Annotated in this window: 112 protein-coding genes and 4 tRNA genes (2 of these 116 only partly in view); 61 read left to right on the top strand and 55 right to left on the bottom strand. The window is 61.6% G+C overall.

The window, feature by feature from the left end; all coding sequences use genetic code 11:
* The 4 genes in view from msbA to SPISAL_RS04220 are tightly spaced (at most 2 nt apart) and all read left to right on the top strand, a layout consistent with a single transcriptional unit that may run on beyond the window.
* Positions 1-863, top strand: the 3' portion of a protein-coding gene (msbA, locus tag SPISAL_RS04235) for a lipid A export permease/ATP-binding protein MsbA (protein ID WP_016353231.1). Its footprint begins 922 nt before the window's first position; the window shows 863 of its 1,785 coding nt (coding positions 923-1,785); its start codon lies off the left edge, out of view; the stop codon is at positions 861-863.
* Positions 853-1,863, top strand: a complete 1,011-nt coding sequence (gene lpxK / locus SPISAL_RS04230; protein WP_016353230.1) for a tetraacyldisaccharide 4'-kinase — start codon at positions 853-855, stop codon at positions 1,861-1,863. Before msbA ends, lpxK begins: the two co-directional genes overlap by 11 nt.
* Positions 1,860-2,621 (top strand): 3-deoxy-manno-octulosonate cytidylyltransferase, encoded by a 762-nt coding sequence (kdsB, locus tag SPISAL_RS04225; RefSeq protein ID WP_016353229.1) that lies wholly within the window; start codon positions 1,860-1,862, stop codon positions 2,619-2,621. Before lpxK ends, kdsB begins: the two co-directional genes overlap by 4 nt.
* Positions 2,622-2,623: 2 nt before the next feature.
* Positions 2,624-3,103 carry a low molecular weight protein-tyrosine-phosphatase gene (locus SPISAL_RS04220; RefSeq protein WP_016353228.1) on the top strand — a complete coding sequence of 160 codons (480 nt, stop codon included), beginning with the start codon at positions 2,624-2,626 and terminating at the stop codon, positions 3,101-3,103.
* Here the strand turns inward: SPISAL_RS04220 and rne are convergent.
* Entirely contained in the window at positions 3,100-5,664 is a 2,565-nt protein-coding gene (rne, locus tag SPISAL_RS04215) for a ribonuclease E (RefSeq protein ID WP_016353227.1), read from the bottom strand. The genes SPISAL_RS04220 and rne overlap by 4 nt on opposite strands.
* Before the next feature lie 479 nt (positions 5,665-6,143).
* Between rne and SPISAL_RS04210 the strand changes: the two genes are divergently transcribed.
* The 3 genes from SPISAL_RS04210 to SPISAL_RS04200 are packed head-to-tail and all read left to right on the top strand — an operon-like array spanning position 6,144 to position 10,438.
* Positions 6,144-6,896, top strand: coding sequence for an electron transfer flavoprotein subunit beta/FixA family protein (locus SPISAL_RS04210; RefSeq protein WP_016353226.1), 753 nt, complete (start codon positions 6,144-6,146; stop codon positions 6,894-6,896).
* On the top strand, positions 6,893-7,855 hold the full coding sequence (locus SPISAL_RS04205) for an electron transfer flavoprotein subunit alpha/FixB family protein (RefSeq protein WP_016353225.1): 963 nt from the start codon (positions 6,893-6,895) through the stop codon (positions 7,853-7,855). The genes SPISAL_RS04210 and SPISAL_RS04205 overlap by 4 nt, the downstream gene beginning before the upstream one ends.
* Before the next feature lie 18 nt (positions 7,856-7,873).
* Positions 7,874-10,438 carry a GcvT family protein gene (locus SPISAL_RS04200; RefSeq protein WP_016353224.1) on the top strand — a complete coding sequence of 855 codons (2,565 nt, stop codon included), beginning with the start codon at positions 7,874-7,876 and terminating at the stop codon, positions 10,436-10,438.
* 3 nt (positions 10,439-10,441) lie between these two features.
* On the opposite strand, the gene SPISAL_RS04195 is transcribed toward SPISAL_RS04200, so the two are convergent.
* Positions 10,442-12,094 carry an electron transfer flavoprotein-ubiquinone oxidoreductase gene (locus tag SPISAL_RS04195; protein ID WP_016353223.1) on the bottom strand — a complete coding sequence of 551 codons (1,653 nt, stop codon included), beginning with the start codon at positions 12,092-12,094 and terminating at the stop codon, positions 10,442-10,444.
* Between the two features lie 178 nt (positions 12,095-12,272).
* On the opposite strand from SPISAL_RS04195, the gene SPISAL_RS04190 reads away from it, so the two are divergent.
* Together SPISAL_RS04190 and SPISAL_RS04185 are read left to right on the top strand one after the other, a co-directional pair.
* Positions 12,273-13,205 (top strand): RluA family pseudouridine synthase, encoded by a 933-nt coding sequence (locus SPISAL_RS04190; protein ID WP_016353222.1) that lies wholly within the window; start codon positions 12,273-12,275, stop codon positions 13,203-13,205.
* Entirely contained in the window at positions 13,195-14,139 is a 945-nt protein-coding gene (locus SPISAL_RS04185; protein ID WP_016353221.1) for a S49 family peptidase, read from the top strand. The genes SPISAL_RS04190 and SPISAL_RS04185 overlap by 11 nt, the downstream gene beginning before the upstream one ends.
* A 25-nt stretch (positions 14,140-14,164) precedes the next feature.
* On the opposite strand, the gene SPISAL_RS04180 is transcribed toward SPISAL_RS04185, so the two are convergent.
* Entirely contained in the window at positions 14,165-14,743 is a 579-nt protein-coding gene (locus SPISAL_RS04180; protein ID WP_016353220.1) for a Maf family protein, read from the bottom strand.
* Between the two features lie 103 nt (positions 14,744-14,846).
* Here SPISAL_RS04180 and SPISAL_RS08665 point away from each other — a divergent pair, with 103 nt between their 5' ends.
* The 13 genes from SPISAL_RS08665 (at position 14,847) to SPISAL_RS04120 (ending at position 25,286) form a co-directional block, all read left to right on the top strand.
* Positions 14,847-15,374, top strand: a complete 528-nt coding sequence (locus SPISAL_RS08665; protein WP_051111888.1) for a YceD family protein — start codon at positions 14,847-14,849, stop codon at positions 15,372-15,374.
* 33 nt (positions 15,375-15,407) lie between these two features.
* On the top strand, positions 15,408-15,587 hold the full coding sequence (gene rpmF, locus SPISAL_RS08815; protein ID WP_016353218.1) for a 50S ribosomal protein L32: 180 nt from the start codon (positions 15,408-15,410) through the stop codon (positions 15,585-15,587).
* A gap of 81 nt (positions 15,588-15,668) precedes the next feature.
* Positions 15,669-16,697: a phosphate acyltransferase PlsX gene (gene plsX / locus SPISAL_RS04170; RefSeq protein ID WP_041389204.1), complete on the top strand. Its 1,029-nt coding sequence runs from the start codon at positions 15,669-15,671 to the stop codon at positions 16,695-16,697.
* Positions 16,694-17,665, top strand: coding sequence for a beta-ketoacyl-ACP synthase III (locus tag SPISAL_RS04165; protein ID WP_016353216.1), 972 nt, complete (start codon positions 16,694-16,696; stop codon positions 17,663-17,665). The genes plsX and SPISAL_RS04165 overlap by 4 nt, the downstream gene beginning before the upstream one ends.
* 12 nt (positions 17,666-17,677) lie before the next feature.
* A complete protein-coding gene (gene fabD, locus SPISAL_RS04160) occupies positions 17,678-18,625 on the top strand; it encodes an ACP S-malonyltransferase (RefSeq protein ID WP_016353215.1) in 948 nt (315 codons plus the stop codon).
* Positions 18,626-18,627: 2 nt separating this feature from the next.
* Positions 18,628-19,371: a 3-oxoacyl-ACP reductase FabG gene (fabG, locus tag SPISAL_RS04155; RefSeq protein WP_016353214.1), complete on the top strand. Its 744-nt coding sequence runs from the start codon at positions 18,628-18,630 to the stop codon at positions 19,369-19,371.
* 88 nt (positions 19,372-19,459) lie between these two features.
* A complete protein-coding gene (acpP, locus tag SPISAL_RS04150) occupies positions 19,460-19,699 on the top strand; it encodes an acyl carrier protein (RefSeq protein ID WP_016353213.1) in 240 nt (79 codons plus the stop codon).
* A gap of 112 nt (positions 19,700-19,811) precedes the next feature.
* Positions 19,812-21,056 carry a beta-ketoacyl-ACP synthase II gene (fabF, locus tag SPISAL_RS04145; RefSeq protein WP_016353212.1) on the top strand — a complete coding sequence of 415 codons (1,245 nt, stop codon included), beginning with the start codon at positions 19,812-19,814 and terminating at the stop codon, positions 21,054-21,056.
* On the top strand, positions 21,053-21,907 hold the full coding sequence (gene pabC / locus SPISAL_RS04140) for an aminodeoxychorismate lyase (protein WP_016353211.1): 855 nt from the start codon (positions 21,053-21,055) through the stop codon (positions 21,905-21,907). The genes fabF and pabC overlap by 4 nt, the downstream gene beginning before the upstream one ends.
* On the top strand, positions 21,907-22,944 hold the full coding sequence (mltG, locus tag SPISAL_RS04135) for an endolytic transglycosylase MltG (protein WP_016353210.1): 1,038 nt from the start codon (positions 21,907-21,909) through the stop codon (positions 22,942-22,944). The genes pabC and mltG overlap by 1 nt, the downstream gene beginning before the upstream one ends.
* Positions 22,941-23,573, top strand: a complete 633-nt coding sequence (tmk, locus tag SPISAL_RS04130) for a dTMP kinase (RefSeq protein WP_016353209.1) — start codon at positions 22,941-22,943, stop codon at positions 23,571-23,573. Before mltG ends, tmk begins: the two co-directional genes overlap by 4 nt.
* Positions 23,560-24,513 (top strand): DNA polymerase III subunit delta', encoded by a 954-nt coding sequence (gene holB, locus SPISAL_RS04125; protein WP_016353208.1) that lies wholly within the window; start codon positions 23,560-23,562, stop codon positions 24,511-24,513. The genes tmk and holB overlap by 14 nt, the downstream gene beginning before the upstream one ends.
* The gene (locus tag SPISAL_RS04120) at positions 24,510-25,286 is read left to right on the top strand and encodes a TatD family hydrolase (protein ID WP_041389585.1); all 777 of its coding nucleotides are present in this window, start codon (positions 24,510-24,512) and stop codon (positions 25,284-25,286) included. The genes holB and SPISAL_RS04120 overlap by 4 nt, the downstream gene beginning before the upstream one ends.
* Here SPISAL_RS04120 and SPISAL_RS04115 read toward each other — a convergent pair.
* From SPISAL_RS04115 to SPISAL_RS04100, 4 genes are all read right to left on the bottom strand, one after another.
* Entirely contained in the window at positions 25,274-26,479 is a 1,206-nt protein-coding gene (locus SPISAL_RS04115; RefSeq protein WP_016353206.1) for a TraB/GumN family protein, read from the bottom strand. The genes SPISAL_RS04120 and SPISAL_RS04115 overlap by 13 nt on opposite strands.
* 107 nt (positions 26,480-26,586) lie before the next feature.
* Positions 26,587-27,327, bottom strand: a complete 741-nt coding sequence (locus tag SPISAL_RS04110) for an SDR family NAD(P)-dependent oxidoreductase (protein WP_016353205.1) — start codon at positions 27,325-27,327, stop codon at positions 26,587-26,589.
* Between the two features lie 14 nt (positions 27,328-27,341).
* Positions 27,342-28,304: a 2-hydroxyacid dehydrogenase gene (locus tag SPISAL_RS04105; protein ID WP_016353204.1), complete on the bottom strand. Its 963-nt coding sequence runs from the start codon at positions 28,302-28,304 to the stop codon at positions 27,342-27,344.
* A 253-nt stretch (positions 28,305-28,557) separates the two neighbouring features.
* On the bottom strand, positions 28,558-29,220 hold the full coding sequence (locus SPISAL_RS04100; protein WP_016353203.1) for a rhomboid family intramembrane serine protease: 663 nt from the start codon (positions 29,218-29,220) through the stop codon (positions 28,558-28,560).
* Between the two features lie 98 nt (positions 29,221-29,318).
* On the opposite strand from SPISAL_RS04100, the gene SPISAL_RS04095 reads away from it, so the two are divergent.
* The 3 genes from SPISAL_RS04095 (at position 29,319) to SPISAL_RS04085 (ending at position 32,421) form a co-directional block, all read left to right on the top strand.
* Entirely contained in the window at positions 29,319-30,623 is a 1,305-nt protein-coding gene (locus SPISAL_RS04095) for a DUF3422 family protein (RefSeq protein WP_016353202.1), read from the top strand.
* Positions 30,607-31,332 (top strand): TVP38/TMEM64 family protein, encoded by a 726-nt coding sequence (locus tag SPISAL_RS04090; protein ID WP_016353201.1) that lies wholly within the window; start codon positions 30,607-30,609, stop codon positions 31,330-31,332. The genes SPISAL_RS04095 and SPISAL_RS04090 overlap by 17 nt, the downstream gene beginning before the upstream one ends.
* 75 nt (positions 31,333-31,407) lie before the next feature.
* Positions 31,408-32,421, top strand: a complete 1,014-nt coding sequence (locus tag SPISAL_RS04085) for a class I fructose-bisphosphate aldolase (protein WP_016353200.1) — start codon at positions 31,408-31,410, stop codon at positions 32,419-32,421.
* Between the two features lie 26 nt (positions 32,422-32,447).
* On the opposite strand, the gene SPISAL_RS04080 is transcribed toward SPISAL_RS04085, so the two are convergent.
* Both SPISAL_RS04080 and SPISAL_RS04075 read right to left on the bottom strand, forming a co-directional pair.
* A complete protein-coding gene (locus SPISAL_RS04080) occupies positions 32,448-34,034 on the bottom strand; it encodes a peptide chain release factor 3 (RefSeq protein WP_016353199.1) in 1,587 nt (528 codons plus the stop codon).
* 76 nt (positions 34,035-34,110) lie between these two features.
* Positions 34,111-35,286, bottom strand: coding sequence for a hypothetical protein (locus tag SPISAL_RS04075; protein WP_016353198.1), 1,176 nt, complete (start codon positions 35,284-35,286; stop codon positions 34,111-34,113).
* Between the two features lie 252 nt (positions 35,287-35,538).
* Here SPISAL_RS04075 and SPISAL_RS04070 point away from each other — a divergent pair, with 252 nt between their 5' ends.
* The 4 genes from SPISAL_RS04070 (at position 35,539) to fabB (ending at position 39,720) form a co-directional block, all read left to right on the top strand.
* Positions 35,539-35,994 (top strand): YcgN family cysteine cluster protein, encoded by a 456-nt coding sequence (locus tag SPISAL_RS04070; protein WP_016353197.1) that lies wholly within the window; start codon positions 35,539-35,541, stop codon positions 35,992-35,994.
* Complete coding sequence (gene dxs, locus SPISAL_RS04065; protein ID WP_016353196.1) at positions 35,985-37,874, top strand: 1-deoxy-D-xylulose-5-phosphate synthase; 1,890 nt, start codon at positions 35,985-35,987, stop codon at positions 37,872-37,874. Before SPISAL_RS04070 ends, dxs begins: the two co-directional genes overlap by 10 nt.
* Before the next feature lie 91 nt (positions 37,875-37,965).
* Positions 37,966-38,484 (top strand): bifunctional 3-hydroxydecanoyl-ACP dehydratase/trans-2-decenoyl-ACP isomerase, encoded by a 519-nt coding sequence (gene fabA / locus SPISAL_RS04060; protein ID WP_016353195.1) that lies wholly within the window; start codon positions 37,966-37,968, stop codon positions 38,482-38,484.
* 12 nt (positions 38,485-38,496) lie between these two features.
* Positions 38,497-39,720 (top strand): beta-ketoacyl-ACP synthase I, encoded by a 1,224-nt coding sequence (gene fabB / locus SPISAL_RS04055; protein WP_016353194.1) that lies wholly within the window; start codon positions 38,497-38,499, stop codon positions 39,718-39,720.
* 15 nt (positions 39,721-39,735) lie between these two features.
* On the opposite strand, the gene folM is transcribed toward fabB, so the two are convergent.
* The 7 genes from folM to SPISAL_RS04020 all read right to left on the bottom strand — a co-directional run bounded on the left by folM (position 39,736) and on the right by SPISAL_RS04020 (position 44,650).
* Positions 39,736-40,443 (bottom strand): dihydromonapterin reductase, encoded by a 708-nt coding sequence (gene folM / locus SPISAL_RS04050; protein ID WP_016353193.1) that lies wholly within the window; start codon positions 40,441-40,443, stop codon positions 39,736-39,738.
* Between the two features lie 35 nt (positions 40,444-40,478).
* Positions 40,479-40,563, bottom strand: a tRNA-Leu gene (locus tag SPISAL_RS04045).
* A gap of 7 nt (positions 40,564-40,570) precedes the next feature.
* Positions 40,571-40,644 (bottom strand) — tRNA-Cys (locus SPISAL_RS04040).
* Positions 40,645-40,747: 103 nt separating this feature from the next.
* Positions 40,748-40,823: transfer RNA gene (locus SPISAL_RS04035), tRNA-Gly, on the bottom strand.
* 36 nt (positions 40,824-40,859) lie between these two features.
* A complete protein-coding gene (gene pgsA, locus SPISAL_RS04030; RefSeq protein ID WP_016353192.1) occupies positions 40,860-41,423 on the bottom strand; it encodes a CDP-diacylglycerol--glycerol-3-phosphate 3-phosphatidyltransferase in 564 nt (187 codons plus the stop codon).
* A 13-nt stretch (positions 41,424-41,436) separates the two neighbouring features.
* On the bottom strand, positions 41,437-43,251 hold the full coding sequence (gene uvrC, locus SPISAL_RS04025) for an excinuclease ABC subunit UvrC (RefSeq protein ID WP_016353191.1): 1,815 nt from the start codon (positions 43,249-43,251) through the stop codon (positions 41,437-41,439).
* A gap of 4 nt (positions 43,252-43,255) precedes the next feature.
* Positions 43,256-44,650, bottom strand: coding sequence for a class II fumarate hydratase (locus SPISAL_RS04020; RefSeq protein ID WP_041389579.1), 1,395 nt, complete (start codon positions 44,648-44,650; stop codon positions 43,256-43,258).
* Positions 44,651-44,707: 57 nt separating this feature from the next.
* Between SPISAL_RS04020 and purB the strand changes: the two genes are divergently transcribed.
* On the top strand, positions 44,708-46,090 hold the full coding sequence (gene purB, locus SPISAL_RS04015; protein ID WP_016353189.1) for an adenylosuccinate lyase: 1,383 nt from the start codon (positions 44,708-44,710) through the stop codon (positions 46,088-46,090).
* On the opposite strand, the gene SPISAL_RS04010 is transcribed toward purB, so the two are convergent.
* The 4 genes from SPISAL_RS04010 to cysM are packed head-to-tail and all read right to left on the bottom strand — an operon-like array spanning position 46,023 to position 49,661.
* Positions 46,023-46,649, bottom strand: coding sequence for an NUDIX domain-containing protein (locus tag SPISAL_RS04010; protein WP_016353188.1), 627 nt, complete (start codon positions 46,647-46,649; stop codon positions 46,023-46,025). The genes purB and SPISAL_RS04010 overlap by 68 nt on opposite strands.
* Positions 46,650-46,661: 12 nt before the next feature.
* On the bottom strand, positions 46,662-47,996 hold the full coding sequence (rlmD, locus tag SPISAL_RS04005) for a 23S rRNA (uracil(1939)-C(5))-methyltransferase RlmD (RefSeq protein ID WP_041389201.1): 1,335 nt from the start codon (positions 47,994-47,996) through the stop codon (positions 46,662-46,664).
* A 4-nt stretch (positions 47,997-48,000) separates the two neighbouring features.
* Positions 48,001-48,771, bottom strand: a complete 771-nt coding sequence (locus SPISAL_RS04000) for a 3'-5' exonuclease (RefSeq protein ID WP_016353186.1) — start codon at positions 48,769-48,771, stop codon at positions 48,001-48,003.
* Positions 48,768-49,661 carry a cysteine synthase CysM gene (gene cysM / locus SPISAL_RS03995; RefSeq protein ID WP_016353185.1) on the bottom strand — a complete coding sequence of 298 codons (894 nt, stop codon included), beginning with the start codon at positions 49,659-49,661 and terminating at the stop codon, positions 48,768-48,770. The genes SPISAL_RS04000 and cysM overlap by 4 nt, the downstream gene beginning before the upstream one ends.
* Before the next feature lie 30 nt (positions 49,662-49,691).
* Between cysM and tsaA the strand changes: the two genes are divergently transcribed.
* Positions 49,692-50,399 (top strand): tRNA (N6-threonylcarbamoyladenosine(37)-N6)-methyltransferase TrmO, encoded by a 708-nt coding sequence (gene tsaA / locus SPISAL_RS08810; protein WP_016353184.1) that lies wholly within the window; start codon positions 49,692-49,694, stop codon positions 50,397-50,399.
* Here the strand turns inward: tsaA and SPISAL_RS03990 are convergent.
* The 6 genes from SPISAL_RS03990 to SPISAL_RS03965 are packed head-to-tail and all read right to left on the bottom strand — an operon-like array spanning position 50,312 to position 59,641.
* Positions 50,312-52,336, bottom strand: a complete 2,025-nt coding sequence (locus tag SPISAL_RS03990) for a dipeptide ABC transporter ATP-binding protein (protein WP_016353183.1) — start codon at positions 52,334-52,336, stop codon at positions 50,312-50,314. The genes tsaA and SPISAL_RS03990 overlap by 88 nt on opposite strands.
* Positions 52,333-53,151, bottom strand: a complete 819-nt coding sequence (locus tag SPISAL_RS03985) for an ABC transporter permease (RefSeq protein ID WP_016353182.1) — start codon at positions 53,149-53,151, stop codon at positions 52,333-52,335. The genes SPISAL_RS03990 and SPISAL_RS03985 overlap by 4 nt, the downstream gene beginning before the upstream one ends.
* Entirely contained in the window at positions 53,135-54,088 is a 954-nt protein-coding gene (locus SPISAL_RS03980; RefSeq protein ID WP_016353181.1) for an ABC transporter permease, read from the bottom strand. The genes SPISAL_RS03985 and SPISAL_RS03980 overlap by 17 nt, the downstream gene beginning before the upstream one ends.
* Before the next feature lie 8 nt (positions 54,089-54,096).
* Positions 54,097-55,626 (bottom strand): ABC transporter substrate-binding protein, encoded by a 1,530-nt coding sequence (locus tag SPISAL_RS03975; protein ID WP_016353180.1) that lies wholly within the window; start codon positions 55,624-55,626, stop codon positions 54,097-54,099.
* A gap of 59 nt (positions 55,627-55,685) precedes the next feature.
* Positions 55,686-57,683 (bottom strand): CocE/NonD family hydrolase, encoded by a 1,998-nt coding sequence (locus SPISAL_RS03970; RefSeq protein ID WP_016353179.1) that lies wholly within the window; start codon positions 57,681-57,683, stop codon positions 55,686-55,688.
* Positions 57,683-59,641: a mechanosensitive ion channel domain-containing protein gene (locus tag SPISAL_RS03965; RefSeq protein WP_016353178.1), complete on the bottom strand. Its 1,959-nt coding sequence runs from the start codon at positions 59,639-59,641 to the stop codon at positions 57,683-57,685. The genes SPISAL_RS03970 and SPISAL_RS03965 overlap by 1 nt, the downstream gene beginning before the upstream one ends.
* A gap of 177 nt (positions 59,642-59,818) precedes the next feature.
* On the opposite strand from SPISAL_RS03965, the gene SPISAL_RS03960 reads away from it, so the two are divergent.
* The 3 genes from SPISAL_RS03960 (at position 59,819) to SPISAL_RS03950 (ending at position 64,489) form a co-directional block, all read left to right on the top strand.
* A complete protein-coding gene (locus SPISAL_RS03960; protein WP_016353177.1) occupies positions 59,819-60,193 on the top strand; it encodes a phasin family protein in 375 nt (124 codons plus the stop codon).
* Positions 60,194-60,299: 106 nt separating this feature from the next.
* A complete protein-coding gene (locus tag SPISAL_RS03955; protein ID WP_016353176.1) occupies positions 60,300-61,367 on the top strand; it encodes an efflux RND transporter periplasmic adaptor subunit in 1,068 nt (355 codons plus the stop codon).
* The gene (locus SPISAL_RS03950; protein ID WP_016353175.1) at positions 61,364-64,489 is read left to right on the top strand and encodes an efflux RND transporter permease subunit; all 3,126 of its coding nucleotides are present in this window, start codon (positions 61,364-61,366) and stop codon (positions 64,487-64,489) included. The genes SPISAL_RS03955 and SPISAL_RS03950 overlap by 4 nt, the downstream gene beginning before the upstream one ends.
* Here the strand turns inward: SPISAL_RS03950 and SPISAL_RS03945 are convergent.
* Both SPISAL_RS03945 and SPISAL_RS03940 read right to left on the bottom strand, forming a co-directional pair.
* Positions 64,438-65,361: an AEC family transporter gene (locus tag SPISAL_RS03945; RefSeq protein WP_016353174.1), complete on the bottom strand. Its 924-nt coding sequence runs from the start codon at positions 65,359-65,361 to the stop codon at positions 64,438-64,440. The two genes, SPISAL_RS03950 and SPISAL_RS03945, sit on opposite strands and share 52 nt — an antisense overlap.
* 27 nt (positions 65,362-65,388) lie before the next feature.
* Positions 65,389-65,856: an FxsA family protein gene (locus tag SPISAL_RS03940; protein WP_016353173.1), complete on the bottom strand. Its 468-nt coding sequence runs from the start codon at positions 65,854-65,856 to the stop codon at positions 65,389-65,391.
* 79 nt (positions 65,857-65,935) lie between these two features.
* Between SPISAL_RS03940 and SPISAL_RS03935 the strand changes: the two genes are divergently transcribed.
* From SPISAL_RS03935 to SPISAL_RS03925, 3 genes are read left to right on the top strand one after another with little or no spacing between them, the layout of a single operon-like run.
* Positions 65,936-67,132: a lytic murein transglycosylase gene (locus tag SPISAL_RS03935; protein WP_016353172.1), complete on the top strand. Its 1,197-nt coding sequence runs from the start codon at positions 65,936-65,938 to the stop codon at positions 67,130-67,132.
* 31 nt (positions 67,133-67,163) lie between these two features.
* Positions 67,164-67,514 (top strand): helix-hairpin-helix domain-containing protein, encoded by a 351-nt coding sequence (locus tag SPISAL_RS08660; RefSeq protein ID WP_016353171.1) that lies wholly within the window; start codon positions 67,164-67,166, stop codon positions 67,512-67,514.
* 20 nt (positions 67,515-67,534) lie between these two features.
* Positions 67,535-68,269 carry a DUF3581 family protein gene (locus SPISAL_RS03925; RefSeq protein WP_016353170.1) on the top strand — a complete coding sequence of 245 codons (735 nt, stop codon included), beginning with the start codon at positions 67,535-67,537 and terminating at the stop codon, positions 68,267-68,269.
* Here the strand turns inward: SPISAL_RS03925 and SPISAL_RS03920 are convergent.
* The 3 genes from SPISAL_RS03920 to SPISAL_RS03910 are packed head-to-tail and all read right to left on the bottom strand — an operon-like array spanning position 68,266 to position 70,496.
* Positions 68,266-68,472, bottom strand: a complete 207-nt coding sequence (locus tag SPISAL_RS03920; protein WP_016353169.1) for a hypothetical protein — start codon at positions 68,470-68,472, stop codon at positions 68,266-68,268. The genes SPISAL_RS03925 and SPISAL_RS03920 overlap by 4 nt on opposite strands.
* Positions 68,469-69,233, bottom strand: a complete 765-nt coding sequence (locus SPISAL_RS03915) for an FkbM family methyltransferase (protein WP_041389198.1) — start codon at positions 69,231-69,233, stop codon at positions 68,469-68,471. The genes SPISAL_RS03920 and SPISAL_RS03915 overlap by 4 nt, the downstream gene beginning before the upstream one ends.
* Positions 69,234-69,239: 6 nt before the next feature.
* Positions 69,240-70,496, bottom strand: a complete 1,257-nt coding sequence (locus tag SPISAL_RS03910) for an MgtC/SapB family protein (protein ID WP_016353167.1) — start codon at positions 70,494-70,496, stop codon at positions 69,240-69,242.
* Between the two features lie 41 nt (positions 70,497-70,537).
* On the opposite strand from SPISAL_RS03910, the gene SPISAL_RS03905 reads away from it, so the two are divergent.
* The gene (locus SPISAL_RS03905; RefSeq protein ID WP_016353166.1) at positions 70,538-71,140 is read left to right on the top strand and encodes an NYN domain-containing protein; all 603 of its coding nucleotides are present in this window, start codon (positions 70,538-70,540) and stop codon (positions 71,138-71,140) included.
* On the opposite strand, the gene SPISAL_RS03900 is transcribed toward SPISAL_RS03905, so the two are convergent.
* Positions 71,137-72,390, bottom strand: a complete 1,254-nt coding sequence (locus tag SPISAL_RS03900) for a M28 family peptidase (RefSeq protein ID WP_016353165.1) — start codon at positions 72,388-72,390, stop codon at positions 71,137-71,139. The genes SPISAL_RS03905 and SPISAL_RS03900 overlap by 4 nt on opposite strands.
* A 76-nt stretch (positions 72,391-72,466) precedes the next feature.
* Here SPISAL_RS03900 and SPISAL_RS08655 point away from each other — a divergent pair, with 76 nt between their 5' ends.
* Together SPISAL_RS08655 and SPISAL_RS03890 are read left to right on the top strand one after the other, a co-directional pair.
* Complete coding sequence (locus SPISAL_RS08655) at positions 72,467-72,967, top strand: methylated-DNA--[protein]-cysteine S-methyltransferase (protein ID WP_222821394.1); 501 nt, start codon at positions 72,467-72,469, stop codon at positions 72,965-72,967.
* On the top strand, positions 72,964-74,190 hold the full coding sequence (locus tag SPISAL_RS03890) for an FAD-binding domain-containing protein (RefSeq protein ID WP_016353163.1): 1,227 nt from the start codon (positions 72,964-72,966) through the stop codon (positions 74,188-74,190). The genes SPISAL_RS08655 and SPISAL_RS03890 overlap by 4 nt, the downstream gene beginning before the upstream one ends.
* Here SPISAL_RS03890 and SPISAL_RS03885 read toward each other — a convergent pair.
* Positions 74,169-75,464 (bottom strand): ATP-grasp domain-containing protein, encoded by a 1,296-nt coding sequence (locus SPISAL_RS03885; protein ID WP_016353162.1) that lies wholly within the window; start codon positions 75,462-75,464, stop codon positions 74,169-74,171. The genes SPISAL_RS03890 and SPISAL_RS03885 overlap by 22 nt on opposite strands.
* Before the next feature lie 178 nt (positions 75,465-75,642).
* Here SPISAL_RS03885 and icd point away from each other — a divergent pair, with 178 nt between their 5' ends.
* From icd to fsa, 3 genes are read left to right on the top strand one after another with little or no spacing between them, the layout of a single operon-like run.
* On the top strand, positions 75,643-76,947 hold the full coding sequence (icd, locus tag SPISAL_RS03880; protein ID WP_222821402.1) for an NADP-dependent isocitrate dehydrogenase: 1,305 nt from the start codon (positions 75,643-75,645) through the stop codon (positions 76,945-76,947).
* Between the two features lie 15 nt (positions 76,948-76,962).
* Positions 76,963-78,705 (top strand): bifunctional isocitrate dehydrogenase kinase/phosphatase, encoded by a 1,743-nt coding sequence (gene aceK, locus SPISAL_RS03875; protein WP_016353160.1) that lies wholly within the window; start codon positions 76,963-76,965, stop codon positions 78,703-78,705.
* Positions 78,706-78,739: 34 nt separating this feature from the next.
* Entirely contained in the window at positions 78,740-79,396 is a 657-nt protein-coding gene (fsa, locus tag SPISAL_RS03870) for a fructose-6-phosphate aldolase (protein ID WP_016353159.1), read from the top strand.
* A 78-nt stretch (positions 79,397-79,474) separates the two neighbouring features.
* Here the strand turns inward: fsa and SPISAL_RS03865 are convergent.
* From SPISAL_RS03865 to SPISAL_RS03825, 9 genes are all read right to left on the bottom strand, one after another.
* Positions 79,475-79,566, bottom strand: a tRNA-Ser gene (locus SPISAL_RS03865).
* 53 nt (positions 79,567-79,619) lie between these two features.
* Positions 79,620-79,823, bottom strand: coding sequence for a carbon storage regulator CsrA (csrA, locus tag SPISAL_RS03860; protein ID WP_016353158.1), 204 nt, complete (start codon positions 79,821-79,823; stop codon positions 79,620-79,622).
* 170 nt (positions 79,824-79,993) lie between these two features.
* A complete protein-coding gene (locus tag SPISAL_RS03855) occupies positions 79,994-81,271 on the bottom strand; it encodes an aspartate kinase (RefSeq protein WP_016353157.1) in 1,278 nt (425 codons plus the stop codon).
* A 21-nt stretch (positions 81,272-81,292) separates the two neighbouring features.
* Positions 81,293-83,896: an alanine--tRNA ligase gene (gene alaS, locus SPISAL_RS03850; protein ID WP_016353156.1), complete on the bottom strand. Its 2,604-nt coding sequence runs from the start codon at positions 83,894-83,896 to the stop codon at positions 81,293-81,295.
* Positions 83,897-83,908: 12 nt separating this feature from the next.
* Complete coding sequence (locus SPISAL_RS03845; RefSeq protein ID WP_016353155.1) at positions 83,909-84,382, bottom strand: regulatory protein RecX; 474 nt, start codon at positions 84,380-84,382, stop codon at positions 83,909-83,911.
* 5 nt (positions 84,383-84,387) lie between these two features.
* The gene (gene recA / locus SPISAL_RS03840; protein ID WP_016353154.1) at positions 84,388-85,440 is read right to left on the bottom strand and encodes a recombinase RecA; all 1,053 of its coding nucleotides are present in this window, start codon (positions 85,438-85,440) and stop codon (positions 84,388-84,390) included.
* 96 nt (positions 85,441-85,536) lie between these two features.
* Positions 85,537-86,052 carry a CinA family protein gene (locus tag SPISAL_RS03835; protein WP_016353153.1) on the bottom strand — a complete coding sequence of 172 codons (516 nt, stop codon included), beginning with the start codon at positions 86,050-86,052 and terminating at the stop codon, positions 85,537-85,539.
* Between the two features lie 8 nt (positions 86,053-86,060).
* Positions 86,061-86,528 (bottom strand): universal stress protein, encoded by a 468-nt coding sequence (locus tag SPISAL_RS03830; protein ID WP_016353152.1) that lies wholly within the window; start codon positions 86,526-86,528, stop codon positions 86,061-86,063.
* 31 nt (positions 86,529-86,559) lie between these two features.
* A complete protein-coding gene (locus tag SPISAL_RS03825) occupies positions 86,560-87,318 on the bottom strand; it encodes a VIT1/CCC1 transporter family protein (protein ID WP_016353151.1) in 759 nt (252 codons plus the stop codon).
* An 80-nt stretch (positions 87,319-87,398) separates the two neighbouring features.
* Here SPISAL_RS03825 and SPISAL_RS03820 point away from each other — a divergent pair, with 80 nt between their 5' ends.
* Positions 87,399-88,430: a type I glyceraldehyde-3-phosphate dehydrogenase gene (locus SPISAL_RS03820; protein WP_016353150.1), complete on the top strand. Its 1,032-nt coding sequence runs from the start codon at positions 87,399-87,401 to the stop codon at positions 88,428-88,430.
* On the opposite strand, the gene SPISAL_RS03815 is transcribed toward SPISAL_RS03820, so the two are convergent.
* Both SPISAL_RS03815 and SPISAL_RS08930 read right to left on the bottom strand, forming a co-directional pair.
* Positions 88,412-88,675: a DUF2249 domain-containing protein gene (locus SPISAL_RS03815; RefSeq protein WP_016353149.1), complete on the bottom strand. Its 264-nt coding sequence runs from the start codon at positions 88,673-88,675 to the stop codon at positions 88,412-88,414. The two genes, SPISAL_RS03820 and SPISAL_RS03815, sit on opposite strands and share 19 nt — an antisense overlap.
* Positions 88,665-88,904 (bottom strand): hypothetical protein, encoded by a 240-nt coding sequence (locus tag SPISAL_RS08930; protein ID WP_016353148.1) that lies wholly within the window; start codon positions 88,902-88,904, stop codon positions 88,665-88,667. The genes SPISAL_RS03815 and SPISAL_RS08930 overlap by 11 nt, the downstream gene beginning before the upstream one ends.
* Positions 88,905-88,967: 63 nt before the next feature.
* Here SPISAL_RS08930 and SPISAL_RS03805 point away from each other — a divergent pair, with 63 nt between their 5' ends.
* Positions 88,968-90,134 (top strand): MFS transporter, encoded by a 1,167-nt coding sequence (locus SPISAL_RS03805; protein WP_016353147.1) that lies wholly within the window; start codon positions 88,968-88,970, stop codon positions 90,132-90,134.
* 6 nt (positions 90,135-90,140) lie between these two features.
* Here SPISAL_RS03805 and SPISAL_RS03800 read toward each other — a convergent pair whose 3' ends face one another.
* The gene (locus SPISAL_RS03800) at positions 90,141-90,710 is read right to left on the bottom strand and encodes a class I SAM-dependent methyltransferase (protein WP_245539908.1); all 570 of its coding nucleotides are present in this window, start codon (positions 90,708-90,710) and stop codon (positions 90,141-90,143) included.
* A 51-nt stretch (positions 90,711-90,761) separates the two neighbouring features.
* On the opposite strand from SPISAL_RS03800, the gene SPISAL_RS03795 reads away from it, so the two are divergent.
* A complete protein-coding gene (locus tag SPISAL_RS03795; RefSeq protein ID WP_016353145.1) occupies positions 90,762-91,058 on the top strand; it encodes an HlyU family transcriptional regulator in 297 nt (98 codons plus the stop codon).
* Positions 91,059-91,081: 23 nt separating this feature from the next.
* On the opposite strand, the gene phbB is transcribed toward SPISAL_RS03795, so the two are convergent.
* Positions 91,082-91,804: an acetoacetyl-CoA reductase gene (gene phbB, locus SPISAL_RS03790; RefSeq protein WP_016353144.1), complete on the bottom strand. Its 723-nt coding sequence runs from the start codon at positions 91,802-91,804 to the stop codon at positions 91,082-91,084.
* A gap of 147 nt (positions 91,805-91,951) precedes the next feature.
* On the opposite strand from phbB, the gene gshA reads away from it, so the two are divergent.
* The 14 genes from gshA (at position 91,952) to SPISAL_RS03720 (ending at position 104,751) form a co-directional block, all read left to right on the top strand.
* The gene (gene gshA, locus SPISAL_RS03785) at positions 91,952-93,538 is read left to right on the top strand and encodes a glutamate--cysteine ligase (protein ID WP_016353143.1); all 1,587 of its coding nucleotides are present in this window, start codon (positions 91,952-91,954) and stop codon (positions 93,536-93,538) included.
* Positions 93,539-93,591: 53 nt separating this feature from the next.
* Complete coding sequence (locus tag SPISAL_RS03780; protein WP_016353142.1) at positions 93,592-94,293, top strand: type II secretion system F family protein; 702 nt, start codon at positions 93,592-93,594, stop codon at positions 94,291-94,293.
* Positions 94,283-95,170, top strand: a complete 888-nt coding sequence (locus SPISAL_RS03775; protein WP_016353141.1) for a type II secretion system F family protein — start codon at positions 94,283-94,285, stop codon at positions 95,168-95,170. Before SPISAL_RS03780 ends, SPISAL_RS03775 begins: the two co-directional genes overlap by 11 nt.
* Positions 95,170-95,529 (top strand): DUF192 domain-containing protein, encoded by a 360-nt coding sequence (locus SPISAL_RS03770; RefSeq protein WP_016353140.1) that lies wholly within the window; start codon positions 95,170-95,172, stop codon positions 95,527-95,529. The genes SPISAL_RS03775 and SPISAL_RS03770 overlap by 1 nt, the downstream gene beginning before the upstream one ends.
* The gene (locus SPISAL_RS03765) at positions 95,526-95,996 is read left to right on the top strand and encodes a hypothetical protein (protein WP_144060378.1); all 471 of its coding nucleotides are present in this window, start codon (positions 95,526-95,528) and stop codon (positions 95,994-95,996) included. Before SPISAL_RS03770 ends, SPISAL_RS03765 begins: the two co-directional genes overlap by 4 nt.
* Before the next feature lie 14 nt (positions 95,997-96,010).
* Positions 96,011-97,831 (top strand): hypothetical protein, encoded by a 1,821-nt coding sequence (locus SPISAL_RS03760; RefSeq protein ID WP_144060377.1) that lies wholly within the window; start codon positions 96,011-96,013, stop codon positions 97,829-97,831.
* 91 nt (positions 97,832-97,922) lie between these two features.
* A complete protein-coding gene (locus tag SPISAL_RS03755) occupies positions 97,923-98,189 on the top strand; it encodes a Flp family type IVb pilin (RefSeq protein ID WP_016353137.1) in 267 nt (88 codons plus the stop codon).
* A 16-nt stretch (positions 98,190-98,205) separates the two neighbouring features.
* Complete coding sequence (locus tag SPISAL_RS03750) at positions 98,206-99,405, top strand: hypothetical protein (protein ID WP_187287977.1); 1,200 nt, start codon at positions 98,206-98,208, stop codon at positions 99,403-99,405.
* Positions 99,402-100,139: a hypothetical protein gene (locus SPISAL_RS03745; protein WP_016353135.1), complete on the top strand. Its 738-nt coding sequence runs from the start codon at positions 99,402-99,404 to the stop codon at positions 100,137-100,139. Before SPISAL_RS03750 ends, SPISAL_RS03745 begins: the two co-directional genes overlap by 4 nt.
* Before the next feature lie 16 nt (positions 100,140-100,155).
* Complete coding sequence (locus SPISAL_RS03740) at positions 100,156-100,830, top strand: hypothetical protein (protein WP_016353134.1); 675 nt, start codon at positions 100,156-100,158, stop codon at positions 100,828-100,830.
* The gene (locus tag SPISAL_RS09020) at positions 100,827-100,955 is read left to right on the top strand and encodes a hypothetical protein (RefSeq protein WP_261318328.1); all 129 of its coding nucleotides are present in this window, start codon (positions 100,827-100,829) and stop codon (positions 100,953-100,955) included. The genes SPISAL_RS03740 and SPISAL_RS09020 overlap by 4 nt, the downstream gene beginning before the upstream one ends.
* A gap of 12 nt (positions 100,956-100,967) precedes the next feature.
* A complete protein-coding gene (gene cpaB, locus SPISAL_RS03730) occupies positions 100,968-101,747 on the top strand; it encodes a Flp pilus assembly protein CpaB (RefSeq protein WP_016353133.1) in 780 nt (259 codons plus the stop codon).
* Positions 101,744-103,063 (top strand): type II and III secretion system protein family protein, encoded by a 1,320-nt coding sequence (locus SPISAL_RS03725; RefSeq protein WP_016353132.1) that lies wholly within the window; start codon positions 101,744-101,746, stop codon positions 103,061-103,063. The genes cpaB and SPISAL_RS03725 overlap by 4 nt, the downstream gene beginning before the upstream one ends.
* Positions 103,060-104,751, top strand: coding sequence for a TadA family conjugal transfer-associated ATPase (locus SPISAL_RS03720; protein ID WP_016353131.1), 1,692 nt, complete (start codon positions 103,060-103,062; stop codon positions 104,749-104,751). The genes SPISAL_RS03725 and SPISAL_RS03720 overlap by 4 nt, the downstream gene beginning before the upstream one ends.
* Here the strand turns inward: SPISAL_RS03720 and SPISAL_RS03715 are convergent.
* The 9 genes from SPISAL_RS03715 to edd are packed head-to-tail and all read right to left on the bottom strand — an operon-like array spanning position 104,716 to position 113,372.
* Complete coding sequence (locus SPISAL_RS03715) at positions 104,716-105,039, bottom strand: SUF system Fe-S cluster assembly protein (protein ID WP_016353130.1); 324 nt, start codon at positions 105,037-105,039, stop codon at positions 104,716-104,718. The two genes, SPISAL_RS03720 and SPISAL_RS03715, sit on opposite strands and share 36 nt — an antisense overlap.
* Positions 105,032-105,460 (bottom strand): Fe-S cluster assembly sulfur transfer protein SufU, encoded by a 429-nt coding sequence (sufU, locus tag SPISAL_RS03710; RefSeq protein WP_016353129.1) that lies wholly within the window; start codon positions 105,458-105,460, stop codon positions 105,032-105,034. The genes SPISAL_RS03715 and sufU overlap by 8 nt, the downstream gene beginning before the upstream one ends.
* 2 nt (positions 105,461-105,462) lie before the next feature.
* Entirely contained in the window at positions 105,463-106,719 is a 1,257-nt protein-coding gene (locus tag SPISAL_RS03705) for a cysteine desulfurase (RefSeq protein ID WP_016353128.1), read from the bottom strand.
* The gene (gene sufD / locus SPISAL_RS03700; protein ID WP_016353127.1) at positions 106,716-108,044 is read right to left on the bottom strand and encodes a Fe-S cluster assembly protein SufD; all 1,329 of its coding nucleotides are present in this window, start codon (positions 108,042-108,044) and stop codon (positions 106,716-106,718) included. The genes SPISAL_RS03705 and sufD overlap by 4 nt, the downstream gene beginning before the upstream one ends.
* Positions 108,045-108,062: 18 nt before the next feature.
* Positions 108,063-108,818: a Fe-S cluster assembly ATPase SufC gene (gene sufC, locus SPISAL_RS03695; RefSeq protein ID WP_016353126.1), complete on the bottom strand. Its 756-nt coding sequence runs from the start codon at positions 108,816-108,818 to the stop codon at positions 108,063-108,065.
* 59 nt (positions 108,819-108,877) lie between these two features.
* Positions 108,878-110,326 (bottom strand): Fe-S cluster assembly protein SufB, encoded by a 1,449-nt coding sequence (gene sufB, locus SPISAL_RS03690; protein WP_016353125.1) that lies wholly within the window; start codon positions 110,324-110,326, stop codon positions 108,878-108,880.
* Complete coding sequence (locus SPISAL_RS03685; protein ID WP_016353124.1) at positions 110,310-110,783, bottom strand: SUF system Fe-S cluster assembly regulator; 474 nt, start codon at positions 110,781-110,783, stop codon at positions 110,310-110,312. The genes sufB and SPISAL_RS03685 overlap by 17 nt, the downstream gene beginning before the upstream one ends.
* Positions 110,784-110,838: 55 nt before the next feature.
* Positions 110,839-111,543 carry a bifunctional 4-hydroxy-2-oxoglutarate aldolase/2-dehydro-3-deoxy-phosphogluconate aldolase gene (locus SPISAL_RS03680; RefSeq protein WP_016353123.1) on the bottom strand — a complete coding sequence of 235 codons (705 nt, stop codon included), beginning with the start codon at positions 111,541-111,543 and terminating at the stop codon, positions 110,839-110,841.
* The gene (gene edd, locus SPISAL_RS03675) at positions 111,540-113,372 is read right to left on the bottom strand and encodes a phosphogluconate dehydratase (RefSeq protein WP_016353122.1); all 1,833 of its coding nucleotides are present in this window, start codon (positions 113,370-113,372) and stop codon (positions 111,540-111,542) included. The genes SPISAL_RS03680 and edd overlap by 4 nt, the downstream gene beginning before the upstream one ends.
* A 128-nt stretch (positions 113,373-113,500) precedes the next feature.
* Here edd and zwf point away from each other — a divergent pair, with 128 nt between their 5' ends.
* On the top strand, positions 113,501-114,014 hold the beginning of the coding sequence (gene zwf / locus SPISAL_RS03670; protein WP_016353121.1) for a glucose-6-phosphate dehydrogenase. 950 nt of this gene lie beyond the right edge of the window; 514 of the gene's 1,464 nt are visible here — the first part of the coding sequence; the start codon lies at positions 113,501-113,503; its stop codon lies beyond the right edge, outside the window.

The raw sequence follows: 114,014 nt of genomic DNA, 5'->3' as shown, positions 1-114,014 counted from the left end.
TTCACGCGGAAATTCAACGAGGTATAGCAGCCGGAGAAAGTATTTTCGAGATCATCGATGAGCCGCCGGAGCGAGACCTTGGACGGTATGACCCGGGACGTGTCGACGGGCGCCTCGAACTAGACGCAGTAGGCTTTCATTATGGCGATCGCTCCCAGCCTGTCCTGCAGGGGATCAATCAGACCATTGAGGCCGGTGAGACGGTCGCTATCGTCGGGCGATCCGGGAGTGGTAAGAGCACGCTGGTGAGTCTATTGCCGCGATTTTACGAGCTAACAGAAGGGGAAATTCGCCTGGATGGCGTGTCCCTCTCTGATTATCGGCTGTCTGCACTGCGCCGTCAGATTTCGCTGGTCGGCCAGCAGGTGGTTTTGTTTAACGCCAGCGTTGCCGAAAATATTGCTTACGGCCAAGACCCAATCCCTGATCGACCGGAAATTATTGCAGCGGCCGAGGCAGCCAATGCCCGCGGTTTTATCGAAGCGCTACCGGATGGGTTCGACACCCAGATCGGGGAGAATGGCGTGCTGCTCTCAGGCGGGCAGCGTCAGCGGCTTGCGATTGCCCGCGCGCTCCTGAAGGACGCTCCCTTGCTGATTCTCGACGAGGCGACCTCAGCGCTTGACTCCGAATCCGAGCGGCACATTCAAGGGGCACTCGAGCGCCTCATGCAGGGGCGCACCACGCTGGTTATCGCTCACCGGCTCTCAACCATTGAGCGCGCTGATCGTATTTTGGTTCTTGACGGAGGGCGCGTGGTCGAAAGTGGGCACCACACCGGGCTGATCCAGCATGGTGGTGCCTACGCCGCTCTCCATCAGCTGCAGTTTGGACTGGGCGACGGCGCAGCCCATGATCGGTAAACGAACGCCGGCCTTCTGGGAAGCGGGCGGGCTCATCAGCACGGCGCTTCAACCGCTTGCCTACGGATTTCGCGGCCTCGCTGCTTTACGTCGACTCGGCTATGGCTATGGCTTGTTGCCGGTGCGATGGCTCTCGGTGCCCGTTGTGGTGGTGGGTAATGTAACCGTGGGTGGCGCAGGCAAGACCCCACTGGTGATCTGGCTCGTCGAGCGGGCCCGGGCCCTGGGTTATCAACCAGGCGTTATTTTACGCGGCTATGGTGGACAACTCGCGGGGCCGATGGCGGTCTCGGGAACAACTCACCCCGCAGCGGTTGGCGATGAGGCGGTGCTCATCGCGCAACGCACCGGCGCGCCAGTGACGATCGCCCGGGATCGTCCAGCTGCTGGCCAGGCCCTGCTCGAACGCGAAGCGGTGGATCTGATCATTAGTGATGATGGACTGCAGCACTACGCGCTGGGTCGGCATGCTGAGGTTCTGGTGATTGATGCTGCGCGCGGGTTGGGCAATCGTCGGTGTTTGCCGGCCGGGCCGCTCAGGGAGCCGCCAATGCGTTTGATGCGTGTGGACGCGGTAATTGGCAACGGGGGAGAGGTTGATCATGGCGAGGGACATTTCGTGCTGACTCCCCTCGCGTTGGCGCCGGTCGGTATCGCAAAACCGCAGAGGTCGCCGCCAGGGGCAGGCGCGCAGGTGCACGGTATCGCCGGTATTGGTGACCCTGTGCGGTTTTTCGCCAGTCTGGAAGCGCTGGGCTACGAGGTTGAGCAACACGCGTTTGGCGATCATCACCGCTACCGTTCTTCTGACATCACGTTTGATGACGAGAAACCGGTTATCATGACGGAAAAGGATGCGGTGAAATGCCGTGAACTCGCGTCGGAGGATGTCTGGTATCTCCCCGTGCAGGCTGCCCTCAGCCCTGATGGTGTTCGTGCGCTTGACCGGGTGATTGAGCAGGCCGCAGCGCGCCATGCGCATGGGAAGAAGAGTCAATGACTTCATTCACCGTCATTATTCCCGCGCGCTACGGCGCAACACGGCTACCGGGCAAACCGCTGCTGCCGCTGGCCGGCCGGCCGGTTATCGCGCACGTCTGGCAGCGGGCGATCGACAGCGGGGCAGACCGGGTAATTGTGGCAACGGATGACTCGCGGATTGCCGATGCGGTGAAGCCGCTTGGGGGGGAAGTCTGTTTGACCCGGAGTGATCACCCGAGCGGGACCGATCGCCTGGCGGAAGTGGTTGCGCGTGAGGGCATGGATGCGGACACGATCGTCGTCAATCTCCAGGGGGACGAGCCGCTGATGCCCTCTGCGCTGCTCGCTCAAGTGGCTAACGCTCTCGCAACGGAGCCACGCGCCGCGATGGCAACGCTCTGTGCGCCGATCACCGATACGGATGATTTGCATGACCCGCACACTGTCAAGGTCTTGAGTGATCACCTGGGCCGGGCCCTGTATTTCAGCCGGGCGCCGATTCCCTGGGATCGTGAAGGTAATACCGGCTTGCAGTTAGCAGCGGCGCGTCGGCACCTCGGCATTTACGCCTATCGCAGCGGGTTTTTGGCACGCCATGCCGGTATACCCGCAAGTCCGCTGGAGCAACTTGAACAACTGGAACAACTGCGCGCCCTCGAGGCAGGGGAGTGGATCCAGGTGGTGGATGCCATCACCACGCCAGGTCCAGGTATTGATACGGCCGCCGACCTCCTGGCCGCGGAAAGACAACTCAACCATTCGTCGTCAGAAGGTTAGTCATGCCAGCCGTCTTGTTTGTCTGTATGGGCAATATTTGTCGCTCGCCGACCGCAGAGGGCGTCTTTCGTGAGCGGGTTAGAGCATCAGGGCTTGGTGAAGCGATTCATACCGATTCTGCGGGCACCCACGATTACCATATCGGCAAGCGCCCAGATCCGCGTTCGCACACCGAAGCCCAAACGCGTGGCGTTGATATCAGTGATCTGCGCGCCAGGCAGGTGGACAGCCACGACTTTGAATTCTTCGACTATCTGCTTGCGATGGATGAGGCGAATTACGATTGGCTGATCGCAGAGGCACCCTCGGCGCTGCGTGCGCGAATCCATCCGTTCCTGCGCTTCGCCCCGGATGTACCCGAGCGCTGGGTTCCAGACCCGTACTTTGGCGGAGACGCCGGATTCCGCCACGTCTTTGACTTGGTCGAGGCGGCATCCGATGGTCTCCTGGCTGAACTCTGCCAGCGCTATTCGCTCGTTTAGCTATCCTCAGAGGGGATACGGGGCCGACCCGACCAACGCCGGGGGTCATCCGCCGATGCCTCTTTCGGTTTCGGTTTCGCCTTCGGCTTCGGCTTAGGCTTTGCTCTTGCTTTTGGCGCGGCCTTTGCTTTTGACGCATCCGCCTCTGGCGCATCGGCCTCCGGCTCGGTGCTTTTGGCCTCGTTAGTTGACGGCGCTGCCTCTGGTGTGGCGGGTTGATCAGCCGCTTCGCTCTTCTTGCGCGTCGTGCTCGAACGACTGCGACGGCGCGGTTTCGGTTTATCCTCGCTGCTGACCGGTGTCTCTTCGGCGGCCTCCGGTTTCTCCGCGGCCTGGGGAGCCGGTTCTGCGGCGGTCTCTGCGGCAGCCTCTACTTTGGCATCCGCGTCGGATTGCGTGGCCTCAGAGGCCTCAGTCGTATCTGGTGCCTGCCCGTTGGCGCCACCGCGACGCCGACGACGGCCACCCCGGCGCCCACGGCGGCTACGCCCCGTACCGGTTGAACTGCTACTGCCTGTGCCACTGCCATCCGCGGTCTCCGGCGCCTCGGCTTCGGTCTCTGGCTGCGCTGGCGTCACCTCCTGCGCGGTCTCCTCACTCCCGTTAGGGCGACTGCGTCGCGTGCTGCCGCTGCGGCTGCTGTTGCTGCGAGACCCACTGCTCGTTCCCGCACTGCTACTGCTGCTACGACGACGACGGCCTCCTCCACTGCTACGCCCACTGCTGTTGCTCTGACGTTCAGTGCTCGCGTCCTTGCTCTTGTCCGTTGCTGATGCGCTACCGGCCTCAGGCTCTGTTTCGGCATCCGCATGCTCGCCGCTACCAACAACAATGCGCTTGAGCCAACCCAGGAGGCCAGGGGCTTGCGCCGATTCCGTCGTCGCACTCGGACTGGACTGCGCAGCCGTTTTTACTGGCTCCGAGATGTTTGTTGTGGGCTCGGCCGCCTTTCGGCTGGGCGCAGGCGTTGCGGGGCTTACCCCTTTCACCAGCGGCTCCTCGGCTTTCGGGCGCTCTGCAGTGAGCAGCTCCTCAGCCTTGCTCGGGGCAACATCCTCACCGGCCATGCGGTAACTGGTGTCCGCCGGCTCTTCCTCGTCCGTGCGCAGTCTCTGTAGCTCGTAATGTGGCGTTTCGAGACGACGATTCGGGATCAGAATGACTTCGATGCCATTCCGTGCTTCCAGCGCACCGAGAATGGTGCGCTTTTCGTTGAGCAGGAAGGTCGCAACGTCCACGGGCAGCTGGGCGAGCACTTTGCCGGTTTTGTCCTTCATCGCCTCTTCTTCGATGATCCGCAGGACGGACAGGGCGAGCGACTCGACGCTACGCACCGTGCCCTGGCCGCTGCATCGGCTGCAGACCTCCAAAGAAGACTCACCCAGAGAGGAGCGCAAGCGCTGACGGGACATTTCCAGCAGGCCAAAGCGTGAGATTCGCCCCACCTGTACCCGGGCCCGATCCTGCTTGACGGCGTCGCGCAGGCGATTCTCCACATCGCGCTGATTGCGATTTGGGCCCATATCGATGAAGTCAATCACGATCAGCCCACCCAAATCGCGCAGCCGTAGCTGTCGGGCGATCTCCTCAGCGGCTTCGACGTTGGTTTTCAGTGCGGTTTCTTCGATGTCCGCGCCCTTGGTGGCGCGAGCCGAGTTGATATCGATGGAGATGAGCGCCTCGGTGTGATCGATGACGATCAGTCCACCGCTTGGCAGGCGAACTTCTCGCTGAAAGGCCGACTCAATCTGGCTTTCGATCTGGTAGCGGCTAAACAGCGGAACCCGGTCGTCGTAGAACTTGAGCTTTTGCAGGTTATGCGGCATGACCTGCTGAACGAATTCCCGGGCACGCTCGTAAACCTCACGGTCATCAATCAGGATCTCGCCGATATCGGCGCGCAGGTAATCGCGCAGCGCCCGGATGATGACGTTGCTTTCCTGATAGATCAGGAACGGTGCAGCCTGTGTTTCTCCGGCTTTTTTGACCGCGCTCCAGAGATTGAGCAGGTAGTCGAGGTCCCACTGTAGCTCTTCGGCATTGCGACCAACGCCGGCAGTGCGCACGATCAAGCCCATTCCTTCAGGCACTTCGATCTCTTTCAGGGCGTCGCGAATCTCGCTGCGATCATCGCCTTCGATGCGCCGGGAGACGCCACCAGCACGGGGGTTATTGGGCATCAATACCAGATAGCGCCCGGCCAGACTGATAAAGGTGGTCAGTGCCGCACCCTTATTGCCGCGCTCTTCCTTTTCCACCTGAACGACGACTTCCTGGCCTTCTTTGATCACATCAGCGATCGAGACCTTGGCGGGGTCAGTGTCGTCACTGCCAGAGAAATACTCGCGGCTGATTTCTTTGAACGGCAGAAAGCCGTGGCGCTCGGCACCATATTGCACAAAGGCGGCCTCGAGGCTCGGCTCGACGCGCGTGATGCGGCCTTTGTAGATGTTGCTTTTTTTACGCTCTCTAGCGGGGGTCTCGATGTCGAGGTCGTAGAGAATCTGGCCATCGACCAGGGCCACACGCAGCTCTTCGGGCTGGGTGGCGTTGACTAGCATTCTTTTCATGCCGAATTGTTCTCCGGCGACTGCCCCAAGCCCCCGCCAGCGAGATCAGCGCGCCGGCGCACCGCCGCCACAGGGCGACGAGCGTCAACGGCACGCACACGCCGACGGGCGGCGTGGCGAGGCAGCTGATTCGCAGGGCTAAGAGACCCGACATGGGGATTCCACTTGCGGGCGCCAGGGCAGGCGCGTTGTAAATTTAAATCGTTTTTTCATTACCGAGGCGGCTACTCGCCGACTCTTCAAAGCATTCGTCCTCGCTCGCCGAGGGGCGCTCTGGTCGCCTCAACATCTCGGCTGAGCCCCGAGAGGGTAGCAATTTCCGTCGATTGCGTCCAAAGCCCTGTCATGTCGCGAAAATTCCGCGATCGACCCATGCCGCTAAGGTGCAAAACGCGGTCGCAGTCAGACCAGTCGAGTCGTTGGGGCCGCCGTTACGCTCGGAGCATGAACACTCGACCCCAGGGGGCTCCATGAAAGTGCTCGTCGGCGTGAAACGGGTGGTTGATGCGTACGTAAAAATCCGTGTGCGCAGCGATGGATCCGGCGTAGATACCGCCAACACCAAAATGGCCATGAATCCTTTTGATGAAGTGGCTGTCGAGGCCGCCGTCCGGCTGAAAGAAGCGGCTGTCGCGGATGAGGTTCTGGTGGTCAGTATTGGACCTGAAAGCGCCCAGGAGCAGTTGCGCACGGCAATTGCCATGGGCGCCGACCGGGCGATGTTGGCCACCGCTGAAGCGAGTATCGAGCCGCTGGCCGTTGCGCAGACGCTCGCGGCCATCTGTGAGCGCGAAAAACCCGATCTGGTGCTGCTCGGTAAGCAGGCCATTGACGATGACTGCAATCAGACCGGGCAGATGCTCGCTGCGCTGCGAGGCTGCGCCCAGGCAACAGCAGCCTCGGCGCTGAACATCACGGCAGACGCCATTGAGGTGACACGCGAGATAGACGGTGGGCTTGAGGAGCTGGCCCTGACTCGCCCGGCGGTGGTGACCGTCGATTTGCGACTCCATGACCCCCGCTATCCGAAGCTGCCCGCCATCATGAAGGCCAAGAAGCAGCCCATCGAGTCCATCGAGCTCTCGGAATTGGGCGTCGATGCCCGCCAACGCCTGACGGTCCTGGAAGTGACCGAGCCACCTGCTCGCGCTCCCGGGACAAGGGTGGCGAGCGTCAGCGAACTCCTTGAGAAGCTCAAGGCCCCCCTTGGAGGTGCAGCATGACGATTTTAGTCCTTGCGGAGACCGATCAGAACGGGCTGACCTCAGGCACGCGCTCAACGCTCGCCTGCGCCCGGGAAATCGGTGGTGAGATCGATGTGCTGATCTGCGGCTCAGACTGTGAGGCTGTCGCAGCCGAGGCTGCGGATGTTCCCGGTATTCGTCGCGTTTACGTGGCTGATGCCCCGCATCTGGCAACTGTCATTGCCGAGAACGTTGCCCCCGTTGTCGAGGGACTTGTCGGGGGTTATTCCCACGTCCTCGCGGCGGCGAGCAGTCAGGGCAAAGGCATCCTCCCACGCGTGGCTGCTCGCCTTGGCGTTCAACCGATCTCGGAGATTTCTGCCGTGATCGACCCGCAGACGTTCATCCGGCCGATTTACGCGGGGAATGCGATGGCCACCGTGCGCTCCAGTGAGCCGACTCAGGTCATTACGGTGCGCACGACCTCATTCGAGCCGGTGATGGAAACCGGCGGCAGTGCCACCGTGGAGGCCATTAATGCCGGGCCAGACAGCGGGCTGGTGCGCTTTATCGCTGCGAAGCTCACCGGTGGCGAAGGCCCCGATCTGACAACGGCCAAAGTCGTGGTCTCAGGCGGCCGGGGCGTGGGTTCGGCCGAGAATTTCCAGCTGGTTGAGCGGGTAGCAGCACGCCTGGGCGCCGCCGTCGGCGCGAGTCGGGCGGCTGTGGACGCCGGTTATATCCCGAATGACCACCAGGTTGGCCAGAGCGGCAAGATCGTCGCGCCCGATGTCTACATCGCGGTGGGCATTTCAGGAGCCATCCAGCACTGGGCAGGCATGAAGGACGCCAAGGTCATCGCAGCAATCAACAACGACCCGGAGGCCCCCATCTTTCAGATGGCGGACTACGGGCTCGTCGCCGATCTCATGGAGGCCCTCGGCGAGATTGACGAGGCCCTGAGTCAGAACAACGTCGCGATTCCCGACAGTGCCTGAGGGCGAAGGAGCAGGATCATGAGCGATTTTCCCGCCAATGCGGATGTGGTCATTGTCGGACTCGGCGGCATCGTTGGGGCGTCGACGGTGCACCATCTGATCGAGCGCGGGTGGACGCGGATCGTGGGCATCGACAAGAGCGCGATCCCCACCGACATCGGGTCGACTTCTCATGCCTCGGATTTTTGCTATGCGACCTCGCATGACCCGATGACCTGTTATACGACGATGTACAGCATTAACTTCTTTGCCGCCCGCGACCGCTATGACAGGGTTGGCGGCCTCGAGGTCGCCCGTGTGGGCGATGACGAACGCATGGAAGAGCTAAAGCGCAAGGTGACATCAGGCCGGGCCTTCGGTACCCGTGCGCACATGATCGACGCGGCGGAGGCGAAGCGGCGGTTTCCGCTGCTTGAGGAAGACGTCATCCAGGGCGCGTTATGGGATCCGGACGCGGGTCTTGTCAAACCGCGCTCGCAGGTCTTTAGCGGTGAACTGGTCGATGAGGCCGTGGCTACAGGCCACTTGAGTGCCTGGCCGAACACGGCATGTACCGGGCTGATCATCGAGGATGGGCGTATTCGTGGCGTGGAGACGCCGCGGGGCCGGGTCGAGGCGGATTATGTCGTGGTGTGTGCCGGGCTGTGGGGGCGACTGATCGCCAATATGGCCGGCGAAGACCTGCCGATCATGCCCCTGGATCATCCGCTCACCTTTTTTGGTCCCTATGAGGCGTTCGCGGGCACGGGCAAGGACATCGGCTACCCGCTGCTGCGGGATCAGGGCAACTCCGCCTATCTGCGGGACACGGGGGATCCGAAAACCCCCGAGGGTGGACAGATCGAGTGGGGCTACTACGAAGAGAAGGCGCCGCGGCTCGTCCATCCCCGGGATATTCTTGAAAAGGATCAGGCCCGGCTGTCGCCCTCTCAGCGTGATCTCGAGATGGAGCAGATCATCGAGCCGCTGGAGAAGGCCATGGAGCTCACACCAATCCTGGGTGAGCTGGGTTATGACGAGAAGCGCTCGTTCAATGGCCTGCTGCAGGTCACCACGGATGGGGGGCCGTCCATCGGCGAGTCAACGGCAGTTCGCGGGCTTTGGTACGCCGAGTCAGTCTGGGTGAAAGATGGCCCTGGCACGGGCAAAGTGCTGGCCGATTGGATGACCGACGGGATCACCGAGCTGGATCATCACGGGATTGATATCGCCCGCTACCAGCCCTTCCAGCGAGAGGCTGACTACATCGAGGCGCGCTGCTACGAGACCGCCTTCAAGGTTTACAACCCACCGGTACACGACCGCGAGCCCTACACCGCGGCCCGGGATGCTCGGCGTAGCCCATTCTGGGCGCGTGAGCAGGCGCTCGGCGCCCATTTCATGGAAGGGGGCGGCTGGGAGCGGGCGCATGGCTATGAGAGCAATGCGCATTTGCTTGACCAGTACGCCGAACGCGTCCCTGTGCGGGAAAATGAATGGGATAACCGGCATTTCTGGCGGGTATCCAATGCCGAGCAGCTCAAGCTCTCCGACGATGTCGGCATGATCAATCTCTCGCATTTTTTCATTATTGACGTTGCCGGACCGGACGCCGAGGCGCTGCTGGAATACGCAAGCGTGGCCAAAGTCGGGGGCGATACCCCGGTCGGCAAAGGGATCTACACCCATTTCCTCGATGCCAAAGGCGGTGTGCGTGCCGATCTAACCATTCTTCGGCTTGCGGCCGATCGCTATCGGATCATCGACGGCGGCGATACCGGCCATCGCGATCTGATATGGCTGCAACGCATGGTCGATGACCACGGGTTCGACGTCCGCCTGACTGATCAGACTGAGGATTTCGGTTGCCTCGGTGTCTGGGGCCCCAACGCACGGCGGGTGTTAAAGCCCCTCGCGGCCGAGCCGGATGCGCTGGATGCCGATCAGTTTCCCTTCGCGCATTTTCGCGAAATCACCCTTGCCGGCGTGACGGTGCTGGCATTTCGGATTTCCTACGTTGGCGAGCAGGGTTGGGAGTTGCACTTCAACTACGACGATGGGCTCGCACTCTGGGACGCCCTGGCCGAGGCCAATGTTACGCCAGTGGGGATTGAGACTTACGCTAACAGCCGGCGGCTGGAAAAGAGCCTGCGGCTGCAGAACGCCGATCTGCGCACGGAATACAACCTGATTGAGGCTGGGCTCACCCGGCCGAAAGTTAAGCCTGCGGATTTTCATGGCAAATCGGCCTACCTCGAGCAGCGCAACCAGGCCAGTCAACCGGCGTATCTGTGCACTTTGGGTATGGTCGATAACCGTGACCAGCGGGGCGTGGCGCGTTATCCGCTGGGCCATCTGCCGGTGGTGGACCCGGGCAACGGTGAGGTGCTGGTGGATGCGAAAGGACGCCGCTCGTTCACCACGAGCATCGCCTACGGCCCCACCGTGGGTCGGAATCTCATGATGGCCTACCTGCCGGCTGATTACTGCGAGGCGGGGCGTGAACTCGCGATCGAGTACTTTAACGAGTCGTACCCGGTTCGCGTGGAATCAGTGGGTTATCAGCCGATTTATGATCCGGACAACGAGCGGCCCCGTTCCTGATCCCTACATATTGGGATAGGCGGGCCCGCCGCCACCTTCGGGTGTGACCCAGGTGATGTTGTTGAGCGGGTCCTTGATGTCGCAAGTCTTGCAGTGGATGCAGTTCTGGGCATTGATCTGGAGCTGAGGCGAACCGGCATCGTCAGTAACGATCTCGTAGACACCGGCGGGGCAGTAGCGCTGCGCCGGTTCATCGTAAACCGCGAGATTGTGCTCCACCGGAATCGCCGTATCGGCGAGCTGGAGGTGGCAGGGCTGATCAGCCTCGTGCTGGGTGTTGGTCAGATGCACGCTGCTATTGCGATCAAAGCTGATCACGCCGTCTGGTTTTGGATAGTCGATTGTCGGCATGCTGTTCGCAGGACGCAGGCAATCCCGATCGCTGTGGCGGTGATGCAACGTCCATGGTAAACGCCCTCTGAAGATCTTCAGGTCCAGCCCGGCGTAGAGCGAGCCCAGCCGCATTCCCCAACGCGCCACGGCCGGGCGCAGGTTGCGACCCGCGTGGAGTTCATCGTGCACCCACGACTGACGCAGCCGATCGGGGTAGTCGGCGAGGGGCGTACCCACCGGTGTGGCGGCGGCGAGATCATCCGCAACCGCCTCAGCCGCCAGCATGCCGCTTTTCATGGCGGTGTGATTACCCTTGATCTTCGGTACATTAAGAAATCCCGCGCTACACCCAATCAATGCGCCACCCGGAAAGACCAATTCCGGGATGGACTGCAGCCCACCCTCATTGAGGGCCCGGGCGCCGTAACTGATGCGTCGGCCGCCCTCAAGCAGCGGCCGGATGGCTGGGTGTGTCTTGAAGCGCTGAAACTCCATAAACGGGTCGAGGTGCGGGTTTTCGTAATCCAGGCCAACGACATAGCCGATATAGACCTGGTTGTCCGCGCTTAGGTGATAGATGAATGACCCTCCCCAGGTGGCATCGTCGACGGGCCAGCCGGCGGTGTGGACCACGCGACCGGGGTGATGCTGTTTTGGATCAACCTCCCACAGCTCTTTGAATCCAATGCCATAGGTTTGAGGATCCGCATGCGCTCGTAAACCAAATTGCGCCTGGAGCTGTTCGCTCAAGTGCCCGCGACAGCCTTCGGCAAACAGCGTGTGTCGCGCATGGAGCTCGATACCCGGCTCATGCCCGGGCTTGGGTTCACCACGGCGATCCACACCCATATCACCGGTGGCAACCCCATATACCTGCCCCTGGTCATCGAAGAGCACCTCGGCAGCCGCAAAGCCAGGATAGATCTCCACGCCCAGGGCTTCGGCCTGCGTGGCCAACCACCGGCAGACGTTACCCATCGAGACGATGTGATTACCGTGATTACGTAACTGCGGGGGAAGGAGGGCGAGGGGCATCTTCAGGCCCCGCTGCTCTGTGAGGTAGAGGAACTGCTCCTCGGCCACGGGCGTGTCGAGTGGGGCACCACGCTCGGCCCAGTCTGGCAGCAGCTCATCCAGCGCCCGGGGCTCGAGTACCGCGCCAGAGAGGATATGTGCGCCAACTTCAGCGCCTTTTTCCAGGATGCACACACGGATGTCCTCGCCGGATTCCGCGGCGAGCTGGCGCAGGCGGATGCCGGCGGATAACCCGGCGGGGCCAGCTCCGACAATGACCACATCGTATTCCATGGCCTCGCGCGACATGGTTGACCCCTTGTTGTTCATGGTTCAGTGCAATGGAATGACAACCCGCTCGGGGACTATTGCATCAGCGCGACGCCGCATTTTCTCCCGACGACACGACTCCACTCCCGACGGCTGCGATGCCTGGGTGAGCGGAATATGGCACGCTTGCAATGCGATTGACCCGAGGGAGTTCTGTTTGTCTGGCGTTACCATCGAAACCGTCCCCGAGGCGCTGGCCGGTCAGCGCATTGATAATTTCCTGCTGCGTCACCTCAAAGGCGTGCCGCGCACCCGCGTCTATCGGCTGCTGCGCAAGGGCGAAGTCCGGGTTAATGGCGGGCGCATACGACCAACCTACCGATTGGCCGCGGGCGATGCAGTCCGTATACCGCCGGTCCGCCAGGCTGGTCGCGCACCCACGGAGGCCTCCGGGCGGATCCTGGCCCGTCTCGAATCCGCCATTCTGCATGAGGACAGCCGCGTGCTGGTTCTAGATAAGCCCTCGGGGCTGGCGGTCCATGGTGGCTCGGGCATCGCTTACGGAGTAATTGAAGCACTCCGCCAGCTCCGCCCCGATGCGCCTTTCCTGGACCTTGCACACCGCCTCGACCGAGATACCAGCGGCTGTCTGGCCATTGCCAAACGCCGCTCGGCGCTGCGGACCTTGCATACCGCTTTTCGCGAGGGCGAGGTTGATAAACGCTATCTGGCCCTGCTTCGCGGGTATGTTGCATCGCCCAGTGTGCGGGTCGAGGCCCCGCTCAAGGCGTTTGCTGGTCGGGGTGGGGAACGCATTATGCGGGTAGCGGCGGATGGGCAATTCGCGCGAACCGATTTCACGGTATTGGAGTCGTACCAGGGGTGGACACTGGTTAGGGCGCAGCTGCACACCGGGCGGATGCATCAGATCCGTGCGCATGCGGCGCATCTTGGCCATCCCGTTGCGATGGACGCGCGTTACGGCGACGCAGAGGCGGATCGCGAACTGCGCGCCCTCGGGCTGAAGCGGCTGTTTCTACATGCGGAGTCATTACGATTCGATCTGCCGCCGGAAGGACAAATTGCGGTCGACGCACCGCTTCCTGATGCGCTGTCGGACTGCCAAAGGAGATTGATTGATGCAGGATGAAGAGACCTGGGCAAGAGACAGCCTCCGGGATGTTGCGCTGGAGGGGATACGTGAGCGGCGTCGTGCGCGGCGTTGGGGAATATTCTTCAAGCTGGCGGTGCTCGCCTATCTCTTCGCTTTGTTGTTTTTCTCGGCGCGCCCGCTGTTAGGCTTGGGTGCGGATGCCAGCGCCGGCCCCCACACGGCGGTTGTTGAAATCGAGGGCCCGATTATGGCGGATAGCCGCGCCAGTGCTGAGCGTGTGATTGCTGGGCTTGAGCGGGCTTTCGAAGCGCCACAGGCACAAGGCGTCATGCTTAAAATAAACAGCCCCGGCGGCTCTCCGGTGGAATCGAGCCGCATCTATCAGGCGATTCAGGCGCTACGTGAGGCGCACCCCGATATGCCGGTGCATGCGGTGGCCGGAGACGCGATGGCCTCCGGCGCGTATTACATTGCCGCGGCAGCCGATGAAATCCATGTCGATGGCGCCTCGATCGTGGGGTCAATCGGCGTCATTAGCCGAGGATTCGGATTCAGTGAGGCCATTGATCGGCTTGGTATTGAGCGTCGGGTCTATGCGGCCGGTGATGAGAAAGCGGGCATGGACCCGTTTACTGAACCTGATCCGGACGAAGAGGCGCGCATGCAGGACATGCTGGACGGGATTCACGAACAGTTTATTGATGCCGTGCGCGCGGGTCGGGGCGAGCGCCTCGACACAAAAGACGAGACGCTGTTCTCCGGGCGTATTTGGACCGGCGAGCAGGGCATTGCGCTCGGACTGGCTGATGGGCTGGGGACACCGCGCACCGTGGCCGCTGAGGTGATCGGCGCGGAGCAGCGCATCGAATATGCGCCGCCTCGGCCATTTCTGGATCGAGCACTTGAGCGCGTCGGCGGGGCTGCGGCTCGTGTCTGGCTTGAAATGCAACATCCGGCATTGACCCATTAATCGGCCTGCCGTGAGCGGATGCAGATCAGGGCAGAACGACACCCACTTGGGACAGCAACCGAACGAGTGCAATCATTGGCAGCCCAATCAATGCGTTAGGGTCATCACCTTCGATACGCTCGAACAGAGCAATACCAAGCCCCTCAGCCCGGAAAGCCCCGGCGCAATCCAGTGGTTGTTCGGCCTGGACATAGCGTCGGATCGCCTCGTGGCCGAGCCGTCGAAACTGTACATGGGTGGGGACCTGGGCAACCCCCATACGGCCCGTGGATGGATCGCGGACAGCCACGGCGGTCCAGAGGGTGACGCGTTGACCCGAGGCGTTTGCAAGCTGAGCGATGGCCGCATCTTCCGTCAGGGGTTTGCCGAGGATCTGCCCCTGACACTCGCTGCACTGATCTGACCCGATGATGATTGCCTCGGGTTCATGAGCCGCGACGGCCTCCGACTTTTCTCGAGCGAGTCGACAGACATAGTCCTCTGGAGATTCGCCAGGCAGCACCGCCTCATCCAGGTCTGCCGGACGCTGGGTAAATTCAAGCCCGAGCCGTGCGAGTAGCTGTGCGCGGTACGGCGAGCCAGAAGCGAGGACAAGGGGCGCCATGGGCGGTCTCCAACATTGGAATGAACCGCTATTCTGTCCGCAACGCGTGATCGCCGGCAATGCTTTTGACAGACCTCGGAGCCGCGCCTATCATCCGCGGGTTATGCAAGCCGACGCGTTGCCCGAGTGGATTGATTTGCAACGCCTTGGTCCAGGTGTTCGGACTTGGCAGGGCGAGGTGGCGCCAGCGGCATTAGACCGGCTCGCGGCGGCCAGCCTGAGCGTCTCACCGGCGCAGGCGAATGTCCGAATCGATACGACGGCTGGGCAAGCTGTTGTGAGCGGTTCGGCCACTTGCCCCGTTGAAGTGCGCTGTGAGCGTTGCCTGGAGGCAATGGCCTGGCCAATTGAGACGACATTCGAAGTCGTGGCGGTCGATCGACTGACTGAACAGGACGATGCCGCCGAGACGGCGGCTGAGGTTGAAGCGCCGAAAGGTCGATTGGCGTTGCATCGGATCATCGAGGACGAGTTGATCCTCGGGCTCCCTGCGGTTCCGCGGCACGATGATACGAACTGTGACGGGGGACAGCGACATTTTGGCCCGGATGGCGAGCCGATGCCGAAACATCGGTCGGGATTCGAAGCGCTCGCCGTGTTGAAGGGCGGACGCAGCGACGAAGAACACTGAAGTACATCGAACAGCAAACGAGCAGGACAGGACATGGCCGTACAGAAATCACGCAAGACCCCTTCCCGCCGTGGGATGCGCCGCAGCCACGACGCTTTGAAGGGCCCAGCGCTCTCGACAGACACCACGACAGGGGAGACCCATCGCCGTCACCACATCTCGGCTGACGGTTATTACCGTGGCCGCAAAGTGACCGAGGGCGACGAAGAATAGCCATCTGGCCATTCGACCCGCGGGCCGCGCCGGCATCTGCCGCCGCGGCCATTGTTTATGGGTTAGGGTAAACGCGCGCTGATGAGTAAGTCCTGTACGCTGGCAGTCGATGCGATGGGTGGCGACTATGGGCCGTCCGTGACGGTACCGGCCGCACTCGCAATCCTCGAGCGTCATCAGGATATCCGCCTGGTCCTGGTCGGGGATGAAGCGACGCTCACCCAAGCGCTGAAAACCGCGGGCGCCGGCACGGACAACCGGTTAACTCTCCAGCCTGCCACCCAAGTCGTGGACATGGACGAAGCGCCCTCCCAAGCGCTTCGGTACAAAAAAGACTCCTCCATGCGGGTGGCCATTGACCAAGTAAAATCGGGCAACGCCGATGCCTGCGTGAGTGCGGGCAATACCGGTGCGCTCATGGCCACCGCGCGATACGTGCTAAAAACCCTGCCGGGCATTGATCGTCCCGCAATTTGCACCACGATTCCCTGCCTCGGCGGTCGCTTTCGGATGCTTGACCTGGGCGCCAACGTCGATTGCACGGCCGAGCATCTTTTTCAATTCGCGGTGATGGGGTCGGTGCTGGTGGAAGCCAGCGGCGACAGCGAGCAACCGCGAGTCGGCCTGTTAAACCTCGGAGAGGAAGAAATAAAGGGCAACGATCAGGTCAAGCAGGCTGCCCAGCTGTTACAAGACAGCGACCTCCATTATGTTGGGTACGTGGAGGGAGATCGCATGTTCAAGAATATTGCTGATCTGGTGGTCTGTGATGGCTTTACCGGTAACGTCGCACTCAAGAGCAGTGAAGGCGTCGCGGCCATGATCTCCCAGTACCTGCGGGAAGAGTTCCAACGTAACCTCCTCACCCGGGCGGCCGCCGTGGTGGCCTTGCCGGTCCTGCGCGCGCTTCGACGCCGCCTGGACCCGCGGAACTACAATGGCGCCAGCCTTTTGGGGCTTCGTGGTGTCGTCGTCAAAAGCCATGGCGGCGCGGATCAGACAGCCTTCGAGCAGGCGCTCGAAAAAGGCGTTTTTGAGGCCCGCGAAGCGATTCCGCACCGAATCGATGAGCGTCTCGGCGAGGTATTTGCCGGGGAGCGGCCCGCGTGAGCTGCGCCAGAATAACCGGCACTGGCAGCTATCTGCCCAACAGAATCCTCACCAATGCCGAGCTTGAGGCCCTGGTCGATACCTCAGACGCCTGGATCGTCGAGCGAACGGGCATCAAACAGCGGCATATCGCGGCACCGGATCAGACTTGTGTCAGCCTGGCTGAAATGGCTGCTCTTCGGGCTATTGAGGCGGCAGGGCTCACACCGGCCGACATTGACCTGCTCATTGTAGCGACTTCTACACCGGATCAGATCTTTCCGAGCACGGCGACGCGCTTGCTGGAGCGCCTGGGTATGCCAGGCGGCATACCCGCGTTTGACGTGGCGGCCGCTTGTTCCGGGTTTATCTATGCACTGGATATTGGCCATCGGTTTGTGCGCACGGGCGGCGCCCGACGGGCGCTGATCATCGGCGCCGAGGTCTTCTCGCGGATTCTTGACTGGAGCGATCGCGGCACCTGTGTACTCTTTGGTGATGGCGCCGGTGCGGTAGTGCTCGAGGCGAGCGAAAAGCCCGGGGTGATCTCAACGCATCTTCATGCAGACGGGCGACAGGAGCCTTTGCTCAATGTGCCTTGGGGTGTGGGGCAGGGTTATGAGGCCCTTAATGCAGACAGTGGCACCGTCAGTATGCGGGGCAATGAAGTGTTTCGGGTCGCGGTGCGCACGCTAGGCGCCCTTGTGGATGAAACACTATCGGCGAACGGGCTCGAGCGCGGCGACGTCGACTGGCTGGTGCCCCATCAAGCCAACATTCGCATCATGACAGCGACGGCAAGAGCGCTTGGGTTACCCATGGAGCGCATGGTCAGTACCGTGGCAGATCACGGGAATACGTCGGCGGCCTCCATCCCGCTGGCACTGGACTGCGCGGTACGCGATGGGCGGATTCAGCGCGGGGAGCTGCTGCTGCTTGAAGCCTTTGGCGCCGGGTTTACCTGGGGCTCAGCACTGATTCGTTACTAAAACAGGAAAGTGATGAAACGCAACGATCTCGCATTTCTTTTTCCAGGCCAGGGTTCACAGTCAGTGGGCATGCTCACGGCGCTCGCTGAACGCCATGCCGTGGTGCAGAAGACGTTCATCGAGGCCTCCACCGCTTTTGGTGAAGATCTCTGGGTACTTAGTTGCGACGGCCCCGAGACCTTAATGAATCGGACAGACCACACGCAGCCTCTGATGCTGACGGCCGGTGTCGCGGTCTGGCGGGCGTGGATCCAGGCCGGTGGGCCGAAGCCCGCCGCACTTGCTGGGCATAGTCTGGGGGAGTACACCGCGCTCGTCTGTGGTGGGGCGCTCAGCTTTCCAGATGCGGTTGCATTGGTCCATGACCGTGGACGGTTCATGCAGGACGCTGTCCCCGAGGGTGAGGGCGCCATTGCGGCTGTGCTGGGTTTGGCCGATGACGCCATCCAGGCGGTCTGTGACCAGGCTGCCGAGGGAGAGGTCGTCGAGCCAGTTAACTACAACGCCCCCGGGCAGGTGGTGATTGCCGGCCATGTTGGCGCCGTTGAAAGAGCACTCGCCGCGGCCCGCGAAGCCGGTGCCAAGCGGGCGGTACCGTTGCCGATGAGCGTACCGGCCCACTGTTCGCTGATGGAGCCGGCGGCTGAACGGCTGGCTGAGCGGCTTTCCCGGGTGACTCTCACCACACCGGAAATCCCGGTCATTCATAATGTGGATGTGAGTGAGAGCGGTCATCCCGACGCAATCCGCGAGCGGCTGGTTAACCAGGTCCGCTCACCGGTGCGCTGGACGGAGTGTGTACAGGCACTCGTCGGCCGCGGAATGACGCAGGCGGTCGAATGCGGTCCGGGACGAGTCCTTGCTGGCCTTAATCGGCGCATCAATCGTGAAGTGGCCACTCAGGCGATATACGATCCCGATTCGCTGGCTGGAGCACTCGATACACTGGAGGCGGAATGAACATGGATTTGACGGGGCAAGTAGCCCTAGTAACTGGCGCAAGCCGAGGCATCGGTGCGGCGGTGGCCCAAGGACTCGCGGCCTGCGGTGCAACTGTTGTTGGCACGGCCACCAGCGACGCTGGTGCCGCAAAAATCACCGAGGCGCTTCAGGGGAGTGGCTTTGGCGGCCGTGGTCTTGTGCTGGATGTCACCGAAGGCAGCCAGATCGAGTCCGTTGTTGCCGATGTCGCGGCACAAGAGGGCACGCCGAATATTCTGGTGAACAATGCCGGCATTACGCGTGACGGGCTGGCCATGCGGATGACCGACGATGACTGGGATGCCGTGGTGAATACCAACCTCAGCGCTACCTTCCGCATGACGCGCGGCGTGCTCCGCGGGATGATGAAAGCCCGGCGCGGACGCATTATTAATATCGGCTCGGTTGTTGGGCTAATGGGGAATGCCGGTCAAGCCAACTACGCCGCGGCGAAGGCCGGGCTGCTTGGTATGACTCGGTCGTTGGCGCGTGAGGTGGGAAGCCGCAACATCACGGTGAATGCGATCGCGCCCGGCTTTATTGCCACGGACATGACTGACGCACTGGATGACAATCAGCGCGAGGCGCTGACCGCACAAACACCGCTGCAGCGGCTGGGCGAGCCGGAGGACATCGCTGCGGCGGTTTGCTTCCTGGCCTCGGCCGGTGGCAGCTATATCACCGGCGAGACGCTGAATGTAAATGGCGGCTTGTTGATGAGCTAAGGGGTTGCTGGCAGATTGCTGGCAGATTCCCTAGAATACGGCCCCAGCCGGGCCAGGCCCTTATTCCGCAATCAGAGGTAGGAGCGAGATGAGCAGTATCGAGGAACGCGTCAAGAAGATCGTCGTAGAACAGTTGGGGGTGAAGGAAGAAGAGGTCACCACCGAGGCTTCCTTCGTGGACGATCTTGGTGCTGACTCGCTGGACACCGTTGAGCTGGTGATGGCACTCGAAGAAGAGTTCGAGTGTGAGATTCCCGACGAGGAAGCTGAGAAAATAACCACCGTCCAGCAGGCAATCGACTACATCAACCGCCATCTGGAGCAGTAAGCTCCGGCCCCGGTTGCGGGGGTATGTCAAGGCGTTTGAACGCGCGACTGGGCCGGCATCGTCCGGCCCGGTTTTTGTGTGCATGGACGAACAATAGTTTGGGGGTGTCTCTGTGAAAGGACGACGAGTGGTGGTAACCGGTCTGGGGATTGTCTCGCCGGTCGGCAACACGGTCGATCGTGCCTGGGCCAGTATCACCGCCGGCCAAAGCGGTATTGGACCGATCCAGCGGTTTGATACCGAGCAGTTTCCCGTGCGCTTTGGTGGCGAAGTCCGTGACTTTGACATCGAGGCGTACATTAGCCGCAAAGAAGCTCGCAAGATGGATCCGTTCATCCACTACGGCATCGCCGCAGCCGTCGATGCCGTAAAGGACGCCGGGCTCGAGATCACCGAGGACAATGCCGAGCGTATTGGGGTATCAGTCGGCTCGGGCATCGGTGGGATCCATTCCATCGAGGAGGGCCACAAGACCTGTCTGGACGCCGGTCCCAAACGGATTTCGCCTTTTTTCATCCCAAGCGCCATTATCAACATGGTCTCGGGCAATCTCTCGATCCTCCTGGGCGCCAAAGGCCCGAATGTTGCGACTGTCACCGCGTGCACGACGGCCACGCACAACATTGGCCAGTCCGGCCGACTGATTGCCTATGGTGATGCCGACGTCATGATTGCAGGGGGAGCGGAATTTGGTACAACGCCAACCGGGCTTGGCGGCTTTGCCGCGGCCCGGGCATTGTCCACGCGCAACGACGATCCGGCCGCAGCCAGCCGACCGTGGGACCAAGACCGTGACGGCTTCGTACTCGGCGATGGGGCCGGCATCCTCGTGCTCGAGGAGTACGAACATGCCAAGCGCCGGGGTGCAACGATCTATGGCGAGCTGACTGGCTTTGGCATGAGTGGCGATGCGCACCACATGACCTTACCGGCGGAGAGCGGGGAGGGGGCACAACGCTGCATGGATCAGGCCCTGCGCGATGCCGAAATGAACCCGGATGAGATCGAGTATATCAATGCCCATGGTACGTCGACGAAGGCCGGGGATCGGGCTGAGGTCTTCGCGGTGAAAGGCAGCTTCGGGGGACACGCCGGGAACCTGTCGATCAGTTCGACCAAGTCCATGACAGGGCATCTGCTCGGGGCCGCCGGCGGCATTGAAGCCGTATTTACCCTGCTTGCGATGCGTGATGGCGTGCTGCCGCCGACGATTAACTGTGATCAGCCGGATCCTGATCTCGAACTGGACTTTGTGGCCAATGAGACCCGGGAGCGGCCTATTCGGGCGGCCCTTTCAAACTCCTTCGGGTTTGGTGGCACCAACGGCACGGTCATTTTCCGTGCCCTGGACGCGTGAGCGCACTCCACTCCGATCTGCTGATTAACGGCGCGCCTGCCACCTCGGTTTCCGCAGACGATCGAGGCCTTCGCTACGGCGATGGCGTCTTTGAGACAGTGGCCGTGATCGACCATCAGCCTGTGCTCTGGGGTGCGCATCTGGAGCGCCTGCGGCACGGCTGTGCCCGCCTTGGCATACTGCCTCCCGAACAAGACCAGTTGGCGGCCGACCTTGGCGCGCTATCCCTGCCGTCTTTCGGGGCCCTTCGTCTCACCGTCACACGCGGAAATGGGGGGCAAGGTTATGCCCCGCCAGCAACGCCACAACCGACGCGGATCCTCCAGCGTCTTTCAATCCCCGATCGACCCGCGCATTGGTGGCACACCGGCGTCGCGGTACGGGACTGTCAGATAACACTGGCCTCACAGCCCGCCCTGGCCGGCGTGAAACATTTGAATCGACTTGAGCAGGTGCTTGCCCGTGGGGAATGGCGGGATCCGGACATTGCTGAGGGCCTGATGTGCAGCGCCGATGGCGCACTCGTTGAGGCGACCGCCGCGAATCTCCTCATAGATGATGGTGAGCGGCTGATCATCCCGGACACCTCACAATGCGGCGTCGATGGCGTAATGCAAACTGCCTTGTTAAAGCAAGCAGAGGTACTGGGTATTCCCTGGGAGCGCCGCGTTATTTACCGCGATAGCCTGCGGCCTGAACATGGACTGATGCTATGCAACAGCCTGATCGGGCTTTGGTCGGTGGCAACGCGTGCAGGTACCGTGCACCGACAATCGACGCATGCGCGGGCCTTGCAAACGTGGATCAATGAAGCCCGCCTTGCGCTCACACCTGAGATAATGGCGACGTGATGCGACGGCAGATCCTGACATGGGGCGGGCTCGTGGCGGCCGGCCTGGTTATCGCGGGTGGGCTCTGGCTCGGCCAGGGCCTTATCGCGGTGGAACGCAGCGCAATGGTTGAGGAGACGGCCGAGTCTCGAGAAATCATGCCGTTTGTGGTGCGGTCAGGTGAGAGTTTTCGCGAAGTGGCCGACCGTCTGCAGGACCGTGGGCTTTTGCACCATCCGCTGCACCTTCGAATTTATGCGCGTTGGCAATCAATCGCGGATCAGATTCAACCCGGTGAATATGCGCTTGAGCCAGGGCTCTCTGCCGGGGCACTCATTCGGCGGATGGCTCGGGGGCGGGTCGTTCAGCACGAGTTAACCATCATCGAAGGGTGGCGCTTTCAGACGCTATGGCAGGCACTGCGTGCGCATCCAGCCGTGACGGCGACGTTACCAGCGGACGCAGAGGCCAGCGCAATCATGTCGGCGATTGGTCGTGGGGATATTGCGCCAGAGGGCCAGTTTCTGCCGGAGACCTATCGCTTCCCTCGGGGCACGCGCGATGTCGACATTCTGCGGCGTGCCAATCGGGATCTCGAGGCGACCTTGCGGCAGGCCTGGGCAGAGCGTGCGCCAGGGTTACCCCTCGATAACGCCCAGGAGGCACTGATTCTGGCGTCCATCATCGAGAAAGAGACCGGCGTGCCTGAAGAGCGTCGGACCATCGCGGGCGTGTTCACGCGACGCCTCGAGAAGGGCATGCGTCTGCAAACCGATCCAACCGTGATTTACGGGCTCGGTGAAGGGTTTGATGGTGATATTCGACACGAGGACCTGCGCCGCGATACGCCCTTTAATACCTACACGCGACATGGCTTACCGCCAACGCCCATCGCCTTACCGGGCGCCGCTGCAATACGGGCCGCCGTCGACCCGGCCGAGGGCGATGCCCTGTATTTCGTATCGCGGGGGGATGGTAGCCACCATTTCTCCGCGACCTACGAAGAGCACAATCAGGCGGTGCGCCGCTATCAGCTAGGGCTGGAGGATGATTCGTGAACACAGCGCCGCAGTTGATCACGGTGGAGGGCATCGAAGGTGCGGGTAAGAGCACCGCGATCGACACCATTGCCGGTTGGTTGATCAGGCAAGGGCATCGCGTCGTCACCACCCGAGAGCCCGGTGGTACGGCGCTCGGCGAAGAGCTGCGATCGATGCTGCTCACGCACCGAGCTGAGGGAATGGCGCCGGACACTGAGGTGTTGTTGATGTTTGCCGCCCGTGCTGAGCATGTGGCTCGGGTCATCCAGCCCGCGCTCGCCGCCGGTCAATGGGTGGTTTGCGATCGATTTGTCGATGCCAGCATCGCCTACCAGGGCGGTGGACGCGGACTGGGCGCTGATCGCGTCGAGGCGTTAGCCCAATGGGCGCTGGCCGATTTCATGCCCACGCTAACGCTGTGGCTTGATGTCCCAGTGGAGGAGGGGCTGAGGCGCGCAGCAGGGCGCAGCACGCCGGATCGCTTTGAGTCGGAAAAAACCCGGTTCTTTGAGGCCGTTCGGTCGAGCTATGCGCAGCTGGCCAAGGAACAGGGTGACCGTATCGCGCGGATCGATGCGGGTGTCCCATTGGAAGAGGTGACACAGGCGATCACCACAACACTTGAGGCACGCATTGCCAGGCGATGAAACGACTCTATCTGGGCCGCTACCCTGGCAGTCAGCGGCTTGGGCGCGATTTACCCGCGCGCTGGACGCGGGACGCAGCCCGCATGCCGTTTTGCTGGCCGGGAGCGCAGGCATTGGCAAAATGCGCCTTGCCGAAGCCATGGCGGCTCGACTCCTATGTGAACAGCCTGGGGCCGCGGGTGCCTGCGGTGCCTGTCGCGGCTGTCTTTTGCAGCAGGCGGGTAGCCATCCCGACCGTTTGACCGTTGTACCGGAGGCAGAGGGGAGCGGGATTCTCAAAATCGAGGCGGTGCGGGCGCTGACGGAGTTCAGCCAACGGACCAGTCAGTTTAATGGCTACCGGACCGCAATCCTGGCGCCCGCGGAGGCACTCAATCGCAACGCCGCCAACGCGCTGCTCAAAACGCTGGAAGAACCACCCTCCGGCGTCGTGCTCATTCTGGTCAGTCATCGCCCCGGACGCTTGCCCGCCACGATTCGCAGTCGCTGCCAGCTGTACCGACTCGGAATACCGAACCGAACAGCCGGCCTCGAATGGCTCACTACCCAGGGCATCACCGAGCCAGCGCCGCTGCTGGATCTGGCAGGCGGCGCCCCGCTTGAGGCCATCGCCCTTGCCGAGTCCGGCGGGGCAGCGCGCTATCAACAACTCGCCGATCATGTCAGCCAGGTGGTCAAAGGCGACCTCAGCCCGGTTGAGGCGGCTGGGCAATGGCAGGAGACGGGTGCGCGCCAGGTGACCGCGTTGATGCAGCACCTCGCGCTGGATGTGGCCCGAGCACAGGCCCGAGGTGAGAGGGGCAGGTTATCGGCACACCACCTCGGAGCGCGTGACATTCACGCCTTGGCGCTTCGCCTCGGCGATCTGCGCCGGGCTGCGGAGCAGAGTTTAAGCCGTGAGCTTTCCCTGGAGGCCTTGTTCCTGCTATGGCGCCCATGATCATTGATTCGCACTGCCACTTTCATTTGCTCGAAGAGCCCGAGAGTGCTGATGCAGCGCTCGCTGAGGCCCGTGCCGCCGGCGTCGACTATTTCCTGAATGTGGCGGTCGATACCGAGTCGCACGATGCGCTGACCGGCTTCAGCGAGCGGCATGCGCGCGTTTTTACCTCAGCCGGCGTACACCCCTGCGGCACCGGCGAAGATCCGTCTGTCGACGAGCTCGTGGCCCTGGCACAGCACCCGCGGGTGATTGCCATTGGTGAGACCGGACTCGATTATGGCGCAGGCCCGGGCGATTATGGCTGGCAGCAGACGCGCTTTAGACGCCATATCGAAGCTGGCCGAGCGGCCGGCCTGCCCATCATTGTTCACAGCCGGCTGGCGCCCGCCGATACGCTGCGCATCCTGCAAGAGGAGGGCGCTGAGGATGTCGGAGGCGTCATCCACTGCTTTGTTGAGGATGCCGACACCGCCAAGGAGTTACTGGATTTGGGATTTTACCTGTCGCTTTCCGGCATCCTGACGTTTCGAAATGCCGAGGCGCTGAGGAAGACAGCGAGCCAACTGCCACTCGACCGGTTGCTCGTAGAGACCGATTGTCCTTATCTGGCGCCCGTGCCGCATCGCGGCCAGGAGAACCGCCCAGCGTGGGTCACCGAGGTGATCGACTGCCTTGCGGGGTTACAACAAAACTCCGCAGAGGCCGTGGCCCAACAAACGGCCGAGAATTTTTTTGCCTGCTTTCCCCAGGCGCAGCCTCAAACGAGCTGACCGAAAATCCTGAACCCAGCCAGGTAGGTGCCGGCGGCCGAGCCGATTGAGGCGAACAGGAAGACCAGTAACGTCCGCGCAACGCGATTTCGCCACCAACCCCGCCAGTCTGCAACGGCTTCGCGCAGCTCACGAAAGTCAGCCACGCGGGGCCGGCGCATCGCCAATTCAATGCCACCCGCCACCATGCCGGCACCGACCGTGGGGTTGAGTGACGTCAGCGGTGCGGCAAAAAACGATCCGATGACCGTAACCGGGTGCGCCCTCGCCAGTGCCACGCCAAACGCACACAGGGCACCGTTGATCAGGACCCAGTCGAGCACCAACTGCAGCCCGAGATCGGTGCCGCGCGAAAAACCGATGCCAAAGCCCACGAGAATAATTGCCACCACGATCCAGGGCAGGAGTTTGGGCCAGCGCGCCGGTTTGGGGATGCGCTCCAGCTCGGCGCGGGTGGCCGCTGGCTCCGCTAAGCCTTCGCTCAACGAACGTTCCAGACCTTCGAGGTGCCCGGCCCCTACAACGGCGAGAACGCGCTTGGGAGGGCCGTTCTCGGCCGTCTGCTGCGCTTCAAGCAGTCGAGCCGCCATGAACTGATCCCGCTCATCGATTAAAGGCGTATAGAGGGAAGCCGAGCCGGCAGCGAATTCGCTGAACGTCGATTCCAGCATATCGCCCTGTTTGAGACGCTCAATATCCTCAGAACTAACCTCAGTTCGAGACAGCAAGCTGCTGATAAGCCCCGTAAATATGGAATAGCGCTGCCACCAAGGTACGTTGCGATACACGCGTTTCAGCGTTGTGCCAATTTCGCGGTCAATAAGCCAAAGGGGCAGACCGAGGCGCTTTGCGCCGGTGGCGGCTGCCTCAAGCTCCGCGCCGGGGCGGATGTCGAACTGCTGGGCCAGGCGCTGCTGATAGGCCCCGAGTGCAAGGCTTGCCATCACCATCCCGGCCTTGCCCTGGCGGAGAATCTCGAAGAGATCGAGCTTTTCGAGCGCCTTGGGATCAGTCATTGCGTTGTAGCGCGTGTCGCAGAGCTCAATGGCCAACGCATCGTAGGTGCCGGCGTCAATTTCCCGGCGCACGTCAGCGACACTTTCCGGAGAGACGTGAGCGGTCCCCAACAGGACAAACGTGGTGTCGCCCACGACAGCGTGGCGAATCAAATGCGTGTCGTTAATGCCTGTCATTGGATTCCGGTCTGGTGAGGGTGCCGGCATTATCCGGCGCCAGGTTATCTTTGGCTACCATATAATTGCGTATAATATATATTATGTTAAATAGCAGATATCCCGATTCATGCAGTCACCGGGGTGTGCTCACGGATATCCCACTCCGCTTCGCTGAATCGCTGCGCGTCGCGAAGATTCACGACGGCCTCAATGAATGCCGCTGCGTCTTCGGCCGACGTGAGTTCACCCATCGCCTTTAAGGCGCGGAAGCGCTCAACGGCAGGAAAATCCTCCTGCGTCTGCGCACGAATCAGGGCCTGCATGGGGGTATCCACCACACCCGGGCGCACACTCCCGACCGCGATATCGCGATCAGCCAGTTCTTGTCGCAGGATCTGATAGGCCATGTGCAGGCCCGCTTTACTGATGCAGTACGCGCCCCACCCCGCCAACGCCCGATGTGCCGCACCAGAGGAGACGTGAAGGATGCGTGCACCGGCTGGCATCTGGCCCACCAGGGCCCTTGTCAGCGCTATGGGCGCCTCGAGATTGATCGCGAGCGCCTGTCGCAGGGCGTCGGGGGACTGCTCAACAAGCAGACCTACCGGCTCAAGCACACCAGCATTATGAATCAGGAGCGACACCGGTCGATCAGCGGCGGCCGCTATGATGGCCGCCTGTCCCGCCGTGTCGGCAACATCCGCTGGGCACGGGATAACCGATGGGTGTGAATCGCTTAGCTCGGCCAGTAGCGCCTCACGTCGTGCCACGGCCACAACTGGCCGTCCTGTAGCGGCCAGGCGCCGTGTTAAGGCCGCCCCAATGCCGCTGCTTGCACCCGTCACAATAGCGAGGTCGTTTTCCATCAAAGCCCTCCTTGTCAGGCGGTCACCACGCGGATTGGCTCGCCGGCTTGCCATGCCGCAATGTTTTCTACGGTCTGCTCGACGATGCGCTGCCGCGCCGTGCGACTGCCCCAGGCAGAATGTGGCGTCACGATCAGGTTGGGAATATCCGCAGCAAGCAGCGGGTTGCCATCGCGTGGCGGCTCCTGAGTGAGTACATCCATGCCCGCGCCTGCGATTTCACCCAATCGCAGGACCTCGGCCAGATCGGCCTCATTAACGATGCCCCCGCGCGCGGTGTTAATCACAAATGCCGTTGTCTTCATGGCGCGCAGCGTCTCAGCATTAATGAGATTGCGCGTCTGATCGGTCAATGGGCAATGCAGCGTAACGAAATCTGCGGTTGGCAGCGCCTCTTCAAAAAGGACTCGGCCTGGGCGAGCCTCAGTGCTGCCGGGCCGCTCGGCAATCAGCACCTCCATCCCGAAGGCTTCGGCCAGGCGGGCCACGGCTGAGCCGAGCTCCCCATGACCAACTACGAGCAGCCGCCGTCCCGCCAATTCGATGATCGGATAATCCAGAAAACAGAAATTCGGTGCCTGCTCCCATCGCCCTGCCCTAACGGCATCGCGATAGGGAACCAATTGGGTCGCCAGGGCAAGCATCAGCGTTAAGGTATGCTGGGCCACCGAGTCGGTGCCATAGGCCTGACAGTTGACCACCGTGATGCCCTGCGCGCGCGCCGCGGCTGTATCGATATTATTGACGCCCGTGGCGATGACACAAATCAGGCGCAGCGACGGGCATCGGGCGAGGATTGCTGCATCCAGCACGACTTTGTTCACGATCACGATGGATGCGTCGTGTATCCGGTCAGCGACCTGCGAAGGCTCAGTGCGCTCGTAGCTCGTCAGCCCACCCGTCGCGCTTTCCAGCGCTGATAGGTCGAGGTCACCGAGGTCAAGTGTCTCGCGATCCAGTAAAACAGCGCCTGACATGGCCTTTCCTTCCAGGTTTATGCACAGAAATTGTGCGTCGTGATAATCGGGTAGATCCCTGGCCGTGTAATCACGGCTTGCGTGATTTTAACAATCAGAAGTCTTACAAAAGTACGGTAAATTCTTGATAAAAATAAAATAAAATATATTGGTTAATATTCCGCCAATTTAACGCAAATGCCCGGTATCCAAGGCTTATATCCGCTGGGAACTTTTTCATCCACAGTCTTATCCACAGGTTCTGTGGACAAACTTAGCGCATGAGTCGGCGCTCCGGTTTGATGGGCAGATTTCCTCGCCAATACATAATCATAAGCAGACCAAAGGCCATGCCACCGAGGTGAGCGAAGTGGGCCACACCGGACATAGAGCCCGTCACGCCGGCGTATAACTCGAACGCACCGTACAAGACGACAAAGTATTTGGCCTTCAGCGGAATCGGCGGAAAAAGCAGCATCAGTTGCTGATTTGGGAACATCATCGCGAATCCCAGCAGAATGCCAAACACAGCCCCTGATGCGCCCACGGTGGGGTACACGCTGCCCGAGTCGACGGCCATGGTGGCGACCACGAGCTGGATAACCCCCGCTCCCACCAGGCAGACCAGGTAGAAGGTCAGAAATGGGCGTGAACCCCAGAAGCTCTCGAGTGCTGTGCCAAACATCCACAGCGCGAACATGTTCACGAACAAGTGCAACAAGCCGCCGTGGAGGAAGCCATAGCTCACCAGCTGCCAGAACTCGAAGCCGGGAATCCCGCCGGAGAGCCCTGGGCGCATGCCCTCGGCCCCCAGTGGCCAAAGCCCGAAGTGGATGATCATAGCTGGGCCGAGCAGCATGTAGGCGAGGAATCCGATCGCATTAGCGATCAGCAGGGTCATGACAACCGGGGTATCGTTCAGATTAGTGGGTCCCATTGCTGGCATGATACGGGTGTCAGGCTCGCGAACGCCACTTGCCGTCGCCCCACTCGGGCGTTAGCTTGCCTCATGTTTTTCGAAGGATAGCGCTGCTCATGCCTGATCAGACCGGAATTACCGCTCACCCACTGCGGGGCGCCCTACTGCGCGAGGCACATGCGCGGCCCTTCGAGAGCCTAGCCATCCCGCTGCGGGTCTCCCACCTGGTGATGCAAACCGGGACCAGCGGTCGCTCACAGGAGGTGGCGCACGTTAGCGAACTCTGCCGCGAGATGGGTATGGAGCCACCCGCGGAAGACGCCAGCCATTTTATTATCGAGACCGCTCACTGCCGGGTCCGCTGGGAGCGGCACACCGAGTTCTCCACTTACACGGTGTTTGCGAATGGCGATGAGGATGCGCCATTTAACAATCCAGCTATTCACTGCCTGCCGAAGCGCTGGCTGGAGCGCCTGCCGGGCGAGCTCCTCGCGGCCATGCATCTTAGCCTGCTCAACAACGGAACACTCGATGCCAATACCGACTCGCTTGGCCGTTATCTACAGCCCGACAGCCTGGCGGGCAGCTACTGCTCAGGCGGCGCAGCAAGCGTCTGGACGGATTTTCTGGCCGATCGTGAGGGTTACCTCCGGTTTCTGGTCATCGACGAAAGCTTGAGCCCTGCGCAGGCCGGGCGTCTGGTCCAGCGGTTACTGGAGCTGGAGACGTATCGGTTCATGGCGCTACTGGGCTTTCCCCTGGCCCGCGAGCTAGCGCCTGATATCACCGAGATGGAGAACCGACTCGGGACACTCATGGACCGATTGGCCACCGTTTCGGATCTGGCCGATGAACGTGACTTGCTCACCGCATTGTCGGAACTCTCGGCACAGGTCGAGCGCCTGATGGCGCGCACCAACTTTCGTTTCAGCGCCACGGCAGCCTATGGCACGCTCGTGCGGCGCCGGCTCAATGCCTTACGTGAGCAGCGTATCGAGGGCGTGAGCACGCTGGATGAGTTCATGGAGCGACGACTGGCGCCAGCGCTGGATACCTGCGTCCACATGGGCGAGCGCCTGGAGCGGGTTTCGAGCCGTGTCAGCCGTGCGGCCAATCTGCTGCGGACCCGGGTCGACGTTGCCCTCGAGGCGCAGAACCGCGATTTACTCGAATCCATGAACCGACGAGCGCGCCTGCAGCTACGACTCCAGGAAACAGTCGAGGGACTGTCCACCGTGATCCTGAGTTACTACGCCGTCTCCCTCGCGGGCTACGCCTTTCGTGGCCTGCACAGCATCGGCCTGATGCCCAACCCGGAGCTCGCAACCGCCATCACCATACCGGTGATTGCCATTACCGTAGCCATCGGCATTCGCCAGGTCAGAAAGCGCGTGACGCGGGCCGATGCCAACGCGGACTGAATGGCGCAACATCATTCGGGCACGGTGGCCGTTTCTCTGGCGGGGAGCGGTGGCCATTGCCATTCTGATCGGCATTATCGCCGCCTGGGAGGTCTACAGCCTCGAGGACTACACCGATATCCACGCATTACTGGCGCTGGGCGGGGAAATTCGTCACGAAGTCTGGGCGATTCCGGCAACGCTTGCGCTGTTCATCGGTGCCGGTGTGACCTTCCTGCCCCTGACCGTCATGGTGGTGGCCACCATTATCCTGTTTGGTGCGCTGGAGGGTTTCCTTATTGCGCTGGCGGGGACCGTCGCGACCGCGATTGTGGGATACGCACTGGGGAGCCTGCTGGGCGCGAAACCGCTGCAGCGTCTCGGGGGGCGCACGCTCAAGCGGCTGGACGCCCAAGCCGGGGCGCATGGCACAACGCTGATCGCCGCACTTCGTATACTTCCCGTCGCCCATTTTCACGCCGTGAGCTTACTCGCCGGGGCCTCCAGTATCGGTCCGGGCGCTTACCTCTGGGGGACGCTGCTGGGCACCGTACCCGGCCTGATCGTCATCGCCCTCGTTGGCAATCAGACCAAGCGTTTCTTGCTCGATCCTAATCCGCTGGGCTTTATCATACTGGCGCTTATCGGCGTGATCAGCCTTGTGCTGTTTCATTACCTGCGCCTCTGGATGCGGCGAGTCTCAGACTTTGAAACTGATCGCGGTCCGTAAAACTGCTGGTCGACTGCGGCAAAGCACATTAGAATCTGGCGCCAAAATAAAACCGGCACAGGAGGATGGATTCCCATGGACACCCACGGACAGATGCAGCGCACGGTCGAGCGCCTAACGAGCTCAGGACGGGGCATTCTGGCAGCGGATGAAAGCTATCCCACCATCACGCGACGCCTGTCTGATCATGGGATCGAATCCACCGAGGAAAACCGGCGTTTTTACCGCGCGTTGCTGGCCACCACGCCAGGCATCGGCGAGTACGTCAGCGGCATTATCTTCTTCGAAGAGACCCTCGGACAGAAAACGGATGACGGCACGCTCATTCCCGAGGCGTGTGAACAGCAGGACATCGTGCCTGGCATCAAAGTGGATAAGGGCCTGGTGGACCTGCCCGGTAGCGACGGCGAGAAGGTCACTCAGGGGCTCGACAATCTCGGAGACCGTCTGGATGGCTACCGGGCGCAGGGCGCCCTGTTTACCAAGTGGCGGAATGTCTACGCCATTTCCGAGGGCACGCCAGGCATTCAGGCGCTCGAGGCCAACGCCGAGGTGCTCGCCCGTTATGCGGCTATTGTGCAGTCCCGTGGGATGGTGCCGATCGTGGAGCCCGAGGTTCTGATGGACGGGAGCCACGACATGGCCCGCTGCGCCGAGGTCACGGAAGCCGCCCAGACAACACTGTTCGCCGCCTTGCGCCGTCACAACGTGCGTCTTGAAGCCGTGATCCTCAAACCCAACATGGTTCTGCCCGGCAAGGATCTTCCCCGTCCAACGCCAGAAGAATGCGCTGAAGAGACGCTAAAAGTCCTGCGCCGGACGGTGCCAGCGGCGGTGCCAAGCATCAATTTCCTCTCTGGCGGACAAACAGCCGAAGAGGCCACAGCGAATCTGAATGCCATGAATCAGCTGGACGGGCCGAAGCCCTGGGTGCTGAGCTTTTCCTACAGCCGCGCGCTGCAAAACCCAGTGCAAGCCGCCTGGAACGGTAACGCCGCCAATCGAGAAGCGGCCCAGCAGGCGTTTCTCAAGCGTGCCCGCCTCAACTCTCTAGCCCGCAAGGGCGAGTACGCCGCCAGCATGGAATAGGCGCTAGCGCCTGGTAACTGGACCCGTTAGTGTTCCCGCGTGGCCCGAAACTCGATATCGGGCCAGCGCTCTTCGGTTAGCTGCAAGTTCACCCTTGACGGCGCGATGTAGGCCAGTGCGCCAGACACGTCCTCAGCCAGATTTTCTGCCTGGCGATCGCGGAACTGGGCCAAGCGCTTTTCATCGTCGGAATAAACCCAGCGAGCGGTGGTTACTCCCACAGGCTCGAACTGACAATCCACCCCGTACTCGTTCTTAAGGCGGAACGCCACCACATCAAACTGCAGTGCGCCAACTGCGCCCACAATCAAGTCATTGTTGGTCAACGGCCGGAAAAGTTGGGAGGCCCCCTCTTCACACAGCTCGACAAGACCCTTCTGCAAGGCCTTCATTCGCATCGGATCTTTGAGTACGGCGCGACGGAAAAGCTCAGGGGCGAAATTGGGGATCCCGGCAAACTTGAGGGTCTCTCCCTGTGTAAACGTGTCTCCGATCTGAATGGTGCCGTGGTTATGCAGCCCAATGATGTCGCCGGGATAGGCCGTCTCCACATGATCGCGATCTGAGGCCAGAAAGGTAATGGCATTGGCAATGCGCACATCTTTTCCGATGCGCGCATGCCGAAGCTTCATCCCGCGCTCGAACGCACCGGAGCAGATGCGCATGAACGCGATCCGATCCCGATGATTCGGGTCCATGTTGGCCTGGATCTTGAAGACAAAGCCGCTGAGCTGCGCCTCCTCCGGCTGAACCGCCCGATCCTCCGACTCCCGTGGTTGTGGTGACGGGGCGTGTTGTACAAAGCGATCCAGCAGCTCCTGTAGACCGAAATTGTTGATTGCCGAGCCAAAGAAAACCGGCGTCAGTTCACCGGCCAGATAAGCGGCCTCATCAAAGGCGTTACCGGCTTCCTGCAAAAGCTCCACTTCGTCGCGCAACTCGTCTGCCTGATCACCAAGGACTTCATCCAGCCGCGCGTTATCCAGCCCCTCAATCACCTCCCCCTGCTGAATGCCACCCTTGTGGTGGGCTTCATACAGATGAACGCGATTATCCAAAAGGTGAAAGACACCGCGAAAGCGCTTGCCCATGCCAATGGGCCAGGTCACCGGGGCACAACGGATCTTCAGGATCCGCTCTACCTCGTCCATCAGGTCCATCGGGTCGCGGCCCTCCCGATCCAGTTTGTTCATGAACGTCATGATCGGGGTCGTTCGCAGTCGGCAGACATCCATCAATTTGACGGTCCGCTCCTCGACCCCTTTCGCGGCATCGATCACCATCAAGGCAGAGTCCACGGCCGTCAGGGTCCGGTAGGTGTCCTCGGAAAAGTCCGCATGCCCTGGGGTATCGAGTAGGTTCACGACCTCGTCACGATAGGGAAACTGCATGACGGAGGAGGTCACCGAGATACCGCGCTCTTTCTCGAGCTCCATCCAGTCGGAGGTTGCGTGTCGGTCGGATTTGCGGCCCTTGACGGTGCCCGCAAGCTGAATGGCGCCACCGTAGAGGAGCAGTTTTTCCGTGACGGTCGTCTTGCCCGCGTCCGGATGCGAGATGATGGCAAAGGTCCGACGCCGATGGGCTTCGGTAGCAATGTTCTGTGCGGCCATGAAAACCTGATTGGTGGAGACAAAAAAGCGCCGATGGATCACTCCACCGGCGCTCTATGATACCGCCTGGGCGGTGTTAGTCGACCGAGAGTATCTTGATCGTGCCAGAAGGCTCCGAGTTCAGTGCGTCGACCGGCCCCTGTTTCGAGGACATCACGGTTCCCTCGTTACCGAACCGATCCACCACAGTCGCCACAGCTCGCACCTGGAGCCCCCGAATGTCGCTGGTCATCTCCAATCGACCATCGGGCGACTCATCCAGACGTTGCCACATCTGACCGTCGGCAGAGGATTCCCATACCAGCGTGATGTTCGCGATGCCGTCGCGATCGCTCAGTCCGCTGGGGTCTGCCCGGAGCGATTTGCCCACCAGTGCCTCGCCAGTTACCACGAGGTCCCCCTGAACTGAGTCATTCACATTTTCGATGGGATCGGTAGCGGCACTGTTCACCCGCTCTTCCGCACCATAACCATCGGTGTACTCGATTACGGCACGCAGATATTGGCCCACTTCCCGCTGCGACAACGTGACAGAATCATCTCGCCACTCATCTGCGCGATGTCGGGCCCAACGCTCGCCGTCTGCGGAAATTTCCCAGGAATACTCAAGGGATCCAAGCCCGTCCTCATCCCGAATATCGCTGGTGTCCGCCTTTAGCGTTTCGTACTCACGTTGAATTCCCAACACTTCCAACTCGCCTGTCGGCGCGTCGTTCACGTTACGCACCGGCGGTGTTGGCTCGGTCAGTACTGACTCAAGATTGCCGAGACCGTCCTTGTACTCGATGCTGACCCGAAGCTGATTACCGACGTGACGCTGACGAGGAGTGAAGCCGTTCGACCGGGCGCCCTCAATGTTGGTCCAGCGGCCGCGGTTATCGTCGTATTCTTCCCACTGCAGCGATAGATCACCGATTCCATCGGCATCGGTAAGCCCCGACAGGTCGATAATCAGGGGAACATCTTCCTGCGGCCCTTCCGCATCTGTATCAGTTGGCGCCTGAGAAGGCTCTGCGTCTTCGCTTTCACGCGCTCTCAGTCCAGTGCGGGAACCGCTCTCCGAGCTAGCCCCGTCGCGCCGCGTTTCACCCTGTGGCTCTGGGCTGGCGCTCGCTGTTGAACCGCTGTCCGCGTCGCTCTGTGCCTCCGAGGATTCCAACGCGTCTTCAATATCTTCGATATTGCCGCCGGCAAACGACACGCAGGCTGTTACCAGCGGCACGACGGCCAATAACTGCGCCAGTCTGTTCAAATTCCTCATATCCCCACCAGCCGGAGTGAATTCTCGGCTTTTCTGTTTTGCTGACCCTGGCAGATACTAATTGCACTCTCATGAATAGGCAATGCAAACTTTCCGGTAGACTGCGACCCTGGGCAACTTCCGATCACACCACCGCAATACATGCCTGCTCATCGCCTGGCGCTAGAAAAGGCTACGTGTCGGCCGAGGGCATTATCGTCCAATGACGGTGCAACATTGGCATGGTGGTCGTATAATTAGCGTATGCACGACGCATCCACTCCCTTTTGGCACCGCAAAACCCTTGCGGAGATGTCGTGGCCTGAGTGGGAGGCCCTCTGTGATGGCTGTGGGCAGTGCTGTCGCCATCGTCTGGAAGACGCCGATACGGGGGCGATCTACCCCACCACGGTCAGCTGTCAGCTACTGAACACGCACACCTGCCAGTGCAGCGACTACGCCAACCGCCACGCGACGGTGCCCGATTGCATCCAGTTAACGGTCGAAAAGGTTGCCGAAGCGCGCTGGCTCCCGGAAACTTGTGCTTACAGAAGGATTGCCGAAGGCAAAGGACTGGCCTGGTGGCATCCGCTGGTCTCGGGTGACCCGCAAACAGTTCACGAAGCCGGCGTATCGGTGCAGGGCGAGCTCACCAGTGAGCGGAACCTGCCCACGGGCGCTGAGCTCGAAGATTACATGGAGGAGTCGGAATGGACATGAGTGCCTACCCTTTGCTTGAAGGCATCGATGAGCCGGCTCACCTGCGCGAACTGCCAGAAGGCCAACTGCCTCGGCTGGCCAGTCAGCTACGCGAATACTTATTAGCGAGCGTAGCGCGCTCCGGTGGACATCTCGCTGCCGGTCTTGGGGCAGTGGAACTCACCGTCGCCCTGCACTATGTCCTCGACACACCGTTTGATCGACTGGTCTGGGATGTCGGCCATCAGTGTTATCCCCACAAAATCCTGACCGGGCGGCGCAGGGAAATCGGCCGTATCCGCAAGGTCGACGGCCCCGCTGGCTTCCCCAGCCGCGATGAGAGTGTTTATGACACTTTCGGCGTGGGCCACTCCAGCACCTCCATCAGCGCGGCGCTCGGTATGGCGCTCGCAAGCAGCAACCAGGACATCACCCGCAAAACCTGCGCGGTGATCGGTGATGGTGGACTCACCGCGGGTGAGGCCTTCGAAGCCCTGAACCACGCCGGCGACGTGCGCCCTGATCTGTTGGTAATCCTGAACGACAACGAAATGTCGATTTCCGAGAATGTCGGCGCGCTGAACAAGACCTTCGCGCGCTTACTCTCCGGCGGGGTGTACGGCAATGTCCGCGAAGAGGCCAAAAACATGCTTGAGCGCATGCCTGGGCCCATGCGGGAGTTTGCGAAACGCGCGGAGGAGCACGTCAAAGGCATGCTAGTGCCGGGAACGTTCTTTGAGGAGCTCGGCTTTCAGTATTTTGGGCCAGTCGACGGCCATGACCTGGACGAACTCATCCCGGTCCTGCAGCGGCTGCGCGAGCTCGACGGCCCGCGGATCCTTCACTGCGTCACCCGCAAGGGCAAAGGCTACGCCCGGGCTGAGGCCAACCCCATCGCCTACCATGGCGTAAAGGCCTTCGACCCGGCGGCCGGGCTTAAGGCCTCCAATGAAGCCGCGCCGTTGAACTACACTGATGTCTTTAGTCAGTGGCTGTGCGATATCGCCAAGGCAGACGAGCGCGTCTGGGGCATTACCCCCGCTATGCGCGAGGGATCCGGTCTGGTGGACTTCGCCAATCAGTATCCCGAGCGCTATCTCGATACCGCCATCGCCGAGCAGCATGCGGTGACGCTGGCCGCGGGCCTCGCCTGCGAGGGTGAAAAGCCCGTTCTCGCGATCTACTCCACGTTCCTGCAGCGCGGGTACGACCAGCTGATCCACGATGTCACGCTACAGAACCTGCCGGTCGTGTTTGCACTTGACCGGGCTGGCCTTGTCGGCGCGGACGGCGCTACGCACCAGGGCGCATTCGATTTCAGTTTCATGCGTTGTCTGCCGAACATGACGGTTATGGCGCCTGCCGATGAGCGGGAGTGCCGGCAGATGCTCTCGACGGCCATTAGCCTCGATGGGCCGAGTTCGGTGCGTTATCCCAAGGGTCGTGGCCCGGGCACCATGCCGGACGAGAGCCTCGAAGGCCTGCCCGTCGGGCAAGCCGAAGTGCGGCGGCGCGGCGAAGGCGTTGCGCTCCTCGCCTTCGGCAGCATGGTAGCCCCCGCCGAGGCCGTGGGTGAGGCATTAAACGCCACGGTGGTGAACATGCGGTTTGTGCGGCCATTAGATGAAGACTGCCTACGCGAGATCGCCGAGACGCATGCGCAGCTCATCACCCTCGAGGAAAATGTGGTGGCTGGCGGCGCCGGCTCGGCCGTGGCCGAGGCGCTCGCGCGTCTCAATATCCAGCTCCCGATATTGCACATCGGCTTGCCCGACACCTACGTCCAGCATGGTGAGCGCGATGAACAGCTCGAAATGGTGGGCCTGGATACCACAGGGATCCATCAGCGGATAACGACCTGGCTGGGCCATGAAGTTGCCAGTACGCTCGTGAGCGATTAGTGTTCCGCCCCTTGATCAAGCCCTTCCCGAAACGCCGCCGCTTCCCGGCATGTCAGGGCCATGCGAATGGGCCAGCGGCTTGCGGATACTCATGAATCAGAAATCTAGCTATAACTATGACGAGCTGCTGGCCTGCGGGCATGGCGAACTTTTTGGCCCGGGTAACCCCCAGCTCCCGGTCCCCAACATGCTCATGTTCGATGCGATTACGCACATCGACGAGGATAGCGGGGAATTCGAGAAAGGCCTGGTGACAGCGGAGCTCAAGGTTCATCCCGAGCTCTGGTTTTTCGGCTGTCACTTCCCCGGCGACCCGGTCATGCCTGGCTGCCTGGGCCTGGACGCCCTCTGGCAGCTACTGGGTTTTTACCTGGGCTGGATTGGGGGAACGGGCAAGGGCCGCGCGCTGGGCTGCGGCGAGGTGAAGTTCACCGGCCAGATCCTTCCGGATAACGCGAATGTAAAATATCAATTGGATATTAAGCGGGTAATACGTCGACGCCTGTACATGGGCATTGCCGATGGTCAGGTTGAAGTCGATGGCAATGTGATCTATCGCGCCATGGACCTGCGCGTTGGGTTATTTCAAAATCCGCAGGATGCGTTGTAGGAGGATTTGACCTTGCGAAGAGTGGTTGTCACGGGGATGGGTATCGTCTCCTGCCTGGGTAATGATCCGGCCACCGTCACCCGAGCCCTTCGAGAGGGCCGCTCGGGCATTACCGGTCGCGAGGCCTATGCCGAAATGGGGCTGCGCAGCCAAATTGCCGCCGGCCCGGACGTCGATCTGGATGCCGCCGTGCCGCGGCGCGCCAGGCGTTTCATGGGCGATGCCGCCGGCTACGCCTATTTGGCAATGGAGCAGGCAATCCAGCAGTCCGGCTTAGCACCAGAAAAGGTGTCTGACCCGCGAACCGGGCTCATCGTCGGCTCTGGCGGCGCATCGACAGAAAACGTCGTCAAAGCCACTGACATTCTCCGGGAGCGCGGCGTCCGCAAAATCGGGGCGTTTGCTGTGCCCAAGGTGATGGGCAGCACGACGTCGGCCTGCTTGGCGACGCCGTTTGGCATCAAGGGCGTTAACTACAGCATCTCTTCAGCCTGCGCGACCAGTGCGCACTGCATCGGTGCCGCGATGGAGCAAATCCAGCTTGGCAAACAGGATGTGGTCTTTGCCGGTGGCGGCGAAGAAGAGCACTGGAGCCTGACCATGCTCTTTGATGCCATGGGTGCGCTCTCCACCCAGTACAACGAAACGCCAGCGCGGGCATCCCGCCCCTTTGATCGGGACCGAGATGGGTTCGTCATTGCTGGCGGGGCCGGCATGCTGGTGCTCGAGTCGTTGGAACACGCCGAGGCGCGCGGCGCTGAGATCCTGGCCGAACTCGTGGGATACGGCGCCACGTCTGATGGCTACGACATGGTCGCGCCTTCCGGCGAGGGCGCGGAGCGCTGCGTGAACCAGGCGTTGCAAATGGCCGAGGCTGGCACGGATCAAGCCGTGGACTACATCAATGCCCACGGCACCAGTACGCCGGCGGGAGATATTACTGAGTTGCGTGCCTTGCAGGCGGTCTTTGGCAACGCCCTGCCTCCGGTGAGCTCAACCAAATCGCTCACCGGCCACTCCCTGGGCGCCGCGGGCGTCCAGGAGGCGATTTATGCACTGCTGATGATGCAGGGCAATTTCATTGCCGGCACAGCCAATGTCGAGCATCTGGATGAGGATGCCGAGGGGCTTTCCGTTGTGACTGAGACGCGAGAAAACCAGTCGCTGGATCTGGTCATCAGCAACAGCTTCGGCTTTGGTGGCACCAACGCAACCCTGGCATTCAAGCGCTTCTAGGGCGTCGCTGATCGCTCAGACGAGCGGTCGGCCGCCGTCAAGCCCGATGCTGCGGCCGGTGATATAGCGGTTATCGAGCAGGAATTGCAGCGTCTGGACGGCCGCAGCCTCCCCTGGTGCGATGCCGAGCAGGGATTTCTTGAGCGTTTTCTCGCGGTACGCCTCGCTATCCCCCTCGTTGAACATGATGAGCGAGGGCGCCACGCTGTTCACTTTCACGTTGGGTGCCAGCAGCCGCGAGAAAGACCGAGTCAGGTTGTCCAGCGCCGCTTTACTCGCGGCATAGGCAATGTGCTTCGCGCTGCCTTTCTCCACGACGTAGTCCGTCATGTGAACGATATCGGTGGTGGCACCGCTGTTCTCAAGCAAGTGCCGACAGGCCAGGTTAATGCGGTAGGGCGTCATGCTGTGTATCTGCATCATGGACGCCATCACCTCGGCCGGGTCCGAATCGGCGCGCTCGGGCATCCAGTCGGATGCGTTGTGGATGATGGCCCGCAACGTGGCCGTTTCTTGTTTAAGCGTGTCGATGAACGCGTCAATGCCCTCGTTGGTCGCAAAGTCAGCGTGAATGCACCGGGCCCCCGCCGCTTTTAGTGTCTCCACGGCAGGCCGAAGGGTGCGGTAGGTCGCAATCACCGGGGTATTGTTTTCCAGGCAGTGCATGGCAAAGGCGAGCCCGATGCGCTGACTGGCACCAGTGATCAGAATGGGTGAAGCCATTAGATGCTCCGGTGAAAAGAGACCGCTTGGAAAAGTGGTGCCCGGAGTGGGACTCGAACCCACACGGCCTAAGCCTCGGGATTTTAAGTCCCGTGCGTCTACCAGTTCCGCCATCCGGGCATGGATCTGGAGGCTAGGGCCGGAATCGAACCGGCGTACACGGCTTTGCAGGCCGCTGCATCACCACTCTGCCACCTAGCCGATACAGGCTGCCAAGGATAGCAACCTTTCGGTGCCAATAGTGAAGCCACGCCCATCGGGCGGGCACAAAAAACCCCGACCGAACCCGATCGGGGTGGAATTCTGGAGCGGGAAACGAGACTCGAACTCGCGACCCCAACCTTGGCAAGGTTGTGCTCTACCAACTGAGCTATTCCCGCGTCAGACCCGCTATTCTAGTGCGAGCCGCTTTGCTGTCAACCCGAAAGACCCTCAACCCGCCGGATCGCCGCGTTCAGATACAACACCATGGAATACAGCGTGAGCGCGGCCGCGATGTACAACAGTCCCAGTCCCACACCCCACACCGGGAAGCCATTGAACTCGTGCCGGTAGAGCAGCAAAACGATCGCGACCATCTGTGCGGCCGTCTTCAGCTTGCCGGCCATCCCAACTGCGACGCTGGAGCGAAGCCCGAGTTCGGCCATCCACTCACGCAACGCGGACACAGCAATTTCACGGCCAATAATGACGGCTGCCGGGACCGCCATCCAGGCGGTGGGTGTCTCAACGACAACGATGATCAGGGCGATCGCCACAATGAGTTTGTCGGCCACCGGATCAAGAAAGGCACCAAAGGCCGAAATCTGGTTCCAGCGCCGCGCAAGGTAGCCATCCAGCCAGTCGGTAAGACTTGCCAGTGCGAACACCGCCGCTGCCGCGCTGTTGGCCCACGGCGCGGGCAAGAGAAACAGCAGACCCAGCACGGGGATCATCGCGATCCGCAGCCAAGTCAGGATGTTGGGTAAGGTCATCTCCATGGCGCAGAGCCTATCACGCGCCGCCATTAAGGTAGCCGTGAATGCGCTCGGCGAGCGCACGGCTGATGCCAGGCACCCGCTCAAGGTCTTCGACTCCGGCCCGTTTCATGCCTTTCAGTCCGCCAAATTGCTGCATGAGGGCCTGGCGCCGTTTTGGGCCCAGTCCGCCAATCTCCTCCAGACTGGAGGTTGTCCGCGACTTACCGCGCCGATTGCGATGGCCCGTGATCGCAAACCGATGGGCCTCGTCTCGCGCCTGCTGGAGCAAATGCAGCGCTGGCGACTCGGGCGCCAGGCGAATGTCTTCGGGCTGGCCCGCGATCAGCAGCACTTCCTCACCCGCGCGCCGGCGCGGTCCCTTGGCGATGCCTACCGGCAGGATCATGTCGAGCTGGAGATCCTCCAGGACATTTTCAGCCTGTTTAAGCTGGCCCTCTCCCCCATCGATCAAAAGCAGGTCAGGCGGCGTCCCTTCACCCTCTTTCACCCGCCGATAGCGCCGCTCCAGGGCCTGGTGCATCGCGGCGTAGTCGTCGCCCCCCGTGACGCCCTCGATATTAAAGCGACGATAGTCATCCTTGATGGGGCCTTCGCGACCAAAGACGACGCAGGAGGCCACCGTCGCTTCACCCTGTGTGTGGCTGATGTCGAAGCATTCAATGCGCTCGGGAATCTCATCAAGCCCAAGGGCCTGCTGGAGATCCTCGAATCGCCGCTCCATGATCGCCTCACTGTTCATTCTGGCACTCAGCGCGTGCTCGGCATTGCGCTCAGCCATCTCCATCCAACGCCGGCGCTCGCCACGCAGACGCGATGAAACCCGCACTCGATGTCCGGCATCGTGACTGAGGGCCTCTTCAAGCACTTCGCTATCCGGTAGGGCATGGCTCACCAACAGTTCCGCCGGGGTCTCGCGGCCAAGGTAATGTCGGGCGATGAAGCTGTAGATCAGTTCCTCGGTGTCGGTATCGGGGGGTGCTTTGGGAAAGTAGGTCTGGTTACCCAGATTACGCCCATCCCGAATCACAAAGACCTGCACACAGGCCAAGTTCTCGCGCGTGCGACAGGCGATGACATCGACATCCCCCTTGGCGCCCGCCACGTACTGCCGCTCCTGGATTCGCCGCAGGCTGCTGATGCGGTCACGCAGGCGCGCCGCCTGCTCGAACTGCAGATCTTCAGCGGCCTGCTCCATGCGGCCCACGAGCTCGTCGACCACCTCGTTGCTCTGGCCCGAGAGAAACATCTCCACATGGCGGACATCCCGAGCGTAGTCCGCCTGGCTGACGAGCCCCACGCAAGGGGCCGTACAGCGGCTAATCTGATGTTGCAGACAGGGCCGCGAGCGGTGCCGGTAGAAGCTGTCGCGGCACTGGCGCACCGGGAAGACCTTCTGGAGGTGATTCAGCGTCTCGCGCACCGCCCCGGAGGACGGGAACGGTCCGAAGGTCTGGCCCTCCGTCTTGCGCTGCCCGCGGTGGAAACTCAACCGCGGAAAGTCCTGCTGCGTTGAGAGATGAATGTACGGATAGCTCTTGTCATCGCGCAGCAGCACGTTGTAGCGAGGCCGGTGCTCCTTAATGAGATTGTTCTCAAGGATGAGGGCCTCGGCCTCGGTATGGGTCACAGTGACCTGCAGATCCGCCACTTGGCTGACGAGCGCCTGCGTCTTGGCGTTGTGCGCCCCCTTACGGAAATAACTCGATACGCGGCGCTTGAGTTGACGGGCCTTGCCGACGTAAATCACCGCCCCCGAGGCGTCCATCATCCGATAGACGCCTGGCGCGGTGGGGAGGTGCTTGAGAACGGCGTCCGCGTCGAATGCCATACGCCTAGTCTGCTCCAGGAATCCCCCCGGCCGTGAGCGCCCGGGGATCAAGCAACCGTGCCAGATCCTCGTCAGAGAGGTCGGTCATCTCCTGGGCAAGCTCCATGAGCGGCCGGCCCTCGGCATACGCGCGCTTGGCGATTTTTGCGCCAAGTTCGTAACCAATCACTGTATTCAGTGCCGTGACGAGAATCGGATTCCGACCCAGGGCGGCCTCAAGCCGGTCTTGATTCACTGAAAACCCGGCTACCGCCCGGTCCGCCAGGGCACGGGCACCATTGGCGAGCAAGCCAATGCTCTGAAGCAAGTTATGTGCAACCAGCGGCAGCATCACGTTGAGCTGGAAGTTGCCGGACTGCCCAGCCACCGTGATGGTGGTGTCATTGCCGATCACCTGCGCGGCCACCTGGGCCACGGCTTCAGGAATCACCGGATTCACTTTGCCCGGCATGATGCTACTGCCCGGCTGCAGCGCCGGCAGGGCGATCTCACCGAGGCCAGCCAGCGGTCCCGAGTTCATCCAGCGCAGGTCATTGCTGATCTTCATCAGGCTGACCGCAACCACACGCAGCTGACCGGAGAGCTCGACCGCGGCATCCTGGGTACTCAGGCTCTCGAAGCGATTAGCGCTTTCCCGGAATGGCAGCCCGGTGCGCTTTGCCAGCGCCTCAGCCACCTGGCCACCAAACGCCGGCCGGGCATTGATGCCCGTCCCGACTGCGGTGCCACCCTGCGCCAAGGCATGCACCCGAGCGAGCGCATCACGAATCCGCGCCTCGCCCAACCGAATCTGATGGGCCCAGCCGCCCACTTCCTGGCCGAGACTGACGGGCATCGCATCCATCAAATGAGTCCGGCCTGTTGTGGTGATGCCCTCGAGCTCAACGGCGCGGGCCTCGAGGGTCTGCGCCAGATGCTCCAGCGCCGGTAGCAGCTCCTCGGCACAGGCCACCGAGGCGGAGACATGAATCGCCGTGGGGATCACGTCGTTGCTGCTCTGGCTCATGTTGACGTGGTCGTTCGGGTGCACCGTGCTGCCATGGCTGGCCGTTGCCAAATGGGCAATGACCTCGTTGGCATTCATGTTGCTGCTCGTCCCCGAACCGGTCTGAAAGACATCGACTGGGAACTGCGCATCATGCGCACCGCCAGCAACGGCCTCCGCAGCCGTCACAATGGCCTCCGCGGTCGCCGGCTCAAGGTCGCCGAGGTTGCGATTGGCCTCGGCACAGGCGGCCTTCACCAGCCCAAGGGCCTGGATAAAGCGCCGCGGCATCGCCAGGCCACTGATGCCGAAATTATCGACTGCCCGTTGCGTCTGGGCGCCATAGAGCGCATTCGCGGGCACCTGCAGCTCGCCCATGCTGTCTTTTTCTGTCCGCCACCCCTGCTCGCTCATCATCATCTCCCCGCTTCTAGTAAACTCATGGCTTTCTCATGTAATGGACCGGAGGCCATGGAGCTCAGCCAACTTACCGCGATCTCACCCATTGACGGGCGCTATGCGCGAAAAACCGAAGCCCTGCGGCCGCTGGTCAGCGAATTCGGGCTGATTCGACACCGCGTCCTTGTCGAGGTCGAGTGGCTTAAGGCCCTGGCGGCGGAGTCGGCAATTACCGAGGTCCCCGCGCTTAGCGACAGCGCCGCCCGCGCGCTGACGGCCATTGCCACGGAGTTCGACGACGCGAACGCCCAACGCGTCAAGGCCATCGAGGCCGTGACCAATCACGATGTCAAAGCCGTCGAGTACTTCATCAAAGAGTGCATGGCCGATCATGTCGAGCTCGCGCCGATTAGCGAGTTCGTTCACTTCGCCTGCACCTCCGAGGACATCAACAACCTCGCCTATGCGCTGATGCTCCGTCGTGCGCGAAATGATGTACTGCTCCCCGCGATTGATCAAATTATCGCACGACTCCGGGGGTTGGCGGCTCAGCATGCCGACACCCCCATGCTGGCCCGCACGCATGGCCAGCCCGCCTCACCCACCACGATGGGTAAGGAATTCGCCAATGTGGCGGCCCGCATGACCCGCCAGCGCAAGCAACTGGCCGCGAGCGCGATCCTCGGCAAGATCAACGGCGCAGTCGGTAATTTCAATGCCCATATTGCGGCATACCCAGAAATCGATTGGCAAGCGTTTTCAAAGCGTTATATCGAAAACCTAGGCCTGGACTGGAACCCCTACACCACCCAGATCGAGCCCCATGACGGCATTGCCGAGCTGTTTGACGCCCTGGCCCGAGTGAACACCATCGGCATCGATCTGGTGCGAGACCTGTGGGGCTACATCGCCTTCGGTTACTTCCGCCAGCAAACGGTTGAGGGAGAGGTTGGCTCATCAACCATGCCCCATAAAGTCAACCCAATCGACTTCGAAAACGCCGAGGGCAACTTCGGCCTGGCCAATGCCATCCTCGATCATCTGGGTCGTAAGCTCCCGGTCTCCCGCTGGCAGCGGGACCTCACCGATTCCACGGTGCTCCGGAACATCGGGGTCGGCCTTGCCCACGGTGTCATCGCCTACGAGGCCATGCTGCGTGGGCTCGACAAGCTCGCCGTCGACGAAGCCCGGCTTGCCCAGGACCTGGATGCCAACTGGGAGGTCCTTGCCGAGGCGATCCAAACCGTGATGCGTCGCTACGGCATCCCGGAGCCTTACGAGAAGCTCAAAACCCTCACGCGCGGCAAACGGGTCGATCAGCAGGCCCTCCAGGCCTTTGTCGATGACCTCGATCTGCCCGATGCGGTTCGCGCCGAACTCCGAGCGCTTACCCCGGCCCGTTATACGGGGCTCGCGGCGCAGCTCGCCAGCGGCTTTGCAGATGATCCCGATTAAGCGCGAGCCACTGCAGCGCGATAATGGGCATGGCCGCTTCGATGCCGCCCGTCTCGACCAGGGCGATAGCGGCGTCGGCCGACAAGATCTGTAGGCGAATGTCTTCGCCCTCATCCGGGTGGCCGTGACCATCCAGCCGCAGGTCTCGGCTGTCCACCGGCGCGCAGAATAACTGGACAGACTGCGAGGTTCCGCCTGGGCTCACCAGATAGCGGCAGATGGGCTCGAGCTCACCGAATTCACAGGCCGCCTCCTCCATGGCTTCGCGTCGGGCCACCTGCTCTGGTGACTCTCCAGGCTCGACAATGCCCGCCACCGTCTCGAGCAGCCAGGGATCAAATCCCGTATCGATGGCGCCGACGCGAAACTGCTCAACCAGGACGACCTGGTCCTCCCACGGATCATAGAGCAGCACACCCACCGCATCCCCGCGCTCGAAGCGCTCCCGGACCAGGGTTTCGCTCGTCCCACCGGCAAAGAGCGCGTGGCGCAGGGTAAATCGACTGACCTGAAAGAACCCGTCGTAGACGGTCTCGCGATCAATGATTTCGTAATCCATCGGGTAGCGCCTCTAAGTGCGGGTCAACAAAGCAATCGCCTCCGCATGCCCGGTGTGCGGGAACATATCCATCAGCCCCGCCTTGTCCAGACGATACCCGTGCTGATGGACGAGCTCCCCCACATCACGGGCCAGCGTTGCCGGGCCACAGGAGACATAGACGATGCGCTCCGGAGCCAGTCTGGCGATCGCGGGGAGAACCTCCAGCGCGCCGGAGCGCGGCGGATCCAGCAAAACCCGATCAATCGGACCGCCCAGGAAGGCGGCATCGGGCGTCATCGTTGTCAGATCAGCGGCCTCAAAGCGCACATTCTCGAGCCCATTGGCCGCGGCATTCTCTCGGCCCCGCTCGACGAGCGGCTCAGCCCCTTCCAGACCAATGACGGCCTGCGCCTCACGGGCAATGGGCAGGGTAAAATTACCGAGCCCACAGAACAGATCCAGCACCCGGGCGTCGGGCGTGATCTCTAGCAGCTCAAGTGCTAGCGGCACCATCTGCCGATTGATATCGGCATTAACTTGGGTGAAGTCAGTCGGGGCAAAAGCGAACCTCAGCCCGTAATCCGGCAGCGCGTAATGGACCCGCGTGTGCGCGTGGCCAACCGGGGCCACCGTCGACTCGTTGCCTGGCTGCTCAAAAATCAAAAAGCCATGGCGGTCACCGAACGCGATCAACGCGGCGCGATCGTCCGGGCTGAGTTCACGCAGGTTGCGAAAGACAAGGGCCACAGCCTCATCGCCCGCCGCCACCTCGATTTGTGCGATCCGGTCGGGGATGGATAAACCCCGCACCAGGCCAGCCAGCTCATCGAGGACTCGGCCCACGCGCTCATCCAGGATATGGCAGCTATCGATATCGGCCACATGGGGGCTGAAACGCTCACGAAAACCGACCAGAACCCGGTCATCTTTTCGCGGCACGTATTTCACGCCAAGCCGGGCCCGTCGCCGATAGCCCTGCGTCGGCCCAGTGAGTGCTGCAAGCCACTCAGCCGGGGTAACACCGCCCGTATTGGCCAGCAATTCGGCCAGCGCGGCTTGCTTATGGGCAATCTGGGCGCCGGGATCCATGTGCTGGAGACTGCAGCCACCGCAGATCCCAAAATGCGGGCACGGTGGCTCAACCCGACTGGCAGCTGGATGGCTAGTGATCTCTACGGCCTGCCCCTCTTCCTGCCGGCGACGCCGACGCTTGATCACCGCAGAGACCGTTTCTCCTGGCAGGGCACCCTGAATAAAGGCCGTTCGGCCATCGTGATGCGCAATGCCTCGCCCCTCATGGCTGATCCGCTCAACAGTCAGTGACACCGGCTCGGCCGGCAATCGGCGGCCCCGTCTCCCCCCCATACGGCTAGCCTTCCCAGGCTTCGAGAAACTGATCGAGATGCGGTTTACCGGCGTCCACCAATGCCTCGTGGACGCGCTGACAGGCCAGATCATAGCCATCGGCATCAACGGCACCGCGCATTAGCTCAAAGCGCAGCCAGAGCAAATAGGTATTCAGCACATCATGCTCGCAGTAGTCGCGCACGGCGCCGAAGTCGCCCTGCTCAATGGTCTCGCGCACCCGCGCACCGCTCATCCCGAGTTTGCCCGGCAGCCCACAGAGCGTGGCCACCTGATCGAGCGGCGCGACGGCTCGACCGGAATAACCGGCCAGCACGTCCATCAAATCGGTATGGCGGTCGTGGAAGCGGTTTTGGTAATTGTTGAACCGGAAATCGCGATCCTGGTCACCGGTCTCCCAGTACCGCGGGGCACTGATGCCATGGATGAGCGCACGGTAGTGGAGCACCGGCAAATCAAACCCACTGCCATTCCAGCTCACCAGCCGCGGGACATAACGCTCGATGCCCTCATAGAAGCGCTGGATGAGCTCAGCCTCGTCATCGCCCCCTTCACCCAGCGAGAACACCGTGAATTTATCGCCAATGAGCGCGGCAACCGAGATCACCACCACGCGATGCAGCGGCAGGCGCAGGAAATCGCTCCCATTCTCCTCGCGCCGCATTGCGAGTAGCGCCTCAGCGGCCTCATGGTCATCCAGCCCCTCAAGGCCGTGAAGTCGCCGACCACCCGCCACATCGGGAACGGTTTCAATGTCAAAGGCAAAGACGTTCATTGGTCTGGAAAGACCCCGCTTGAGAGATATCGATCCCCCCGGTCGCAGACAATGCTGACGATCGTGGCGTTTTCGACCTCTTTAGCGATCTGCAGGGCAGCCCAGAGCGTCCCACCACTGGAGATGCCGGCGAATATCCCCTCCTGTGCGGCGAGCTGCCGGGTGGTCTCTTCGGCCTCTTCCTGGCTGACCTCGATGATCCGATCGACGCGTGTCGGCTCGTAGATGCCGGGCAGATAGGCCTCGGGCCATTTCCGAATCCCGGGAATACTGGCGCCCTCGCGCGGCTGGGCGCCGATCACCTGAACGCCGGTGTCGTGCTCGCGCATGTACCGGGACACGCCCATGACCGTGCCCGTCGTGCCCATGGAGGCCACAAAATGCGTCACCTGGCCCTGGGTGTCGCGCCAGACCTCCGGGCCGGTGCCGGTATAGTGCGCGCCCCAGTTATCCGGATTGGCGAACTGATCGAGGACTCGACCCCGGCCCTCGGCCTGCATGCGCTGCGCGAGATCTCGCGCGCCTTCCATGCCCTCTTCCTTGCTCACCAGGATCAGCTCCGCACCATAGGCCCGCATGGAAGCCCGGCGCTCGGTGGTCATGTTCGCGGGCATAATCAGCACCATGCGGTAACCGCGCACGGCTGCCGCCATCGCAAGCGCTATGCCGGTGTTGCCGCTGGTCGCTTCGATCAGGGTATCGCCCGGCTGGATCTCGCCGCGTGCCTCCGCGCCGAGGATCATGTTCATCGCCGGGCGGTCTTTCACCGAGCCGGCGGGATTGTTGCCCTCGAGCTTGAGCAAGACAGTGTTCGAGCCGGTATCGGCAAGGCGCTGGAGGCGCACGAGTGGGGTATTGCCCACGCATTCACTAACGGTTGGATAGGCCATTCGCAAATTGTAAATCATAATGCCCGCAGCATGGACATACACCCGATTGGCTATCTGCACAGCGACTTCGAATCGCGCTTTGGCGCACCGCGTCAGCCCGGCATTGTGCCCGAGGCGCGGGCCGAGCTTCATCTGCATCCGCCCTATAACAACCCCGAGGCGCTCAGCGGGTTAGAGGGGTGCACGCACATCTGGCTCATCGTGGGCTTTCACGCCACGCCGGACCGGCCGTGGCGCCCCACCGTCCGGCCACCCCGACTCGGGGGTAATCAACGCTGTGGCGTTTTCGCGACGCGCTCACCCTTTCGGCCCAACCATCTCGGCCTCTCTCTGGTCCGGCAGATTGGCTTGCTCGCCCCGCCTGCCTGTGGCCTCGCCCTGCGCGGTGTGGACCTGATCGACGGCACCCCCGTGTACGACATCAAACCGTATCTGCCTGACATCGAAGCGCCCACGGATGCGCAGCCGGCCGATCTCATGCGCACCACGCTGCCGGGACTGCGCGTGGAGTGGCGGGCATCAGCGCTCGCGGAACTGGCAACGGCGCCCGCCGAGCTCAAAGCCCTGATTACAGCGACGATTGCCGCCGATCCACGACCGGCCTATCGACGTGGCCAGGATGCCGCCCACTTCGGGATGCGGCTTGCCGGTTACGAGGTGGCCTGGTCGGTCGCCGATGAGACCGCCTGGGTGGAGTCGGTCTCCCCGGCCCCCGGCAAGGATTCCAAGGGCAGATGACAATACACCAAGCGCCCCGGCGCAGGCTCGCGGGCTGGCGGTGGCGTCTCGGCACAGTGGGGCATGACAAACGGACAGCGTGAGGCGAAGGGACAACCGGCCGGCCGAGCCTCAGGCCCGGGGTTCTCGCCGCGCGGCTGCGTGGCGGGCGGGCCGTCACTGAGTCCGGGAATCGCGGCGAGTAATTGATCGGTATAGGGGTGTCGCGGCCCCTGAAAAACGCCCTCAACGGGACCCGATTCCATGATGCGCCCCAGATACAACACCGCGATGCGATCCGCGATATAGCGCACCACCGCCAGGTCATGCGAGATAAATAAATACGCGGTCCCATTGCGCTGCTGCAGATCGATCAGCAGATCCAATACCGCGGACTGAACCGATACATCCAGTGCCGAGGTCGGCTCATCAAGAATCACGGCGCGCGGATCGCCGGCAAAGGCCCGCGCAATCGCCACGCGCTGACGCTGCCCACCGGAGAGCTGACCCGGGCGACGTTTGGCGGTATCGGCCTCAAGCGCAACCTGATGCAGCCGCTCTGGCACGCTTGCGCGCGCCGCCCGCCGGTCAAGCCCACCGAGACTGCGCATGGCCCGAGCCAATGCCGGGCCAATCCGATGGCTTGCGTTCAACGTGTTCTCCGGCGACTGAAAGACCATCTGCAGTGCACGACGCTGGGCTAATCCACGTTGCCGTTGGCCACGAGAGAGCGCCATGCCATCCAGGCGAACTTCACCCCCCACGGGTGCGGTGAGGCCGGTCAGGCCCCGGGCCAGTGTGCTTTTGCCGCTTCCCGACTCACCGACGAGCGCCACCGTTTCGCCTTCACGAACTTCAAGGCTGACCTCATCCAGGATTCGCACCCCGGCGTATTCCATGATCAGCCGATCGCAGCCGAGCACCGGCTCACCCATCGCTCGCGTAACCCACTCTGCCGGCGGCCGATTTCCGCCCGGTGGCGCGGTCTCCTGCGGAAACAGGCAACGGCTGGTGCGCGATGGGCCAAGTGCCTGCAATGCAACTGGCTGGCGACGACATGTCTCACGCGCAATAGGACAGCGCGGCGCAAAAGCGCAGCCCGCCGGGCGCTCGCCAAGAGCCGGCGGACTGCCCGGTATCCACGCCAGACGCCCCTGTTCCCAGTGCGCCTTGCCCGCCGGAATACAGTCAATGAGCGATGCCGTGTACGGATGCCGGGGCTGAGCAAAGAGTTCAGCCACTGGTGCTGACTCCACGATCTCCCCGGCGTACATCACCGCCACCCGGTCACACACCGAGCGCACCACCGCCAGGTCATGGCTGATGAACAGCATCGCTAGACCCAATTCGGCCCGAAGCGTTTCAAACAGCGCGAGGATTTCGGCCTGGATACTGGCATCCAGCGCGGTCGTTGGCTCATCGAGCACCAGTAGATCCGGCGAGCCAGCAAGCGCCATGGCAATAACCACCCGTTGCTGCATGCCCCCGGAGATTTGATAGGGATAGGCATCCAGTAACCGAGTGGGATCGGCAATGCGTACTTGCTCAAGCAATCGTTCCGCCGCATGGCGAGCCTCAGCCGGGCTTTGCGCCTGCTGGTGTTCGAATATTTCTGTTATTTGCCGACCGATGGTCAGCGCCGGATTCAGGGCGGTCGCCGGGTTCTGATAGACCACGGCAATGCGGTTACCCCGGCGATGCTGGAGCGCCGCTGGGCTGAGCGTGGCGAGATCTTCGCCCTCGAGGCAAACCCGCCCCCGCGGGATTCGCGCATTATCGGGCAGATACCCAAGCGCTGCCATGGCGAGGGTGGATTTCCCGCAGCCGGATTCCCCAACCAGGCCGACGGTTTCACCGGGCGCCACGTGCAGATCAACGCCACTGACGGCCTCAAGCCATTGCCCATGGCGTCGGAAAGCCACACTCAGGCCTTCAAATGCCAGAAGCGGTGCGCTCATCGTGTCTCCAAATCCCTGAGCCCATCGGCAATCAGGGAAAAGCCGATCACGACAAAGCCAATGGCCAGCGCTGGTGCCAGCACCGCCCACGGCGCCGTTGTGAGGAGTGAACGGCTACTGGCGACCATCAGGCCCCAGTCGGGGGCCGGTGGCTGCACGCCCAGGCCAAGAAACCCCAACGTGGCAGAGGTAAAGACCGCATACCCGAGCCGAATCGTTCCTTCGACCAGCAACGGGCCACGGATATTAGGCGCGATCTCGATCATCAGCACCCGAAAATAGCCCTCTCCCCGCAGCCGCGCCGCTTCGACGTACTCCTTTCGCACCTCGGTCAAAGCCGCGGCTCGGGCCGTGCGCGCGATCAACGGCGCAAACACCAGGCCGATCACCAGGATGACGTTCAACGTGGAGCTGCCAAGCGCCGTGAGCGCCAACAACGCGAGTACGACGATCGGAAAGGCCATGATCGCATCCAGCAGCCGCATGATGCCCTCATCGAGCCAGCGGCCGTTATACGCAGCGATCAATCCAATCAGCGTGCCAATACCAAGGCCAAGCAATGTCGATGCGGGCGCAATCGCCAACACATAGCGCCCGCCATGAATCACCCGACTCAAAATATCCCGGCCATACTCATCCGTGCCGAACCAGTGGGCGAGCGAGGGTGGGGCTGTGATCGGTCCCACGCCCATTGATGTCGGCTCATGCGGAGCCACCCACGGGGCAAAAAGCGCCGTGACGATCCATAACGTGACCATGCCCACGCCGACACTCAGCCCGGGCGAGGCCCGCAACCACTCAATCACCGAGCGCATCGCGTACCCGTGGGTTAAGGAGCCCGTAGAGAAGGTCCGCCGTGAGATTAGCAATTGAAAACACCAGGGTGACCAGCAGCGTGCAGCCGGCCAGCAACGGTATATCCTTATTGCTCGCAGCGTTGTGCAGCAGGCTTCCGATACCTGGATAGCGGAACAGGCTCTCCACCACCACGAGCCCGCCGACCAGCCACCCCAACTGCGCCCCGATAACCGTCACCGTTGGTAACAGGGCGTTGCGCAGCACATGGCGCCTCAGCACGACCCGCTCGGGGAGGCCTTTCAAGCGCGCTGTCCGTGTGTAATCGGCCTCAAGGGCGGTGATCATGCCGGCGCGGGTCATGCGAAAGAGGTAGGCAAACAGCAATAGGACGAGGCACATGGCTGGCAGGAACAGGCCGTGGACCACGCCCCAAAATCCGGCATCCCTTGCCGTCACGGCCTGCACAGGAAACCAGTCAAGGGCGATGCCAAAGACCACAATCAACACCACACCCGTGACGAATTCCGGCATGGCCCCGAGGCCCAGACCCACCACCGAGAGCACCCGATCAAATTTACCCCCGGGCCGGCGCCCGGCGGCGACGCCGGTGCCAATGGCCAAAGGAATCAAAAGCGTAATCGCTAACGCTGCCAGCATCAGCGATCGGCCCAAGCGCTCGAGGGCAAGGGGCAACACGGGGGTGTTGAGCGACAGCGACTCACCCCAGTCGCCCTGCAGCACCCCGCCAATCCACTGAAAATACTGCACGGGCAGCGGCTGATTGAGCCCAAGCGACTCGTTTAATGCCGCAACGGCCTCGTCCTGGGCAAAGGGGCCAAGGATGATGCGCCCGATATCACCCGGTAGCACGGTGGTCATCGCGAAGATGAGCACCGATGCAACCAGCAGCGTCAGGCCGAGCAGCAGCAGCCGCCGGGCGGTATAGCGCAGCATTGCTCGGTTCAGGTCACCCAGGTACGCGTGAGATCAAGGAAGTTGGACATATTGCCCGGCAGATCCCGAACCCGCTTGTTCACTGGCCGGAATCCATCCTTGAAGTAACTGATGACCGCGGGCACTTCCTCGTTGAGGATGCTGGCCAGTTCCTCGCCAAGGGCCGCGCGCCGGGTCTCATCCGCCTCCCTTTCGAACTGATCCAGCACGTCGTCGAAGCGGTCATTGGCCCATTTGGGCGCATTCCAGTCTGCGCCGCCGCGGAAGGCGGCATTAAGGAACTGACCCGGTGTCGCCCGGCTCGCCCAGTCCGTCACGCCGAAGGTCACTTCCGTCCAGTGATCGTAGTAGACGTTTAGTGGCTCGATTTTCAGATCCACCTCAATGCCGATCTCCGCCAGCATTTGCTGGAGCATCTCGCCATACTGCGACAGTTCGGCCAGTCGACCGACATGCAGATCAATTGGGAACCCGTTCGGGTAACCCGCGTCCGTGAGGAGCGACCGCGCTCGGTTCAGGTCCCGCTCGCGCTGCCTGATATTGACCTCGGACGGATAGATCGGCGCGAGCGGGTGGTCATTCCCCAGCGACGCATTCCCGCCCAAAAGGACCTCGATTGCTCGCGGCCGATCAACGGCGAGCGCCACTGCCTGACGTACGCGGACGTCATCAAACGGTTTCTGGTCGGTGCGCATCGTGACCTGGGCATGCGTTGACGTTGGCTGCGCCACCATCCGGATATCGTCGGCTTCGAACAGGGGCCGGATGTCGATATAACCCGCGGAGAGCATGGCGTCTGCCTCACCCCCCTGCATTGCCAGCACCTGCGGCTGAGAGCCGTCGTAGAAATCAAGCTCCACGGCGTCCAGGTAGGGCAATGGGTTATCCCAATAGTCAGGATTACGCTCTAGCCGCGCGCCCTCTTGCGGACGATAGTCGACCAGCCTGAATGGGCCCGTACCGACGGGATTGTTCGCGAAGTCCCCGCTGTAATCCGCGGGCAGAATCACGGCATTGTAGACATGCGTGTAGTAGGGAAAAGCACCCACCGGCCGATCGAGCTCAAAGCGCACGGCGTAGCGCCCCTCGGCGGTGACATTGTTTGGCTGCAGGAAATCGAGCTGAGCCGCTCCGGATGATCCGCTATCCGGCTCAACCATACGCTGGAAACTCGCCACGACATCCGCGCTGGTCATCTCCCGGCCGTCCTGAAACATCACCCCTTCGCGCAGCTTGAAATGCCAGATGCGGGCGTTGTCTTCTGGGTACCATTCAGTCGCAAGCACCGGGCGAAGACTCAGGTCGTCCTCAGCCCACACCAGATACTCGGCCACTTGCTGAACAATGGCGATGGTGCCCGATCCGGTCATTGTGACCGGCTCGAGATTATCGGCGATGGGCGCTGCAATGCGCACCATGCCGCCCCGACTGGGCGTCTGGGCCTGGCCAAACATCGGCCAGGTTCCCGTTGCGGTGGCTGCACCGGCAACACCCAGCCCCTGCATCAGCCGCCGACGGCGACGATCCACACTTTCCATTGCACGTACTCTTTAAAAAATTTGCCTCAGTATACAAGCCCATTTGCGGCAATGACGAGTCAAACGAACCGCCGGGGGATGCGCTCATGCCAATTGCGTGAAAAAACCCGACGCCCCGCTTCCCAGGCATCCAGTTCGGCGTGGACGTGGAACGCCTGGTCATCCGCCTCGAGACGCGTTCGCGTGCGTGTAGAAACGGCCCAGTCATCACGCTCGAACGCCCGCCAGGCGATCACCTCACCCTCGATGCTCGAGAAGTCCTCTCCCACCGATCGGTAGGTCTCGTAGGTGGCGTCTTCCACAAGCAGATCCACGTCTTCGATACGGTATCGACCCTCATCCTTGATGACCTCCAGCGCCGAGGCGCTGGTTTCGAGGTCTCGATGGACCACCCACCGGTGCTCTGCCAGCTTCTGCGGCGTCCGCGTCACCGGATCAGGATAGGCGGGCTCCGGGAAGTGCACGGCCGGCGCATCGTCTCGCACCGCTCTGACCGGCAGACTCAATGTGGTCCCGGCCGCTAACACCTTCATGCACACGGGCTCCGGTGGCGGGACCGCCAGCGGCCAATAGGACGTGGACAGCGACAGGCGCAGCCGATGCCCCGGCGTAAGCCGGTGGCCGAGGTCATTGAGCTTGAGCACGACGGTGAATGCCTCACCCGGGGTCAGCGCTTCCGGGGCGTGATGCCCTTCGCGATGATTCAGGTTCAGCACCCCGTAGGTGATCCGCGTGGCCTTGCCATCGACGGCCACATCAGAGAGCCGCGCTGCCACCTGCGCCACCGGACGATCGACCCGACAGCGCAAGGTCAGCTCCGGGGCACCCAATAACTCCATCGGGGCGTCCAGGGGATCGGTCTCGAACACCAGTGCGCCGCCATCCTCCTCACGCTGGTCGTAAGGCAGATCCGGCCCGGCGGAGTAACTGCACCACTTGCCGGCGAACAGCCCCAAACTGAGCGGTGATTGCAGAATAAATTGATCGTCACCCGCCGCCATTGGCGTATCGCGCAGGTGACCACCGGTGGCGGGGTACAGCATTTGGGGCTGTACATATGGCGAGGGCCACGCACGCTCGCCGACCCAGTGCCCCGGGCGATGGTGATAACGCGTGGCAGGCTCGGTTGCCTCCTGCACCCAGGCCCGGAGCATCGGCTCCTGCATGATTCCCGTCTCGCGGCCTTTCAGCCATCGATCCCACCAGCGCAGGGTCTCTTGCTGAAACCCGATGGCGGGCCCTGGGACGCCCTGATGGGGATATTTATGACTCCAGGGCCCGACCAACCCCTGACGGGGTACCGAGAGCTGCTCGAGTAGCCGAAACACCGCATCGGTATAACCATCTGCCCAGCCACTGACCGCCATGACCGGACATTGCACGGCGGCGTGGTCCTCGCAGATTGAGCCGTGGCGCCAGTAATCATCCCGTGCCGGGTGCTCAAGCCACTTGATCAGCCAAGGCGCATTGGCCTCGAGCCGCTGATGCCAGAGCTGCCGCCAGTCCTCACCGCGCAGGGCCGGATCTGGCGGTAGCGAATTGTAGGCAAACATCACGGAGGCCCAGGAGAGGTTGTCCCCCAGCAAGCACCCCCCCATGTAGTGCACATCATCGGCGTAGCGGTCGTCCGTCGAGCAAACCGTCACGATCGCTTTCAGGGCCGGCGGCTGCATGGCCGCAATCTGCAGCCCGTTAAATCCACCCCAGGAGATGCCGATCATCCCGACGTTGCCATCGCACCAGGGCTGCTCGGCAAGCCACTCGACAACGGCATATCCGTCATCCAGTTCCTGCTGAATATATTCATCGGTGAGCAGGCCTTCAGACTCTCCACTACCCCGCAGGTCCACCCGAACGCCGGCGTAACCGTGCTCGGCGTAACAGCGGTGCAGGGTCTCATCGCGCGCCCGGGTGAAATCGCGTTTGCGATAGGGAATGTACTCAAGGATTGCTGGCACGGGATGTTCGCCAGCGTCTGGTGGATGCCAGATCCGGGCCGAGAGGGTTATCCCGTCGGCCATGGGGATGCGCACATCCTCGTGGATGCTCACCGTCATTATGTCTCCTGGTTAGTCTTGTCCTCCAGTGCAATGTGAGCCGGCGGTGCCACGCCCTGCTTGTCTTCGCCGAAGTACAGTGTCATGTGCGGGAACGGGATCTCGATCCCGACTTCATCGAAGACTTCCTTCACGATCCGGTTGTAGGCCCGGCCGACGGCCCACTGCATCCCCGGCGTCGTGCGGATGCGCACGCGAACATTCACGGCGCTGTCTGCCAGCGCCGTCACGCCGTCCACCTCCAGTGGACCGGTGACTTCGCCGGAAATATCCTCATCGGCGCATAGTCGCTCGTAAGCCACATTCAAATGCTCGACAACTTCCCCGATGTTTTCGCGGTAGGCCACCCCGTATTCCGCCAGGTGATACCCGAAGTCGCGAGTGTAGTTCGACACGGTATCGACCGAGGAGAACGGCACAATGTGCAATGTCCCGGAGAGATCGCGCAGCCCGAGCGAGCGGATGCTGAGACGCTCAACCGTGCCGCTAATACCGGCTGCAGTGATGAAATCCTCTTTGTGGATCGCGTCTTCGAGCTGGATAAACACCCCGGTAATAATGTCCTGTACCAGCTTCTGGGCCCCAAAACCGATGGCCAGACCAAGGACACCCGCGCCAGCAATCAATGGGCCGATATTCATCCCAATCTCAGAGAGCGCCACCATCCCAGCCAACGTAATAATGGCAATGGCAATGGCATTCCGAAAAAGCGAGAGCAGTGTCTTCTCCCGCGCACCCGGGGCGCCGTGACCGGTTTCAGGATTGAGCCGATCCTCAATCCAGCTCACAGAAAAAAGCCAGGCCGCCAGAGCCAATAGCAAAATGCCAATCACACCGGTCAGCGCACCGGCCAGGGCCTGCCCGGTATCACTGGCAAGCCACTGCCCGACATCGGCAAGCCCCCAGATCTCAAGGAGCCCACCAATGACCGCTAAACCGAGTAGCAAGTGACCGACGGCCAGCAATCGGGGCAACCAGGTTCTAAGCCGGACCTGGAGCATCGCGAAGCGATGACCAAAGCGGGCGGGTATGGGAATCCTCGCCCGCGAGAGCACGCTCAGCCAATGCCCGAGAAATCCTGCCCCGAGCCCAAGAGCGATACTGAGCAGGCTGGCCAGCAGCACTTCGTTGACCACCGAGGATGGGGCAGCGATGGCCAGGGCCGAGATGATGAGGACGTACAGCCCAGCCAGCCAGTGCCAGAGCGGTGCGAGCACCCCTAAAATCGGGCTTAATACACCGCCCTGTTTGGCCTTGGCGCTCGCTGCTAACCACTGGCGCACAGCACCCCGCAGCGTTCGAACCATCCGCAACAGACTCAGGGCGACGGCCAGAACGACAAGTCCCGCAACTAGTTGCCCAATGCCCTCCGCGGCCATCTGGATCGCCGGTGCGATCAGCAGAATGCCGTAAGCGCCCACTTGCACCACACCCATGATGTGACGCTGCCAATGCAACGCCCTGGCGCTTTCAAGGGCCAATGGCCGAGCCGTTGCATGTTCGGGCTGCAAAAAGATCTCTAGGGCTAGCCGGATGAGGTGAACCGTCACAAACGCGCGCAAAAACGCAGTGGCAATCGCACCCCCTGGCCCAGCGTCAGGGAACACCGCGAAACTGATCAGAACCCCCACCGCGGCCGCCAGTCCAAGCGTGAGCGCCCCGCGCAACAGGACCACGCCCATTGTGAGCAGACCACGGACGGGTCGGGCGCCCGAGCGTTTCGTAGCGGTGCGCTCAATGACCGCATCCAGGCGCCGCCGTGTGAGACGCCGCAGTGCTTCATGAATCACAAGCACGGCGAGGATCAGGCCTGCGAGGCGTAGGGCTGCCAGCCCGACTTCCGGCGTCGCAAGGCGCGTCATCAACGGCCCCAGGGCCTGAAATTCATCAGCGACCTGCACCGCCCAGTCCATGAGGGCACTGCGGCTGCTTTCAATCAGTCCATCTACGTGCTTCATCGTCTGATTGCCTTGTTGGGTGAAATAAGTCGACTACGACCGCGGCAGAGTACCAAACGAGCGACGTCGTAGCAGAAAGTTAATGGGGTTGTTGCATCGCACCAAAATTCTGGTATATTGCACTGCAACAAGATCAAAAAGGTCTTGTCACCCGAGCAACTGCAAGAGGATTAGACCATGACGAACGAAAACTTCAGCAAGTACAGCGAGCAGGCCGAAAAGATGCTCATGGGCCCGACGCGGGATTACGTGAAGCTGGCCATGGACTACACCGAGAAGCTGATGGAAGCGCAGCTCGAGGCTGCCAAGACCTACAGCGAGATCGGTCTAGGCCAGGCCCGCGCCGCGCTGGACATCAAGGACACCAAAGCACTCCAGGCCTATGCCGAAGAGCAGCAGAAGGTGGCCAAAGATCTCAGCGAGCGGGTCAAGGGTGATGCCGAAAAGGTCGTCGCCATGAACCAGGACTTCGTCAACGAAGCCCGCAAGCTGGTTGAGACCAACGTCAAAACGGCATCCGAGACGGCTGCTGCCCAGACCAAAGCCAAGTAAGCGTTCGCGCATAACTTGCCCTTATGGGCTCAAAAAGCCGCTGGTCAAAAGCCAGCGGCTTTTTTTATGCCTGCGCACTGCGCGCCCAAGCCGGTATGCTAGCGAAATGAGTCATCGCACCGGTTTCCACGCCATCGCTTTGCTCGCGCTCAGCGCGGCTTCCAGCGCACTCGCCCAACCTGCGGCCAACGTCGTTGTTACACCGGTCGAGGCGAGTCGCGAGACGATTGAGGTACAAGCGGTTGGCGCATCCCGAGCCGAGCGCTCCATCAGGCTTTTCCCGGAGACATCAGGCACGGTCGAATCCATTCGAATCGAGGCGGACCGGGCCGTCACCGCCGGTTCGGTTCTCCTGCGCCTCGATGACCGTGCCGAGCAGGTTGCTGTCGCCCTGGCGGCTGTCGAGCTAGCCGATACCCGGCGGCTGCTTGCCCGCTATGAGCGAGCCGAGGGCTCGGGGGCATTCGCTCCGAGCACGGTGGACGAAGCCCGCCGCGACGTCGAGCTCGCCGAACTCGAGCTTGAACAGGCGCAAATCGCTCTGGATGAGCGGACACTTCGTGCGCCCTTCGACGGGTACACCGGGCTCACCGACATCGAGCCGGGCGACCGCATAACCGAAGAGACAGAGGTGACCACACTCGACAATCGCGAGACATTAACGGTGCGTTTCTCTCTATCCGAGCGTTTTTATGGCCAATTCGCCCGTGGCGATGCGGTCAGCCTGAACACCTGGCATAGCAACGGGCCCAAGCGCACAGCACGCATTGAGCGAATTGGGAGTCAGGTCGATAGCGACGTCGGCACCTTCCCCGTCGAGGCGCGGGTGCACAATGCCGACGATGCCCTGCGCCCGGGCATGCGCTTTCGTGTCACCGCCCGCCTTGAAGGACCGCGCGCCTGGCGTCTACCTGAAACCGCCCTGCTCTGGGGCGACAATGGCGCCTATGCCTGGCGCATACAGGGGGGCAAAGCCGAACGCGTCGGCCTGGAGCTGATCGCCCGGGAACGCAAGCATGTCCTTGTCGATGGCCCGCTTGAGGCGGGCCAGGATGTGGTGAGCGAGGGGACTCAGCGCATTCGTCCCGGCATCGAGGTCAACCTGATCGATGCCAACTCGCTGGATAACTACCCGGCGCTCGAGGCTGAGCGCGAGCCCGCGGATCGCCGATGAGCGAGTCCCGCGGAGGTCTCCCAGCGCTTGGGATCCGGCGCCCGGTGCTGGTGGGTGTGCTCAACCTGCTGATCGCGATTGCCGGTGTGGCGGCACTACTCGGTATCGAAGTCCGGGAACTGCCAAACGTGGATCGACCGCGCATCACCGTGACTGCGCAATACCCTGGCGCCGCGCCGGAAACCATGGACGCCGAAGTCACCCGACGACTTGAAGGCGCCGTGGCGCGGGTCTCTGGCGTGCGCTCCATCAGCGCCTCCAGCGAGGAGAGCAGCACTCGCATCGTCGTGGAATTTGACCCTGGCAGCGACCTGGATACGGCAGCTGCCGATGTTCGGGAAGCGGTTGGGCGCATCGAGCGGAGTCTGCCGGATGACGTGGATCGCGTGAACATCATCAAGGCGGATCGGGATGCAAGCCCCATTGTCCGGGTGGCAGCACGCGCGCCGGGCCTGACGCTCGATGAGCTAACGCGCCAGGTCGACAATGACATCGTACCCGCCCTGGTCTCCATTCCCGGCGTTGCGGATGTCTCGGTCTACGGCGACCGCGCACGAGAACTGCAGGTTTCTGCTGATCCTCTCCAGCTCGCCGCCCATGGCCTGGATGTCAACGATCTGATCCGGCGCCTTGAGAATGCGGACCTGGATATTCCAGCGGGGAGCTACCGCAACAGCGACCTTGAACTTCGCGTCCGCGCTGACGCCACCATCGACACGCCGCGGCAGATTGAGGCCTTAACGCTTCGCCCGGGGCTGCGGTTGGGCGATGTGGCCAACGCCGTACTGGCCCCCGCCGATGCCCGCAGCAAGGTTGAGCTGAATGGCGAGTCCATCCTTGGCATGGGAATTATCCGCCAGGCGGGATCCAATACCCTGGAGATCAGCGCTGGCGTGGACGAAGCGCTCGAGGCACTCAATCCACGCCTGGAAGGTGTTGAGCTGATCAAAACCTCGGATGATGCCCGGTTTATCCGCGGTGCGATTGGTGAGGTGCTGTTCACGCTCGTGGCTGCTGCGCTCATTGTGGTGGCGGCCATTTGGCTATTTATCGGATCACCCCGGGCAACGCTCATCCCCTCTATCACCATACCGCTCGCCCTGATCGGCACGGTGGCGGCAATCTGGATTCTCGGGTTTTCAATCAATCTGATAACGCTGCTCGCTCTCGTCCTCGCCACTGGGCTGGTCGTGGATGATGCCATCGTGGTGCTTGAGAATATTCAGCGGCGGCGTCGCGAGGGGCTGGCGGCGAGCGCCGCTGCCCTGCTCGGCACCCGCCAGGTGTTTTTTGCCGTTATCGCAACAACGGCAGTGCTGATCGCCGTCTTTGTCCCGATCTCGCTCATACCCAGCACGGCTGGACGGCTATTTCGGGAATTCGGGGTGGTACTGGCCGTGGCTGTGGCGATTTCATCGTTTGTCGCCCTGTCTTTGGTCCCAGCCCTGGCTGCGCGTTTGCTGAAAACGCAGGCATCGCCCGGCCGGTTCACCCTGGCCCTGCGTCGTGTGGGCCATACCCTCGCCGACGGTTATGCGCGCAGTCTCGAGCGTCTGGTCAACCGGCCCCTCGCCACGAGCGGGGCTGCCCTGCTCCTTCTCGCCGGCGGCGCCGCGCTATTCACCGACATCGATCAGGAACTGCTGCCCAGCGAAGATCGCAGCCTTGTTTTCGTCTCCGCGTCCGGACCCGACGGCGCCGGGCTGCAATACAGCGAACGTCAGGCCTGGCGGATGCAGGCGCGGCTTGCGCCGCTGGTCGAGCGTGGAGACATTGCGCGACTGTTCACCATCGCAGGGCGTTGGGATCCGAATCGGATCTTCATTGTCGCCCCACTCGCCGATTGGGAAGACCGTGAACGCAGCCAGCAGGCGATCATGGGGGAGATGAGGCGCGCCCTGTCCGATCTGCCGGGCGTCCAGCTTTTTGTCGGTAGTCCGAACAGCCTCGGGCTGCGCGGCGTGGGCGGTGGGCTCGAGGTGGTGTTACTCGGCAGTGACTACAACGCCATCAACGAGGCCGCCCAGGCGTTCACGGCGGCCATCGACGAGCAACTGCCCGCGCTTGGTGATGCGCGCGTCGGCTACTCGCCGACCCAACCGCAATTGCGCGTCAACATCGATCGGCAACGTGCCCGGGATCTCGGCGTGGCCGTCGAGGATCTTGGCGATACGGTGCAAGCCATGATCGCGGGCTACAATGTGCTGGACCTCAGTGTGGCCGACCAGTCGATCCCATTACGCCTGCAGGCTCGGACTGGAACAATGCTCACCCCGCGCGATATTGACGCGTTGCGCGTGCGCTCGGATGAAGGCGAGATGGTGCCCCTATCGAGTCTGGTTACCCTGACCGAAGAAGGCGTCGCCGCAGAGCTTGACCGAGAGGCGCAACGGCGTGCGATCAGCATCGATCTGTCCATCGATGCGGATTATCCACTGCAAACCGCGGTCGATGAGCTCCGTGGCCTGGCCGATGAGGTCCTTCCTGCCGGCATCACCCTACTGACCACGGGCGAAGCGGAAACGCTAGAGGAGACCCGCCAGGAGGTCTTACTGACCTATGCTCTGGCGCTGGTGGTGGTGCTCCTTGTGCTTGCCGCCCAGTTCGAGAGCCTCATGAGTGCGCTGGTCGTGATGGCAACGGTTCCCTTTGGACTTGCCGCGGCCATGGTGGCGTTAACGCTCACTGGCAACTCCATCAACATCTACTCGCAGATCGGGCTCATTCTTCTCATCGGGCTGATGGCGAAGAACGGTATTCTGTTGGTGGAGTTCGCCGATCAGCTGAGGGATCGCGGCGCGAGTGTGCGTGACGCCGCGCTGGGCAGTGCCCGAGTTCGCCTGCGGCCTGTGGCGATGACCACGATCGCCACCGTGCTCGGCGGTCTGCCGTTGATCCTGAGTGGCGGTGCCGGCGCTGAGAGCCGTGGCGCCATTGGCTGGGTCGTCTTCGGCGGGCTCGGACTAGCCGCCCTGTTTACCCTCTATCTCACCCCGGTCGTCTATACGCTGCTTGCCCGATTCGCCCGACCCCGGGCGGCCGCGGCTGAGGCACTGGAGGAAGAGCTGAATCAGGCGGTTAATGCCAGCACAAGCAACATCACGGGCAATGCGAACAGGTGACTGAGCACAATTGTGCTCGCGACCAGTGCGGTATCTCCATCCATTTGCTGGACGAGCACATAGGCTGCCGAGGCCGTTGGACAAGCCAGAAAGACTAATGCAAGCCGTAACTCATCCGTACTCAAGCCGAAAGTAACGCCAAAAAACAGCCCAGCCAATGGACCGACTGTTGTTTTGAGTGCCGCGGCGCCAACCGCCCATCGCACTCGACCCCGGATCCGAGTTGCATAAAGGCCTGCGCCAATGCCAATCAAGGCAAGAGGAAGGGCCATTTGCCCGACAGCTGCCAACGTCCGGTCTGCTGCCAATGGCAGGGCCAACGGGGAGAGCGCAAGCAAGACCCCCAGTAGGGTCCCCAATAAAATCGGGTTAGTTCCGACGCCCCTGGCCACACGAGATAAAGCCACCATTGGCGCCTGACGCCCTGGCAACTGCATAACGGTCACAGCGACGATGTTGTAGATGACCACCAACGGCACAAAGGCGACCAATGCGACTGCTTCATAGGTCGATGCCTCAGGGCTGCCTGCGAAGGCATAGATCACAACGGGTAAGCCGACAAAAGTGAGGTTGCCGCGATAAGCGCCATGGACAAAGGTCACGAACGAACGCCCCGGCAACCGCCAAAGGCGAGCAACGAATGCCGCAACAAGCACACTCACGCCTGTCGCAAGCAGCAGAACAGAAAGCATGTCGCCAACACGGCCGAAATCTGGGGCTGCGGTCCCAATACGCTGAATGAGCAGCGCCGGTAGACCGACCCAGTATGTTAGGCGATTGAGCTCTCCCACCGCTGGGGTTGACAGGAAGCCGGTGCGAACCAGCGCCCAGCCCATCGTGATAATGAGCACGACGGGCGCGAGGATCTGCACGATAGCGATCAGGGCAGGCTCTCTGGATTAGCGCTGATCGGGATGATCGTCATCCCGGCGCTCGAATTCGCCCTCGATCACGTCTGGGGTATGCCCCCGCGATGAGTTATGCGCTCCCGGTGGCGGACCCGCCGGGCCGTACTGGACCTCGAGCCGGGCGAGCGCCAGGCGCACAAGCGCATGGCGCGTCGGCGGCACGAGACAAATCAGGCCAAGGCTGTCAGTGACAAACCCGGGCGTCAGCAACAGCGCCCCGCCCACCAGCAAGGCCACACCCTCGAGCAGCTCCATGGCGGGCGCCATGCCACGGTCAAGGTTCTGCCGCGCGCGGGCCAGCGTTTGCAGGCCTTGTTGCCGCAACAAGGCCGCGCCTAGCCCGGCGGTAAGCAGACACAGCGCGATGGTGGCTAAGGCCCCAATCACCTGACCGATTTCGATCAGTAGAAAAATCTCGCCAAGCGGGATGAAAATGAACAATATAAGCAGGATCGGCACAATGACTCCGGTCGCCGGTTTGCACTATGCTGCAATATATCATCGACGAAGGGCCCAACGGGCTCGAGGGGTGGGTGCAATGACAGCGCGGTTCAATCGTCTGGCGAAGGGCGCAATCTTAACTGGCTTGCTGGCCACCGCGTCGGTGCAGGCCGACTTCTCGGCATGCCTGTCGGACCTTCACTCAGATGCCACAGACGAAGGCGTCAGCCGTGAGGTGGCCGATCAGCTGCTTACCGGCGTTGAACCCAGTGATCGAGTCATTGAACTCGACCGCAATCAGCCCGAGTTCACCAGCACGCTGAAAGGCTACCTCGACCAGCGCGTGACCCAAACGCGTATCGAGCAAGGCCGTGCCCTGCTTGCCGAGCATGAGGCGCAACTCGAGCGCATCCGCGAGCGCTATGGGGTGCCCGGGCGCTACATCGTGGCCTTCTGGGGCCTCGAGACGCATTACGGTCAGTACGTCGGGGATATGCCAACCATTCGGTCATTGGCAACACTGGCCTGTGATCGCCGCCGCGGCGCCTTTTTTCGCGATGAACTGATTGCCGCGATGCAGCTTGTTGATAACGGGACGGTCGAGGCTGATCGCCTGCGGGGCTCTTGGGCCGGGGCCCTGGGCAACTTCCAGTTCCTGCCGAGCGTCTACCGGGACCACGCCGTTGATGCGGACGGGGACGGGCGCGCTGACCTTTGGGAGAGCTTTGCCGATGCCGCAGAGTCCGCCGGCGCTTTTCTGGCCGCACGGGGGTGGCAGGCGGGTGAGCGCTGGGGCCGGGAGGTTCGCCTCCCTCAAGACTTTGATTACAGCCTGGCGGAAACCGAGGCGAGCCTACGTGACTGGGCGGAGCGCGGCATACAGGGCACCAACGGGAGTGTCCTACCCAATGCTGACCTCAACGCAACACTGCTGGTGCCCGCGGGCGCGCAAGGCCCTGCGTTCCTCGTTTACGAGAATTTTGATGTGATCATGCGCTGGAATCCGTCCCGCTTTTATGCCTTGTCCGTCGGACACCTTGCTGACCGCCTGATCGGTGCGCCCGGTCTCGACCGTGCCCCACCCGATGAGCCGCCTTTGGCGATCAAAACGATCGAGGCCATGCAGACGGCACTCAACCAGCGTGGGTATGATGCCGGATCGCCGGATGGCCGGATGGGGCCGGCCACCCGCTCGGCGCTGCGAGCCTTTCAGCGAGACGCCGGATTAGTTGCTGATGGCCACCCGAATCCGGACACTCTGGCTGAAATCGACGAGACACTCACTCAGAATTGAACTTCCCCAAAGCAACAAAGGAGAGAACGCGATGTGGAATGATCTGATGCGACGCTGGATGGACATGGCCCTGTGGTGGCTGCCCAGTAACCGAAACAATGGCGAGACGGCCAGCCCGTCAGCGCCAGCGAGTCGCCCTGAGGCGCCAGCCCAGCCCAAGGCCAGTCCGTCACCAACACCCCAGTCGAGCGGCACTGACCTCACCGGTATCAAGGGCATCGGCCCAGCCATGCAAAAGCGCCTGGAAAAGCTCGGCGTGACCTCGCCCGCACAATTGGCGGCTGCTGATGCCGATCGGCTGACTGAGCAGCTCAAAGCCGGTGGCGCTGTCGTTTCGCGTAATCGGGTTGTGGAGTGGATCCAGGCAGCGGGGCAGGCATAAGTGTCCGGAAGTCAGCATTGATGACCTCGACAGAGGACTCGCCTGCCGCACTGCTCGCTCCGTATTATCGCTGTGAACAAGACACAGTAGTGGTCTCGGCGCAGCAGGGGAGCGGGTTTGCTAAGGACATCGCGGGCGATCACAACCCGATCCACGATGTCGACGCGCCGCGATTTTGCGTTCCGGGTGATTTGCTCTTTGCCCTGATTGTCGAGCACTACGGACTGGCCCGCCACATGACGCTCACCTTTCGGGGAATGCTCAGGGCGGATACGCCTTTGCGGTTCCCAACCGCCCCGGAGACCGCTTTCAGCATTGCGGACGCAGCTGGCCGGGATTACGTCGGCGTCGAGTTCGGCCCGCGCATGCCGGCACCGCCAGCCGTACAACGGGGGGTTATCGAAGCCTATGTCGCCTGCTCGGGTCAGACCTTCCCCGATCTGCTGCAACCACTGCTCGAAGCCCATCAGGTGATGTTCAATCCTGATCGGCCTCTGGTGGTCTATGACAGCATGGCGCTGGCTTTTGACAGACCGCTGACCGCCCCCCCGTCGCTCAGCCTTACACAGACCCACCTCGAAGTGAGCGGCAAACGCGGGGATGCGCGGTTTGATTTCGATATTCTTGAAGACGGGCAGCAGATCGGTCGGTGCTGGAAGAAAATGGTGGTCAGTGGCCTGAGGGCTTACAGCAGTGCGGACATGGGCGCCGTGGTTCAGCGCTACCAAGCGCGCCGAGCCGCTGCCGGCGTCTAGAGGCTTCCATTGTGCAAAAAGGCGACACCGATCGCCGCGCCGATCATGACAGCGAGTAATACCCACCCGGCGATGGCCTGGGGGGTAAAGCGGGGATCTGTTGAGTGGTCTTCACGCGCGACACGACTGGAACGGCGTCGTGCCTGGACGACGAGGAACACAACCAGCGCGACGACCAAGGTCAGCAAAATCTGTCGGATCACTCGATTGGCTCCCCATCGATTAGTCGGGCATACAGATCACCTGAGCCCACACGGTTCGCATTCTGCCTGATCCAGGCCTGAACCGCTGCAGGGCCCATCCATTGATGCCACTCAAAGCGTCTTGCCTCGCCCGCCACCACATTGAACTCGTAGTCACCAAGCGCATTCAGCCGCGCGAGACAGCGCTCAGCGATGGCCTCGCCACCCGCCACGAATTCCAGGGAGAGCGCCGGCAAGGGCTGCGACAGGCCTTCCAGGATCGCCGCTTCATGCCCCTCAACATCAATCTTGCAAAAACCCGGGATACCGAAGCGCGCAATCAGCGCGTCGAGCGTGGTGACCTCTACGTCGATCGACGCCTCCCAGTTCACTTGAGCAAATGCCGCATTGCGCCCTCCGATGTCGCGGCGCCAGGCCGATGACAATGTGGCCAGCGTGGGATGTCGCGGACTCATCGCCAGTGAAGCGTGGCCTGGACTGGCACCCACCGCCTGTCCGAGCACCGTGACGGCAGAAAGCCCCCGAACCCGCCAGGCCAGATAGCGCTGCAACTGGGGTTGCGGCTCAAGCGCAATCACAGCGGCACCCAGTCCAGCGAACGCCTGCGTACGATCACCCAGATGGGCACCAATATCGAACACGGTCATGCCGGGCCTGACTAACGGCGCGTACAGTCTGCGCAGGCCGGGCTGACGCCATGGCCCGGCGTAGATGAGCAGGGAGCGCAGGAACCCTCTTATCCCGTCAACTCGTTGTCTCATCGAGCACTATCCCGTGATCAGCCAAAACACACCCGCCAGAATCACGACACCCAGGCCTGGCAGCAGGCGCCAGACCATCGATCGCCCGCCAATCACAACCCCAAGCCCCAATTTGACCGCCGTATTAGCCAGCGCCGCCAGAATCACGCCCTGCTGGGCAATACCCAGTGCCAATCGATCCTCGGTCATCCGCGTTAAAGACAAGGTAATGGCATCGACGTCCGTCAGCCCGGATACCAGGGCAATCGTATAGATACCGGCCTCGCCGGCATACTGGCGAAGCGCTTCAGCGCCAACCATAACCACGGCAAGCAGCACGGCAAACTGCAGGGCCGTGGTCAATTCGAAGGGCTGCTGCATGGGCGGGTTAATGGCGTTTCCCGCAACACCACGCGCTAACCAGATCAGTACTAGGCTAGCCAGAAAACCCATGGCGGTGAGCAGCGCGATGGGCAAATACAGACCGGGCAACATGTCCGGTGCCACCGCGCCGACCAGTAACAGCATGCGAGGGAACATGGTGGTACTGGCGGTGATAATCGCCGCGGCGAACACTGGCTGCAGGGCGCGTTGCTCGCGCGCCGCTCGGGACAGGGTGAGGGTCAGCGCAGTGGATGAGGCCAAGCCGGCGAACAGGCCCGTAAGCAACACACCGCGCTGCGGTCCGGCCAGTCGCACCGCGAAATGCCCGGCGAACCCAATGGCGCTGATCAGGACGACCATCAGCCAGAGCTCGTAGGGGTTAAGCACATCCCATGGCCCAAAACCGCTGCGCGGCAGCAAGGGCAGAATCACCGCGCTGATCAGCGTGAGTTGCAGAATCGCCCTGAGCTCGGGCCCGTCTATTCGGGTAAGCAGGTGATGCAAACTCGGCTTGAAACCGAGCAGCATGGCGGTGAGCACGCTACCGCTAATCGCCAGCAGCATCTCCCCGGTGCCCGCAAGAACGCCCAGCAAAAACACAAGGAATGCCGCGACCTCGGTGGTGATGCCGTAGTCACCCTGGCGCTCGACGCTGAAGCGATAACCCAGCACCAACAGCGCCAGCAACCCCAGCAGCGCCACAGGAACCACCAGATCAGAGAACCGAAGCGCCAACAGGCCCGTCACTCCGCCGGCCAGGCCAATCAGCGGGAAGGTTCTCACACCCGCTACCCGCTCGCCCTCCTCGGCCGTGCGCAGTCGCCAGCCGCGCTCAAGCCCGACGATCACCCCCAAGGCCAGCGCGGCGGCGAGCCGGGGCAAGTGCTCGACTTCCATCATTACGCTACCCTAACGGACTTTGCCCCGACTGGACGACCTTCATGCGCCGACTCTGGCTGATCGATGCAAGCTACATCCACGCGAACAATCTCGCGCTATTAGGTGCCCAGCGCCGGATTGACTATCTGCGGCTGCGCACACTGATCGAAGAAGAGCTGGGCCCACTCTGGCGCGGCTACTTTCTCAATTCCGCTCAGGATGAGCCAAACGAGGGTCGAGACCGCTTCCATAACTGGCTTCAAACCGCCGTGCCCCACGGCCCGAACCTGATCGTTCGTCTCTACGGGCTAAAAAGCGAGCCCGTCCGCGCCGCCTGGTGCGCAGACTGTGCCACGAAGGTCGATGTCCGCTGCCCACACGGTAGCGGCCAGCACCAACTGTTCAACCAACGTCAGATGGGCGTGGATGTCGGCCTGGCTACGCTCGCGCTCATCCATCAGGAGCGCTATGACGGCCTGGTCCTGTCATCCGGCGACGCCGATCTGATGGACGCCGTTGAGCATCTCTCCGAGCATGGCAAGCGCATTGAGCTTGCAGTCTTCAGCACGGGGGTGGCCACCGACCTACAGGCCCGGGCTGACCGGGTGCTCTGGATCGATGACCACCTGAAAACGCTCACGGGCGACGGCGCAGCGCCCGCTTAGGCGTCCTTGTCCCCCAGGCCTCGATGGTCAAGGCCTGCCGCCTGATCAAGGCGGGGGTGGTCGGCACAGAACGCGGCCGCCAGCTGGCCAGTCCGCGACTCTTCCGTATCGAGTGCCTGCAAGGTCTCTGCGACCGCGTGTGTGCACGCCAGCACGTCACGCGTGCAGCCGCTCTCAGAGATCGTGTGCATATTGCGGATCGGCATGCCCACGGACGTTGCGGCACAGTCCACATTACCAAGCACGCCGGCCATACCGTCCGTTCCCGTGTCGGCGCCGACCACATCCCGCTGGATCGGGATGGCTTTTTCATGCGCCACGGCTTCGATGCGACGATTGAGCTGCTCGCTCACGATCGATCCCACGCTCATGGTGAAGCCATCCCCCATGGAGATCGGGGCCATCCGTTTGTCACCGATCCCCGGCGCGGCTTTGTAGTCGTGGTTCACATCGACACCGATGATCGCGTCCGGTCGCATCTCGCTGACGAGCACACGGCTGCCAAAGCGGCCAATTTCCTCATAGGTCGCCGCGGCGAACAGCATGCGAATGTTTTTCGCCCCGCCCGCTTCGGCAACAAGCCGCGCGGACTCGGCCGCGACGAAACAGCCAAGCCCGTTGTCGAGATACGCCCCATAAAAGCTATCAGGCCCGAACCCTCGGCGAATCGGCCGGTTCATCAGGATGCTGTCGCCCGGGCGAATCCCCAGCGCCTCCACCTGCTTTTTGCGGTCTTTCCCATGGAGCTGTAGCTCCACATAGAGCTGCTCCTTACGCACGCCCTTCTCCCCGCTTCGCAGTTTCGGATCAGCGAAGTGGATGGCGCCCAGTGCTTCCACTGTGCCCCCGTCCAGGCGTCGGTAACGGCCCGGGGCGTCCGGATCCTCGCTGAAAAGGGTGACCTCGTGTCCAATCAGGGTGGTGGGCAGAAACGAGTCACTGTTAATCCAGATCTTGCCGTCCTCGCCGATGCTGCGAACCTGCATGCGGATCTTGTCGGCATGACCAATCACCATGACGGTGAACAGATCATCGCGGCCCGGGTGCGTATCGAGCACCACACCAGCATGGCCCTTGAATGTCTGCACGGTCCAGCCATCGGGGGCAATTTGCTCGAAATAGGGCTTGAGCACGCCGTGGGTCATCGCCCCTTCAAGCCCGATCGGGCTCGGTGCGGCGAGAATATCGTGCATCAGCTGGAACTGCGCGTCGGGCATGGCGGTTGCCCAGGGCTTCGCGGTATCGGCCATAGTTGCCTCGTATCTGCTGGTAGGGGATAAACGTCAACCGTTAGGATAACGCGGACTTGCCCACGGGAGGACCCCATTGCCAGGCATCATGCCGCACATCCGGATTGTGGATACGCCCGTTAGCGGCTCATCAGAGCGGATACAGCGTGACTGGCAGGGGCCGGGCGGCTGGATGCAGCTTGAGGGCTCGCCAACCGCACTCTACCGAGCGCACTTTAGCGACCGCGGCCCCACACCGTATAGCCCCGCAGAACCCGTGCCATCGCCCTGGCACCAGGCAGACGGGTGGCTCGATATCGCACTGCAAGGAACAGCGCTACAGCGTGCAGTCTGGCAGGCCCTAACGCACATCCCCTTTGGATCCACGATCAGCTACTCGGCACTCGCCCGGTGGGTTGGTCGGCCGACCGCTGTCCGCGCGGTGGCGAGCGCGGTAGCGGCCAACCCACTGCCGGTGCTGCTACCGTGTCACCGGGTCATTCGCCACAATGGCGCGCTGGGCCATTACATCGCAGGCACCGCTGTGAAACGTCAACTGCTCGAATGTGAGCATGCATCCGATTCGGAGGCTTCATGAACCCGCTCGAAGCAACGCGCGCAGCCGGCGAATCCCGCCTTGCCCAATTCCTCCCGCACGCAGGCGCCGACTACACCGACTGGCGTAACCATGATTTTGGCCCGAATGGCGACAACCGCGTCTCTGGGCTATCGCCCTGGCTCCGCCATCGCTTGCTGACCGAGGAGGAGGTGATCGACGCGGCCGCGCGCGTCCACGGGCTGACGGGCGCCGAGAAGTTCATTCAGGAGGTCTGCTGGCGGAGTTACTGGAAGGGCTATCTCGAGCGCCGACCCGTGCATTGGCACGACTACCGAAAGACGTTGGATGAGGCGCTTACGGGCATCGCGAGGGACAAACGGCAAAACCAGCTTTTGCTCAACGCGCTGGAGGGAAACACAGGTATCGAGTGCTTCGATGCCTGGGTCGATGAGCTCATCCAGACGGGTTATCTGCACAACCATGCACGGATGTGGTTCGCGAGCATCTGGGTATTCACCCTCGCGCTGCCGTGGGCAATCGGCGCGGACTTTTTCCTGCGCCACCTCCTCGACGGCGACCCCGCGTCCAATACGCTGTCGTGGCGCTGGGTGGCCGGTCATCACACCGCCGGGAAAACCTATTTGGCCCGTCCGTCGAATATCGCTCGTTATACCAATGGGCGCTTTAACCCCGTCGACTCACTCGCCGCAGAGGCGCCTGCACCGCCGGCGAGTGACCGGCCGCCGCTTCAGCCCATCCCGGATGAGCCCGATTTCGAGCTCAGCGAGACAACGGGGCTGCTGATCACCGAGGAGGACCTGCATCCGGAGTCGTGTTTTGGCGAAAGACACTGGCCGCTGGTTGTAAGCCTGCAGACGACTGGATGGCGCAGCCCACTGTCGATATCAGCTCACGTGCAGGGCTTTGTCACCGATGCGCTTGTCGATGCGATGACCCGCAATCCGGGTGTCCAAGCACTTGGCCCGATTGACCTCGTGGATACCGCAGCGGGTGATCGTCTTGTCGAGCTGCTTCAAACAGCGGGGATCGGAACGCTCGTCACGCCTTGGGTTCCCGCCGGGCCGACCGCCGATGCCCTCGCCGCTGTGGAACCCATCCTGTCAGCTGTGGGGATTCGGCTGGTCAAAGTGCCTAGAGAATGGGATGTCACCGTCTGGCCCCACGCGACACATGGCTTTTTCCGTTTCTGGAAAGCCGTGGGCCCCATGCTCTCGGAGCGCTATGCGGCCTTTGAAGCGTGATCAATCTCAAAGCCGAGGATCCGTATCGCCTCTCGGTATCGGGCGAGGAGATCAGCCTGGTTTTGGCCGCCCAGGAAAATCACCCCGATCTCATAGCTGTAGCTGTCCTGAAATCGCAGCGTATCGAGATCCATCCCCGGTTCCACGAGCACATGGAGCTCGGCTTCGGGGAAACGCGCCTTTAACGCCTCGATATCGGCCGCCTCGGGCACGCGCCTGACAATCCCTGGCCGGAAGACCCGCAACATGAACTTCGCGGCCATCGGGGACTGACCCTGACGGTAAGGAAACGCCGGCGCTTCGCCGAGCCCGAGATTCACCATGACCTGTAAATGAGACGCGCCATCCACCTCAACAAAGAGCGGCGAGTGAGATTTTGAGCAACGGGCATTCACCTCGAGCAAGGCAAGCTGATCCGTTGCCCGTGACCAGAAAAACTCCATGTTGAACGGCGCGTTGTCGTAGCCCGCATGGGTGATTACTCGACGCGCCGCGTCAATCATCCGATCCTGGACACGGCGAGGAAGCTGTGAGGGATACTGATAACGCTGAAAGCTTGATCGATGGCGGCCCGCGCGTATCGAGTCAATGATGCCGTAAACATGCACATCGCCCTCGAACACATAACCTTCCAGCGTGCACTGCTGTCCCGCACTAATGATCTGCTCAGCGATACAGTGATAGCCGTCCACTGCCGAGACCTCCGGCGGCAGTGACGCTTTTTCGAGCACCTCGTTAAAGGGTTGACCAAATTGCGCGATGCCTCGGCGGATCTTTTTGATCGCCTCATCAAACCGCGCATCAGAATCAATCCGAAATCCCAGATAGGACGAGTGGGCCTTGATCGGCTTGAGCCAGAACGGGTAATCCAGCGTCAGCCCCGCCCGAGGAACATCAGCGAACGGATCCACTGCAGCGAACCCCGGAATGAGGTCTGGCACGGTGGCCTGCTGCTCGAGCCGGGCCCAGTACTTATGCTCAAGACGCAGGACCGCGTTCAGCCCTGCGCCGCTCAACCCCCACCGCTCTCGAAGGATGGGTACCAGCGTGCTGGTCGGGAAGTCCCAGTAAGTGCAGACCGCATCCACGCTGCCGGAAAAAGCCTCGAGCGTCGCGCGACTCTTCTCAAGCATTTCGTTGACGGGAAACCGCTCGGGGTGGATTGCCTCGTGTTTGTTGAGCAGCGGGTGAAACGCGATCTGCTTGCTACCCTGTATCGTCGCGAGCTGCCGGCGATGAAAATCATCCAGCCCAAAGATAAACACATTCCTCATTTGGCTCACGACAACCTCCCTGGCCCTCGTTTGGCGTGGACTACAGCCCTCCTCCCTCCGTCTGCCATGACAGGGAACAAGTTCCGCAGATCGGGGGAGGACCGACTCTCGCTGTTTTCGGCCCGAGAATTGTGAAAAAATAACGACTTAGTCGATCGAATTATCAGTAGGAGAGAGAATCGCGATGAGCACACTCCAGGTCCCCGCGGATGGCGCACCCATCACCCTTGATAATGGCGTGTTGAACGTTCCCGATAACCCCATCATCACCTACATCGAAGGGGATGGGATCGGCGTTGATATCACGCCCGTCATGCAGCGCGTGGTGGATGCCGCGGTGGAAAAGGCCTATGGCGGCCAGCGCAAAATCCACTGGATGGAAGTGCTCGCCGGCGAGAAGGCCAATAATGAGCTGGGTGCCTGGCTACCCGACGAGACCGTCGAGGCCATCCGCAAGTACCTGATTTCGATTAAGGGCCCGATGACCACGCCGGTCGGCGGCGGGATCCGGTCACTTAACGTGGCGCTTCGCCAAGTGCTTGACCTGTATGTGTGCCTGCGCCCCGTGCGCTGGTTCAACGGCGTGCCATCCCCGGTCAAGCACCCCGATCAGGTGGACATGGCCATCTTTCGGGAGAACACCGAGGATATCTACGCCGGCATCGAGTTCGAGGCGGGTTCCAGTGAAAACGAGCAGTTCAAGCAATTCCTCGCCGAGCACTTCCCCTCCGCTTACGCCAACATCCGCTTCCCTGAGGAATGCGGCTTTGGCATCAAGCCAATCTCCCGCGAGGGCACGGAGCGGTTGGTGCGCGCCGCCATTCGGTACGCCATCGACAACCAGCGCAAGTCGGTGACGATTGTCCACAAGGGCAACATCATGAAGTACACCGAAGGCGCCTTCCGCACCTGGGCCTATGAACTCGCCGAGCGCGAGTTCGGTGCAGAGACGTACACCTGGAGTGAGTGGGAGCGGACTGTCGCGGAAAAGGGTCAGGAAGCGGCCAACGCTGAGCAGGACGCCGCGGTCGCAGCCGGCCGGGTCCTTGTGAAAGACTCCATCGCCGACATCACGTTGCAGCAGGTGCTCACCCGTCCGACCGACTTCGAAGTCATCGCGACGATGAACCTGAATGGCGACTACCTGTCTGATGCGCTCGCCGCGCAGGTCGGCGGAATCGGCATCGCCCCGGGCGGCAACATCAACGAGCAGACCGGCCATGCCGTATTCGAGGCCACCCATGGCACCGCCCCGAAATATGCGGGCAAGGACATGGTTAACCCGGGCTCCATCGTTCTGTCCGCGGAAATGATGCTGCGTCACCTCGGTTGGAGCGAGGCGGCCGACCTGGTCCTCGTGGGGATGGATGCGGCCATTGCCAGCAAAAACGTCACCTATGACTTCGCTCGCCTCATGGACGGCGCCACCAAGGTCAGCTGCTCACAGTTCGGCGAGGCCATCGTCAAGCGCATGCAGGCCTAGGGGCTGCGCACGGTCGTGGACGCCGAGCCCGCCATACAGACACCGCAACAGCCTGGGGTGGCTGCGGCGGCACGGCGTATCCACGAAGGCTTTGAGCGCTACAACCAGCAGTTCCGACGGATCACCAGCCGCGCTGCGCGTCGATTTGAGCAGCGCGACTGGAAAGGTCAGATGGCAGACATTGCCGCACGCATTGAGCTCTATGAACAATGGGTACGGCGCACGGTCGACGGCTTACCCGAAGACCTGGGAGAGCAACTGAGCGACCACGCCCTCTGGCCCAGTATCCGCGAGTATTACGGCCTGCGCGTGGCCTCGATGCCCGACGCGGGCTTCATGAAAACCTTCTTCAACTCCATCACCCGGCGGGTCTTTGGGACCCGTGGCGTGGATAGCGCGGTCGAATTCGTCCAGCCACCACCCGAAGAGGGGATCGAGTCACTCACCATGCGCCGTTACCCCTGCTGGGGTGACCTGGAGGGGGCTTGCAAAGCCATCCTTCAGGATTTCCGCTTTCGCCGGGTCTATGTCGACTCCGGGAAAGACGCGGTGGCAATGGCAAGGCGCATCCGGGAGGCGATTGGCGAAGATGCCGATGCCCAGTGTCTGCGCTTTGAGTTTATCGACTCGCACTTCTTTCAGGGCACCAGGGCTTATCTCGTCGGCCGGATCCGGCTGCAGAACGGTAGCCGACCGATTGTCATTGCCCTACGCAACGGCGATGAGGGGGTTGAGGTCGATGCCACGCTGGTCACTGCCGATCAGATTGGCGTGGTCTTCTCTTACACACGCTCCTACTACTTCGCGGATCCCACCTCAGTCGTTGCGGCCGTCCAGTTCCTGCATGACATCCTGCCAGGCAAGCCGATTGACGAACTCTATACCGTGCTCGGGCGCTTACGGCAGGGTAAAACGGAACGATATCGCTCTCTGATCCAGCACCTTAAGCGGACGGATGACGACATCGTCCATTCCGCGGGTGAACCCGGTCTGGTCATGATCGTATTCACCCTCCCCTCGTTTAACCTGGTCTTCAAAGTCATGCGGGATGTCTTTCGGCCACCGAAGACGACGACCCACGACGACGTCCACGAGAGTTATCGGCTGGTGTCACGCCATGATCACGCCGGACGCCTGATCGATACGCAGCATTTCCGCAATCTGGAGCTGCCCCTCGGACGTTTCTCAGGAGCGCTTCATGAGGAGCTGCTACGCGAAGCCGGGCACACGGTCAGCGAGGAAGGCGACAAGCTGGTCTTTCGCCATGCCTACGTCGAGCGCCGTGTCCGGCCACTCAATCTTTACATCCGGGAAGTCGAGGCAACCGAAGCGCAGCGGGTGATTCTAGATTATGGCCGCTGCCTCAAGGATCTCGCGGAGACCAACATCTTCGCGGGCGACCTGCTGCTAAAGAACTTCGGCGTCACCAGCTCCGGGCGCGTGGTGTTCTATGACTACGACGAAGTCATGCTGGTCACGGAGTGCAATTTCTTTGAGCTACCCGAGCCGGACGAGGACTACCCGCTCATGGACCATGGCGCCCGCAATTTCGTGGGGCCTCGAGATATCTTCCCCGAGGAGTTCATCCGCTTTCTGGCTATGCCCAATGCCCTGCGGCAAACCTTCCTTGAGGCCCATGCGGATCTGCTCACAGCGACATACTGGCGCGACGTAAAGCAGCGTCGGGAGTCCGGCGAAGTCGCCGAAATCGTCCCGTATGCACGCCAAAGTGTTGCACCTCAGCGTATTGCCCTGTAATTGATCAGAGATTATTCGAACGTCAGGAGCTGAGATGGAATTTTTTGCCGATACGGCGGTGATCGATGAGATTCGCGAGCTGAACGAGTACGGTCTGTTAGATGGGGTGACGACGAACCCGTCCCTCGTCGCGAAAGCCGGTGGCGATTTTCTCGAAACCGTTGGGGAGATTTGCCGAATTGTCGATGGACCTGTCTCGGCTGAGGTAGCCGCCATCGATGCCGAGGAAATGATTAAAGAGGGGCGCGTGCTAGCGGCCATCGCCTCGAACGTCGCGGTGAAGGTGCCGCTCACATTACCGGGGCTCAAGGCCTGTCGCGTCCTCCGCGCTGAGGGGGCGGCCGTTAACGTGACCTTGTGTTTTTCCGCCAATCAGGCCTTGCTCGCCGCCAAAGCCGGCGCCACCTACATCTCGCCGTTCATCGGCCGGCTCGATGACATCAATCTGGATGGGATGGAGCTCATCTATGACATTCGCGCGATCTACGACAACTACGACTTCGAGACCAAAATCCTGGCGGCCTCCATCCGCTCAGCGAACCATGTCAGCGCTGCCGCCCTCGCCGGCGCGGACGTCGCCACGATGCCACCCGCGGTGATTCGTGGGTTAGTCAGTCATCCGCTAACTGACAAAGGACTCGAGACGTTTATCGCCGACTGGCAGAAGACCGGGCAGAAGATCATTCGGTGAGGCCCTGTTGCTTCGTGGGTTCGAACCCCCGCTTCTGTCAGACACAAAAAAGGGGCCTGCGGCCCCTGTTTTTATGTCTGGCGGAGAGGGTGGGATTCGAACCCACGAAGGGCGATTAAGCCCTTACTCCCTTAGCAGGGGAGCGCCTTCAGCCACTCGGCCACCTCTCCATATGAGACCGAAGAGGATACGGCAATGGTCTTGGGCCGTAAACCGGCCAGCGTCAGTCGCTGTCCTTATCGTCTGAGCCGGAAGGCTTCTCGCTCTCGTCCTGAATGCGATCGTAGATTTCTTCCCGATGCACCGAAACGTCCTGCGGTGCCTTCACCCCGATACGAACCTGGTTGCCCTTGACACCCAATACCGTGACCGCGACATCGTCGCCGATCATGAGGGTTTCGCCGACCCTGCGGGTCAGAATGAGCATTCTGCCGTCTCCTAATTATTGTCGTGTTACCTACCTCTCGGACTCGTAGAGCGAGGTAAATATCCTTCAAACGGCATGGAAACCGTTTACCGAAGGCGACAATTGTATCGCTTGAACACTCCCTTGTCTGCCGTTCTAGTTAAATTGAACCCCTTCGGATGGGGGGTAACTTAATTTGCCGTCTCACCCTCGACGCTCACTGTTTTCCCGCTTCGGTCATCCAGATCAAACGCCCGATGAAGCGCGCGAGTACCCAACTCCAGGTACTTCTCTGCGACGACCACGGAGATTTTGATTTCAGAGGTCGAGATCATCTGGATGTTGATGCCTTCAGCGGCCAGCGAATCGAACATCAAACTCGCCACGCCCGCATGCGAGCGCATCCCGACGCCCACGAGGGACAGCTTAACGATCCCGGTATCACCAAACACTTCACGGGCGCCTAGCGTTTCCGCCTGATGCCGCAGGATCTCCAGCGCGCGGTCGTACTCGCTTTTGTTCACCGTAAAGGTGAAATCGGTCAGCCCATCGTTACTGATGTTCTGGACGATCATATCCACTTCGATGTTCGCTTCTGCGATTGGGCCGAGGATCTGTGCGGCGATACCCGGGGTGTCCGGCACACCGATCATGGTGAGTTTGGCCTCATCCCGATTGAACGCGATCCCCGCGATCAAGGGCTCTTCCATACTGCCCTGGGGCATGTTGTCTCCTTCCATTGTAATCAACGTCCCTGGTCCCTCCTCGAATGACGACAGTACCCGTAGTGGTACCTGGTATTTGCCAGCGAACTCTACGGCACGAATTTGCAATACCTTGGAGCCAAGACTGGCGAGCTCCAGCATTTCCTCGAACGTAATCCGGTCAAGTCGGCGCGCCGTTGGGACTACCCTGGGATCGGTTGTGTAGACCCCGTCGACATCCGTGTAGATCTGACATTCATCAGCGCCAAGCGCCGCCGCCAATGCGACAGCCGTCGTATCTGACCCGCCGCGCCCGAGCGTGGTGATCGAGCCATTCTCATCCACCCCCTGAAAGCCCGCCACGACGACAATGCGACCGGCGCCAAGGTCCTCGCGGATCACCTCGGCGTCGATATCCTGAATGCGCGCCTTGCTGAACGCACTGTCGGTGAGGATCTGCACCTGTGCGCCGGTATAACACCGCGCCGGGGCGCCCATACGCTCCAGAACCATGGTGACAAGCGAAATCGTGACCGTCTCACCCGTGGAAAGCAGCAAGTCGAGCTCACGCGGCCGCGGACCGTGCCCCTGAGCCGCGCCGTGTGCAAGCTCAGTCAGCCGATCCGTCTCACCCTTCATGGCCGAAACCACGATCACCACATCATGACCTGCCTGACGTGAGGCCATGGCCTTGCGCGCAACATTTTCGATGCGCTCGATGTTGGCGACGGATGAGCCCCCAAACTTTTGGACAATCAGCGACATGCTTTACCTTCTCGCTCCAAGTTATTGCTCAAGACGCGCCCGCACCCAGGGCAGCACCTGTTTCAATGCATCCGGTACCGCTTCCGGTTGACTACCCCCGGCCTGGGCAAAATCGGGCCGCCCGCCGCCACGCCCGCCAACCGGCTCTGCGACGACGTTAATCAAGTCACCCGCCTTGATGCGATCAGTCACGTCCTTGGTGACGCCAGCGACCAGACGGACCTTACCGTCGGCCACCGCCGCGAGAACCACGACCCCACTGCCCAGGCGGTTCTTCAGCTGATCCACCGTCTCCCGAAGCGAGTCACCGCCTGACTCCACACTGACCGCCAGGACCTTGACCCCCGCCACCTCCTCGGCCTGATCCGCAAGGGACTGTCCGGCCTGTGTGGCAAGCCGCTGCTGCAGACGCCCGAGCTCGCGGTCAAGGTCCCGGCTTTTGATGATTTCCTGGTCGATGCGTGGCAACAGCTGATCAGGTGTGGTCTTCAATCGATCCGCGGCGCTGTTCAGCGTCTCACGCGCTTGCTGTAGCTGCTCGACCGCCGCCTCGCCGGTGACGGCCTCAATCCGACGGACGCCGGAGGAGACAGCGGCCTCTGTCGTGATCGAGAAAAGGCCGATACGACCCGTACGGGGGACATGGCAACCACCGCACAGTTCGGTTGAGAAATCGCCGAACCGCACAACACGGACCCGGTCTCCATACTTCTCGCCAAACAGCGCCATCGCCCCAAGCTCGACCGCGCTGTCATAGTCGGTCTCGAAAATATCCGCCCCCTCATCCCGCCGAATCCATGCATTCACCAGTAACTCGATTCGCTGCAGGGCATCCGTGGCAATCGGTTCAAAATGCGAGAAATCAAAACGCAGGCGACCGGGCGCGACCAGTGACCCCTTCTGGTGGATATGCTCGCCGAGTATCTCCCGCAGCGCGGCATGCAGTAGGTGCGTTGCCGTGTGATTTAGCGTGGTCCGATGACGGCGGTCTTGATCAATGCGCGCATCAACGGCATCACCGAGCTGCAGAACACCCTCGGTGAGTCGGCCAATATGGCCACGGGCATTGGCATACTTCTGGGTATCATCGACCGCGAAGTGAACGCCCTGGGCCAGTAATTCCCCCGAATCACCGACCTGACCACCAGCCTCGGCGTAGAACGGCGTCCGGTCAAGAATCACCATCCCGGTTTCCCCAGCGTGTAAGGCGTTAACAGCGCCACCATCGCGGTAAAGGCCAATCACCTCGGCGGCATCTTCTTTAACTTCGTAGCCACTAAAGTGCGTGGTGCCCCCGAAATCAGCGGCCCCCCCATACTCTGCACGGAAGGTGCTGGCCGCTCTCGCCCGCTCACGCTGTGCGGACATCGCCGATTCAAAGCCCGCCATGTCGAGATGTAGGCCCTGCTCGCGGGCCACATCCGCTGTCAGGTCTACTGGAAAACCGAAGGTGTCGTAGAGCTTGAACACCGTGTCACCAGGGATGGTGTCACCCTCAAGGGTGGCCAGGTCATCAGCCAGCAGCCGCAGACCCTGCTCAAGGGTCTCGCGAAAGCGCTCTTCTTCCTGTCGCAGGACGCGCTCGACCGTTGCCTGTGCGGCTGGGAGTTCCGGGAACGCCTCACCCATTTCCTGATTGAGCGGGCCGACGAGCCGATAGAAAAACGGCTCGGCAATTCCGAGTTTATAGCCATGGCGAACGGCCCGCCGAATGATCCGGCGCAACACATAACCGCGGCCTTCGTTACTCGGGAGAATCCCATCCACGATGAGGAACGCACAGGCTCTGATGTGATCGGCGATCACTCGCAGAGAGCTGTCTTCGGTATCTTGCGTACCGGCCAGTTCGGCAGCGGCGGCAACGAGGCGCTTGAACAGATCAATATCAAAATTGTTGGTCACGCCCTGGGCGACGGCCGCGATTCGCTCAAGGCCCATACCGGTGTCAATAGAGGGCTTTGGCAGCGGCGTCAGAGCGCCATCGCCCCCGCGATCGTACTGCATGAAAACGAGATTCCAGATCTCGACGTAACGATCGCCATCCTCCTCCGGTGTCCCCGGTGGGCCACCCGCCACTTCCGGGCCATGATCATAGAAAATCTCGGAGCACGGCCCACACGGCCCGGTATCACCCATGGACCAGAAATTGTCTTCCGCACCAATGCGCGAAAAACGCGCAGGGTCGACACCAACGTCCTCCAGCCACAGCGCGGCAGCTTCATCATCCTCTTCGTAAACCGTTACCCACAGACGTTCCGCCGGTAGCTCAAGGACCTCGGTTAAAAAAGCCCACGCATAGCGTATGGCGTCACGTTTGAAATAGTCGCCGAAGCTGAAGTTGCCCAGCATTTCAAAGAAGGTGTGATGCCGTGCGGTGTACCCGACGTTTTCCAGGTCGTTGTGCTTGCCGCCGGCCCTGACGCAGCGCTGCGAGGAAACCGCGCGCTGATATGGACGATCTTCCCGCCCCAGGAAAACCTCTTTGAATGGCACCATGCCCGCATTGGTAAAAAGCAGCGTCGGGTCGTTGCCCGGCACCAGCGATCCGCTCGGAACGACCTCGTGGCCCCGCTCGGCGAAAAACTGCTGAAAGGCGGTTCGAATCTCGGCGCTCGTTCTTGTCATGCCTATTCGCTTTTAAGGTGTGTTGTCGTCGCTTTCGCTTACCTGCGCCAGCACTCGCGTTACATGATCGCCGCTAAAGCCCCGGTTGGCCAGAAAGCGTGCCTGTTTGCCCCATTCCTGGCGATCGCCAGGTGCCGCGCCAAATCGCCGCTCCCAGGCCGCACGACAGCGCTCGCGCCATTCATCGTCGCCCAAATCAAGTTGAGGCGCGGCCAGATCACCGCCGATGCCTCGCTCAGCAAGATCGGCCCGAATTTTGACCGGGCCGTACCCGGCCTCCAGACGCTGGCGAACAAACTGCTCAGTAAAGCGCTCGTCACTTAAAAGACGCTCAGCGGCCAGTTCATCGAGTACCCGATCAGAGACATCACGGTCATAGTCACGCTGCGCCAATTTTGCACGCAGCTCCTGGCGGGAGTGCTCGCGGCGGGCGAGCAGCCGGATGCACTGCTCGCGAACCGCCGCATCACTGTTATCGTCTTGCATCGGGCTCAGGCGTCGGCATCGGCCTCATTCGGCTCGGCCTCTGTGGAGTCGGTCTGCCCGCCGGCTGGCTTTGGCAGCAGCCGCTCACGCAGGACCTGCCGCAGCTCATCGGCAATCGCCGGATGCTCTTTGAGATGATTGCGGACATTGTCCTTGCCCTGCCCGATCCGGTCCCCGTTATAGCTATACCAGGCGCCGGATTTCTCGATCAGGCCTTCCTTGACCCCAAGGTCGATGAGTTCACCTTCCTGGGAGATGCCCTCGCCATAGAGGATCTCGAATTCGGCCTGACGGAATGGCGGGGCCATCTTGTTTTTCACCACCTTGACCCGCGTTTCGTTGCCGATCACCTCATCGCCCTTCTTAATGGCGCCGATGCGGCGGATATCCATGCGAACCGAGGAGTAGAACTTCAGCGCGTTCCCGCCCGTTGTGGTCTCTGGACTACCGAACATGACGCCGATCTTCATGCGGATCTGGTTGATGAAGATCACCGTGGTATTCGAGCGCTTGATGTTGGCAGTGAGCTTGCGCAGCGCCTGCGACATCAGCCGAGCCTGCAGCCCGACGTGGGAGTCACCCATCTCGCCTTCGATCTCGGCTTTGGGTGTTAGTGCGGCGACCGAGTCGACCACGACGATGTCCACCGCACTGGAGCGCACCAGCATGTCCGCGATCTCAAGGGCCTGTTCACCCGTATCGGGCTGAGAGACCAGCAACTCATCAACATCCACACCGAGCTTGCCCGCGTAGTCCGGATCAAGGGCATGCTCGGCATCCACGAACGCCGCGGTCCCGCCTGCGCGCTGCGCCTCGGCAATGGCCTGCAGCGTTAAGGTTGTCTTACCGGACGATTCCGGCCCATAGATCTCGACGACTCGGCCGCGTGGTATGCCCCCGACACCCAGCGCAATGTCAAGCGTCAGTGAGCCCGTCGAGATAACGGGGATATTCCCGACGGCACGGGCGTCGCCCATGCGCATCACCGCACCCTTACCGAACTGCTTTTCAATCTGCCCGAGTGCCGCACCCAGGGCTTTCTTGCGATCGTTGTCCATGCTGATTCCTTGGCCTGCGACGCTACGAAAAAGAAGCTTAATTATCCCACAGACCCGGCAGAGCGCCCACCCCGCCGGGTCCGCAATCGACGCCGATTATCCGGTGTGCGGTGCCTCGCCAAGCCGACTCAGCAATCCAGTCAGGGCCAGGACGAGCGCCTGACGTCGTACGGCATCCCGATCACCAGCAAACTGCTCAGCCGCCGACATGACCCGCCCGCCGGGTAGGGCCCAGGCGCACCAGACCAGACCCACCGGCTTTTCAGCGGTACCGCCTTCGGGACCGGCTACACCGCTGATCGCGACTGTCACGACACCGGGATCATCCGCTTTAGCGCCTGAGGCCATGGCCTCAACAACCGACTGACTGACCGCGCCATCCTGATCCAATGCCGTCTCGGAAACCCCCAGGAGGCGTTGTTTAGCCGCATTGCTGTAGGTCACCACCCCATGGGCGAACCACCGCGAGCTACCCGGCCGATCGGTGCAGAGCTTTGCCAGCCAGCCCCCGGTGCAGGACTCCGCGGTGACAAGCTGTAGCGCGCGCCCAAGGAGCGTCTCCGCAAGCTGTCCGGTCAGCTCATGCAATCGCGCGTCATCGGCGGGCTGCATACAACCGATCAGCGTACAACGGTCACTGGGCAACCCGCTCGGTGCAGGACTCGCTGACTGACGCTGCCCAGCAGCATCTCTTTAAAGCCACTCAGCCCACGACTGCCAATGACGATCATGGGGTCTGTCGTCTGACCGGCGTGCTCCACGATGGCCTCGGCCGGGCTGCCCGCCAGGATGGTCTCTTCAACGCTGTTCTGCGACTGGCCAATGGCCTGGCGCGCCGTATCAAAGGCTTGGCGAGCACTTCTGTCACGAAGCCGGGCAAAGGCATCCGGCGAGAAGTACTCGAGTTCATCGCGCTGGGGCGCCTCGGTCGGCACGCCGAACATATCGACCGGATCCCGAGGAAAGGCGAACAGCAAGCGCAGTGGCACATTAAGCGCCTCCGCCAAACCGGCGGCATAGGCCGCCGATTCGTTGGCGCCGTCCGAGCCGTCAACCGGCACAAGAATAATGGCAGGACGCTTCGACATGGTGGGTTCCTCCCGTCACTGTTGAATTGGATTAGCGGCTTACCGCAAGGCCCATCTCGGTGATCATGGGCTCAAAAACGCCACCGACCAAGTAGGCAATGATCGCCGCACCCCCACCCATTAGCAACGTCTCGAGGCCGGCGCGCCATCGTCCCTCGCCCAGGACCACGCCTTTCATAAAACCGATGCCGAAAAACGTTAGCGCGGTGAGCAGACTGCTCACCGCAAAAGCGATGTCGACACCCAGGGCGGGTAAGAGAAAGGGCAGCAGGGGAACAGAGCCGACCAGGACGAATGCGCCAAACGTCCAGAGCGCGGCACGCGTGGGGTTCGCGCCCTCAAGCTCCAGGCCATGCTCCTCACGCAGCATGGTATCGACCCACAGCGACTCATCAGCAGAAATCGTGGTCACAATGCGCTCCAGCACGTCTCCCTCGAAGCCCTTGCGCGCAAAAATCTGCCGGATTTCCTCGCGCTCCCCATCCGGCACCTGGCGGATATGGCGATTTTCGGTACGACGCGCCTGGTCCACGGCATCCCGGTCGCTCTTAACGCCTTGGTAGTTGCTAATACCCATGCTAAAGCCATCGGCAATGAGACTGGCCAGACCCAGGCTCAGCGCGATCAACCCGGGCAGCCCCGCTCCAGCCACACTCGCCACCACGGCAAACGTGGTCACGCAACCATCGATACCGCCCAGGATGGCATCCCGCAGGTAACTGGGCTTTCGGCCCTCGTCCAGACGTTGGCGAATGGCCTCGGGATGGTGGCTATGCTCCAAATCTGACATCTCTGCCGCGCCTGCGTATCCTGCCGCGAAAAGGCAAGCATGCCACAGTCGATTTTCTTTGTCGGGGGCGTCGAACAGACATGAGCGCAAGCGTGGCGATCAACGGCTATGGGCGCATAGGCCGGAGTATTCTGCGGGCGATCCATGAGCGCGCGGACACGGCCCCCCTGCACTTGGTCGCCATTAACGAGCCGGCTGACCCCGAGGCGGTTGCGCTGCTGACCCGTTATGACAGTAGCCACGGGCCATTCAAGCGTGCCGTTTCCCATGACCCAAGCCATCTGATCGTCGACGACCAGGCCATTCGGCTGTTGCCGGGCCAGGAGCCCGCACACCTTCCCTGGGAAGCGCTTGGCATCGATCTGGTGCTGGAGTGCACCGGTCTCAACGCTGACCGCAGCGCGGGGCAAGCCCATCTGGATGCGGGCTCACGACGGATTCTGTTCTCCCAGCCCGCCACGCCGGATATGGATATCACGGTCATCCACGGCTTCAATCACGAAGCGATCCGCTCGAGCCACCGGATCCTGTCAGCCGGGTCATGCACCACCAACTGCCTGTTACCCCTCCTTGATATCCTCCAGGCGTCGTTCGGGTTCCGGCATGGAACGGCCACGACCCTGCATGCAGCGATGAACGACCAGCCGGTGACGGACACCCTTCGCAGCAATAGCCTGCGCCTGACCCGCGCAGCACTGAACGGCATGGTCCCGGTGGACACCGCGCTCGCTCGGGGGATTACGCGACTCAAACCCGAGTTGGAGGGCCGAATTGATTGCACACACCTGCGCTTGCCGACAACGGCGGTTTCCGCCATGGATATCACTGTCGTGGTCGAACAACCCACCACGCGGGCTGCGGTTGAGCAGGCGCTGACCGACGCCGCGAGCGCCACATGGCGAGATCGACTCGGCGTCTGCGATGACCCGGTCAGCTCAGTGGATTTTGCGCATGACCCACGCTCAGGCATCGTCGATCTCACACAGATACGAGTGGTCGACGACCGCGTCGTGAAACTTTTGTGCTGGTTTGACAATGAGTGGGGATTTGCCAACCGGATGGTCGATATCGCCCTGCAGCTCACCCAGCTGGATCAATCACCACGGGGATGAACGCGGAGTGTCCAGACCTCCGGGCCTTCGGTCACGGGTGTTACCTCGAACCGGCCCGGATAGCGGGTCTCAATGTGCCCGGCAAGGCGGGCGGGCGGCTCGTGAAAGACGAGCAAGAGATCCTCACCGGCTCGGACGGTCTCTAGGGCCTGTTCAACAAGCCCAAGCCGCTCCCGCGCTTGATGCAGGCGCAGGTCAATCACACCCCCGGGATAGGCTGGCTCGGGATGATCGCTAGAAGCCAAGAGGGGATGTTTCCTCAAAGGGCGTCGAGTCGGTGAGCAACTGCTGGAGTGTAGGCTCTGACATCTTGACCAGTTCGGCGCTGGCGTCGAGCTCGGAGGCAACATCGATCGGTGCTTTGCGCACCGGCCCAGCAGCCTCCGCGCTAAAAATCAGATAAACCACCCCATAGGAGGCAGCGAGCACATCTATACGCCAGGTAACGCCCGCCTCATCTTTGAGTATCCGCATGGCCGGCCTCCACGCTCAGTAAAGCAGTGCTAAAGTGTACAGGTTTGTTCGTCGGGAGCCCGCATGACCCAGCGTGATCACGAAGGTCCCTCTGTCTGGCTGGTGATGATCCTGTTATGGGGCTCGGGCTTGTATCTGCGGCTTACCGTGATGGTCGCGCCGCCATTGGCGCCGGTCATCGCCAATGACCTGGGCCTTGGTCAGGCGGCCACCGGGTCACTCACCACCTTGCCGATTCTCATGTTGGCCGTGGCTGCCATTGCTGCGTCATACACCATCAGCCGCATTGGGGCCCGCAACACCCTGGCCGGCGCGCTGGTACTGATCGCATTTACCTCTGCCCTGCGCGGCGCGGGCGAAATCCCCCTGTTGTTCGCGGCCACCGCGGCAATGGGGATCGCCATCGCGGCTGTCCAACCCGCGCTTCCGACACTACTGACTCAATGGTGTCCCCAGCGCATTGCATTCGGCACGGCCGTTTACATGAACGGCATGCTCATGGGCGAGGTCCTTGGCTCAACCCTGACTATCCCCGTCATGCTGCCGCTAGCCGGTGGTGACTGGCGCCTCGCCCTCCTCTACTGGTCTGCCCCCGCCCTGATCCCGGCGCTGGCTCTGATGACGCTCGTGCGCTCGCCAGCGACAGACCATGAGGATACGGGGAGCTGGATGCCCGAGTGGCGCCGGCCCTTGGTCTGGCGCCTCGGTGCGCTGCTCGGTGCCAGCGGATCATTGTTTTTTGGCACAAATGCCTACCTGGGTAGCGTCCTCACCGGTCGGGGTGAGACCGAACTCCTCGCGGCCGGACTGATCCTGCTGAACGGCACCCAGCTGCTGGCCTCGTTGCTCATGTTCTGGTTGGCGAGTCGCTGGACGGGCCGGCCAACACCGCTCATTACCTTGATGATCGGGGGTGTCGGATTTCTCACGATTTTCGTGCTTGTCCCCGGCGTACCCGGGTTACTGGCACTCGCCCCGGCTGGGCTGGCCGCTGGCATGACCCTCATTCTCATGGTGGGGCTACCGCCGCTCTATACCCGAGGCAACGCCACCGCCGCACTCGCTGCCGGCATGTTCGGCATCGGCGCTGTCATCAACTTCGTTGTTCCATTGGGGGGTGGATTCATTGCGGATCGGATGGGCGTGCCGGGCATGGCGATCATCCCGATACTGATCTACAGCGCCCTCGTCCTGCCGCTCGCGCGCGGATTACCCAGGGTGCCGGCCTGACTGCGATCAGACGGGCTTATCCCAGGCGTAGAACGCCATTGGCGGGATATTGAGCCACTCGCGCTCAATTGTCGGTTGGCCAAGTACAGATGCGGCCAACCGCCGCACTTCATCGCGAAACTGATAGGCCATGAAACGGCCACCCGGCGCCAGTGCTTCCCAAATGCCCTGAATGATGGCGAGCCCCGCTTCCCGCGGCATGGTCGAGAAAGGAATACCCGAGAACACGACATCGGGTGCCGGCAGGTCATGACCACGGAGGATGCCGGCCAAATCATCCGCACTGCCTTGCTGCACGATTAATCGTGGATCAGCCAGTGTTTGCAGGCGTGTGATAAACGCAGGATTGGTATCGATGGCAAGCAACCGCGCGTCAGCACCTAGCCCATTGAGCACCGCGCGCGTCGTACCGCCCGTTCCCGGCCCCAGTTCCACGACAACATCGCTTGCCGGGGCATCGATCACACGGGTGATCCGCCGCTCGAGAAATCGCGAACTGGGAATGACCGAGCCCACTTCCCGCGGGCGCTCAAGAAATCCGCGCAAAAAACTGGCCTGGTCGGAAAAACGCGTCACATCCACTCCAGCTTGCTTGAACACACTCACCGTGAACGACAAGATGGCGTCATGGTGATTCGATTCCTTCGCAGCATGCTTGGCGCCAATGGCCACGACAACCCCCCGGGCGTTGCGGCCGAGAGTGAACATCACGGCTACCTGATTACCGCTATGCCAACCGAGGAAAGCGGTGGATGGCGAGTGAGCGGGACCATCTCCGGTGATATTGACGGTGAGACCCGCACAGTGACGTTTGTGCGCGCTGACATCTACGGCAGTCAGTCAGTGGCCGCCGAGATGACCCTGCTCAAGGCGCGGCGCCTCATTGATGAGCAGGGCCGCCGACTTTTTAACGGCGGCCACTAACGCCGCCATCCGGCTGCGCCAGCTCAGTCCATATACTGGCCCCCATTGATGGTCAGCGTTGAGCCGGTCACGAAGGCCGCGGCATCACTGGCGAGATAGGCGACGGCTTCGCCAATCTCTTCAGCTTCACCCAGACGCCCCACTGGGATCTGCCCGATGATCTTGCTCAGAATCTCTTCCGGCACCGACTGGACCATATCCGTGCCGATATACCCCGGTGAGACCACATTGGCGGTGACGCCCTTGCGGGCGTTTTCCTGAGCAACGGCTTTGGTAAACCCGATAATGCCGGCTTTGGCCGCCGAGTAGTTGGACTGCCCCATTTGGCCTTTTTGGCCATTGATCGAACTGATCTGAATGATGCGCCCGAATCCGCGATCACGCATGCCGTTGATCACAAGCCGGGTCATATTGAATGCCGAGGAGAGATTGGTCCGTATAACGGCCTCCCAATCCTCCGGCGCCATCTTGTGCAACGTGCAATCTCGGGTGATCCCCGCATTGTTCACGAGCACGTCCACTGGCCCGAACTCGGACTCCAGGGCTGCAATCCCCGACTCACACGCCGCGTAATCGCCCACATCCCATTTGCGAGCCGGAATACCGGTGTCCTCAGTGAACGTCGCCGCAGCTTTGTCATTGCCCTGATAGGTCACCACCACCTGATGGCCGCTCTCACGTAGCGCCCGGGCGATGGCGGCACCGATCCCTCGGGTTCCGCCGGTTACGAGTGCAGTTCTCGACATTCCTTGCTCCTCCTCGAAAGTGGCTACTGGACCGACCATAACCACCGAGACCATGAGATGACTAGCTGCGGTGCATCATCATGCATTCCAAAAACCCGGGCCGACGGGCACAATTCCGCACTGATCGACGATTCAGACTGGAGCATGATGGAATCGAGTGCAGACCAACGGGTCCGACGCCTGCAGGCAAGTGGCGAGCGTGGGCTTTTGCGGGGCAGTCGCAAAGGCCTTGAGAAGGAAAGCCTGCGCGTTACGCCCCAGGGGCATATTGCTGCTACACCGCATCCTCGCGGGCTCGGCTCCGCCTTATGTCATCCAGAGATCACGACCGACTACTCCGAGGCGCTGCTCGAGTTCGTAACGCCGGCGTTCAAGGACGGGACAGAGGCACTGGAACGCCTCCGGGACCTTCATCAGTACACCTACGGGCAGATTGGCGATGAACTGCTCTGGGCCACGAGCATGCCGTGCATCGTCGGCGGTGATCAGAGCATTCCCATCGCCGAATACGGTGAATCCAACATCGGATGGATGAAACACATCTACCGACGCGGACTTGACTGGCGCTATGGCCGTGCCATGCAGGCCATTGCCGGCATCCACTTCAACTACTCGTTCAGTGAAGCATTCCTGCACGCCGTCCAGCACCGCGAGGGCGACACACGGGCCTTTGCTGAATTCCGCTCGGATTTCTACTTCCGGCTCATCCGTAATTTCCAGCGCTACGGGTGGTTGGTTCCGTATTTGATGGGTGCCTCGCCCGCGATCTGTAAATCATTCACCGGCGGTCAAAACCTCGACTTCGAGACGTTCTCTGAGAACACCTTCTACGCACCCTATGGCACCTCGCTGCGCATGAGCGATATCGGCTACAAAAACAACGCGCAGGCGGGCCTTGATATCAGCTATAACGATCTCGCCTCCTATGTCAGCAGCCTGCGCGCCGCCATCCGCACACCCGACCCGGAGTATGCGCGCATCGGGACGCAGGTGAACGGAGAATGGCGCCAACTCAACACCAATACGCTGCAGATTGAGAACGAGTACTACAGCTTCGTGCGCCCGAAAGCCGCAGCAATGGAGGGTGAACAACCCACGTGCGCGCTCCACCGAGCCGGCGTCGAATACGTCGAGATCCGCGCACTCGATCTGAACCCGTTCGATCCGATCGGGATTAGCGAAGAGCAGATTGTCTTCCTCGAGACACTGCTGCTGTTTTGTCTGCTGGAGGATAGTCCACCCATTGATGCCGCCGAGCAGAAACACATCAATGCCAACCAAGGCCTTGTGGCCCGGGAGGGCCGCGATCCAAACCTGACGCTCTACCAGTCCAACGGTGAGCGCGTCCCGATTCGGGAGTGGGCCGATCAGCTGTTTACCCAGATGGCCGGGCCCGCCGAGCTGCTGGATGAAATCCATGATGACGCCCGCTATCAGGCAGTACTCACCCGCTATCACACGATGGTCAGAGATGCGGATCAGACACCCTCGGCCCGCATGCTCGAGCAGATGCGTGCGCGGCATGAGGAGTTTGTGCACTTTGGCCTGCGGGTCTCTGGCCAGCACGCCGAGACCATGCGTCATGCACCAATGAGCGAGGCCACGCAGACACGTCTGGCTCGCGAGGCAGCACAGTCACTCGACGCGCAAACTGAGCTGGAGGCCAAGCCAGCGCCGACCTTCGATGCGTATCTCGCGGATTATTTTCGCCAGGAGCCGACTGACGGTAGTTGATTGAGGCCCTCCTGACCGCTTCACTAAGCCCCTTATTCAAGGGGTCTAAGGTCATGGATGGGGCTTCAGCCGCTTTCACAATCGTTAATTTCACTGCGGCGGCCTTGGCCGCGCTCGGTCTGGTGAACGCGCTTTTATCAGGCCGCAAGGCTCAACGGTTCTCAACGCATCAACGCATTCCTCCCGCCTGGAACCGGTGGCAGCACCAGCGGCGTCGAAAGGCCTTCATTCGTCAGTTCCCTGATGCGCTACAGGCCCTTGCCAGCGGCCTCCGCGCCGGTAGCAATCTCAGCCGTGGCCTGGAGTCCATTGCGCGACATCAACCTGCTCCCGTTGCGGATGAGTTCGCACACCTGATCCATCGTCAGCGCCTGGGTGAACCGATCGAGCGATCACTGGACGATTTACATGCACGCATCCCAACCGAGGAGGTGGCCCTACTGCGCAGCGCTATCACCGTGTCACAGCAGGTCGGTGGCGACCTCGCCGGCACCCTGGATGAGCTGGTCAGCACGCTACGCGAGCGTGCCGCTGTGGAAGAACGTGTGCAGGCACTCACCGCGATGGGGCGGATGCAGGGCCGAGTGATGACGCTTCTGCCATTTGCCATTGCGGCGATGCTTTACGTTCAACAGCCCACGCTCATGAGCCGACTGTTTACCGAGCCAATGGGGCTGGCGGTGGTCGCGCTGGCAGGCATCATGATGGGCCTGGCCGCATGGTCCATTCGACGGATCGTCAGCATTGATATCTGAGATCGAAGGCCTCGCGGTGCCTGCATTGCTCGGCCTTGCTAGCGCCGGGGCGTTAACGGGGCTGGTCGAGCTCGCCCGCCATCCGGCGCGCGATAAAACGGACCGCTGGCGTGACCCTGCGCCCCGCTTGTTCCGACTATTGCTGCCAACGGCACGTCAAATTGCGCTGTGGCTAACCCTCTCCGCACAGCAACAGGGTCGACTCCAGCAACGCCTCGACTGCGCCGGCGTTGGGTACGCCATCCTACCCGGTGAGCTGGTCGCACTCCGCGCGCTCACAGGGCTCGGCGCGATGCTGATGGCCGCTAGTGTGCTCCTTCTCCTCGCTGGCGCACTCATCAAAACCGTCTCCGTTTCTATTATCGCGGCATTCCTCGGAGCAGCTTACCCGGATCTGTGGCTGTTCGAACAACGCAAGCGACGACAGCGATCGATCGAACGCCATTTTCCGGGTTTGCTTGAACTGCTCGCACTCACCGTGCGCGCCGGCATGGGGTTTGGAACGGCATTGGCCCAGACTGGCGAGCACTTGCCAAATGGCCCACTAAAGGTGGAGTGCCAGCGTCTCAATCGGGAAATTCGCACAGGATTCAGTCGCCAGGATGCGCTCGCCGGGCTTGCCGCGCGCACCCAACTTCGCTGTGTAAAAAGTTTTGTCGGCGCAGTGATTCAGGCAGATGAGACCGGTGCGGCAATCAGTCCCGTCCTGGCCGATCAGGCTCGACAGGGTCGCCGGGAGAGGTTTGCCGCTGCCGAGAAGAAGGCCAATGAGGCACCCGTGAGGATGCTTTTACCCCTGGTAGCGCTGCTCTTCCCGGTGACATTTCTGATCATCGGATTTCCCATTGCACTGCAATTCATGGATAGCGGGCTTTGATGAACACCTGGCACCTCCATTCCACAGGTCCGGACGAATGGGTCATCACGGCCCATATCGCACACGGATTTTTCGCCCACCTGATCGGCTTGCTGGGTTCACACTCACCCCCGAAGCCAGGGTGTGGGTTAATGCTGACGACCCGCAGCGCCCTACACACCTTCGGCATGCGCTTTCCAATCGATATCGTGTATTTCGACGAACAACTCCAGGTGATTGCCTGTCGCTGCCACGTGCCGCCGTGGCGTCTGGTCAGAACACCTCGCGGTACCCGTTTCTGTCTTGAAATGATGGCGGGTGCAAGCCAGCGCATCCGGCCTGGCACCCGCTTTACCCGGGAGTTGTTATGCGCGGCATGAGCACTCTCTCAAAGCCGATCGTCGGCCTCATTCTCGGGATGGTGTTGATGGGCTGTGCCACGCACTCGGCTAATCAACCTACAGGACGCACGCCAGCGCTGATCCAACAACTCGACGGTGCTGCCGCAGCGCTGCGCGCGGGTGAGATCGAAAAAGCCGAACGGCTTTACATGTCCATTGCCACGGACTATCCAGAGATCGCGGTGGCACATCTGCAACTGGGCAACATGGCTTACCAGTCAAACCGCTCAGAGGCGGCCCAACAGCACTTTAAAACAGCCCTTGAGCGCGAGCCTGGCCACGTGCTCGCCACCTACAACCTGGCAATGGTGCACCTTCAGTCCGCCCGTGAATTGCTGGCCGATCACGAAGCGCTAGCGCCAGTGACGGCGGCTCGGCCTGGCCTCGTTGCGATACGTCAGGCCTTAGAGGGTTTGAACAGCCCTGCTCCGCATCAGGATCACTGACTTTGGGGGGTATTTTGAGCGGGGTGCTCGGCGTGCTCGCCTTGCCGCCGTTCCAGATAGATGGCCTTGCACTGGTCTGGCTGACGCCTTGGTTCATTGGTCTTCGCCGCGGAAGCACAGCCCCATGGCTCCAGAGCACGCCCGTTGTCCTGACCCCTGTGATCTGGTCGCTGGGTGACGCGCTTATCCGCGAACCTGTGCCCTCCCTGGCACTGCTCTTAGCCCTGGCGACGAGCGTTGCCATTGCCACCACACTGGTCAACCCGTGCGCGGTGCGACTGGGCGCATTGCGCGTTGTCTTAGGCGGCTGGCTTTTTGTCGCAGGGCTAGCGGCAGCCCGCGAGATCGGCGCACCGCTCTCACTAGCGCTATTGGCGATGCCCGCTGCGTGGGCAACGGCGGCCGTTGCGGCCTTTGGCGTTGTGGGCGTCGATCTGCTCATCGTCACGCTGCAGGCGCTTACCGCGATTGGCCTCACTGAGACTTTCCGCTGTCGGGCCATGCCGCGCGGCCTAACGCTGGTCACCACAGTCCATCTCGCTGTGCTTTTGACCCCTGGCATCGCAATGACCAAGCCTACGCAGTCAGGTGTCGAAACCCGATCAATCGCGGCTATACAAACTGCGACACACCCAGTCACTCGCGACTTCATGCTTGGCGATCACGTGCTCGAGCAGTGGCAAGCAAGACAAGAGCACCTCCGCAAGCAAGCCCGAGCGCTGGATGCAGATTGGTGGGTGTGGCCCGAGGCTGCCATACCGGGGTATCTCAATGCGCGGGCGGCGGTCCGGGCACCCGACGGATCGGCACAGATTACGCATGGGTACAGCTATAGAGCGCCCGGTGAGTTACAAAGCGTCGCGATCGTTAGCCGGGGCGACAACCCCACCGTGCATATCCGCAAGCGTGACCCACTGCCCGGCGCCGAGCACTATCTGGCTGCCACGCCGGCGTCACCACTGGTGGCGGAGATCGATGGCATCCGGGTCGGCGTCCTGATCTGCTCAGATGCACTCAATCAACGCGCCGTTGACCAGGCACTGACTGAGGGTGCGCAGGTCCTCATCAGCCCACTTAACAGCGCCTACATCGCCAACCAACGCCTGGCCCGGGTTCACCAGGACATGGCCCACTTACAAGCCGCTCGCACCGGATTATTCATGCTGCTGGTCGGTAATGGTGGGCCCACGGCGCTGCTCTCGCCAGATGGGCCTGCCCGCACGCTGCTGCCTTTTTACAAGCCGGGGGTTGCACGGGTTGAAATGCCCATTGCCCAGCAAACACAACCGAATCCTCACGCGCCCTGGATCATCGCGGGAACCCTTTGTATCGGCGCGGCGATGACCACGAAAGTCCGTCGTTCACCGCGTCAAACCAAGCCAGTGACCAAGCGATGGGCCACAGCGGCAGGACTGGTCATTCTCCTTGCGGTATTAACGCGAATCAGCTCAGACGACACGCCCCCTTCGCCAACGCTCGGGGTCCGCTTTGCGGCCGTCATGCCCACTACCGGCGCAAGCCACCAAGGGGCGATCGCCCTGATCGCCCGGGCGTTTGGCCATCCTCTGCACTGGTCCGACATCCCTTATGACGCCGAAGCCGCCATGCGCTGGCTCTGTCAGACGGTCGGTGTTCAACCCAGCCGCGATGCTGACGCAGGCGCTCCGGGCTACGGAATCCTCCCTGCGGGCCCGGCGTTGCTCGCGGTACGTTACGAGTCAAACACTGGAGCTACCGCCTACGATCCGCGCACTGGGCGCTTCAGCAGCGCGAAGGACGCCGCCAGCCAGATCCTTTGGTTGCGTACCGTTCAGTCCACAAAAGAATGCCGCTGACCGGCCAAATGCCCATGACGGACGAGTGGTACTGGGCGCCATTTGAGCCAGGCCCTAGCCTTCCAGATAACACCACTGTCAGGAGGGCATCATGCGCAATTTGATTCAATCCCGGCGGCGTCAGGCCGGCCAGGGAATGTCCGAGTACATCATCATTACCGCCCTCGTCGCCGTCGCGGGCATCGGCATTTTTTCGGCCTTCGGCGACACCATCGCAAATCAAGCGGCCGCCATGGCCCGGGAGATGGCAGGTCAGGATGGCAGCAGCCAGGTCGAGCAGGCAGACAGTGACTCTCAGCGGGCCGCTGACCGTGCGGGTCAGGAGACCACGCTTCAGAACTACGATGCGCAAAACTGATCCTTGTCGAGGTCAGGTGCTTCCCGTCCTTCTGGCCATTATCTTGGTGATCACCACCGTGATCGCCCTCACGCAGCGTACGACCCAGGCGCTGGGCACAGAGACGACGCTGGTCAATGCCGCGGACGCGGCCGCCTACAGTGGCGCGGTATGGACTGCGAGACGGCTGAATCTCATGGCCTATACCAACCGGGCGATGATTGCGAACCACATCGCCGTTGGCCATCTGGTGGCCTATATCAGCTGGCTTCGCTACGTCGATCAGGCCGTCGACCGGATTAGCCGATTTGCCCGCTACATTCCCTATATTGGGGCTGCCGTGGAGAGCGGGCGCCGGACCGTCCGAGGCGCCCGTACCGCCATGGAGAAAACCAGCGGCGGTTTGATTAAGGGCCTGGACGCCCTCACCGATTTAATGTCTGCCGCCCAGCTCGACATGCGTCGCGAAATCATGCCGTGGCACCTCAACGCGGTCATGCAGGGGGTCGTTGAGGAGACGGACGACGCATTCAAGGTCAATGACCTCAAGGCGGCTGGCGCCATTCCAGCCCCCTACGGCGCGGGTCTCCAGGGGCTGCTGGCGAGTTGGTGGGCCACTTCCGTCAGGCGCATTGAAACCGGTCGACCCAGCCGGAACAACGACGCATTCAACCACCTGCTCGCCAGCACAATTGACGAGGACAGGCAACTGTCTCGATGGCTGCGCGGTCGCATCAGTTCGCGCACGTCGCGCTATGGCACCGGGGGGCGAACGTGGTCAGAAAGCCTCTTCAACGTCGTTCGATTCCGCAAACAAGGCCCAACTAACCAGGCGCCTTTACCCTCGGCCGGTGGCTGGCAGTCTGCCGATCGGCTTCAGGTGAGCTTTTTCGATCTGGGGAAACTGCGTTGGCGTAGCTGGGGAACCGTCGCCTCCGGGCAGGCTAGCGCGGATGCCCTCGCTGGTGATTATCGCGGCATTAAGCGCTACCAGACCCTCAGAAACGCGACGAAATCGCCCTATCAATTTCTTATACCGGCCGTCGTGACGACAGGCGCTGACCGTGAGCAAGACGCGGGCCTCCATGCTCACCTCAGCACGGGAGAGGTTGCCTATCGACTGCCAAGCAGCTGCCGTAATGACCGACACTGCCCATCCCGGACTGCGCCCGCAACGCTTTTCAATCCGTACTGGGAAGCGCGACTCGCACCGGTTTCGCTGAAGGACTTCTCATGAGCGCGACCAGTGAGACGGTTATCGGGATGCTCGTGCTCGTGCCAGCTTTCATGGCGGTCGATTATCTTGGCCGCCTCGCGGATATCGAGCGAGCAACCATCATGGGCGCGCGCTATGCCGCCTGGGAGCATGCGACGGGCACCCCAAGCCGTGAAGTTGTGCAGGATCGTATCCATGGCAGTGACCATGCCGGGCTTATCTCAGCCCGCGCGATCGCAGATGCCGGGGTGAGCACCAATCCAATGCACCAGGCGCTCAATGGCCACCTCATCGACCCGGATGACGAAATGGCCATCAGCACACGACGCCCTGCGTCGTCATCAGACCTACCCGGAACGGGACCGGGTTCGGCGGCGATTGCGCATGGCCGATACGTGCCCGGAGCCGTGCGCATCGGGGGGCTATCTGGCCAGATGCTCAACCTTCCCGAGGCGCCACTGAGCGTGCATCGACATCGCGTCACCGTGAACGGTCTGCCACTTGAATCTGATGAGGCAGATGACGTTAGCCCTATCACCCTCAGTGCAACGCATGGACGCCTTGAGAGGGATTGGCAGGCCCATTCGGATCGGGAGTTTCAGCGCCGCACCGAAGAGATTGTTGCCAGTGAACCCATATCCCTACTGACCCGCCCAGCCCCCTTACTGGGCCGGTTCCCCATTTTCAAGGAAGGCCGATATGCCCGAACAACCGACTTCATTCCGCCCTCACGTGTCCTCTCGCGCCCGCGCTAGGCGCTGGCAGGCCCCAGTGTTCGCTGTCCTGCTATTGGCTGGCCTCACGGGGCAGACAGCAGGGGCGTCCGGTCAATGCGATGGGCTGCTCAATCGCGCGGATTTACCAGCGGGCGCAAAAGTCGTGACCCGCCAGGACAATATGCAGTTCAACGGCCTCGACTTCTGCATGCTCGTCTACCAGACCCAACTCTCGCCGAGCGAAGTCTATGCACATTACGAGCAATTATGGGACCAGCGGCCCGGTGACTTACACCCCGATGCTGGCGAGGACGGGGATAAGCGGCTCATGCTGATCCGCGACCGCAATAGCCGATCGGTTCAAGCCACGGCGCATGCAGATGGCAGCACCGTAGAGCTTGGGGTGATCTGGTCGCCGGACGCGAACTCGTCACCAAGCGACACCGAACAGGCCCGTATTCAGGGATTCGACGTAAAAACAGACATTCAAGATGAAGACGGCCGCCTGGTTAACCTGAAAGCCAACATGCCAGTCACGGAGGCCGCTCGCGCCCTGATTGACCATTTCACCGCCACCGGCTGGGCCCTTGAGCGTCACACGCCAGCGACGGAGCAGCCGGGGCGGATCGAGATGCGGCGCCATGGCGCACTTCTGGATATTCGCCTCGTCTCAAACCCGCCGACCACAACGGCGGCTATTACCTTTCTTGAGGCGCCAGGACGGCGATGAGCGCCAGCGAATATCTCGCAATTGGCGTTGGCCTGCTCGCCGTCTGGCAGGGCGTCGAGCGTGTTCTTGAGTGGCTGACGATCCGCGAAGGTCGACTGCTCTGGACGTTTTCCCTTCCCTTCTAACCGGATATCCGCATGCAACCCGCAATCCGAGGCTTTCTTCTTCTTGCTGGCGCTGGGGTGGCTGGCACATTGGGTGTCGTCCTGGGTGACCGCCAACTGGAGCGCCGCACCGCAGAAATCGAAGCAGCGCTCCAATCAGAGCATGCGACTCAGCCCGCGATCGTGGCGAGTCGAGACCTTACCGCCGGCGATAGGCTCGAGAGCGGCAACGTGTCGCTACGAGAGATACCCTTGACCTACTTGCCCACCACATCACTCGTCGAGGCGGACTGGTCATCGTACGCCGACGCCGAGCTCCGAGAATCGGTGGCGGCGGGCCGCCCTATCACCCCCAGTCAGCTGCGCCGGGATGAAAGCGTCCGCCTCGCAGAGCTCCTGGAGACCGGTGATCGCGCCATATCGCTGCCCTTAATGGGCGCTTCCTCACTGTCCGGCTTTTTATACCCTGCCGACCGCATTGATTTGATGCTGACCTATCGGGACGAAGGTAGCCGCCGGACCGTACCACTGCTCAACGACATCCCAGTGCTGGCCGTCGGTTCCGATCTGCTAGAGACCACCCAGGCCACAGCCGTGTCCGACCGTGATATCACGCTTGCCGTCTCACCAATCGAGGCCGCTACGATTACGCAGGCCCAGGCTATGGGCGAGATCGCCGTTGCTCTGCGCGGTGAGCTCGACGACCTGCCGGTAGATGACTTCTTAATTGACGCCCAACACCTTCAGCTGACGCAAAAACAAGCCCCTGCGCAGCAGAACACGGTCGAGGTAATCGTTGGTGATCGGCAATGACATTCCGTCATTTGCAAACTGCACTGCCCCTCATGCTGTGTCTATTCCTGATGACCCACCCAGTCACCAGCGCGGGCACAGATCCAGAAGCGATTCGGATTGAAGTCGGCCACTCCGCTATCCTTGCCGTGCCGGGTATCAAGCGCGTCGCAATCGCTAGCAGTCGGATCGCCGAAGTCGAGGTTGTCGAGCCAGCTGATGAGCTGGTTATCTTCGCCCGTCGAGCTGGCACGACCGATTTACGCGTCTGGCGTGATAACGGCTCGAGCGGACGTTATCGGATCCATGTTCGGGCGCCCGCGCAGTCAGTGCCGAGCGAGCAAATTGAACACCTGGCGTACCGAGTGGATGGTGTCCGCCTTGAGCGGTTCAACGAGGAATACCTCCTGACCGGCCAACCGACCAATGAGACGGCACAGCGTCGACTCAAGGCACTCACTGAAGCCTATCCCATGGTTCGCGATTTCACGGATGCCAGCGCGCCGCCGGCAGTCGACACCGTGCGCCTTCAGGCCCGCTTTGTAGAACTCAGTCAATCCAGCCTGCGCCAGATCGGCTTTAACTGGAACAATCGCTCGCCGGCAATCAGCTTCGCCTACGCCTCTGATCTGTATACCAACGATGTCTTTCGAGGTGGGCTCGGCGACTTCCTGCCCGATGGGCAGCTACCGCTCGACATCGGCCAGAGCAACACCTACCTCGGCGTGGGCGCCAGTCTAAGCGCCATGATCGATCTGCTCGGCGAGCAGGGTGAAGCACAAGTTATTGCTGAGCCCATGCTCTCCACGCTGAGCGGCGCAAGTGCAGAGTTTCAGGCCGGTGGTGAGGTCCCTATACCCATTCAAGGAGACGATGGCGCCACCACGGTGAGCTTCCGAGACTACGGGATCCTGCTGCGCGTTGAGCCATTCGTCACGGCGGATCGCGAAATCCAGACCCGGGTCGAGGTCGAAGTCAGCAATGTCGACGAGTCAATTAGCGTCCTGGGTATCCCGGGCTTTGCTGTGCGCAATGCCGCGACAGAAATGCGCGGGCGCAGCGGCGAGACACTGTTAATCGCTGGACTGATTGATGGGCAGCAGTCGGAGGCAGTAAGCCAACTCCCCGGGCTGGGGGATCTACCCATCCTCGGCACCTTGTTTAAATCGCGCCGCTTTCAGCGCGATGAGACCGAGCTGGTCGTCCTGATTACGCCTTACATAGAAGGCGAGACGGACACACCAACAGCCAGTAAGGCATCTCTAACCAAACCGAGTAACCCAAGACCATCGGATAACTCCGATTCGAGACTCCCACTGGAGGGATTTCCACCATGACAGGTCTGCAGCTGAGTTACCCCACACGGCAAGGCCTAGGCACGCTAAGCCTCGAGGCTGGCGAGCGATACATCATCGGTCGAGGAAGACACTGTGCCGTGCGACTTGATGGATCAAGCGTCGCCCGCCGTCACGCTGAGTTGATCGTAACCCACGATGCCGTATGGATTAGAACCCTCGGCTCGCGACTCTTTGTGGTCTTCAATGGCGCGTCTGTCCGCGAAGCCGGTCCACTCAATAACGGTGACGACATTCTGATTGGCGGGGAGAAACTGGCGGTATTGTCTGAACCCGAGACGTCCTCCTCACCCATCATCACATCAAAGCCGGTGGCACGCGCTCCACAGCCCGAGGCGCTGGAGACGACCCCCGTGGCCCTCTCCCCCGAGCTCGCCCGGCGTTTTCAGGAGGCGATTAGTCAGCGACTCGATCTCTATCACCGTGAGGCACTTCAGAATATGTCAGCGACTGAGCTGCGCGAGAAGGCCGAGGCAAGCGCATGGGCAATACTGGAAAACGGAGAAATCACATTACCAGCGGGCACGGATCAGGGCAGCCTCGTCGCTGTCGTGACGGCTGAAGCGGTAGGCCTTGGGCCGCTGGAGCACCTGATGGCTGATCCACACGTCACCGAGATCATGGTCAACGGACATGAATGCATTTATGTGGAGCGACACGGACAACTTCAGCGCACTGACGCCCGCTTCAGCTCGGAGACCTCGTTGAGAAGCACATTGGAGCGCATCGTTTCGCCACTCGGCCGGCGCATTGATGAGGGCGCGCCTTTTGTGGACGCCCGGCTACCCGATGGATCGCGCGTGAACGCCATCATCCCGCCGCTCTCTTTAACCGGGCCTTCACTCACTATTCGCCGTTTTCCCGATCAGCACCTTACCCTGGAGGATTTGGTCGGGTTCGAGGCGCTGAGCCCGGCGATGGCCGACTTTCTTACTAACTGCATCGAGCACCGCCAGAACATTCTCGTGGCGGGTGGCACGGGCACCGGCAAGACCACGGTACTGAATGCCCTCTCGCGGCATATCAGCGATCAGGAGCGAATCATCACCATTGAGGACTCGGCAGAACTCCGGCTTCAGCAGACGCACGTCGTCTCACTTGAGGCCCGCCCCGCCAATATTGAAGGCAGCGGTGCGATTTCCATACGGGAGTTGGTGCGCAATGCCCTGCGCATGCGACCCGACCGAATCCTCGTCGGCGAATGCCGCGGTGGCGAAGCGCTCGATATGCTTCAGGCCATGAACACCGGTCATGATGGATCACTCACGACAGCGCATGCGAATACCCCGCGCGACGCGGTCGCACGATTGGAAGTGATGACGTTAATGGCTGGATTCGAGCTTCCGTTACGCGCCATCCGTGAGCAGATCAGTGCCGCCGTGGACATCATCGTTCAGCTGACAAGATTCGCGGATGGATCGCGCCGCATCACGGCTATAACGGAGGTCGACGGGATGGAAGCCGACCGAATCCTGTTAAACGAACTGTTCGTCTTCCAGCGCAATGCCAGTCACGGCAGCCGGGCGCAGGGACAGCACCGGGCGACCGGACAGATTCCGCAGTTTATTCAGGCCCTTCAGGCGGAAGGCCAGCCAGTCGATCTCTCCGGGTTCCAAACGCACCCGACTGGCCACTCACATCAACCCGAGCTGCAAGCGGGCGCTTTCTGACATGCGCTCCTGTGTCCATGGCGGATCCCAGGTGAGCTCCACCTCGGCGGCTTCTACCCCACTCACTTGCTCCACCGCCGCTTTCACCATGATCGGCATTTGCCCGGCCACGGGGCAGGCTGGGGACGTCAGCGTCATGGTGACGTCCACAAAGCCATCCTCGTCGACATCGATGGCATAGATCAGGCCCAGCTCATAGATATCCACAGGGATTTCCGGGTCGTAGACGCTGCGCAGCGCGGCGACGATCTCGCCCTGCATCGTCTCAACGGATGGACGTTCACTCATGCGCAAGTGCCGCCTCCAGGGTATGCCAGGGCAGCGTGGCGCATTTCACCCGCATCGGATACGCACGCACACCGGCGAGAACCGAAAGCTTGCCCAGGCTGGGATCCGGCTCGATGGATTCGTCGGTTACCACAGCGTGAAACGACTCAAACAGGGCCCGAGCCGATTCGATGCTCTGGCCCTTGAGTGCCTCGGTCATGATGGAAGTCGATGCCATGGAGATTGCGCAGCCATCACCGGTAAAACCAATATCTTCAATTCGGCCGTCGGAATCGACACGCAGTTCCAGATGGAGCTGATCACCGCAAAGCGGGTTATGCCCATCGGCACTGTGGCTGTGAGGCTGGACAGCATGGAAATTACGCGGGTGCTTGTTGTGATCCAGGATGACGGCCTGGTAGAGCGCGCGCGGATCCGCCATGGCTAGGCAAGAAACTCCTTCACGCGCTTGAGCCCACTGACCAGCGCCTCGACATCCTCGAAGTCGTTATACACGCCAAAAGAGGCTCGCACCGTCGCCGGCACGCCAAAGCGTTCCATCAGCGGCTGCGTGCAGTGGTGCCCCACCCGCACGGCAACGCCGTCCATGTCCAGAATGGTGCCGACATCATGAGGATGGGCGCCCTCCAGCACGAACGAAATCACCGCTGCCTTGCCCGGCGCCGTGCCAATAATCCGCAGGCCATCGATGGTCTTGAGTCGGTCGCTGGCATAGTGCAACAGCGCCTGTTCATGCGCGGAGATGCGCTCACGACCGATCTCCATCATGTACTCAAGGCCGCGACCCAACCCGATCACGCCGGCGATATTGGGTGTGCCCGCTTCAAATTTGGCAGGCGGCGGGGCGTACTCGGTTTTCTCGAAAGACACCGTCCGAATCATGTCGCCACCGCCCTGATAAGGCGGCATGGCCTCCAAATGCTCGAGCTTGCCCCAGAGAACCCCGGCACCGCTCGGACCGTATGTCTTATGGGCGGAAAATGTATAGAAATCCGCTCCAAGGGACTGAATATCCACTGGCATATGGGGCGCTGACTGCGCACCATCCACCATCACCGGGATCGCCTTGTCCCGAGCGATCGCAATAATGTCTTCGACGGGATTCACGGTACCGAGCGTGTTCGAGATATGCACCACGCTTATGAACTTTGTGCGCTCGGACACGCGGGCGCGGAAAGCCTCCATGTCAAGGCGGCCATCATCCAGAATCGGCGCGACCACGAGCTCTGCGCCCGTGGCCTCAGCGATCATCTGCCAGGGCACGATGTTCGCGTGATGCTCCATCTCCGTGATCAGAATCTCGTCCCCAGGGCTCAATCTCGGGCGCACGAAAGACTGCGCGACAAGATTGACGCCTTCGGTGGCCCCCCGCACGAAAACGACTTCGCGCTCGTCTGGCGCATTCAAAAAGCGCTGGACGATGCCACGAACATTTTCATAGGCCTGCGTGGAGCGCTGTGAAAGCTGATAAACACCGCGGTGGATATTGGCGTAGTACTGCTCATAGCAGGCGCGCTCAGCGTCGATAACGACCTGTGGCTTCTGGGCACTGGCGGCACTGTCCAGGAACGCCAGCCGCTTGCCGTTCATCGGCTGCTGCAAGACCGGAAAGTCGCTACGAACATCCAGAAGGTCGTTCGCGCCCGCGATCACCGCATTGTCGGTCGCCTTTACACTCAAAGAATATCCCCGATATCCGCGTCTTCAACATTTAGACGCCGCATCAGTACGCGTCGGACGTGATCGCGCACACCACTGACCCGGAACATATCTACAATCTCGCCGGCGAATGCCAGCGTGAGCATGCCTTTGGCACCCTCTGCGCTAATGCCGCGGGTGCGCAGATAAAACAGGGCTTCCTCATCCAGCTCGCCGACCGTGGAGCCATGGGTGCACTTCACGTCATCGGCAAAGATCTCGAGCCGCGGATTGGAATGCGCCAGGGCCCGCTTGCCCAGGATCAGATTCCGATTTTCCTGGACGGCGTCAGTCTTCTGAGCGCCCTCAAACACCTTGACGAGGCCATCGAACACCGTCTCGGAGCGGCCCTGCAGCATGCCTTTGAAGCGCTGACGGCTGTAGCAGTTATCCACCCGATGGTTAAACCAGGTATGGAAATCGGTGAACTGCCGGCCTTCTGTGAGATAAATGCCGTTGCAGTCGATCTCGCCACCCTGTCCTTCCAGATCAGCGATGAGATCGAGCCGCGCAAGACGCCCGCCATCTCCGACAAACGCACCGCGCAATGACGCATCTCGCTGCGAAGCCAGATTAACGGTTCCAATGTTGAGCGTAGCAATGCCATCTTCCTGAAGCCGGCTGTAGTCGAGCACGGTATTGTTACCCGCCGACAGCTCACTGACCGGGCACACCAGAGCGCCGGTCTGGGCATCCCCAATAAACCGCTCAACGACTCGGACCTCTGCGCCATCTTCCGCCTCAACCAGGAGACGCGGATACACGGCATGGCGATCCGCCTCCGCCGTAATAATGTGCGTCACGGCAATGGGCTTTTCGATTAGTGCCCCACGGGCTACATGCACGTAGGCCCCGTCCATGAAAAACGCGGTGTTCAAGGCGGCAAACGGATGCCAGTCAATGTCTGCGCGTGCGCCAAGCGCTGAGAGCATACGCTCTGGCGCCGTGTCGCCGTACTCGCTAAGGGGCGTGACCGTTAGCCCAGGGGCAAGGTCGCTGAGATCCGAAAGATCCGCCGCAAAATGCCCATCAACGAACACCAGCCGATGACTATCGCCCAGATCGTCCAGGCGCTCGATAAGCGCTGGCGGTGTCGCGCCCTGTGACTCGGCGACGGGAAAGTGCGCTTCGGTCACCGGCCGGAGGTTTGTCTTGCGCCACGCCTCTTCCCGCGGCCCAGGGAAACCTCGGTCCTCGAAAGCCCGCATACCCCGCTCGTGAAGTGCGCTCAGCCAGCTCGGGCCACTGGGCCCGTTTGCTTCAAACGCTTCAAGGTAAGCGCTCTTCTCCTGTGCGACTGCTTGCATTGATTCCACTCCTCAGCCTCAGGCCGCTGCCTCTTCGAAGCCCTCGTACCCCTTGGTCTCGAGCTCTTCGGCGAGTTCTTTACCACCGGTCTTCACGATCCGGCCATTCACCAGGACATGCACCACGTCGGGCACGATGTACTGAAGCAGGCGCTGATAGTGGGTAATCACCAGGAACGAGCGATCTTCGTCGCGCATGGCATTCACGCCCTCGGAGACGATCCGCAGCGCGTCGATGTCGAGCCCCGAGTCCGTCTCGTCGAGGATGCCGAGCTGCGGCTCGAGCACGGACATGTGAAAGATCTCGTTGCGCTTTTTCTCACCGCCGGAAAAGCCCTCATTGACCGGGCGCTGCAACAGCCCCTCGTCGAGCTTCACGCGCCGGGCACGCTCACGGACCATTTCCAGAAATTCCATGGCATCAATCTCATCCTGGCCATGATGCTTGCGAATCGCATTGACGGCGGCCTTCAGGAAGTAGGTATTCGACACACCCGGTATTTCCACCGGGTACTGAAAACCGAGAAACACGCCTTCGCGGGCCCGATCTTCCGGGTCCATGTCGAGCAGGTCTTTGCCGTTGAACAGCACTTCACCCTCGGTGATCTCGTAGGCCTCGTCGCCCACCAGGGCCTTGGCCAGGGTGCTCTTGCCCCCGCCGTTCGGCCCCATAATGGCGTGGACTTTCCCCGAGTCGATGCTCAGATCGAGGCCCTTGAGGATTTCGGTCCCCTCCACGTTGACGTGCAGGTTGCGGATTTCGAGCAGTGCCATGAATGACTCCTGATTGAATGCCTGAATCGGTTATGCGGTAAAGCGGGACGGGTGGGCGCTTAGCCCACCGAGTCCTCCAGCGTAATCTCGAGCAGCTTCTGCGCCTCGACAGCAAACTCCATCGGAAGCTCGCGGAAGACTTCCTTACAAAAGCCGTTAACGATCAGCGACACGGCGTCTTCCGCCGAAATACCGCGTGACGTGCAGTAGAGGATCTGATCCTCGCCGATCTTCGAGGTGGTCGCCTCATGCTCCAGCTGCGCGGTGCTGTTGTTCACATCGAGATACGGGAAGGTATGTGCCCCGCACTCCGAGCCCATCAGCATGGAGTCACACTGCGAGTAGTTACGCGCGTTCTCGGCGGTTGGCGCGATCCGGACCAGTCCGCGATACACCTGCTGGCCTTCCTGGGCCGAGATGCCCTTCGAGACAATGGTGCTGCGGGTGTTCTTGCCCATGTGGATCATCTTGGTACCGGTATCCGCCTGCTGACGCAGCCGCGTCACCGCCACGCTGTAGAATTCACCCACCGAGTTGTCCCCGCGCATCACCACGCTGGGATACTTCCACGTGATCGCTGAGCCGGTTTCCACCTGCGTCCAGGAGATTTTGGAGTTATCTCCCGCCGCCAGGCCCCGTTTGGTGACGAAGTTGTAGACGCCACCCTTGCCCTCGGCATTGCCGGGATACCAGTTCTGCACCGTCGAGTACTTAATCTCGGCGTTATCGAGTGCGACCAGCTCAACCACCGCGGCATGGAGCTGGTTTTCATCCCGCATTGGTGCCGTGCAGCCCTCGAGGTACGACACGTAACTGCTGTCCTCGGCAATGATCAACGTGCGCTCGAACTGACCGGTGTTCGCCGCGTTAATGCGGAAGTACGTTGAAAGCTCCATTGGGCAACGCACGCCCTTCGGAATGTAAACAAACGAGCCATCGGTAAACACCGCCGAGTTCAGCGCCGCAAAGAAGTTGTCGTTTTGCGGAATGACAGTCCCCAAGTAGTGCTTCACCAGTTCCGGATGCTCGTGCACGGCCTCGGACATGGAGCAGAAGATAATGCCCTGCTCGGCAAGCCGCTCCTTGTAGGAGGTCGCCACGGAAACCGAGTCAAAGACCGCATCCACGGCGACACCGGCCAGCACTTCCTGCTCATAGAGCGGAATACCCAGCTTGTCGTAGGTCTCTTTGATCTCCGGATCGATGTCATCAAGGCTCTGTGGCCGATCCTCGTCGCGTTTTGGCGCCGAGTAATACGAAATGGCCTGGAAATCGATGGGATCATAATGGACGTACTGCCAGTCGGGTTCCGGCATGTTCAGCCAGTTCCGATAGGCCTCAAGACGCCATTCAAGGAGCCACTCCGGCTCATCTTTCTTGGCAGAGATAAAACGGATCGTGTCCTCGCTAAGGCCCGGTGCGACCCGGTCCTCTTCGACATCGGTCACGAAGCCGGCTTCGTACCCTTTCTGGGTGAATCGCTCAATCGTCTCAGTGCTCGCGGACATGACGCACTCCCGTAAATTCCAGGGTGTGGGCTTGGCCTTGAATCCCGGTGCCGTCGGCCCCGGTCATTTCGGCTAGCGTGATATCGGAAAGGGCCTGTAGAACCACATTGTTGATGTGATTCCACACGCCGCTGGTCTGACAGTTACTGCCGTACTGGCAGGCATCCTGCCCCCCTTCGATGCAGTCGGTCAGGGCAATGGGGCCTTCCAGCACGGTAATCACCTCGGCGATGCTGATGTCCTCCGGCCGGCGGGCAAGGCCGTAACCACCCTTGGCGCCGCGGTAGGACACCAGCACGCCCCGTCGGGCCAGGTGTTTGAGGATTTTACTGACGATCGGCTGCGGAAGGCCGCGCGTTTCCGCCAGCGAGCCCGCATTGAACCGGGCCTCGGGGGCCTGCGCCATGAGCGTGAGGATGCCGATCCCGTAATCCGTTTCGCGGTTCAACCTGATCATGGTTAGCGATTATAACGGAAAGAGGACCGCTTTGGTACATTTTAAACTGGAAAATTTAACGAAGCTTTTCGTCACCGCTGCCGGGGTCTTCCTCTCCCGCAACGGAATACCAGTCCGACGCCGAATAATGGCCAGTCACCGCAGCGGCCAACCCAGTTACCCGCTCCCAGTCACCGGCAGCAACCGCACTGGCCGGCGCCACCCAACTGCCGCCAACGCAAAGCACATTGGGAAGGCTGAGGTAGTCCAGACAATTGGTTGGCCCAATACCTCCAGTGGGGCAAAACCGCACATCACCGAATGGCCCGCCTAGTGCCTTGAGCGCTTCAATACCGCCGCTGCTCTCGGCGGGGAAGAATTTCAGATGGTCGTAACCCGCCTCCTGAGCCCGAATCACATCAGAGGCTGTTGCAACGCCGGGCAGAAACGGGAGATCCGCGTTCATCGCGCCGCTCACCAGGGCATCTGATAAGCCCGGACTCACCAGAAACTGGGCGCCCGCCTCGCGGGCAGCCAGTGCCTGTTCAGACCGCGTGTAGGTCCCCACACCAACCAGCGCCTCGGGTACCGCACTCGCCACGGCCTCAACACACTCAAGAGCCTGCGGCGTTCGCAACGTAATCTCCAGGACAGGCAACCCCCCGGCCACCAGCGCGCGTGCGAGCGGCACGGCATCCTCAACACGGGCAATGGCCAAAACGGGAATGACCGGGGCACGGGCCATCAGGAAACTCATGGCAACCGGTTGATGCGGGCTCATGGGCTCATCTCCTGGCCTGGAAATGTCACCGCGCCAGTCTCGGCGCCACTGGCGGTTGCTCGAAAATGCGCAAACATCTCACGACCCATTCCATGCTGTGGCTCGGTGTCAGGCGATGCGATTTCGCGTGCGAACCACTCGGATTCCGGTACCTGCGCGTTGAGCTCGCCAGTCTCGGTATCCAGCCGAATGATATCGCCATCGCGGATCCGCCCGATCCCCCCCCCGGCGACCCATTCCGGTGTCAAGTGAATCGCCGCGGGTACTTTCCCGGACGCGCCAGACATCCGCCCGTCGGTTACCAGCGCCACCTTTTGACCTCGGGACTGGAGCACACCGAGTTCAGGCGTGAGCTTGTGAAGCTCCGGCATGCCGTTAGCCCGCGGGCCTTGACCGCGCACAACACAGACAAAATCCCCAGTGAGCTCATCCGCCCGAAAGGCGGCCAAGACCGCTTGCTGATTTTCAAACACGCGCGCGGGCGCCTCAACAACCCGGTGCTCGGGTTTGACAGCAGAGACCTTCACGACCGCTCGGCCGAGGTTGCCGTCCAGCACGCGCAGACCACCATCCACATCAAACGGTTCGGCCACTGGGCGAAGGACGTCCGGGTCCGCCGATCGGTCAGGCGCATCCTGCCACTGGACTCCGCCCTCAGCGAGCACCGGCTCCTGGGTATAGGCACGCAGGCCGCCGCCCGCCACCGTCATCACATCCTCATGAAGCAATCCGGCATCCAGGAGCTCGCGCACTAACAACCCCATGCCGCCGGCAGCGTGGAAATGGTTCACGTCGGCCTTGCCGTTCGGATAGATCCGCGTCAGCAACGGCACAACGGCAGAGAGTGCATGAAGATCATCCCAGGTGAGGTGGATCCCGGCTGCACGCGCGATCGCGATCAAATGGATGGTGTGATTGGTTGAACCCCCGGTTGCCAGCAGGCCAACAATCCCGTTCACGATGGCTTGCTCACTGATTACGCGACCCACGGGGGTATAGGCATCACCGTGCGCCATGATCTCGACCACTCGGTGGCCGGCACTGATCGTCAGCGCATCGCGCAGGGGTGTATTCGGGTTGACGAAAGCCGCGCCGGGCAAATGCAGGCCCATCACCTCCATGAGCATCTGATTGCTGTTGGCCGTGCCATAGAACGTACACGTGCCTGGGCCGTGATACGACTGCGATTCGGATTCAAGCAGGGCTTCCCGGCCGACCTTGCCCTCGGCGAACAGGCCACGAATACGGGCTTTCTCATCATTGGGCATGCCGGAAGGCATGGGCCCCGCCGGGACAAACACAAACGGCAGCTGCCCAAAATGCAACGCCCCGATCAAAAGCCCAGGGACGATCTTGTCGCAGACGCCCAGACAAAGCCCGGCATCAAACGTGTTGTGCGACAGCGCGACACCCGTGGCCATCGCAATCACATCCCGGCTAAACAGCGAGAGCTCCATGCCGGGTTGCCCCTGGGTCACACCGTCACACATCGCCGGCACGCCGCCGGCAAACTGCGCCGTCCCGCCGGCCTCTCGAACCGCCTGCTTGAGCAGCGCCGGGAATCGCTCCAGGGGCTGGTGAGCGGACAACATGTCGTTATAGGCCGAGACGATACCGACATTAGGCCGCTGCAGGCCTTTGAGCGCGGCTTTGTCACCGTCAGGTGCCGCAGCGAACGCGTGCGCCAGATTGGTACAAGACAGGCTTGATCGCACCGGTCCCTCGGCCGCTGCCGCATCCAGTCGGCGAAGATAGTCACCGCGCGACCCCTGACTTCGCTCGCGTATTCTGTCGGTGACCTGCTCGACGACGGCATTGAGATCAGGCATGCAAACCTCCTGTGCTTTGTTGAAAGTTTACTACAGCGCCTGCCGTGATTCCCAACGCGGCCCTTCCGATCGTCTCCATAGGCCGATATAATTTTTTGTAGTTTTCCTACATCTGCCCGGGAGGCCCAGTGGAATCACTCGCTCCGTTCGACCTCGTGCTGTTTGGCGCCACCGGCGATCTTTCCATGCGCAAGTTGCTGCCAGCGCTCTATCGCCGTCATAGCGCCGGCCAGCTCCCGGATAACGGCCGGATCATCGCCACCGCGCGATCCGAACTGGACCGGAGCGCATTCATCGAGCGAGTGCGCGAGAATCTCGCCACGCGACTCGCGGCCGACGAGCTCACCGAAGGCGACTGGCAGTCGTTTACCGAGCGGCTGCAGTTTGTCTCGGTGGATGCGAGCGAACCCCGCGGCTTTGCCGACCTCGCCGAGGCGCTTGCCGGCCGAGAGGCCCACTGTCGGGTGTTCTACCTTGCAGTGGCACCGAGGCACTTTGTCGATATCTGCGAGCATCTCAACGACCACGGTCTGGTCTCGGCCCAGGCGCGGGTCGTGCTCGAAAAGCCCCTGGGACATGACCTGGCCTCAGCACAGGCCATCAGCGAGCGGATTGGGGCGATCTTTGCCGAGGATGCGATCT

This window comes from Spiribacter salinus M19-40 (genome assembly GCF_000319575.2).
In the GTDB taxonomy this organism is placed as follows: Bacteria; Pseudomonadota; Gammaproteobacteria; order Nitrococcales; family Nitrococcaceae; genus Spiribacter; species Spiribacter salinus.
This window is presented reverse-complemented; position numbering and strand designations above follow the sequence as displayed.

Coding starts and splice junctions, on each gene's coding strand:
- SPISAL_RS04200 (WP_016353224.1), top strand. CDS start 7,874: ATGAGCGATTTTCCCGCCAATGCGGATGTGGTCATTGTCGGACTCGGC.
- SPISAL_RS04070 (WP_016353197.1), top strand. CDS start 35,539: ATGCACGACGCATCCACTCCCTTTTGGCACCGCAAAACCCTTGCGGAG.
- gshA (WP_016353143.1), top strand. CDS start 91,952: ATGGAATCGAGTGCAGACCAACGGGTCCGACGCCTGCAGGCAAGTGGC.
- SPISAL_RS04180 (WP_016353220.1), bottom strand. CDS start 14,743: ATGGCGCCCCTTGTCCTCGCTTCTGGCTCGCCGTACCGCGCACAGCTA.
- SPISAL_RS08660 (WP_016353171.1), top strand. CDS start 67,164: ATGTGGAATGATCTGATGCGACGCTGGATGGACATGGCCCTGTGGTGG.
- SPISAL_RS03680 (WP_016353123.1), bottom strand. CDS start 111,543: ATGAGCCCGCATCAACCGGTTGCCATGAGTTTCCTGATGGCCCGTGCC.
- fsa (WP_016353159.1), top strand. CDS start 78,740: ATGGAATTTTTTGCCGATACGGCGGTGATCGATGAGATTCGCGAGCTG.
- edd (WP_016353122.1), bottom strand. CDS start 113,372: ATGCCTGATCTCAATGCCGTCGTCGAGCAGGTCACCGACAGAATACGC.
- SPISAL_RS03715 (WP_016353130.1), bottom strand. CDS start 105,039: ATGAGTGAACGTCCATCCGTTGAGACGATGCAGGGCGAGATCGTCGCC.
- fabG (WP_016353214.1), top strand. CDS start 18,628: ATGGATTTGACGGGGCAAGTAGCCCTAGTAACTGGCGCAAGCCGAGGC.
- SPISAL_RS03905 (WP_016353166.1), top strand. CDS start 70,538: ATGCGCCGACTCTGGCTGATCGATGCAAGCTACATCCACGCGAACAAT.
- lpxK (WP_016353230.1), top strand. CDS start 853: ATGATCGGTAAACGAACGCCGGCCTTCTGGGAAGCGGGCGGGCTCATC.
- SPISAL_RS03825 (WP_016353151.1), bottom strand. CDS start 87,318: ATGTCAGATTTGGAGCATAGCCACCATCCCGAGGCCATTCGCCAACGT.
- SPISAL_RS09020 (WP_261318328.1), top strand. CDS start 100,827: ATGAGCGCCAGCGAATATCTCGCAATTGGCGTTGGCCTGCTCGCCGTC.
- SPISAL_RS03890 (WP_016353163.1), top strand. CDS start 72,964: ATGAACCCGCTCGAAGCAACGCGCGCAGCCGGCGAATCCCGCCTTGCC.
- pgsA (WP_016353192.1), bottom strand. CDS start 41,423: ATGGAGATGACCTTACCCAACATCCTGACTTGGCTGCGGATCGCGATG.
- SPISAL_RS03925 (WP_016353170.1), top strand. CDS start 67,535: ATGACCTCGACAGAGGACTCGCCTGCCGCACTGCTCGCTCCGTATTAT.
- SPISAL_RS03820 (WP_016353150.1), top strand. CDS start 87,399: ATGAGCGCAAGCGTGGCGATCAACGGCTATGGGCGCATAGGCCGGAGT.
- SPISAL_RS03990 (WP_016353183.1), bottom strand. CDS start 52,336: ATGAGCGCACCGCTTCTGGCATTTGAAGGCCTGAGTGTGGCTTTCCGA.
- SPISAL_RS04195 (WP_016353223.1), bottom strand. CDS start 12,094: ATGTCGCGCGAGGCCATGGAATACGATGTGGTCATTGTCGGAGCTGGC.
- SPISAL_RS03685 (WP_016353124.1), bottom strand. CDS start 110,783: ATGATCAGGTTGAACCGCGAAACGGATTACGGGATCGGCATCCTCACG.
- SPISAL_RS04110 (WP_016353205.1), bottom strand. CDS start 27,327: ATGGAAAACGACCTCGCTATTGTGACGGGTGCAAGCAGCGGCATTGGG.
- SPISAL_RS03780 (WP_016353142.1), top strand. CDS start 93,592: ATGGATGGGGCTTCAGCCGCTTTCACAATCGTTAATTTCACTGCGGCG.
- rne (WP_016353227.1), bottom strand. CDS start 5,664: ATGCTAGTCAACGCCACCCAGCCCGAAGAGCTGCGTGTGGCCCTGGTC.
- SPISAL_RS04085 (WP_016353200.1), top strand. CDS start 31,408: ATGGACACCCACGGACAGATGCAGCGCACGGTCGAGCGCCTAACGAGC.
- SPISAL_RS04100 (WP_016353203.1), bottom strand. CDS start 29,220: ATGGGACCCACTAATCTGAACGATACCCCGGTTGTCATGACCCTGCTG.
- SPISAL_RS03795 (WP_016353145.1), top strand. CDS start 90,762: ATGGTGATTCGATTCCTTCGCAGCATGCTTGGCGCCAATGGCCACGAC.
- recA (WP_016353154.1), bottom strand. CDS start 85,440: ATGGACAACGATCGCAAGAAAGCCCTGGGTGCGGCACTCGGGCAGATT.
- SPISAL_RS03835 (WP_016353153.1), bottom strand. CDS start 86,052: ATGCAGCCCGCCGATGACGCGCGATTGCATGAGCTGACCGGACAGCTT.
- SPISAL_RS03855 (WP_016353157.1), bottom strand. CDS start 81,271: ATGTCGCTGATTGTCCAAAAGTTTGGGGGCTCATCCGTCGCCAACATC.
- sufC (WP_016353126.1), bottom strand. CDS start 108,818: ATGGCACTGCTCGAAATCCGCAACCTGCACGTCAACGTGGAGGGGACC.
- sufD (WP_016353127.1), bottom strand. CDS start 108,044: ATGCAAGCAGTCGCACAGGAGAAGAGCGCTTACCTTGAAGCGTTTGAA.
- SPISAL_RS04120 (WP_041389585.1), top strand. CDS start 24,510: ATGATCATTGATTCGCACTGCCACTTTCATTTGCTCGAAGAGCCCGAG.
- SPISAL_RS04095 (WP_016353202.1), top strand. CDS start 29,319: ATGCCTGATCAGACCGGAATTACCGCTCACCCACTGCGGGGCGCCCTA.
- SPISAL_RS03955 (WP_016353176.1), top strand. CDS start 60,300: ATGAGTCATCGCACCGGTTTCCACGCCATCGCTTTGCTCGCGCTCAGC.
- rpmF (WP_016353218.1), top strand. CDS start 15,408: ATGGCCGTACAGAAATCACGCAAGACCCCTTCCCGCCGTGGGATGCGC.
- SPISAL_RS04185 (WP_016353221.1), top strand. CDS start 13,195: ATGCAGGATGAAGAGACCTGGGCAAGAGACAGCCTCCGGGATGTTGCG.
- SPISAL_RS03915 (WP_041389198.1), bottom strand. CDS start 69,233: ATGAGACAACGAGTTGACGGGATAAGAGGGTTCCTGCGCTCCCTGCTC.
- SPISAL_RS03770 (WP_016353140.1), top strand. CDS start 95,170: ATGAACACCTGGCACCTCCATTCCACAGGTCCGGACGAATGGGTCATC.
- SPISAL_RS04210 (WP_016353226.1), top strand. CDS start 6,144: ATGAAAGTGCTCGTCGGCGTGAAACGGGTGGTTGATGCGTACGTAAAA.
- SPISAL_RS03965 (WP_016353178.1), bottom strand. CDS start 59,641: ATGAAGCACGTAGATGGACTGATTGAAAGCAGCCGCAGTGCCCTCATG.
- SPISAL_RS04000 (WP_016353186.1), bottom strand. CDS start 48,771: ATGAACGTCTTTGCCTTTGACATTGAAACCGTTCCCGATGTGGCGGGT.
- alaS (WP_016353156.1), bottom strand. CDS start 83,896: ATGACAAGAACGAGCGCCGAGATTCGAACCGCCTTTCAGCAGTTTTTC.
- SPISAL_RS03805 (WP_016353147.1), top strand. CDS start 88,968: ATGACCCAGCGTGATCACGAAGGTCCCTCTGTCTGGCTGGTGATGATC.
- sufB (WP_016353125.1), bottom strand. CDS start 110,326: ATGTCCGCGAGCACTGAGACGATTGAGCGATTCACCCAGAAAGGGTAC.
- SPISAL_RS03845 (WP_016353155.1), bottom strand. CDS start 84,382: ATGCAAGACGATAACAGTGATGCGGCGGTTCGCGAGCAGTGCATCCGG.
- folM (WP_016353193.1), bottom strand. CDS start 40,443: ATGGCTTCACCCATTCTGATCACTGGTGCCAGTCAGCGCATCGGGCTC.
- plsX (WP_041389204.1), top strand. CDS start 15,669: ATGAGTAAGTCCTGTACGCTGGCAGTCGATGCGATGGGTGGCGACTAT.
- SPISAL_RS08665 (WP_051111888.1), top strand. CDS start 14,847: ATGCAAGCCGACGCGTTGCCCGAGTGGATTGATTTGCAACGCCTTGGT.
- SPISAL_RS04205 (WP_016353225.1), top strand. CDS start 6,893: ATGACGATTTTAGTCCTTGCGGAGACCGATCAGAACGGGCTGACCTCA.
- acpP (WP_016353213.1), top strand. CDS start 19,460: ATGAGCAGTATCGAGGAACGCGTCAAGAAGATCGTCGTAGAACAGTTG.
- SPISAL_RS04090 (WP_016353201.1), top strand. CDS start 30,607: ATGCCAACGCGGACTGAATGGCGCAACATCATTCGGGCACGGTGGCCG.
- rlmD (WP_041389201.1), bottom strand. CDS start 47,996: ATGGGGGGGAGACGGGGCCGCCGATTGCCGGCCGAGCCGGTGTCACTG.
- SPISAL_RS08930 (WP_016353148.1), bottom strand. CDS start 88,904: ATGCGGATACTCAAAGATGAGGCGGGCGTTACCTGGCGTATAGATGTG.
- SPISAL_RS04220 (WP_016353228.1), top strand. CDS start 2,624: ATGCCAGCCGTCTTGTTTGTCTGTATGGGCAATATTTGTCGCTCGCCG.
- SPISAL_RS03755 (WP_016353137.1), top strand. CDS start 97,923: ATGCGCAATTTGATTCAATCCCGGCGGCGTCAGGCCGGCCAGGGAATG.
- SPISAL_RS03970 (WP_016353179.1), bottom strand. CDS start 57,683: ATGACGGTGAGCATCCACGAGGATGTGCGCATCCCCATGGCCGACGGG.
- SPISAL_RS03745 (WP_016353135.1), top strand. CDS start 99,402: ATGAGCGCGACCAGTGAGACGGTTATCGGGATGCTCGTGCTCGTGCCA.
- SPISAL_RS03765 (WP_144060378.1), top strand. CDS start 95,526: ATGAGCACTCTCTCAAAGCCGATCGTCGGCCTCATTCTCGGGATGGTG.
- SPISAL_RS03725 (WP_016353132.1), top strand. CDS start 101,744: ATGACATTCCGTCATTTGCAAACTGCACTGCCCCTCATGCTGTGTCTA.
- SPISAL_RS04020 (WP_041389579.1), bottom strand. CDS start 44,650: ATGAGCGAGCAGGGGTGGCGGACAGAAAAAGACAGCATGGGCGAGCTG.
- SPISAL_RS03975 (WP_016353180.1), bottom strand. CDS start 55,626: ATGGAAAGTGTGGATCGTCGCCGTCGGCGGCTGATGCAGGGGCTGGGT.
- SPISAL_RS04105 (WP_016353204.1), bottom strand. CDS start 28,304: ATGTCAGGCGCTGTTTTACTGGATCGCGAGACACTTGACCTCGGTGAC.
- SPISAL_RS04115 (WP_016353206.1), bottom strand. CDS start 26,479: ATGACAGGCATTAACGACACGCATTTGATTCGCCACGCTGTCGTGGGC.
- kdsB (WP_016353229.1), top strand. CDS start 1,860: ATGACTTCATTCACCGTCATTATTCCCGCGCGCTACGGCGCAACACGG.
- dxs (WP_016353196.1), top strand. CDS start 35,985: ATGGACATGAGTGCCTACCCTTTGCTTGAAGGCATCGATGAGCCGGCT.
- sufU (WP_016353129.1), bottom strand. CDS start 105,460: ATGGCGGATCCGCGCGCGCTCTACCAGGCCGTCATCCTGGATCACAAC.
- SPISAL_RS04010 (WP_016353188.1), bottom strand. CDS start 46,649: ATGGATTACGAAATCATTGATCGCGAGACCGTCTACGACGGGTTCTTT.
- purB (WP_016353189.1), top strand. CDS start 44,708: ATGGAGCTCAGCCAACTTACCGCGATCTCACCCATTGACGGGCGCTAT.
- uvrC (WP_016353191.1), bottom strand. CDS start 43,251: ATGGCATTCGACGCGGACGCCGTTCTCAAGCACCTCCCCACCGCGCCA.
- SPISAL_RS03935 (WP_016353172.1), top strand. CDS start 65,936: ATGACAGCGCGGTTCAATCGTCTGGCGAAGGGCGCAATCTTAACTGGC.
- mltG (WP_016353210.1), top strand. CDS start 21,907: ATGCGACGGCAGATCCTGACATGGGGCGGGCTCGTGGCGGCCGGCCTG.
- SPISAL_RS03885 (WP_016353162.1), bottom strand. CDS start 75,464: ATGAGGAATGTGTTTATCTTTGGGCTGGATGATTTTCATCGCCGGCAG.
- SPISAL_RS03985 (WP_016353182.1), bottom strand. CDS start 53,151: ATGCGCTCGGTGATTGAGTGGTTGCGGGCCTCGCCCGGGCTGAGTGTC.
- fabA (WP_016353195.1), top strand. CDS start 37,966: ATGAATCAGAAATCTAGCTATAACTATGACGAGCTGCTGGCCTGCGGG.
- SPISAL_RS03950 (WP_016353175.1), top strand. CDS start 61,364: ATGAGCGAGTCCCGCGGAGGTCTCCCAGCGCTTGGGATCCGGCGCCCG.
- SPISAL_RS03980 (WP_016353181.1), bottom strand. CDS start 54,088: ATGCTGCGCTATACCGCCCGGCGGCTGCTGCTGCTCGGCCTGACGCTG.
- SPISAL_RS03910 (WP_016353167.1), bottom strand. CDS start 70,496: ATGATGGAAGTCGAGCACTTGCCCCGGCTCGCCGCCGCGCTGGCCTTG.
- phbB (WP_016353144.1), bottom strand. CDS start 91,804: ATGTCGAGAACTGCACTCGTAACCGGCGGAACCCGAGGGATCGGTGCC.
- tsaA (WP_016353184.1), top strand. CDS start 49,692: ATGGACATACACCCGATTGGCTATCTGCACAGCGACTTCGAATCGCGC.
- SPISAL_RS03830 (WP_016353152.1), bottom strand. CDS start 86,528: ATGTCGAAGCGTCCTGCCATTATTCTTGTGCCGGTTGACGGCTCGGAC.
- SPISAL_RS03900 (WP_016353165.1), bottom strand. CDS start 72,390: ATGGCCGATACCGCGAAGCCCTGGGCAACCGCCATGCCCGACGCGCAG.
- cysM (WP_016353185.1), bottom strand. CDS start 49,661: ATGGCCTATCCAACCGTTAGTGAATGCGTGGGCAATACCCCACTCGTG.
- SPISAL_RS04080 (WP_016353199.1), bottom strand. CDS start 34,034: ATGGCCGCACAGAACATTGCTACCGAAGCCCATCGGCGTCGGACCTTT.
- SPISAL_RS03720 (WP_016353131.1), top strand. CDS start 103,060: ATGACAGGTCTGCAGCTGAGTTACCCCACACGGCAAGGCCTAGGCACG.
- SPISAL_RS03960 (WP_016353177.1), top strand. CDS start 59,819: ATGACGAACGAAAACTTCAGCAAGTACAGCGAGCAGGCCGAAAAGATG.
- cpaB (WP_016353133.1), top strand. CDS start 100,968: ATGCAACCCGCAATCCGAGGCTTTCTTCTTCTTGCTGGCGCTGGGGTG.
- fabD (WP_016353215.1), top strand. CDS start 17,678: ATGAAACGCAACGATCTCGCATTTCTTTTTCCAGGCCAGGGTTCACAG.
- csrA (WP_016353158.1), bottom strand. CDS start 79,823: ATGCTCATTCTGACCCGCAGGGTCGGCGAAACCCTCATGATCGGCGAC.